Origin of the sequence: Cryobacterium sp. CAN_C2 (assembly GCF_015751745.1) — a bacterium.
In the GTDB taxonomy this organism is placed as follows: domain Bacteria; phylum Actinomycetota; class Actinomycetes; order Actinomycetales; family Microbacteriaceae; genus Cryobacterium.
Genome location: NZ_JADOUX010000012.1, coordinates 1 through 110,910 on the forward strand (window position 1 = coordinate 1; position 110,910 = coordinate 110,910).

The 110,910-nt window shown below is 64.1% G+C and carries 110 protein-coding genes, 2 tRNA genes, 1 other RNA gene and 1 pseudogene; 41 read left to right on the forward strand and 73 right to left on the reverse strand.

What is annotated here, in order from left to right; genetic code table 11:
• Nucleotides 1-26: 26 nt before the first annotated feature.
• Together IWX77_RS10590 and IWX77_RS10595 are read right to left on the reverse strand one after the other, a co-directional pair.
• Nucleotides 27-2,585, reverse strand: a complete 2,559-nt coding sequence (locus IWX77_RS10590; RefSeq protein WP_196844483.1) for a beta strand repeat-containing protein — start codon at nucleotides 2,583-2,585, stop codon at nucleotides 27-29.
• 347 nt (nucleotides 2,586-2,932) lie between these two features.
• Nucleotides 2,933-3,008, reverse strand: a tRNA-Lys gene (locus IWX77_RS10595).
• 125 nt (nucleotides 3,009-3,133) lie between these two features.
• On the opposite strand from IWX77_RS10595, the gene IWX77_RS10600 reads away from it, so the two are divergent.
• Nucleotides 3,134-3,943: an inositol monophosphatase family protein gene (locus tag IWX77_RS10600; RefSeq protein ID WP_196844484.1), complete on the forward strand. Its 810-nt coding sequence runs from the start codon at nucleotides 3,134-3,136 to the stop codon at nucleotides 3,941-3,943.
• A 77-nt stretch (nucleotides 3,944-4,020) separates the two neighbouring features.
• Here IWX77_RS10600 and IWX77_RS10605 read toward each other — a convergent pair whose 3' ends face one another.
• Nucleotides 4,021-4,764, reverse strand: a complete 744-nt coding sequence (locus tag IWX77_RS10605; protein WP_297412880.1) for a trimeric intracellular cation channel family protein — start codon at nucleotides 4,762-4,764, stop codon at nucleotides 4,021-4,023.
• Between the two features lie 54 nt (nucleotides 4,765-4,818).
• Between IWX77_RS10605 and IWX77_RS10610 the strand changes: the two genes are divergently transcribed.
• From IWX77_RS10610 to IWX77_RS10640, 6 genes are all read left to right on the forward strand, one after another.
• On the forward strand, nucleotides 4,819-5,262 hold the full coding sequence (locus tag IWX77_RS10610; RefSeq protein WP_196844486.1) for an RrF2 family transcriptional regulator: 444 nt from the start codon (nucleotides 4,819-4,821) through the stop codon (nucleotides 5,260-5,262).
• Nucleotides 5,263-5,378: 116 nt separating this feature from the next.
• The gene (locus IWX77_RS10615) at nucleotides 5,379-6,551 is read left to right on the forward strand and encodes a globin domain-containing protein (RefSeq protein WP_196844487.1); all 1,173 of its coding nucleotides are present in this window, start codon (nucleotides 5,379-5,381) and stop codon (nucleotides 6,549-6,551) included.
• 90 nt (nucleotides 6,552-6,641) lie between these two features.
• On the forward strand, nucleotides 6,642-8,159 hold the full coding sequence (locus IWX77_RS10620; protein ID WP_196844488.1) for a CYTH and CHAD domain-containing protein: 1,518 nt from the start codon (nucleotides 6,642-6,644) through the stop codon (nucleotides 8,157-8,159).
• A 144-nt stretch (nucleotides 8,160-8,303) separates the two neighbouring features.
• Nucleotides 8,304-9,131: a hypothetical protein gene (locus tag IWX77_RS17160; protein ID WP_327012164.1), complete on the forward strand. Its 828-nt coding sequence runs from the start codon at nucleotides 8,304-8,306 to the stop codon at nucleotides 9,129-9,131.
• Nucleotides 9,132-9,279: 148 nt separating this feature from the next.
• A complete protein-coding gene (locus IWX77_RS10635) occupies nucleotides 9,280-10,455 on the forward strand; it encodes an XdhC family protein (protein WP_196844489.1) in 1,176 nt (391 codons plus the stop codon).
• The gene (locus tag IWX77_RS10640) at nucleotides 10,452-11,183 is read left to right on the forward strand and encodes a PIG-L deacetylase family protein (RefSeq protein ID WP_196844490.1); all 732 of its coding nucleotides are present in this window, start codon (nucleotides 10,452-10,454) and stop codon (nucleotides 11,181-11,183) included. The genes IWX77_RS10635 and IWX77_RS10640 overlap by 4 nt, the downstream gene beginning before the upstream one ends.
• A 47-nt stretch (nucleotides 11,184-11,230) precedes the next feature.
• On the opposite strand, the gene IWX77_RS10645 is transcribed toward IWX77_RS10640, so the two are convergent.
• The 7 genes from IWX77_RS10645 to prfB all read right to left on the reverse strand — a co-directional run bounded on the left by IWX77_RS10645 (nucleotide 11,231) and on the right by prfB (nucleotide 17,291).
• Complete coding sequence (locus tag IWX77_RS10645; protein WP_196844491.1) at nucleotides 11,231-12,472, reverse strand: MFS transporter; 1,242 nt, start codon at nucleotides 12,470-12,472, stop codon at nucleotides 11,231-11,233.
• Nucleotides 12,465-12,857: an ArsR/SmtB family transcription factor gene (locus IWX77_RS10650; protein WP_196844492.1), complete on the reverse strand. Its 393-nt coding sequence runs from the start codon at nucleotides 12,855-12,857 to the stop codon at nucleotides 12,465-12,467. Before IWX77_RS10650 ends, IWX77_RS10645 begins: the two co-directional genes overlap by 8 nt.
• Nucleotides 12,858-12,975: 118 nt before the next feature.
• Nucleotides 12,976-13,350, reverse strand: a transfer-messenger RNA (tmRNA) gene (ssrA, locus tag IWX77_RS10655).
• Between the two features lie 125 nt (nucleotides 13,351-13,475).
• On the reverse strand, nucleotides 13,476-13,952 hold the full coding sequence (gene smpB / locus IWX77_RS10660; protein WP_092108491.1) for an SsrA-binding protein SmpB: 477 nt from the start codon (nucleotides 13,950-13,952) through the stop codon (nucleotides 13,476-13,478).
• Between the two features lie 131 nt (nucleotides 13,953-14,083).
• The gene (gene ftsX, locus IWX77_RS10665; protein ID WP_196844493.1) at nucleotides 14,084-14,998 is read right to left on the reverse strand and encodes a permease-like cell division protein FtsX; all 915 of its coding nucleotides are present in this window, start codon (nucleotides 14,996-14,998) and stop codon (nucleotides 14,084-14,086) included.
• Nucleotides 14,995-16,101, reverse strand: coding sequence for a cell division ATP-binding protein FtsE (ftsE, locus tag IWX77_RS10670; RefSeq protein WP_196844494.1), 1,107 nt, complete (start codon nucleotides 16,099-16,101; stop codon nucleotides 14,995-14,997). Before ftsE ends, ftsX begins: the two co-directional genes overlap by 4 nt.
• 77 nt (nucleotides 16,102-16,178) lie before the next feature.
• The gene (gene prfB, locus IWX77_RS10675) at nucleotides 16,179-17,291 is read right to left on the reverse strand and encodes a peptide chain release factor 2 (protein ID WP_196844495.1); all 1,113 of its coding nucleotides are present in this window, start codon (nucleotides 17,289-17,291) and stop codon (nucleotides 16,179-16,181) included.
• Nucleotides 17,292-17,331: 40 nt separating this feature from the next.
• On the opposite strand from prfB, the gene IWX77_RS10680 reads away from it, so the two are divergent.
• On the forward strand, nucleotides 17,332-18,654 hold the full coding sequence (locus tag IWX77_RS10680; protein ID WP_196844496.1) for an MFS transporter: 1,323 nt from the start codon (nucleotides 17,332-17,334) through the stop codon (nucleotides 18,652-18,654).
• 60 nt (nucleotides 18,655-18,714) lie between these two features.
• Nucleotides 18,715-19,152, forward strand: coding sequence for a nitroreductase family deazaflavin-dependent oxidoreductase (locus IWX77_RS10685; RefSeq protein WP_196844497.1), 438 nt, complete (start codon nucleotides 18,715-18,717; stop codon nucleotides 19,150-19,152).
• 80 nt (nucleotides 19,153-19,232) lie between these two features.
• Here the strand turns inward: IWX77_RS10685 and IWX77_RS10690 are convergent, their stop codons facing one another.
• From IWX77_RS10690 to IWX77_RS10700, 3 genes are all read right to left on the reverse strand, one after another.
• Nucleotides 19,233-19,577: a hypothetical protein gene (locus tag IWX77_RS10690; protein ID WP_196844498.1), complete on the reverse strand. Its 345-nt coding sequence runs from the start codon at nucleotides 19,575-19,577 to the stop codon at nucleotides 19,233-19,235.
• 47 nt (nucleotides 19,578-19,624) lie between these two features.
• Nucleotides 19,625-20,509 carry an EamA family transporter gene (locus IWX77_RS10695; protein ID WP_196844499.1) on the reverse strand — a complete coding sequence of 295 codons (885 nt, stop codon included), beginning with the start codon at nucleotides 20,507-20,509 and terminating at the stop codon, nucleotides 19,625-19,627.
• Nucleotides 20,510-20,593: 84 nt separating this feature from the next.
• Nucleotides 20,594-20,899, reverse strand: coding sequence for a hypothetical protein (locus IWX77_RS10700; RefSeq protein WP_196844500.1), 306 nt, complete (start codon nucleotides 20,897-20,899; stop codon nucleotides 20,594-20,596).
• A 302-nt stretch (nucleotides 20,900-21,201) separates the two neighbouring features.
• Between IWX77_RS10700 and IWX77_RS10705 the strand changes: the two genes are divergently transcribed.
• Nucleotides 21,202-21,963, forward strand: coding sequence for a hypothetical protein (locus IWX77_RS10705; protein ID WP_196844501.1), 762 nt, complete (start codon nucleotides 21,202-21,204; stop codon nucleotides 21,961-21,963).
• Nucleotides 21,964-21,997: 34 nt separating this feature from the next.
• Here IWX77_RS10705 and IWX77_RS10710 read toward each other — a convergent pair whose 3' ends face one another.
• From IWX77_RS10710 to IWX77_RS10725, 4 genes are read right to left on the reverse strand one after another with little or no spacing between them, the layout of a single operon-like run.
• Nucleotides 21,998-22,444 (reverse strand): pilus assembly protein TadG-related protein, encoded by a 447-nt coding sequence (locus IWX77_RS10710; RefSeq protein ID WP_196844502.1) that lies wholly within the window; start codon nucleotides 22,442-22,444, stop codon nucleotides 21,998-22,000.
• Complete coding sequence (locus IWX77_RS10715; RefSeq protein ID WP_297414084.1) at nucleotides 22,441-22,923, reverse strand: hypothetical protein; 483 nt, start codon at nucleotides 22,921-22,923, stop codon at nucleotides 22,441-22,443. The genes IWX77_RS10710 and IWX77_RS10715 overlap by 4 nt, the downstream gene beginning before the upstream one ends.
• The gene (locus IWX77_RS10720; RefSeq protein ID WP_196844503.1) at nucleotides 22,898-23,314 is read right to left on the reverse strand and encodes a TadE family protein; all 417 of its coding nucleotides are present in this window, start codon (nucleotides 23,312-23,314) and stop codon (nucleotides 22,898-22,900) included. Before IWX77_RS10720 ends, IWX77_RS10715 begins: the two co-directional genes overlap by 26 nt.
• 9 nt (nucleotides 23,315-23,323) lie before the next feature.
• Nucleotides 23,324-23,500 (reverse strand): hypothetical protein, encoded by a 177-nt coding sequence (locus IWX77_RS10725; RefSeq protein ID WP_196844504.1) that lies wholly within the window; start codon nucleotides 23,498-23,500, stop codon nucleotides 23,324-23,326.
• Between the two features lie 174 nt (nucleotides 23,501-23,674).
• On the opposite strand from IWX77_RS10725, the gene IWX77_RS10730 reads away from it, so the two are divergent.
• Complete coding sequence (locus IWX77_RS10730) at nucleotides 23,675-25,081, forward strand: recombinase family protein (protein WP_196844505.1); 1,407 nt, start codon at nucleotides 23,675-23,677, stop codon at nucleotides 25,079-25,081.
• Here the strand turns inward: IWX77_RS10730 and IWX77_RS10735 are convergent.
• Entirely contained in the window at nucleotides 25,078-25,632 is a 555-nt protein-coding gene (locus IWX77_RS10735) for a recombinase family protein (RefSeq protein WP_196844506.1), read from the reverse strand. The genes IWX77_RS10730 and IWX77_RS10735 overlap by 4 nt on opposite strands.
• Before the next feature lie 147 nt (nucleotides 25,633-25,779).
• Here IWX77_RS10735 and IWX77_RS10740 point away from each other — a divergent pair, with 147 nt between their 5' ends.
• The 4 genes from IWX77_RS10740 to IWX77_RS10755 are packed head-to-tail and all read left to right on the forward strand — an operon-like array spanning nucleotide 25,780 to nucleotide 27,076.
• Nucleotides 25,780-26,049: a hypothetical protein gene (locus IWX77_RS10740; protein ID WP_196844507.1), complete on the forward strand. Its 270-nt coding sequence runs from the start codon at nucleotides 25,780-25,782 to the stop codon at nucleotides 26,047-26,049.
• Entirely contained in the window at nucleotides 26,049-26,369 is a 321-nt protein-coding gene (locus tag IWX77_RS10745; RefSeq protein WP_196844508.1) for a hypothetical protein, read from the forward strand. Before IWX77_RS10740 ends, IWX77_RS10745 begins: the two co-directional genes overlap by 1 nt.
• A gap of 21 nt (nucleotides 26,370-26,390) precedes the next feature.
• Nucleotides 26,391-26,795 carry a hypothetical protein gene (locus tag IWX77_RS10750; RefSeq protein WP_196844509.1) on the forward strand — a complete coding sequence of 135 codons (405 nt, stop codon included), beginning with the start codon at nucleotides 26,391-26,393 and terminating at the stop codon, nucleotides 26,793-26,795.
• A gap of 26 nt (nucleotides 26,796-26,821) precedes the next feature.
• Nucleotides 26,822-27,076, forward strand: a complete 255-nt coding sequence (locus IWX77_RS10755; RefSeq protein WP_196844510.1) for a hypothetical protein — start codon at nucleotides 26,822-26,824, stop codon at nucleotides 27,074-27,076.
• A gap of 313 nt (nucleotides 27,077-27,389) precedes the next feature.
• Here the strand turns inward: IWX77_RS10755 and IWX77_RS10760 are convergent, their stop codons facing one another.
• From IWX77_RS10760 to IWX77_RS10785, 6 genes are all read right to left on the reverse strand, one after another.
• Entirely contained in the window at nucleotides 27,390-27,878 is a 489-nt protein-coding gene (locus IWX77_RS10760; RefSeq protein ID WP_196844511.1) for a hypothetical protein, read from the reverse strand.
• 453 nt (nucleotides 27,879-28,331) lie between these two features.
• The gene (locus IWX77_RS10765; protein WP_196844512.1) at nucleotides 28,332-28,568 is read right to left on the reverse strand and encodes a hypothetical protein; all 237 of its coding nucleotides are present in this window, start codon (nucleotides 28,566-28,568) and stop codon (nucleotides 28,332-28,334) included.
• Between the two features lie 74 nt (nucleotides 28,569-28,642).
• Nucleotides 28,643-29,437: a hypothetical protein gene (locus IWX77_RS10770; protein ID WP_196844513.1), complete on the reverse strand. Its 795-nt coding sequence runs from the start codon at nucleotides 29,435-29,437 to the stop codon at nucleotides 28,643-28,645.
• A 159-nt stretch (nucleotides 29,438-29,596) separates the two neighbouring features.
• The gene (locus IWX77_RS10775) at nucleotides 29,597-30,655 is read right to left on the reverse strand and encodes a hypothetical protein (protein ID WP_196844514.1); all 1,059 of its coding nucleotides are present in this window, start codon (nucleotides 30,653-30,655) and stop codon (nucleotides 29,597-29,599) included.
• A gap of 714 nt (nucleotides 30,656-31,369) precedes the next feature.
• Nucleotides 31,370-32,923: a DNA polymerase gene (locus IWX77_RS10780; protein WP_196844515.1), complete on the reverse strand. Its 1,554-nt coding sequence runs from the start codon at nucleotides 32,921-32,923 to the stop codon at nucleotides 31,370-31,372.
• Entirely contained in the window at nucleotides 32,923-35,676 is a 2,754-nt protein-coding gene (locus IWX77_RS10785; RefSeq protein WP_196844516.1) for a hypothetical protein, read from the reverse strand. Before IWX77_RS10785 ends, IWX77_RS10780 begins: the two co-directional genes overlap by 1 nt.
• 164 nt (nucleotides 35,677-35,840) lie before the next feature.
• On the opposite strand from IWX77_RS10785, the gene IWX77_RS10790 reads away from it, so the two are divergent.
• Nucleotides 35,841-36,383, forward strand: coding sequence for a hypothetical protein (locus IWX77_RS10790; protein ID WP_196844517.1), 543 nt, complete (start codon nucleotides 35,841-35,843; stop codon nucleotides 36,381-36,383).
• 23 nt (nucleotides 36,384-36,406) lie between these two features.
• Here the strand turns inward: IWX77_RS10790 and IWX77_RS17165 are convergent, their stop codons facing one another.
• Nucleotides 36,407-36,700 carry a hypothetical protein gene (locus IWX77_RS17165; RefSeq protein WP_334353666.1) on the reverse strand — a complete coding sequence of 98 codons (294 nt, stop codon included), beginning with the start codon at nucleotides 36,698-36,700 and terminating at the stop codon, nucleotides 36,407-36,409.
• A 541-nt stretch (nucleotides 36,701-37,241) separates the two neighbouring features.
• Here IWX77_RS17165 and IWX77_RS10795 point away from each other — a divergent pair.
• A complete protein-coding gene (locus IWX77_RS10795; RefSeq protein WP_196844518.1) occupies nucleotides 37,242-38,603 on the forward strand; it encodes a hypothetical protein in 1,362 nt (453 codons plus the stop codon).
• 315 nt (nucleotides 38,604-38,918) lie between these two features.
• Here the strand turns inward: IWX77_RS10795 and IWX77_RS10800 are convergent, their stop codons facing one another.
• From IWX77_RS10800 to IWX77_RS10820, 5 genes are all read right to left on the reverse strand, one after another.
• Nucleotides 38,919-39,347: a hypothetical protein gene (locus IWX77_RS10800; protein ID WP_196844519.1), complete on the reverse strand. Its 429-nt coding sequence runs from the start codon at nucleotides 39,345-39,347 to the stop codon at nucleotides 38,919-38,921.
• Nucleotides 39,348-39,579: 232 nt separating this feature from the next.
• A complete protein-coding gene (locus IWX77_RS10805; RefSeq protein ID WP_196844520.1) occupies nucleotides 39,580-40,122 on the reverse strand; it encodes a hypothetical protein in 543 nt (180 codons plus the stop codon).
• 147 nt (nucleotides 40,123-40,269) lie between these two features.
• Nucleotides 40,270-40,788 (reverse strand): hypothetical protein, encoded by a 519-nt coding sequence (locus IWX77_RS10810; RefSeq protein ID WP_196844521.1) that lies wholly within the window; start codon nucleotides 40,786-40,788, stop codon nucleotides 40,270-40,272.
• Nucleotides 40,789-41,015: 227 nt separating this feature from the next.
• A complete protein-coding gene (locus IWX77_RS10815; protein WP_196844522.1) occupies nucleotides 41,016-41,357 on the reverse strand; it encodes a 4'-phosphopantetheinyl transferase superfamily protein in 342 nt (113 codons plus the stop codon).
• Between the two features lie 290 nt (nucleotides 41,358-41,647).
• Nucleotides 41,648-42,388, reverse strand: a complete 741-nt coding sequence (locus IWX77_RS10820; RefSeq protein WP_327012173.1) for an acyltransferase domain-containing protein — start codon at nucleotides 42,386-42,388, stop codon at nucleotides 41,648-41,650.
• Here IWX77_RS10820 and IWX77_RS10825 point away from each other — a divergent pair.
• Nucleotides 42,306-42,722 (forward strand): DNA methyltransferase, encoded by a 417-nt coding sequence (locus IWX77_RS10825; RefSeq protein WP_196844524.1) that lies wholly within the window; start codon nucleotides 42,306-42,308, stop codon nucleotides 42,720-42,722. The two genes, IWX77_RS10820 and IWX77_RS10825, sit on opposite strands and share 83 nt — an antisense overlap.
• Nucleotides 42,723-42,970: 248 nt before the next feature.
• Here the strand turns inward: IWX77_RS10825 and IWX77_RS17170 are convergent.
• The 10 genes and pseudogenes from IWX77_RS17170 to IWX77_RS10875 all read right to left on the reverse strand — a co-directional run.
• Nucleotides 42,971-43,240, reverse strand: a pseudogene (locus IWX77_RS17170) (ATP-binding protein); the annotation flags it as partial.
• Nucleotides 43,241-43,843: 603 nt separating this feature from the next.
• A complete protein-coding gene (locus IWX77_RS10835; RefSeq protein WP_327012167.1) occupies nucleotides 43,844-46,852 on the reverse strand; it encodes a type I restriction endonuclease subunit R in 3,009 nt (1,002 codons plus the stop codon).
• Complete coding sequence (locus IWX77_RS10840) at nucleotides 46,852-48,069, reverse strand: restriction endonuclease subunit S (protein ID WP_196844525.1); 1,218 nt, start codon at nucleotides 48,067-48,069, stop codon at nucleotides 46,852-46,854. The genes IWX77_RS10835 and IWX77_RS10840 overlap by 1 nt, the downstream gene beginning before the upstream one ends.
• On the reverse strand, nucleotides 48,059-49,582 hold the full coding sequence (locus IWX77_RS10845) for a type I restriction-modification system subunit M (RefSeq protein WP_196844526.1): 1,524 nt from the start codon (nucleotides 49,580-49,582) through the stop codon (nucleotides 48,059-48,061). The genes IWX77_RS10840 and IWX77_RS10845 overlap by 11 nt, the downstream gene beginning before the upstream one ends.
• A gap of 231 nt (nucleotides 49,583-49,813) precedes the next feature.
• Complete coding sequence (locus tag IWX77_RS10850; RefSeq protein ID WP_196844527.1) at nucleotides 49,814-50,371, reverse strand: hypothetical protein; 558 nt, start codon at nucleotides 50,369-50,371, stop codon at nucleotides 49,814-49,816.
• 214 nt (nucleotides 50,372-50,585) lie between these two features.
• The gene (locus tag IWX77_RS10855) at nucleotides 50,586-50,834 is read right to left on the reverse strand and encodes a hypothetical protein (RefSeq protein ID WP_196844528.1); all 249 of its coding nucleotides are present in this window, start codon (nucleotides 50,832-50,834) and stop codon (nucleotides 50,586-50,588) included.
• 414 nt (nucleotides 50,835-51,248) lie between these two features.
• Complete coding sequence (locus IWX77_RS10860) at nucleotides 51,249-52,028, reverse strand: TatD family hydrolase (RefSeq protein ID WP_196844529.1); 780 nt, start codon at nucleotides 52,026-52,028, stop codon at nucleotides 51,249-51,251.
• On the reverse strand, nucleotides 52,025-53,326 hold the full coding sequence (locus IWX77_RS10865; protein ID WP_196844530.1) for a hypothetical protein: 1,302 nt from the start codon (nucleotides 53,324-53,326) through the stop codon (nucleotides 52,025-52,027). Before IWX77_RS10865 ends, IWX77_RS10860 begins: the two co-directional genes overlap by 4 nt.
• The gene (locus IWX77_RS10870) at nucleotides 53,323-53,856 is read right to left on the reverse strand and encodes a hypothetical protein (protein ID WP_196844531.1); all 534 of its coding nucleotides are present in this window, start codon (nucleotides 53,854-53,856) and stop codon (nucleotides 53,323-53,325) included. The genes IWX77_RS10865 and IWX77_RS10870 overlap by 4 nt, the downstream gene beginning before the upstream one ends.
• Nucleotides 53,857-54,139: 283 nt before the next feature.
• Nucleotides 54,140-56,032, reverse strand: coding sequence for a KAP family P-loop NTPase fold protein (locus tag IWX77_RS10875; RefSeq protein WP_196844532.1), 1,893 nt, complete (start codon nucleotides 56,030-56,032; stop codon nucleotides 54,140-54,142).
• Between the two features lie 720 nt (nucleotides 56,033-56,752).
• On the opposite strand from IWX77_RS10875, the gene IWX77_RS10880 reads away from it, so the two are divergent.
• A complete protein-coding gene (locus IWX77_RS10880) occupies nucleotides 56,753-56,902 on the forward strand; it encodes a hypothetical protein (protein ID WP_196844533.1) in 150 nt (49 codons plus the stop codon).
• 266 nt (nucleotides 56,903-57,168) lie between these two features.
• Here IWX77_RS10880 and IWX77_RS10885 read toward each other — a convergent pair whose 3' ends face one another.
• A complete protein-coding gene (locus IWX77_RS10885) occupies nucleotides 57,169-57,672 on the reverse strand; it encodes a hypothetical protein (RefSeq protein WP_196844534.1) in 504 nt (167 codons plus the stop codon).
• 64 nt (nucleotides 57,673-57,736) lie between these two features.
• Here IWX77_RS10885 and IWX77_RS10890 point away from each other — a divergent pair, with 64 nt between their 5' ends.
• Nucleotides 57,737-58,285, forward strand: a complete 549-nt coding sequence (locus IWX77_RS10890; protein WP_196844535.1) for a hypothetical protein — start codon at nucleotides 57,737-57,739, stop codon at nucleotides 58,283-58,285.
• A 78-nt stretch (nucleotides 58,286-58,363) separates the two neighbouring features.
• The gene (locus IWX77_RS10895; RefSeq protein WP_196844536.1) at nucleotides 58,364-58,501 is read left to right on the forward strand and encodes a hypothetical protein; all 138 of its coding nucleotides are present in this window, start codon (nucleotides 58,364-58,366) and stop codon (nucleotides 58,499-58,501) included.
• A gap of 76 nt (nucleotides 58,502-58,577) precedes the next feature.
• Here the strand turns inward: IWX77_RS10895 and IWX77_RS10900 are convergent, their stop codons facing one another.
• The 5 genes from IWX77_RS10900 to IWX77_RS10920 form a co-directional block, all read right to left on the reverse strand.
• The gene (locus IWX77_RS10900) at nucleotides 58,578-59,450 is read right to left on the reverse strand and encodes a type II secretion system F family protein (RefSeq protein ID WP_196844537.1); all 873 of its coding nucleotides are present in this window, start codon (nucleotides 59,448-59,450) and stop codon (nucleotides 58,578-58,580) included.
• Between the two features lie 106 nt (nucleotides 59,451-59,556).
• Complete coding sequence (locus tag IWX77_RS10905; RefSeq protein ID WP_196844538.1) at nucleotides 59,557-60,411, reverse strand: type II secretion system F family protein; 855 nt, start codon at nucleotides 60,409-60,411, stop codon at nucleotides 59,557-59,559.
• Nucleotides 60,408-61,640 carry a CpaF family protein gene (locus tag IWX77_RS10910; protein ID WP_196844539.1) on the reverse strand — a complete coding sequence of 411 codons (1,233 nt, stop codon included), beginning with the start codon at nucleotides 61,638-61,640 and terminating at the stop codon, nucleotides 60,408-60,410. The genes IWX77_RS10905 and IWX77_RS10910 overlap by 4 nt, the downstream gene beginning before the upstream one ends.
• 148 nt (nucleotides 61,641-61,788) lie before the next feature.
• Nucleotides 61,789-62,604: a 3-hydroxybutyrate dehydrogenase gene (locus IWX77_RS10915; protein WP_196844540.1), complete on the reverse strand. Its 816-nt coding sequence runs from the start codon at nucleotides 62,602-62,604 to the stop codon at nucleotides 61,789-61,791.
• Nucleotides 62,605-62,701: 97 nt separating this feature from the next.
• A complete protein-coding gene (locus tag IWX77_RS10920; RefSeq protein ID WP_196844541.1) occupies nucleotides 62,702-64,108 on the reverse strand; it encodes an MFS transporter in 1,407 nt (468 codons plus the stop codon).
• Between the two features lie 157 nt (nucleotides 64,109-64,265).
• Here IWX77_RS10920 and IWX77_RS10925 point away from each other — a divergent pair, with 157 nt between their 5' ends.
• From IWX77_RS10925 to IWX77_RS10940, 4 genes are all read left to right on the forward strand, one after another.
• Nucleotides 64,266-65,219, forward strand: coding sequence for a LysR family transcriptional regulator (locus IWX77_RS10925; protein WP_196844542.1), 954 nt, complete (start codon nucleotides 64,266-64,268; stop codon nucleotides 65,217-65,219).
• Between the two features lie 15 nt (nucleotides 65,220-65,234).
• A tRNA-Leu gene (locus tag IWX77_RS10930) sits at nucleotides 65,235-65,316 on the forward strand.
• A 1-nt stretch (nucleotide 65,317) separates the two neighbouring features.
• On the forward strand, nucleotides 65,318-65,995 hold the full coding sequence (locus tag IWX77_RS10935) for a DedA family protein (protein WP_196844543.1): 678 nt from the start codon (nucleotides 65,318-65,320) through the stop codon (nucleotides 65,993-65,995).
• A gap of 120 nt (nucleotides 65,996-66,115) precedes the next feature.
• A complete protein-coding gene (locus IWX77_RS10940) occupies nucleotides 66,116-66,853 on the forward strand; it encodes a DedA family protein (protein WP_442784458.1) in 738 nt (245 codons plus the stop codon).
• A gap of 5 nt (nucleotides 66,854-66,858) precedes the next feature.
• Here IWX77_RS10940 and IWX77_RS10945 read toward each other — a convergent pair whose 3' ends face one another.
• The 4 genes from IWX77_RS10945 to murI form a co-directional block, all read right to left on the reverse strand.
• Nucleotides 66,859-67,767 (reverse strand): cation diffusion facilitator family transporter, encoded by a 909-nt coding sequence (locus IWX77_RS10945; protein WP_196844544.1) that lies wholly within the window; start codon nucleotides 67,765-67,767, stop codon nucleotides 66,859-66,861.
• A 67-nt stretch (nucleotides 67,768-67,834) separates the two neighbouring features.
• Entirely contained in the window at nucleotides 67,835-68,425 is a 591-nt protein-coding gene (gene rdgB / locus IWX77_RS10950) for an RdgB/HAM1 family non-canonical purine NTP pyrophosphatase (RefSeq protein WP_196844545.1), read from the reverse strand.
• Between the two features lie 3 nt (nucleotides 68,426-68,428).
• Nucleotides 68,429-69,163 carry a ribonuclease PH gene (rph, locus tag IWX77_RS10955; protein ID WP_196844546.1) on the reverse strand — a complete coding sequence of 245 codons (735 nt, stop codon included), beginning with the start codon at nucleotides 69,161-69,163 and terminating at the stop codon, nucleotides 68,429-68,431.
• 9 nt (nucleotides 69,164-69,172) lie between these two features.
• Nucleotides 69,173-70,030, reverse strand: a complete 858-nt coding sequence (gene murI, locus IWX77_RS10960) for a glutamate racemase (RefSeq protein ID WP_196844547.1) — start codon at nucleotides 70,028-70,030, stop codon at nucleotides 69,173-69,175.
• Nucleotides 70,031-70,072: 42 nt separating this feature from the next.
• Between murI and IWX77_RS10965 the strand changes: the two genes are divergently transcribed.
• The gene (locus IWX77_RS10965; protein ID WP_196844548.1) at nucleotides 70,073-71,440 is read left to right on the forward strand and encodes a nicotinate phosphoribosyltransferase; all 1,368 of its coding nucleotides are present in this window, start codon (nucleotides 70,073-70,075) and stop codon (nucleotides 71,438-71,440) included.
• Between the two features lie 5 nt (nucleotides 71,441-71,445).
• Here IWX77_RS10965 and IWX77_RS10970 read toward each other — a convergent pair whose 3' ends face one another.
• Genes IWX77_RS10970 through IWX77_RS10980 form a run of 3 tightly spaced genes read right to left on the reverse strand, consistent with a single transcriptional unit; the run spans nucleotide 71,446 to nucleotide 74,302 of the window.
• Complete coding sequence (locus tag IWX77_RS10970; protein WP_196844549.1) at nucleotides 71,446-71,733, reverse strand: DUF3039 domain-containing protein; 288 nt, start codon at nucleotides 71,731-71,733, stop codon at nucleotides 71,446-71,448.
• Nucleotides 71,734-71,765: 32 nt separating this feature from the next.
• Nucleotides 71,766-73,340: a hypothetical protein gene (locus IWX77_RS10975; protein WP_196844550.1), complete on the reverse strand. Its 1,575-nt coding sequence runs from the start codon at nucleotides 73,338-73,340 to the stop codon at nucleotides 71,766-71,768.
• Nucleotides 73,316-74,302, reverse strand: a complete 987-nt coding sequence (locus tag IWX77_RS10980) for an ABC transporter ATP-binding protein (protein ID WP_196844579.1) — start codon at nucleotides 74,300-74,302, stop codon at nucleotides 73,316-73,318. The genes IWX77_RS10975 and IWX77_RS10980 overlap by 25 nt, the downstream gene beginning before the upstream one ends.
• Before the next feature lie 764 nt (nucleotides 74,303-75,066).
• Between IWX77_RS10980 and IWX77_RS10985 the strand changes: the two genes are divergently transcribed.
• The 3 genes from IWX77_RS10985 (at nucleotide 75,067) to IWX77_RS10995 (ending at nucleotide 77,434) form a co-directional block, all read left to right on the forward strand.
• Nucleotides 75,067-75,759, forward strand: a complete 693-nt coding sequence (locus tag IWX77_RS10985) for a phosphocholine cytidylyltransferase family protein (RefSeq protein WP_196844551.1) — start codon at nucleotides 75,067-75,069, stop codon at nucleotides 75,757-75,759.
• Nucleotides 75,760-75,860: 101 nt separating this feature from the next.
• Nucleotides 75,861-76,661 carry an ABC transporter permease gene (locus IWX77_RS10990; RefSeq protein ID WP_297413041.1) on the forward strand — a complete coding sequence of 267 codons (801 nt, stop codon included), beginning with the start codon at nucleotides 75,861-75,863 and terminating at the stop codon, nucleotides 76,659-76,661.
• Nucleotides 76,661-77,434: an ABC transporter ATP-binding protein gene (locus IWX77_RS10995; RefSeq protein WP_442784459.1), complete on the forward strand. Its 774-nt coding sequence runs from the start codon at nucleotides 76,661-76,663 to the stop codon at nucleotides 77,432-77,434. Before IWX77_RS10990 ends, IWX77_RS10995 begins: the two co-directional genes overlap by 1 nt.
• A gap of 1 nt (nucleotide 77,435) precedes the next feature.
• Here the strand turns inward: IWX77_RS10995 and IWX77_RS11000 are convergent, their stop codons facing one another.
• Complete coding sequence (locus IWX77_RS11000) at nucleotides 77,436-77,750, reverse strand: helix-turn-helix domain-containing protein (RefSeq protein ID WP_196844552.1); 315 nt, start codon at nucleotides 77,748-77,750, stop codon at nucleotides 77,436-77,438.
• A gap of 151 nt (nucleotides 77,751-77,901) precedes the next feature.
• Here IWX77_RS11000 and IWX77_RS11005 point away from each other — a divergent pair, with 151 nt between their 5' ends.
• The gene (locus IWX77_RS11005) at nucleotides 77,902-78,729 is read left to right on the forward strand and encodes a hypothetical protein (protein ID WP_442784460.1); all 828 of its coding nucleotides are present in this window, start codon (nucleotides 77,902-77,904) and stop codon (nucleotides 78,727-78,729) included.
• Here IWX77_RS11005 and IWX77_RS11010 read toward each other — a convergent pair.
• The 5 genes from IWX77_RS11010 to IWX77_RS11030 form a co-directional block, all read right to left on the reverse strand.
• Nucleotides 78,724-79,950, reverse strand: coding sequence for a CDP-glycerol glycerophosphotransferase family protein (locus IWX77_RS11010; RefSeq protein ID WP_297412801.1), 1,227 nt, complete (start codon nucleotides 79,948-79,950; stop codon nucleotides 78,724-78,726). The genes IWX77_RS11005 and IWX77_RS11010 overlap by 6 nt on opposite strands.
• 70 nt (nucleotides 79,951-80,020) lie before the next feature.
• Nucleotides 80,021-80,914: a glycosyltransferase family 2 protein gene (locus IWX77_RS11015; RefSeq protein WP_196844553.1), complete on the reverse strand. Its 894-nt coding sequence runs from the start codon at nucleotides 80,912-80,914 to the stop codon at nucleotides 80,021-80,023.
• A complete protein-coding gene (locus IWX77_RS11020) occupies nucleotides 80,901-81,725 on the reverse strand; it encodes a CDP-alcohol phosphatidyltransferase family protein (RefSeq protein WP_196844554.1) in 825 nt (274 codons plus the stop codon). The genes IWX77_RS11015 and IWX77_RS11020 overlap by 14 nt, the downstream gene beginning before the upstream one ends.
• Before the next feature lie 4 nt (nucleotides 81,726-81,729).
• The gene (locus IWX77_RS11025) at nucleotides 81,730-82,740 is read right to left on the reverse strand and encodes a glycosyltransferase family 2 protein (RefSeq protein WP_327012168.1); all 1,011 of its coding nucleotides are present in this window, start codon (nucleotides 82,738-82,740) and stop codon (nucleotides 81,730-81,732) included.
• Between the two features lie 169 nt (nucleotides 82,741-82,909).
• Nucleotides 82,910-84,676 (reverse strand): S1C family serine protease, encoded by a 1,767-nt coding sequence (locus IWX77_RS11030; RefSeq protein WP_196844555.1) that lies wholly within the window; start codon nucleotides 84,674-84,676, stop codon nucleotides 82,910-82,912.
• 146 nt (nucleotides 84,677-84,822) lie between these two features.
• Between IWX77_RS11030 and IWX77_RS11035 the strand changes: the two genes are divergently transcribed.
• On the forward strand, nucleotides 84,823-86,022 hold the full coding sequence (locus IWX77_RS11035; protein WP_196844556.1) for an aminotransferase class I/II-fold pyridoxal phosphate-dependent enzyme: 1,200 nt from the start codon (nucleotides 84,823-84,825) through the stop codon (nucleotides 86,020-86,022).
• A 189-nt stretch (nucleotides 86,023-86,211) separates the two neighbouring features.
• Here the strand turns inward: IWX77_RS11035 and IWX77_RS11040 are convergent, their stop codons facing one another.
• Nucleotides 86,212-87,285 (reverse strand): alkene reductase, encoded by a 1,074-nt coding sequence (locus tag IWX77_RS11040; RefSeq protein ID WP_196844557.1) that lies wholly within the window; start codon nucleotides 87,283-87,285, stop codon nucleotides 86,212-86,214.
• Between the two features lie 270 nt (nucleotides 87,286-87,555).
• On the opposite strand from IWX77_RS11040, the gene IWX77_RS11045 reads away from it, so the two are divergent.
• Both IWX77_RS11045 and IWX77_RS11050 read left to right on the forward strand, forming a co-directional pair.
• Nucleotides 87,556-88,638: an alpha/beta fold hydrolase gene (locus tag IWX77_RS11045; protein WP_196844558.1), complete on the forward strand. Its 1,083-nt coding sequence runs from the start codon at nucleotides 87,556-87,558 to the stop codon at nucleotides 88,636-88,638.
• A 122-nt stretch (nucleotides 88,639-88,760) separates the two neighbouring features.
• Entirely contained in the window at nucleotides 88,761-89,168 is a 408-nt protein-coding gene (locus IWX77_RS11050) for a DUF7882 family protein (RefSeq protein ID WP_327012169.1), read from the forward strand.
• 5 nt (nucleotides 89,169-89,173) lie between these two features.
• Here IWX77_RS11050 and IWX77_RS11055 read toward each other — a convergent pair whose 3' ends face one another.
• On the reverse strand, nucleotides 89,174-90,019 hold the full coding sequence (locus IWX77_RS11055) for a carbon-nitrogen hydrolase family protein (protein ID WP_196844559.1): 846 nt from the start codon (nucleotides 90,017-90,019) through the stop codon (nucleotides 89,174-89,176).
• Nucleotides 90,020-90,162: 143 nt separating this feature from the next.
• Here IWX77_RS11055 and IWX77_RS11060 point away from each other — a divergent pair, with 143 nt between their 5' ends.
• The 8 genes from IWX77_RS11060 to IWX77_RS11095 all read left to right on the forward strand — a co-directional run bounded on the left by IWX77_RS11060 (nucleotide 90,163) and on the right by IWX77_RS11095 (nucleotide 99,207).
• A complete protein-coding gene (locus tag IWX77_RS11060) occupies nucleotides 90,163-91,710 on the forward strand; it encodes a glycosyltransferase family 39 protein (RefSeq protein ID WP_196844560.1) in 1,548 nt (515 codons plus the stop codon).
• Nucleotides 91,711-91,714: 4 nt separating this feature from the next.
• Nucleotides 91,715-92,500, forward strand: coding sequence for a polyprenol monophosphomannose synthase (locus IWX77_RS11065; RefSeq protein WP_327012170.1), 786 nt, complete (start codon nucleotides 91,715-91,717; stop codon nucleotides 92,498-92,500).
• 91 nt (nucleotides 92,501-92,591) lie between these two features.
• On the forward strand, nucleotides 92,592-93,308 hold the full coding sequence (locus tag IWX77_RS11070) for an NUDIX hydrolase (RefSeq protein ID WP_442784462.1): 717 nt from the start codon (nucleotides 92,592-92,594) through the stop codon (nucleotides 93,306-93,308).
• A gap of 67 nt (nucleotides 93,309-93,375) precedes the next feature.
• Nucleotides 93,376-94,686 carry a quinolinate synthase NadA gene (gene nadA / locus IWX77_RS11075; protein WP_196844561.1) on the forward strand — a complete coding sequence of 437 codons (1,311 nt, stop codon included), beginning with the start codon at nucleotides 93,376-93,378 and terminating at the stop codon, nucleotides 94,684-94,686.
• Between the two features lies 1 nt (nucleotide 94,687).
• Entirely contained in the window at nucleotides 94,688-96,313 is a 1,626-nt protein-coding gene (nadB, locus tag IWX77_RS11080; RefSeq protein WP_196844562.1) for an L-aspartate oxidase, read from the forward strand.
• Nucleotides 96,307-97,200, forward strand: coding sequence for a carboxylating nicotinate-nucleotide diphosphorylase (gene nadC / locus IWX77_RS11085; protein ID WP_196844563.1), 894 nt, complete (start codon nucleotides 96,307-96,309; stop codon nucleotides 97,198-97,200). The genes nadB and nadC overlap by 7 nt, the downstream gene beginning before the upstream one ends.
• 21 nt (nucleotides 97,201-97,221) lie before the next feature.
• Nucleotides 97,222-98,364: a cysteine desulfurase family protein gene (locus tag IWX77_RS11090; protein ID WP_196844564.1), complete on the forward strand. Its 1,143-nt coding sequence runs from the start codon at nucleotides 97,222-97,224 to the stop codon at nucleotides 98,362-98,364.
• A 78-nt stretch (nucleotides 98,365-98,442) separates the two neighbouring features.
• A complete protein-coding gene (locus tag IWX77_RS11095) occupies nucleotides 98,443-99,207 on the forward strand; it encodes a GntR family transcriptional regulator (protein ID WP_297412792.1) in 765 nt (254 codons plus the stop codon).
• A gap of 81 nt (nucleotides 99,208-99,288) precedes the next feature.
• On the opposite strand, the gene IWX77_RS11100 is transcribed toward IWX77_RS11095, so the two are convergent.
• The 12 genes from IWX77_RS11100 to IWX77_RS17175 form a co-directional block, all read right to left on the reverse strand.
• Nucleotides 99,289-100,086 carry an ATP-binding cassette domain-containing protein gene (locus tag IWX77_RS11100; RefSeq protein WP_196844565.1) on the reverse strand — a complete coding sequence of 266 codons (798 nt, stop codon included), beginning with the start codon at nucleotides 100,084-100,086 and terminating at the stop codon, nucleotides 99,289-99,291.
• A complete protein-coding gene (locus IWX77_RS11105) occupies nucleotides 100,083-101,123 on the reverse strand; it encodes an ABC transporter permease (RefSeq protein WP_196844566.1) in 1,041 nt (346 codons plus the stop codon). The genes IWX77_RS11100 and IWX77_RS11105 overlap by 4 nt, the downstream gene beginning before the upstream one ends.
• The gene (locus IWX77_RS11110) at nucleotides 101,120-102,091 is read right to left on the reverse strand and encodes a sugar ABC transporter substrate-binding protein (RefSeq protein WP_196844567.1); all 972 of its coding nucleotides are present in this window, start codon (nucleotides 102,089-102,091) and stop codon (nucleotides 101,120-101,122) included. The genes IWX77_RS11105 and IWX77_RS11110 overlap by 4 nt, the downstream gene beginning before the upstream one ends.
• 87 nt (nucleotides 102,092-102,178) lie before the next feature.
• Nucleotides 102,179-103,072, reverse strand: coding sequence for a TIM barrel protein (locus IWX77_RS11115; protein WP_442784461.1), 894 nt, complete (start codon nucleotides 103,070-103,072; stop codon nucleotides 102,179-102,181).
• A gap of 2 nt (nucleotides 103,073-103,074) precedes the next feature.
• On the reverse strand, nucleotides 103,075-104,073 hold the full coding sequence (locus tag IWX77_RS11120; protein ID WP_196844569.1) for a Gfo/Idh/MocA family protein: 999 nt from the start codon (nucleotides 104,071-104,073) through the stop codon (nucleotides 103,075-103,077).
• 125 nt (nucleotides 104,074-104,198) lie between these two features.
• On the reverse strand, nucleotides 104,199-106,085 hold the full coding sequence (gene iolD / locus IWX77_RS11125) for a 3D-(3,5/4)-trihydroxycyclohexane-1,2-dione acylhydrolase (decyclizing) (protein ID WP_196844570.1): 1,887 nt from the start codon (nucleotides 106,083-106,085) through the stop codon (nucleotides 104,199-104,201).
• Between the two features lie 49 nt (nucleotides 106,086-106,134).
• The gene (gene iolB, locus IWX77_RS11130; RefSeq protein WP_196844571.1) at nucleotides 106,135-107,040 is read right to left on the reverse strand and encodes a 5-deoxy-glucuronate isomerase; all 906 of its coding nucleotides are present in this window, start codon (nucleotides 107,038-107,040) and stop codon (nucleotides 106,135-106,137) included.
• Complete coding sequence (locus tag IWX77_RS11135) at nucleotides 107,037-107,612, reverse strand: aldehyde dehydrogenase family protein (protein ID WP_327012171.1); 576 nt, start codon at nucleotides 107,610-107,612, stop codon at nucleotides 107,037-107,039. Before IWX77_RS11135 ends, iolB begins: the two co-directional genes overlap by 4 nt.
• Before the next feature lie 36 nt (nucleotides 107,613-107,648).
• A complete protein-coding gene (locus IWX77_RS11140) occupies nucleotides 107,649-108,530 on the reverse strand; it encodes a class I fructose-bisphosphate aldolase (RefSeq protein ID WP_196844572.1) in 882 nt (293 codons plus the stop codon).
• Nucleotides 108,527-109,489 (reverse strand): 5-dehydro-2-deoxygluconokinase, encoded by a 963-nt coding sequence (iolC, locus tag IWX77_RS11145; protein ID WP_196844573.1) that lies wholly within the window; start codon nucleotides 109,487-109,489, stop codon nucleotides 108,527-108,529. The genes IWX77_RS11140 and iolC overlap by 4 nt, the downstream gene beginning before the upstream one ends.
• A gap of 462 nt (nucleotides 109,490-109,951) precedes the next feature.
• A complete protein-coding gene (locus IWX77_RS11150) occupies nucleotides 109,952-110,122 on the reverse strand; it encodes a hypothetical protein (RefSeq protein WP_196844574.1) in 171 nt (56 codons plus the stop codon).
• Nucleotides 110,123-110,699: 577 nt separating this feature from the next.
• Nucleotides 110,700-110,910: hypothetical protein (locus tag IWX77_RS17175; RefSeq protein ID WP_334353667.1), on the reverse strand; the 211-nt coding region annotated here is incomplete at its 5' end.

Consider the following 110,910-nt stretch of genomic DNA (forward strand, 5'->3'; position numbering starts at 1 on the left):
CGGCCCAACGAAGTCCACTATGGTTATCAGCAGCCAGCCCTGGCAGCGTAGACGAATCCACTAATTCCGCTGTCCGAAATCCCCGCAGCAGCCCAGTCTTGGATGCCGGCTTTGAACGTGTAGGGGTTTTGTGCGGAGCCGTTTCCGGTTCCGCCGGCGGTGAGGACTTGCGCGCCGTAGGGGTCGTAGCTGTAGGAGAAGACGTTGCTGGCGAAGTCAACGATTAGTCCGACGGGGTTGCCAAGGCCGTCCCAGACGTAGATGCCACTGATACCTGTTGAGGTGGTCAGCATGAGCGCTTGCCCTGTAATCGGGTCGCTATACACATGAGCGCCGTTGCCGTTGACGGTGTATGTGGTGACCTCGGGGTTACCCTGGGCATCGTTCTTGCCGTAGCCGATCGAGTAGGTGCGGGTGGGAGTGCTTTCGGTCAGGACGGCTTTCTGGTCGGCGCCCGCGTAGATGTAGGTCGAGGTGACACCGTTGGTGGTGGCGCTGGTCATCTGTTGAAACCCGTTATACGTATAGGCAGCTGTCGGGGTAGCGGTGAGGTTCCCCGCGCCGTCGTAGGTGTACCCGGCGGTGGTGATCTGGTTTGCCGCGTTATACGTCAGCGTTTGCGAGGACGTCGCAGCGCCGGTCACGACTTGGCTGAGCCGGTTACCTCGAGCATCGTAGCTGAAAGTAAAGGTGCTATTGCCTCCAGAACTGCCCGATTGGGCGACCTGGCTGACCCGGCCCGCCGTGTCGTAGGCATACGTCGTGGCCTGGCCAGTGAGGGAGTCCAGAGACCACCGCAGTTTGGAGCGGTCGGTGGCCGTGGCGGTGCCACACGTCGGGGCGGCTGAAGCGGAGTTGTAGCAATAGGTGGTGTCGAAAACGACCGCGATGTTCGGCGCGGCAGCCGTACCCGTGTTCGTCGACGAGGTCAGCCGGGCGACGCGGCCGGAGGGATCATAGCTGGTGATCTGGTGGCCCGCCCAGGAGGAGTTGTTTGGGTTCGTGGACTGCAACCACGTATCGGTGCGCCGTCCTTGAGCATCGGTCGCATACCGAGTGAACTGATACGCCCCCGACTTGGGATACTGAGTGCTCGTGAGCACACCGGACGCATCAAACGTGTTCGTGTAGGTCCCGAACGAATCGGCGGACGTGGCCTCGTTGGAGGCCTTGTCGTAGGTGTACGTCTCGGAACCGCCAGCCGTGTTGGCAGTCGTGAGTTGACGATTGAGCTGGTCGAACGTGTTGGTGATCGTCCCGGTCGGGCTGATACTCCGGGTCAGATTCCCGACCGCGTCGAAGGTATTCGTCACCGTTGCCGAGCCATCCGCCAGAGCAACACTGAGCAGGCGATCATCCTGGTCGTAGCTGTACCGGGTCGTGTTTCCCCGCCCATCGGTCTGGGAGGCGACCCGGCCATACGGGTCATAGGTATACGTTTTCACCCCGAGGCTGGACCCGGTCACCGGGGTGACCGTGGCCAGCTGATGGTTTCCGTTATAGGTGTAGACGGTGTTGTTGCTGCCGTTGCCCGGACCGGTCGCCGTCGCCACGGTGCCGTCCATGTTGGGCGTTACCGCGGCCACCGCACCGGTTGCGTCCGCGCTGGTGAGCGGGTTGCCGGCACCGTTGTAGGTCAGGAGGCTCTGATTCCCGTCGGCATCCGTCGCCGTAGCCGGAAGGTAGGCCGTGTTCGCCGCCGTGTTATACGTCGTCGACGATGATGCTCCCCCCGGGGACTGCACCTTCGTCAGGGAGTTCCCGCCGTTGGCACCATACGTGCCGCTCGTCGTGCCGGCGCCGGGGGCGCCGGTGGCCTCGACCGTCGCCGTCAGGGTGTCCGAGTTGCCGGTATACGTCTTGGACCGCACCCGTCCCATCGGATCGGTCGCCTGCAAGACCAAGTCCTGGGCCGGGTTGATCGAATACGTGGTGTGCGCCCCCGCCCCGACGGCGACCGCCGGGTCCGTGTTCGGTCCCTCGACGAGCGTCTGCGACGTCGACGGGTAGCTCAACCGTGTCGTGGACGTCCCGGGCGACCCGGCCGTCGTGTTCTGCTGGTTGATCGTGGAGACCATGTGCGTCGTCCCGCTGTAGCTGATCGTCGTCACCGCCCCCGACGGGCCAGTAATCCGGGTCAGATCGGTGCCAGTGTACCCAAACGTCGTGATATTCCCAGCCGCATCAACGAAAGACGTCAAGTTCGAACTCGAATCCTTGGTGTAGGTCACCGTACGGGTGTTGTACTGGTTCGCGCTCTGCGTCACCGACAACGACAGCGCACCGGCGTCATAGCTGAGAGTAGCCGTCCGGGCAGCTACCGGGCCGGCCGTGGATACAACAGACGTTGGCACCCCCGACGGGCCGTTGATCGTCGTGGTGTTCCCATTCCGGTCGGCCACCGACGTAGCATTCCCGTTCACATCGAACGTGACGACCTGACGAGTCGTCAGATCCGTCAGCGTGTACGTCGTGCTCACCTTCGCCAGGACCTGCTTGAACCCGGCCGGCGACGTGAACGCTGTCGTGGAGCCCGACACCGGGATGAACTTCCACGTCGCCCCGGCAGGGCCCGTATAGATCACACTCGTCCCCACCAGAGACAGGAAGCCGCGTCGCTTCTTTTGGGGCACGCGGAACTTTCGACGACCATCCGCGCGTATGTGCAGCGCGTCACTGAAACCCCCGACGTTCGTGAGGTCGCCGCCAAGTTCGCGTGGGCCGGCCGAGCGCAGGACTTCCCCGACAACTCGTTGCCCCGCTGCAGGGCTGCTGAGTTTCGCAGTTTGAATACTCGTTGATCCCCACCAAAGTCCACGTTTACTGGATGATAATAGGCGGTGAACCGGGAGAATTCAGTGTTATTTCCGGAGACGAGCAGAAGGCCCGTTCTGAGTGTTTACGCTGGTCGGGCTTTATTTTTCTGTTGCATTGGTGCACCCCCCCGGACTTGAACCGGGAACCCACTGATTAAGAGTCAGTTGCTCTGCCAATTGAGCTAGAGGTGCGTTTTCGGCCGCGAACCAACCCGCGGCAACGTGTAACCCTAACACCATGAAAGGGCTCCCCGCCAATCGAACCGACAAACCGCGCGTGGCGCGCGCCGACGCCCAGCATTACTATTCTTGACAGGGTGACTGAGCCTCGAATTCATTCCCTCGCCGACGACCTCAAACTCGCCCTGGAGCTCGCCGATACAGCCGACGCGATCTCCCGAGCGCGGTTCACCGCTCTCGACCTCGTCGTAACCACTAAACCCGACCGCACCCCGGTGACGGATGCCGACCAGGCCGTCGAGCGGGCCGTCCGCGGCGTGCTCGCCGAACAGCGCCCCGACGACGGCATTCTCGGCGAGGAGTTCGGCACGGTTGGTTCGACGACGCGCCAGTGGATCATCGATCCAATCGACGGCACCGCAGGCTTCATGCGCGGCCTCCCGATCTGGGCCACACTCATTGCCCTCGCCGTGGACGGCGTTCCCGTCGTGGGCGTCGTGAGCGCACCGGCCCTCGGCAAGCGCTGGTGGGCATCCGTCGGAGCCGGCGCCTGGTCGAGCGATGAGCGCACCCCGGGCGCCTCCCCCGAGCGCCTCGCCGTCTCCGGCGTCGACACCCTCGCCGAGGCATCCATCAGCTATGGCAGTCTGCAGCAGTGGGACAGTGCCGGGCACCTCAACGAGCTCGTGGATCTCTCCCGTCAGGTCTGGCGCACCCGAGCCTACGGCGACATGTGGTCGTACATGCTGCTCGCCGAGGGCCACCTCGACATTGCCGGCGAATTCGACCTGCAGCCCTACGACATGGCGGCGCTCGCCCCCATCGTGCAGGAGGCCGGCGGCCGGTTCACCTCGGTCGACGGCCAGCCCGGCCCCTGGCATGGCAGCGCCCTCGCCACCAACGGCCTGTTGCACGACGCGACACTGGCCGTGCTGAACCCGGCATAGCCAGGCATCCGCTTGACGGGACGCCGAGCAGACCACGTGCGGGGTAAACCAACGTGCGGGTTGGACCAATGTGCCGGTCAGACCGTGGCACCCGGATCATCGGGATTCACGACGTTGCGGGCATTCCGCGCGTCGAGGCGTCGCTGACGCCAAGCCCGGGGGTTCAGCAGCAGAATCGGCTGGGGAATGCGCAGCGCGTAGCCGGTCGGAAGAATCCATCCGTAGCGTTTGGCCAGCAGCGACAGGCCGGCGCCACTGAGAATGGCAACCCCGGTGCCAATCGCCACGAAACCGAGCTGACTCAGAATGACCATCTCGGTGCTCGCGAGCAGCGCGCTCGTGGCATAGAGCGTATTGCCGCCGAAAATTGTCGGCACCTTGAGCAACATGATGTCGCGCACCATGCCACCACCGACCGCCGTGATAATGCCGAGCAGAATGGCGGGCAGCCAGCCGAGGCCGGCCTCGAGCGCTTTCTGCGCGCCCACCGCCGACCAGCAACCCACGGCGAGCGCATCGAGGAGCAGCAGCACGCGCCGGGTCCAGCGGCCGTTGAAGGTGACGAAGAAGGCGATGACCCCGCCGAGGATGGCGCAGATCAGGTACGCCGGGTCGATCAGCGCTGCCGGGCTGCCCTGCTGCAGCAGGGTGTCGCGAATCACTCCGCCGCCGAGCCCGCTCATGATCGCGAGCACCACGAAACCGACAATGTCGAGGCGTGCGGTGCGTGCTGCGACCCCGCCGAGAATGGCATTGGCGAGTACACCGGCCAGGTCCACAAAGCGGATTACCTCAAACAGCGTCTCCGACTCAGTGTTCACTTGCCCCATTCTCTCTTATATCTGCGCTGAGACTGGCGCATCTACAGTTAAGGCATGAGAATCAACGCTTTTTCCGACGTCTGTCTGCGGGTCGTCATGCTGCTGTGTGCGGCGCCGGAGAGCATGACATTCACATCGAGAGTGGTCGCCGCCGAGGTGGGCACGCCCTACAACCACGTGAGCAAGGCGCTGTTGCGGCTACGGCAGCTCGGCCTGGTTGAGGCCATTCGAGGGCGGAGCGGCGGCGTGCGCATCAGCGCGCTCGGTCGCGAGGCCACTGTCGGGGCGCTCCTGCGCCAACTCGACACGCGCACCGACCTCGCCGCCTGCGACACGCTTAGTGGTCCGTGCCCGTTGCTCAGCGGATGCGGCCTCCGCGGCGCCCTGCGCCGAGCCCGGGAATCCTTCTACCGCGAGCTGGATGACCTGGTCATCTCCACTCTCCCGCACGGAAAACCGGATGGACCGGTGCTCGCCCCGCTGGGTTTGGTGCGGTAGGACTAAAGTCCCTAATTTCTACGACTTGTAGAAATTATCCGCGTAATTGGTATTTCAAATGCTACTTTTGCTGAAGGCCCCCACAACCGGGTGTCGGTTATGCAGAAGGAGTATTCATGCTTTCGCCCCAGTCCCTCCCCCTCATCGAAGCCACCCTGCCGCTGGTCGGCGAGCGGATGCCCGAGATCGCGAAGAACTTCTATCACCGCATGCTCACCGCCCACCCCGAACTGTTTGACGGGTTGTTCAGCCGTTCCAACCAGAAGAACGGCACGCAGCAGCAGGCCCTCGCCGGCAGTATCGCCATGTTCGCCGCGCACCTCGTGCAGAACCCCGACAGCGCCCCCGAAATCATGCTCGGTCGCATCGCGCACAAGCACGTCTCGCTCGGCATCGTTCCTGAGCAGTACGACATCGTCTACAAGTACCTGTTCGAGGCCATCGCCGATGAGCTGAGCGACGTCATCACCGCCGATATCGCCGCCGCCTGGACCGACGTGTACTGGCTCATGGCGCACGCCCTGATCAAGCTCGAAAACCACCTCTACGCCGGTCTCGCGAGCGACAAGCCGCTCGCCCCGTGGACAGTCATCGCCAAGGAGAAGGCCGGTATCGACGCCTTCACCTTCACCCTCGTGCCCGCCGATGACACCCCTGTTTCTGCCTCCCGCGCCGGCCAGTACGTTGGCGTGACCGTCACGATGCCCGACGGTATTCATCAGGTTCGCCAGTATTCGCTGTCGTCCGGCACGGGCACCGACACCCGCGTCTTCACGACGAGGCTCGACGCTGACGGCGAGGTCTCCCCCGCGCTGCACCGCGACGTGCAGGTCGGCGACCAGCTCATTCTGTCGAACCCCTGCGGCGACGTCACCCTCGCCGAGGGCGATGGACCACTCGTGCTCGCCTCGGCCGGCATCGGCTGCACCCCGAGCGCGTCGATTCTGCGCTCCCTCGCCGAGTCGAATTCCACGCGTGAGGTGCTCGTGCTGCACGCTGAGAGCACTCTCGAGCGCTGGGCGTTGCGCGACCAGATGCGCGAGGACGTCGCCGAACTCGAGGCGGCCGAGCTCGAACTGTGGTTGGAAACGCCGTCATCCGGCAAGGGAATCCACGACGGATTCATGTCACTTGACAACGTGACCATTCCTGACGACGCGTCGGTCTATCTCTGCGGCCCGCTGCCGTTCATGCGCTCGATCCGCTCGCAGGCGCTCGCCTCCGGGGTGCCGGCCGACCGCATCCACTACGAGGTATTCGGCCCCGACCTGTGGCTCGCGAACGCCTGACGCGCAACGCGCAACGCGCAACGCGCAACGCGCAACGCGCAACGCGCAACGATTCAGCCTGGCCCGGGTACGCCCGCGCTAGGCTGAATCGTGGACTCTAACGGTGGTGTTGAGATGGAACGCAAGTTTGACGTCGACGAGCTGACACTGTTGCCGCGGTTGAACGACTTACCCGGCGTGCAGGCCGTCGCGGAGCCGGTGACACACGACCTCGAGGCCGTCTATTTCGACACGAGCAACCTCGTTCTTGGCAGCGCAAAGATCACCCTGCGCCGACGCACCGGCGGCGACGATGCCGGGTGGCACCTGAAACTGCCAATCGATGTCGGTCATCGCCGCGAAATTCACGCCCCGCGCGGCGTGCACAAGCAGGGCGAAGCGGATGCCGTACCCGAGTCGCTCGCGCAGCTCGTGCGGGTCTACGTACGCGACGCACCACTCGTTCCCGTCGCACGTCTGCATACCACCCGGGTGGTGCACGCCCTGATCGGTGCGGGAGGCGAAACCCTCGCCGTGCTCTGCGACGACCGAGTGCAGGCCGAACGGCTCATTCACGAACCGGCTTCCGTGGCCTGGCGCGAATGGGAGATCGAGCTCGTCGACGGACCGGAGGACCTGCTCGACGCGGGGCAATCTGTGCTCGCGAGCGCCGGCATCCTCGTGTCACAGCACGCCTCGAAACTGGCGCGCGCCCTCGGCGACCGGTTCCCGGCAGCCCCCACGGCGAACCGGCATCGCCCAACCCCGGGTGGCCCGGCCGGGAACGTGCTGCTGGCCAGCCTGAGCGACCAGATCAACGTCATTCGCCGAGAGGACCTGCAGATTCGCCAGCACACGGCCGGCTCCGTGCACGCCATGCGCGTCGCCACCCGCCGGATGCGCTCGGTGCTGGCCACCTATCGTTCCCTCGTCGACCCGACCGTCGTGCACCACCTCCGCACCGAACTCGGCTGGCTCGCCGCCGTGCTCGGTGGCTCCCGCGACGAGGAGGTACTGCAGCGGCGCCTCGCTGGTCTGCTCGACCGCGAGCCCCCGGCTCTGCTGCTCGGCCCCATTCGCGAACGCCTCGAAACCCGCTCCGAAACGAATGCCGACACCGCCGAGCACACGCTTCTGACAGCCCTCGACAGCTACCGCTACTTTCGACTGCTTGACGCCCTGGATACCCTCGTCGCTTCGCCGTCATTCACTCCCGTAGCAGGTCAGGATGCCCGCGTGCTTGTTCCCGCGCTGGTCATGAAGGAGTGGACGAAGCTGCGCCGGGCGGTTCGCCAGGCCAGAACAACCGTGCCGGGGCCGGAGCGCGACGCGGCCCTTCACACGACCCGCAAGCGCGCAAAGCGGCTGCGGTACGCCGCCGAGACGGCGCATCCGATCAGCCACAAGCGATCTGCCCGAGTGACGCGTTTCGCCCAGAAACTGCAGACCATTCTCGGCGACCAGCACGACAGTGTCATCGCTCGCGAGCGCTTGCGTCGCCGGGGCGCGGTCGACGCCTACCTGCACGGTGAAAACACGTTCAGCTACGGCCGCCTGCACGCCCTGGAGCAGCAGAAAGCCGAACGAGCGGAATCGAAATTCTGGAAGTCTTGGAACCGCCGCCCCTGACCAAGCACCGGGGTGATGTTTGACTCCGGCTGGGTGCGGGGAGCAAGCTGCGGCTCGCCCGCCACGACTGGCTCAGCGTCATCAACGGCCTGTTCGAGCTCGACCATCTACTCGTCGACGGCCGGGTTTTTGCGCATCAGCGCTATGACAAGGCACAGCACTTTGCTCGAATCCGACGACGTCAGACGCCTGTTCCCCATCATCACCGAGGCCGAACGCCTCATTGCCGACCCGATCGTGCGCAACCACGGCACCATCGGCGGCTCGCTCTGCCCGGTCGTTTTCGTCTCCGGGCAGCAACACCTCGTCCGCTTCAACGCGGTGTTACGCGCCGTGTTTGACGGTCGGCTCGACCCGGCGCGACGCCGCGGCGATCCGAACGCTCCCCCGGCCATCGGCTCCGAAACCCGAGCCGAAGCCTTTATGTTCTCCCCGCACCGCACCCGGCTGAACCGCCAACTCGCCCTGCGCGACCCCGACCCGGCGCTCGCGCAGACGGCCGCCATTCGCGGTGACCCGTCGGCATCCGCTCGGCACGGTTTCACCACGCCTCGACCATTTATCGCGACGCCACACACGACCCGCAGACCACCCACCAGAGGACACCCTGATGCAACTCGACAGCACCTTCACCGTTATCGCCCCCGTCGCCACGGTGTGGACATCCCGATGGACGTCGAACGCGTCGCCTTCTACGTGCCGGGCGCACAGATTCTGAACAAGCTCTCCGACGACAACTATCAGGTGGACATGAAGGTCAAGCTCGGCCCGCTGACCATGCAGTACTGTGGCCGGATGACTGTCGACGAGCGCGACACCGAGGTGCACCGCGCCGTGATCTCCGGCAAGGCGCAAGAAACCCCAGGGCAAGGCACCACCCAGGCAATGGTCACACTCGTGCTGGTCGAAACCGACGGCGTGACCCAGGGCACCGCTCCACACCGGCCGCGGCGCCGACCCTCGACGCAATGAGCCTGGTCAAGGGCGTCATCGCCGACCAGCTGAGTGACCCGGTGAACCTTCTGGGCCTGCTGGCCACGGTAGCCTTCATCGCATACCGAATCGGTCGACGCGCGTCTGGCCGCTGACCAAACGCGACGACGACAGAAGGGACACCGACATGCGTGAAATTCTGGATACCCTCTTTACCGGCTGGCAGAACGGCGCCACGGCGGGCCTGGCCACGGTCGTGCGCACCTTCCAGTCCGCGCCAAGCCCGGCCGGCACCTCCATGCTGGTCAGCGCCGACGGCACCGTGGCCGGCTCGGTCTCGGGCGGCTGCGTCGAGGGCGCCGTCTACGAACTGGCTACCCAGGTTGCCGAGGACGGCGTGCCGGTGCTGGTGCGCTACGGCATCAGCGACGACGATGCGTTCGCCGTTGGGCTCACCTGCGGTGGCATTCTTGACGTCTTCATCGAACCCGTCTCCCGCGATACCTTTGCCCTGCTCGAGGGGGTGCACGACGACGTGGCCGCCGGCCGCCCGGTGGGCGTAGCCACGATCATCGAACATGCGGATGCCAGCTGGCTCGGCCGACACCTCGTGGTGCGGCCGCACGGATTCGAGGGTGACCTCGGATCGGACCGCGCCAACAGCGCCATCGGCGACGACACCCAGGGCTTGCTCGCAGCCGGTCGCAACACGACCCTGACCTACGGTCCCGACGGCGAGCGGCGCGGCGAAGGCATGCGGGTGTTCTTCGCGAGCTACGCGCCACGGCCACGCCTGCTCGTCTTCGGTGCGATCGATTTCGCCACCGCCCTGGCCCGGCTCGGCACCTTTCTGGGCTACCGCGTCACGGTCTGCGACGCCCGCGGCGTGTTCGCGACCGCCGCCCGGTTTCCCGGCGTCGACGAGGTCGTCGTGAGCTGGCCCGACCGCTACCTGCGCGAACAGATCGCCGGCGGGCTCATCGGCCCCCGCACGGTCATCTGTGTGCTCACCCATGACCCGAAATTCGACGTTCCCCTGCTCGAAGCCGCCCTGCACGGCCCGCCCGTGGCCTACATCGGCGCAATGGGGTCGCGTCGCACCCACCTCGACCGGCTGGAGCGGCTGCGCGAAGTCGGTGTGACCGACGCGGAGCTGGCCCGGCTGCGCAGCCCGATCGGCCTCGACCTCGGCTCGCGTACGCCCGAAGAGACCGCGGTTTCGATCGCCGCCGAGATCATCTCGCTGCAGTGGGGCGGCAGCGGCGAGCCGCTGCACACCCGCGTCGACGCCATCCACCACGACGACCTCGTCGACCCCGACCCGCCGCCGGCCCCCAACGGCCAGAAGTTGATCGAGGCATGAGCATTCTTGACTCCGTCACGTCTGTTCTGCTCGTGCACGCGCACCCCGACGACGAGACCATCAGCACCGGCGGCCTCATCGCGTATCTCGCGAGCCGCAGCATCCGGGTCAGCCTGGTCACTGCCACCCGAGGTGAGCGTGGAGAAGTCGTCGCCGGGCCACTCTCAGCGCTCGCCGGCAGCCCGGCCCTGGCCGAGGAGCGCGAAGGCGAACTCGAACGCGCCGCCGCGACCCTCGGGGTCAAGGCGGGCTTCTGGCTGGGCGAAACTCCGGCCCGTGCGCCCGGACTCCCCCCGCGCCGCTACCGCGACTCCGGCATGGAGTGGATCCGCCCTGGTCTGGCCGGCCCGGCACCCGATTCTGAAACGGATGCCCTCGCCCGGGCGCCGCTGGCCGAAGTCACCAACGACCTCGTGGCCGTTCTCCAGCACGTGCAACCAAACCTCGTCATCAGCTACGACGCCGCCGGCGGCTACGGGCATCCCGACCATGTTCGTGTGCACGACGCCGCGCTCGCTGCCAGCCGCACGCTCACGATTCCCTACGCAGAGATTCTCGATACCCCCACAGCGGATGCGGAATGGTTCGACCTCAAGGCCCAGCGCGATACCGTCGTGACGGCCCTGCGCTGCCACGCCAGCCAACTCAGTGTCGACGGCGAGTTCATCGTGCACTCCGGCGGCCAGCGCGACCGAATCCGCACTGCGATCGGCATTCGCCTCTGCTGACCCGCCCCTTCCGTTCACATCTATGTGGTCGCAGGCCCTCCGCACGATCAGGCGGTGACGGTGACGGTGACTTCGTGCCGCTGTGCCGGGCTGACCCCGGTCCAGGCACGAGCGGCAATGGCTGTCGCCATCACTCCGATCACGGCCAGCACGAGGGCCGTCGGTGCCAGGCCGAGCAGGGCACCGAGCACACCGGCCAGGGGGTAGGTCAGGGCGAAGCAGGCGTGGGACAGCGAGAACTGCACGGCGAAGACGGCGGGCCGGTTCGTCTCGTCGGAGCAGCGGCGCAACAACCGGGCCGACGGCGTCAGGATCAGCGCTGTAGCAGCGCCGAGCACGAACCAGATCACGAGCAGAGCCGACCAGGTCATGGCCGTCGCCGGCATGACAACAACAAGGGCCAGGGCTCCAAGCCCGACCGGCAGCACAACACAACCGAGCAGCATGACGCGACGGTCGGCACAGCGGTCCAGCAGCCTCGGCAGCGCGAGCGCGACGAGCATCGAACCGAATCCGTAGCAGGCCAGGGCGATCGCGAAGTCGGACTGGGCGCGACCGAAGTGGCTCTGCACCAGCACGACGGTGTTGACGATGACCATGCCGGTCGACGAGGCGACGACCATGTTCATAGCGAGCAGGGCGCGCAGTTCCGGCGTGTGCCAGAAGACGCGGGCGCCGCGGGTGAGGCGTTCCAGAAAGGGCGTCGGACCGGATGCCCGGTGTGCTGGCAGTGTGGCCGAGAGCACGAGCACGGCTGAGCCCACGAACCCGACCACGGTTCCCACGAACAGGGAGTGATAGCTGACCACGGTCAATAGCGCGGCGGCCAGAATCGGGCTCAGCAGCGACTCGAGGTCGTAGGCCAATCGGGACAGCGACAGGGCTCGTGTGTAGTCGCTCTCCTGAGGCAGCACGTCCGGGATGAGGGCCTGGAATGCCGGGGTGAACGTGGCCGAGGCCGCCTGCAGCACGAAGATGAGCAGGTAGATCTGCCACGCCTCGGTAACAAACGGCAGGGAGAGTGCGACGATCGCGCGCAGAACGTCCGCTGAGACCATCAACGTCTTGCGCGGCACGTGCACGGTCAGCGCTGAGACCACCGGAGCTATGCCGACATAGGCGAGCATCTTGATGGTCAGCGCGATGCCGAGCACGATGCCGGCATGGAGGCCGGCGAGGTCGAACGCGAGCAGGCCCAGGGCCACGGTAAGCATTCCGGTGCCGATGAGCGCCACGATCTGGGCGCTGAACAGCCGGCGATAAGTTCTATTGCGCAGTACCTCAAGCACGAGGGTCTTCTTCCGTGGCGGTCCTGACCTGCGCGAGCGGATGCCGGTGATGCGCCGGGATACCCTCAAGAGCATGTTCGGCCTGGAAGATCGCATCAGCGACCAACTGGCGGGCATGCTCATTGGCGAGGCGGTAGAACACGCGCGTGCCCTCGCGGCGGGTTGTCACAATGCGGCCGAGGCGCAGCTTCGCGAGGTGCTGGGAGACGGCCGCCTGAGACTTGTTGGCCGCAGCGGCGAGCTCGTTCACCGACAACTCCGTATCGCGCAGGGCAAGAATGATGCGGATGCGCGTGGCATCGGCGAGCATCGCGAAGACCTCGACGGCCAGCTCGACGTAATCTCCGGCTGGGTCAAGTGTGCCAGAATTCGTATCTGCATTCATACGCATATTATTGCACATGCTGTCAGTCGACCAGACAACTCTGGCCGCCCACTTGGGCGGCCAGAGTTATCTGCGGATGCTCAATAACGTCAAACAAAACAGCGTGTGACAGAACCGATGGTGGAGATGCGGGGAATTGAACCCCGGTCCACTGCTGTGGTCATATGCCTTCTACGGGTGTATCCAGTGAAATCGCTTTCTCGGCCCCGGAATTTGCCACTGGCATCTACTCCGACAGGCCCAGCCTTCGTTAAAGTCCCTCTACACCCCGTGGCTCAATGTAGAAGCAATCTCTCTAAATGGCGTCAGGATCCGGGTAGAGAGCATTCCCGGTCTGGCGGACTTCTTTAGTGCTTTCGCTTAGGCAGCGAGAGCGAAGTCAGTGCGCTTTGAATTGGCACTTATTGTTTTGCAGAGATCGTTTACGAGATAACCCTGCATCCTCGACCCGCTTCTCACAATTGCGCAAACAATGTCGAAACCGATCATCCCCATACACAGTGCAAGCCGCGGGGCCTGCGCTGGGTTCGTGTCACACGCTGTTGAGTTACCAAACTGCACCTTTCGGTGCAGCCCTCAATTCTACTACAGAACTACCGTCAACGGAAAAATAATTACCTAATCGCCGAGGTGTCGCTGTGCCGACATCGCGCGGTCCGATTCGCGCTTGTCGGTGCGTTCCCGCAGCGTCTGGCGCTTGTCGTACTCTTTCTTACCCTTGGCGACGGCGATTTCTACCTTGGCCCGACCGTCGGCGAAGTAGATGCGCAGCGGAATGAGCGTGTAGCCGCCCTCTTTGGTCTTGTGGCTGATCTTCACGATCTCCTTCTTGTGCAGAAGGAGTTTGCGCTTGCGACGTGGGGGGTGGTTGGTCCAGGACCCGCCGGAATACTCCGGAATATGCACCGCGTCGAGCCAGGCCTCGCCACCCTCGATGAAGGCGTAGCCGTCGACCAGGGTGGCACGCCCGGCGCGCAACGACTTGACCTCGGTGCCGCTCAAGACCATCCCGGCCTCGTAGGTGTCACTGATGAGGTAGTCATGTCGGGCCTTGCGATTGGTCGCCACGACCTTTTCGCCACGTTCCCTGGGCATGTACCTCACCTCAATTCGTTTCTTCAAGCGGATGTCGCCCTCGAGCAGGCAGGGTGCCTGCTCAGCAGCCCACCAGTCTAGCGGCACCGGGCAACCTGAGGGCGCGGGCCGCCCCCCGGCATCCGCTTGTATTAGACCTTGAGGTAGCGGGTGATCGCGAAGTTGGCCGAGAATGCGGCCAGCACCGCACCGACCACGAGCAGAATCGGCACCACGACAAGCGCATCGTCCATGCCGACCAGGGCGAAGCCGGTGAGCCTCGCGCCGAGATACCCCTGCACGAAGAAATACACGAGCGCCACGATCGCACCGCCGGCCAGCAAAGAACCGAGCAGAGCCGCGAACACGCCCTCCAGAATGAACGGCGTCTGAATGAACCGGTTACTCGCGCCCACCAAGCGCATAATTCCCAGTTCCCGGCGTCTGGAGAACGCTGACAAGCGAATGGTCGTGGCAATGAGCAGCGCCGCCGCAATCAGCATCAACCCGGCAATACCAATGGCCGTGTAACTGGCGACATTCAGCACGGAGAAGATCTGATCGAGGTATTTTCGCTGGTCAGCGACATTCTCGACACCGGCGATTCCCGACAGACTCTCCACGAGCACCGCGGACTGGGACGGGTCTTTCAGGTTGACCCAGAACGTTTGATTGAGCTGGTCGGCCGTGACATAGTCGGCGACCGGGTTGCCGGCGAACTGCTTCTTGAAGTTATCGAAGGCTTGCTCGTGCGTCTCGAAATAGTAGTTGTCGATGAACGGCGCGAGGGTCGGCGATGTGAGCTGAGCCTCGACCGCGGCGATCTGCTCCGGCGAGGCGTCGCCGCCGGTGCAGGTTTCACCCGGGGAGATATCGGAGCACATGTAGATACCGACCTGCGCTTTGTCGTACCAGAAGTTCTTCATCTGGCCGATCTGCATCTGCATGAGAATGGCCGCACCGACGAAGGTCAGCGAGATGAAGGTCACGAGCACGACGGAGACGACCATCGAGGCGTTGCGCCGCAGACCGTTCGCGGCTTCGGAGAGCACCAGACCGAGCCTCATCGGGTCGGCCCCACGTTTTGCTCGCCCGTCTGGTCGGGTTTCTCCCCCGGCGCCCGCAGGCCGAGTTTCTCGGCGAGCGTGAGCTGCTCCGGGGCATCGTTCGAGGTGACCGGCAGCACGGGGCGTGCCATCGGCGGCACCGGTGTGGCTGGGGCGTCCTCAGCCGCGGCATCCTCGACCAGCGGGACGTCGACCGGGGCTGGCGCAGCGGCATCCGGCGTGGAAACCGGTGCAGCCGCCGCGGCGACCGCAGCGACCGCAGCCTGATGCAACGACACGGAGGTCTCGGGAACCGGGGCCGACGGGTGCGTCAGTGCTGGTTCAGGTGCAGCGGCGAGCCGGGCATACACCGACGCGACGGGCGTTGGGTCGCTGGCGGGGGCATCCGCTGACGCGGCGGGAAGGATGGTCGGGATGGAGGCCGTGGCGTACCCACCCTGGCGCTCGTCACGTACGATCTCGCCGTTGACGAGCTCGATCACGCGACGCTGCATCTGGTCGACGATGCCGGCCTCGTGGGTGGCCATGATCACGGTGGTACCGCCGGCGTTGATGCTCGCAAGCAGCGACATGATCTCGGCGCTCGTGGTGGGGTCGAGGTTTCCGGTGGGCTCGTCGGCCAGCAGAATCTGGGGCTTGTTCACGATGGCGCGGGCGATGGCAACGCGCTGCTGCTCACCACCAGAGAGTTCGTGCGGCAGGCGCTGCGCCTTCTCGTCCAGGCCGACCATCTTCAGGGTGTCGGGCACTGCTTCTTGAATGAAGCCGCGACTCTTGCCGATCACCTGCAGGCTGAACGCGACGTTGTCGAACACGGTCTTGTTCGGCAACAGGCGAAAGTCCTGAAAGACGACGCCCATGTTGCGGCGAAAATAGGGCACCTTGCGGTTGGAGATCGACCGCAGGTCCTGGCCGAGCACGTGAATGCTGCCGCTGGTCGGCTTCTCCTCCTTGAGCACGAGCCGCAAGCAGCTCGATTTTCCCGATCCGGAGGCGCCGACCAGAAAGACGAATTCACCTCGCAAAATCTCGACGTCGATCGAGTTCAGTGCCGGCCGAGTGGTGCCGGGATACTTCTTGGTTATGTGATCAAAACGGATCATAGCTCTTAGAGCCTAGGCATCCGCAGGCGTTTTCCCTACAGCGACATGCCTCGCAGGCGGCAAGCGTCAGCACGGCTCTAGTCTTCGGGTGCCTTCTTGCGCCAGCGGATACCGGCCGAAATGAATCCGTCCAGGTCACCGTCAAAGACGTTGCCGGGGTTGTTCACCTCGTACTCGGTGCGCAGGTCCTTGACCATTTGGTACGGCGCGAGCACGTAGCTGCGCATCTGGTCGCCCCAGCTCGCGGTGATGTTGCCGGCAAGTTCTTTCTTGGTCGCGGCCTCCTTCTCACGTTCGAGCACCAACAGTCGTGACTGCAGCACCCGCATGGCGGCGGCACGGTTCTGGATCTGACTTTTTTCGTTCTGACAGCTCACCACGGTGCCGGTGGGCAGGTGGGTGATGCGCACAGCGGAGTCCGTCGTGTTGACCGACTGGCCACCGGGGCCGCTCGAGCGGAACACGTCGACGCGAATGTCACCGTCGGGCACCTCGATCGATTCGGTCTGCTCGATCAGCGGCACGACCTCAACTGCAGCGAACGAGGTCTGACGTTTTCCGGCCGAGTTGAACGGGCTCATGCGCACCAGGCGGTGGGTACCGGCTTCAACGCTGAGGGTGCCGAAGGCGTAGGCGGCGTCAACCTCGAACGTCGCGCTCTTGATGCCGGCCTCTTCGGCGTAACTGATGTCGAGTACGCTCGTGCGCCAGTTGTGCTGCTCGGCATAGCGCAGATACATGCGCAGGAGCATCTCGGCAAAGTCAGCGGCATCCACTCCCCCGGCGCCGGCGCGAATGGTGATGACTGCGTTACGCTCGTCGAATTCGCCGTTGAGTAGCGTCTGCACCTCGAGTTCACCGAGCAATTTCTGCAGACTCGCCAGTTCGACGCCGGCCTCATCGGCCAGTTCCTGGTCACCCTGGCCGTCGTTGGCCAGATCCACGAGCATCTCCAGGTCATCGAGCCGCGTCGCGATGCTCTCAATGCGCGCCAGTTGCGACTGGCGGTGACTGAGGTCGCTCGTCACCTTCTGCGCGTGCTCGGTGTCGTCCCACAAATTGGGCATGCCAGCCTCGCCGTTGAGGTCGTCGATGTCCGCGCGCAGTCGATCTATGTCGATCACCGAGCGGATGTCGCCAAACGTGGTCCGCAGCGCGGCGATCTGTACTGAGAAATCCAAGTCAATCATGTTCTGTTCAGCCTACCGGGCTGGCGTAGCATCGATTCTGATGAGCAATGCCCCGCGCCCCCTCAATCTGCGATCGATCGCCCTGACGGCGTTTCTGCCCACCCTGCTGTTTTCCGTCGGCGAGGGCGCGATCATTCCACTGATTCCGCTGGTCGCCAATGACCTGGGCGCCACACTGGCCATCGCCGGGGTGATTGCCGCCATGATCATGCTCGGTGAACTCGTCGGCGACATTCCCAGCGGCTGGGTCGTAGCCCGCATCGGTGAACGCAACTCGATGATCTGGGCATCCGTCGTCACCATCGGCGCGGTGGTCATCTGCCTCGTGGCTCCCGATCCGTTCGCTCTTGGTATCGGCATCTTTCTGGTTGGCATCGCCACGGCCGTGTTCGCCCTCGCCCGGCACGCCTTCATGACGAGCTACGTGCCGCTGGTCTACCGGGCACGCGCCCTGTCGACGCTCGGCGGAGTGTTTCGAGCCGGCTGGTTTGTGGGCCCGTTTCTGTCCGCCGCGCTCATACACCTCACCGGCAGCACCCAGGCGGCGTTCTGGGTGTTCATCGCGTGCTGCGTTCTCGCGGTCACGATGCTGCTGATCCTGCCCGATCCCACCCGCGACCTCGCTGCGCCGGGTGCTGGGCCAACGCGCATCGTTCCGGGACGCTCCGTGGCTGAGTCGGCGGCATCCGCTTCACCGACAGTGGCAGCAGGCAACACTGCACTAACGGATGCCGCTGCGCCCGTCACCGCGCAGGGTCTGTTTCCGACCATCCGCACCCACCACGGCGTGCTCGCGCGGCTCGGCACCGGTGCCGCCCTCGTGGGCGCGATGCGGGCCAGCCGTACCGTCATGCTGCCCCTCTGGGCGGTCAGCATCGGGGTCAGCGCGCCCGACACGGCCCTGATCATCGGTATCGCGGGCGGTATCGACTTCGTCTTGTTCTACGTCAGCGGTCAGATCATGGATCGATTCGGTCGCATCTGGAGCGCGGTACCCTCGATGATCGGCCTCGGCCTCGGGCACGTCGCCCTCGCGTTCACCCACGACCTGCCAAGCAACGTGGGCTGGTTCATCGGCGTCGCGATGTTCCTCGCCCTCGCCAACGGCATCGGCAGCGGCCTGCTCATGACGCTCGGTGCCGACCTCGCGCCACAGCGATCTCCGGCACCGTTCCTCGGGGCCTGGCGGTTCACCGCTGACTTCGGCAGCGCCGCAGCACCGCTCGCCGTAGCCGGCATCACCGCGCTCACCTCGCTGTCGATCGCGAGCGGCACCATGGGGGTGTTCGGCTTGTTCGGCGCCGTGCTGTTGCGCCGCTACATACCCCAGTTCGCCCCGCATCGGCCTCGGAATCTGCTCTAGCCGGCAACGGCCATGCGGCCGAAATGGAATGTTCACGGCGGCCACGACGTTGGCTCCAGTGTGCCCCTCATCGGAGAATACGAACCAAGCGGCGCCCAATGGGTGCGCGACCAGGTCGACCTGTACGAGAGGTCCGGCGGTATCGAGGGAACGACGCTGCGTGGCATGCCTGTCATCGTCCTGACGACCGTTGGTGTGAAGTCCGGCAAGCTGCGCAAGGCGCCGCTCATGCGCGTCGAGCACGACGGTCGGTATGCCGCCGTTGCCTCGCTCGGCGGCAGCCCCAAGAACCCGGTCTGGTACGCGAATGTCGTGGCGCACCCCGAGGTCGAGCTGCAGGACGGCACACAGAAGTGGGACATGCGCGCCCGCGAGGTCACCGGCAACGAAAAGGCCGCCTGGTGGGAGCGCGCCGTGAGGGCGTTTCCCGATTACGCCGCGTACCAGGTCAAGACTGACCGTGAGATTCCTGTCTTCGTGCTCGAACCGCTCGCCTGAGGGTGGCGAGGGCAAACACCCGTAAAGCGTTCATCGAACGCCTCACCCTGCGCAACCTCGCCGACAACGATGGGGCACTTCTACGCTCCGGCGACGCTGCGTTCGATGCACATCAACGGCTCGAAGCGCGATTCGTGAACCTGCGCAACGCCACGCTGGCCGGCGTTCTCATCCGCAACTGCATCATCGAAGAGCTCGACCTCGGCAGCGCCACCGTGCCGCGACTCGAACTGCACGACTGCCGCATCGTCACGCTCGATGCCGGCGGGGCCAAGCTCAAAGACGTCACCCTGTGCGGGGGCGAGGTCTCGGCCGTCCATGGGTTCGATGGACTGCGCGGTGCCACGATCGACGACGCCCAGTTGAGTCTGCTGGCGACGCTGCTCGCCGCCCACCTCGGCCTGCGCGTCGAGTGGGCCGAGCACCGTTCGGTGAGCGGATGCCCAGCTCCGGCGGAGCAGATTCGCCCGGCCTACGAAATCGCAGTTGCGGTCAGCTCGAGGTCGGACGTCGGCCGGTCGCGCTGCGTCGCGATCGCCGCCCCGGCCGCGACGCACACGACGACGATGGCACTCTGCTGCAGCAGGGTGAATGTCTCGCCGAGCACGAGGGCGCCGAAACCGGCCGCGATCACGGGGCCGAAGCTCGTGATGATCGCATACAGGCGCGGGCTGATCCGACGCAAAATGTAGGTGTCGAGCGTGTAGGGAAAGGCCGAGGAGACCACGCCGACGAGCAGGAGCAGCCCGACGACGCCCCAAGTGAAGACCGACAGATTGAGGGTGAACAGCGCGATCGGAACGACGATCACGAGACTGACCAGGCTCGCAATCGAAATGCCCTCGAGGCCGGCGAATTCAGTCGCTACTCGGCGGGTCAGCAGAATGTAGCAGAACCACGAGGCGGCCGCGGTGAGCGCGAGCACGATGCCGAGCACGTCGAGCGTGCCGTCCGACCAGGTCAGCAGAAACACTCCCCCGGCGGCGGCAGCGGCACACACGAAGTCCAGGATACGGCGGCTGGTGACCAGGGCGAGGGCGAACGGTCCGAGAAATTCGATGGTCGCCGCGATACCGAGTCCGAGCATGCTGACGGCTTGGTAGAAACTGAGGTTCATGACGGCGAGCACGACGCCGAGGGCCAGTGGCGGCCAGTTTCGGCTCCAGCTCAGGTTTTTCAGCGTGGGCCGGGCCAGCGGCAACACGACAATGACCATGACGATCTGGCGGGCCGCGACGACGGCGGGCGAACCGACGACCGGAATGAGCAGTCCCGCCAGTGACGACCCGAAATTGATGCTGACCTCGGTGGCAAGCTGAGCTCCCGCACCGCTCAGTTGGTCCCGCCTGGTACGCACACTGCTCCTGTCGGCGCCGTCAGGGCACCTACCGACAGTACCGCTCGCGGCATCCGCTCTTGAACTGCGTGCGTGGGTGACCGCCTACAGCTGCAGCGGAACGAACTGGTATTCGCTCGTCAGATGCTCGTGCTGGCAGGCGCCGCAGTACAACACGCCGGACACGCGCATGGCGTCGACGCGTGAGGAACACTGGATCACCTTGGGGCCACAGCACGGTGAGATCACCATGTAGCCTCCCGATTCGGCCGGATCGTGACCGCTCAATCCGCGATCGTGATGCACGCCCTCGCAGGGCAACAGCGAGTCAAAGTCGAGCTGCTCCACAATCTGTTCGTCGAGTAATGCATCCATGATTTCACAGCCGATCTCGGGTGGTTCAGCCGCCATACTGGGCCACGTCACCCGGCGGCGACCAGCCCGGATGAACGACGACCCAAGATCGCCGGCACTACCAACCGGGACCAGGGCTGGCACGGTGTCGACTGCGGTACAAAAAGCGTTTAGCCCCCGAGGAGGTAGGAGGCTTCCCTGTCGACTACGTGTCTGTAAAGCGTACGCTTCTATTCTTCAATTTCCAGTTCGAGTTTGTACGGCTCTTATGGGCGGCAACAAAATTCGAAAATATTTCTGAGGTTCAATTCATACTTAACTGAGATTTTCTCTCTTGTAGGATGGTTTGGGCTATAATTGTGGGTGAAAGAGGCACCGCCGCCATGATCCTCACCGCCCCGCCCGCCGCCGCCAGCTCCACCCCGGATCCTGTGTTCTCCCGGGTCGTGGTGATAACTCAGGCCGGTGCGATTCTGGCCTCCGCGTTGGACGGGGTGCGGTTTGGTCACCTCGACGACACCGAGGCCATCGCGGTGATGACGACCCTCGAAGGGCTGGGGCACACGGTGGACGGGACGCAAGGTGGACGGGACGCAGGGTGGATGGGGCCAGACTCCGAGCCACCACCGACATCGGTGCCCGCGCCGACACCGACCTCGGCGCCCTCACCCCCGAAACCACTGGACTACCCGGAGCGGGCATCCGCTTCGCCCCCGACCTACTGTGCGCCCAAGCCCTGCAAATGGCAGGCCCGACTCGACCCCGACGGCACCGCCCCGAACGAGGAGGTCGTCGAGGCGACAAGCACGTTGACGTTCGGACTGCTGCGGAACGGGCTCTACCCGCTGCGCGCCGACGTCACCCTCGAACTGCGCGGCATCATGGACACCCTCTTCGACACCCACCTCTCCGCCCGCTCCTCTGCGACCCCACCCAAACCTGGCGCCCCACCCACACCTGGCGACCCCACCCACACCTGGCGCCCCACCCACACTTGGCGACCCCACCCACACCTGGCGCCCCACCCACACCTGGCGACCCGCCCACACCCACCGCGCCAACAGCCCCAGCCCAAAACCCCACTGGCGCACCTGGAACGCCTGATCCGCCTGAATTCGTGATTTGCCGTGATTCAGTTGCTGTGTGCGACCAGCGCTAGTGAAACACCGCCCGGGATACCACGGTCACCTCGAGCGGCACACCGTCTGGAACAACGAGGGTCAGCACGGGTGGGCGCCACCACGAGCGCAGCGTCACCGACGCGCTCTGACCGTCAGCGGATGCCACGCTCGTCACAGTGAGCGCCTCGAACGATCCGTGCGGAACGAGGCGCAGGTACTCGTTCACCGCCGCCGTTACATCGTCCGAACGCAATTGCGGCCGCGGCCCCACCACGCCGAGCTGCACGGCACCGAGGGTGAACGCCTCGGACCCGGCGAGCGACGCCCCATCGGCGAGGCTCAGCAGCCGCTTGTGTTCGAGGTAGAGCGACGTCGCCGACAGGGCCACGAGCACCAGACTCAGGGCCAGAAAGCCATAGAAAATAATGAGCAGCAGGGTGGACCCGTCCTCGTTCGACGCGGTTGGCAGGCGTCTGCTCATCCGAGCCCTCCAAACCGGGACACGATCTGCGTCGACGCCGCCGTCATCGGCACACGTACACTCTGGTTCAGTGCGAGCAGGTCGGGAACCAGCGGCAGTGCAATGTCGATGTGCACCGTGACCGTCACGAGCCCCCGGCGGGTCAGACAACGACTCGCACGACCAGCACACTCGATCTGTACCTCGGCATCGCCCGGGTCGAGACCGTAATCCTCAAGCGCGAACGCGACCGCTCGGCGTGCACGCACCGTCGCCGTGACCTCATCCGGGGACTGCGCGTACACCCGGGCCGCCTGCCGCGCGGCACCCTCCACGGCGAGCGCACCACCCTGCAGGGCCGACAGCGCGAGCACCAAATAGACGAGGGGAACCAGCAGAATCATGCCCGCCGTGATGAACTCGAGCGACGCTGAGCCCGCCTCCCGTCCCCGCAGCATGGCGCGAACGATTCCGCTAATCGAGCGATTCGACCGCAGCATGAGCCACCACCTCCAACCCGCGCGGAGCACCGAGCAATCCCATCAGCGGTAGCGGGGCGATCACTCGCACTTCGACGGTGGGAAACCCAGCACTCGCGCCGTACTGCGCCACGACATTCGTTGCATACGTCGCTCCAATGGCCGTCGTGATCAGATCCCGCGTGCGTTGGGCCCCCGCGGGCAGGCTGCTGTCGGCGAGCGTGGCATAGCGAGCGCCCTCGGCAGCGGCGTCGAGCACGGTGTTGCGAATGTGAAGCGCGAGGGCCAATTGCATGACCATGAGCGTCAGAAAAGTCAGCAATGATGCCACCATGACAAATTCGGCCACGGCGGAACCCGCCTCGTCCCTGAGCCGGTCGAGGTGTCGCCTCCGCTTGCCGAGCTCGTTCATGCGACCCGGTCAGAAACTGCTGACGCGGTCCATGGCCTGTTGGAACACCCCGCTGAGGGCGGGGCCGGCGAGTCCCCAAATGATCAGGACCAAACCAGCCGTCATGAGCGTGATCAGCACCCAGCCGGGCACGTCACCCGTTTCGTCTCGAACCAGACTGTGGAGGCGGAGCATGAATCGGTTCATGGCATTCTCTTTTCTCGTGAGCGTGGACGGTGCAGGGGCAGTGCAGAAAAGCAGGTAGAGCGGAACGTCAAAACCCGGCCTGAAGCACAACGAGCCCGGGGAAGACAGCAAACAGTACGGTCATCGGAAGAATCAAAAAGACGAGCGGGAAGGACCACGCAATACGATGTAGTAATGAGAACCGCGATCTACTGCCGAATTTCCCTGGATTCCGCGGGAGAGGGGCTCGGGGTCGAGCGACAGCGCCAGGACTGTATTGTCAAAGCAGCTGAACGTGGCTGGGATGTGGCTGATATCTATGTCGACAACGACGTCAGCGCAACGTCCAAGAAACCGCGACCGCAATTCCAGAGAATGCTAGCGGATGTGCGCGCGGGCGCAGTCGGGGCGATCGTCGCGTACTCGGTGGATCGTTTGACACGTCAGCCTATGGAACTCGAAGGTTTCATCCTCATGGCGGATTCAATCAAGCTCGAGCTCGCGACCGTAACCGGTGAGATTGATCTGTCGACCCCCGTAGGCCGCTTGATGGCTCGGACGCTCGGGACAATGGCTCGGTACGAAGTTGACGCCATGAGCACGAGGCTCAAGCGCAAATTCCTGCAGAAGGCCCAAGCCGGCGAGCCGCACGGATATGCGCCCTACGGATATGCCCGAACCGAAGGTGCGGCGGGCGTAGGCCGTGACGATATTCATCCGGAGCACGGGGCCGTCGTTCGAGAAGCAGCCGAACGGATCCTGGCCCTGGAGTCGTTGCGATCCGTCGTCACGGATTTCAATGCCCGCGGGATCCATGGGCCGAAAGCTCCACTCTGGAACTCAACGATCCTGCGGCAGATCTTGCTCCGCCCAACAAACGCCGGCCTCCGTCAGTATCAAGGCCGCATCATCGGTCCGTCGACCACCGAACCGCTTTACGATCAGGCCACCTACGAACGGCTGGTCGCCCTGTTGAAAGACCCGGCGCGCCGGTCAAACCATGTCGGCCCGGGGTTCAAATACCTATTGTCCGGTCTCGCGCTCTGCGGGTTGTGCGGCGGAGTGATGCGCCGGCAGATCGGCAGGACCGTCGTCAGCAAGAAGACCGGTGCGACCAAACGACAGCCGCCGGCGTACAACTGCTCGATCTGCTACAAGGTGAGGAGGCATCAGATGGCCGTGGATGCCTCCATCGTCAACCTCATCGTTGGGCGACTCGGGATGCCGGATGCTGTCGATCTGTTCGCGACCAGCGACAGCGGCGTGGCCGAAGAGGCCCAGTCAGCAATCGACGCCGTCAACGCCAAGGACCTCGTGGTCAGCCAGATGTTCATGGCCGGAGAGATCACACGGGAGCAGCTACGGAGCATGACGGCAGCCAGCGGCGATGCTAGAACGAAAGCTCAGCGGTCGCTCGATGCGGCGCGGCCGTCAACGCCTCTTGCGTATCTGGCCGGTGGCGACGTTCGACAAAAATGGGATGCGCTGGACATGAGCGCACAGCGCGATGTGGTGGCCCGACTGCTGACTGTCGTGATCCTGTCCGCAGGAAGTGGCACCCGATATAGCGAAGAGGATCTCGTCGTTGTCTGGAACGACTAGACAGTCTCCAGAGCCCGGTAGGCCGTAGAGCGGCCGCACCCCAGCTCGGCAGCGATCGCCGAGACTGCTGCGCCTCGGGCAAACATGATCTTCGCCAGTTCGATCTGTGCAGCGGTCAGCGCCTTCGGCCGGCCACCGATGCGACCACGGGCTCGGGCAGCGGCGAGACCGGCGCGGGTCCGCTCGACGGTGATCTCCCGCTCCATCGATGCCAGACCTGCCAGAAGTGTCAAAAGTAGGCGGCCTGCGGGAGTGGTCGTATCTACGCTCTCCGTCAGGGAACGGAAGCCGACGCCCTTCTCCCCTAAGTCCTGAATCAGGGCGAGCACATGCAGGGTTGACCTACCTAATCTGTCTAGGCGGTGCACCTGCAGGACATCTCCATCACGGAGGTAGGCAAGTGCCGCGTCGAGTCCCGGCCGAGAGGTCTTCGTGCCGGAGACCCCCTGGTCCTGAAAAATCTTCTCCGCCCCGGCGTCGTTCAAAGCCAAAAGCTGCCCGTCGAGGTTCTGGTCCTCGGTGGATACGCGTGCGTAGCCGATTATCGACATGTTGCCTTCCCAAATACGCCAACTCGAGCTTCCGGGAATGGAAAGCTACTGGGACGACTTCTGGGAGGACCATGCGCGGCGCGTCCGATTTTTCGCCTCACATCCCAGTACCGGTCGTTTTTGAGGCACACCGCGCATGTACTCTCCATGACCGCACACCGCGCAAAAGAACTCAGCGTCTTCAAGATCACGACATCCGCCGCCGCCGAGGTGCTGATGTACATCCGGAACAACACCACCGGGGGCAGCGCCGCCAGCGTCGCGGTTGGATGTCCATATGAACCGGTGTCAGGGGTGAGCTTCGAGCTTGGGGAGACCGGAAGGCTCAACTTCCTCGACGGCCGCGGCCACACAACCGCCGGCCTTGTCACCAACGTCGAGCAGGTCTACGACCTAGAATTCGAGCCGCTCCCCTGATGGACGACGTCCTCGGCCCAAGCCAGGTTGACCTCAGCTCCCCGCGCGGCTACCAGTACGTTGGAATCACCGAGCTCGAGATCATGAAGGTGCGTGTCCACCGCGATGGCACGATCACGGGCGGTGTCCAGCGTGCACGCGCCATAGGGCCACAAGCAAAGCATGTCGGCCACATCCTCCCGCTCCTCCTGTTCGAGATAGTGGTCGGCGAGGTCGGCTGGCTGCGGTTCAAACCGCGGCGGCCATGGGTGAGCGAGGAGCTCACCGCGGTGACGCTCGCACCGATCCTCTGGATCGATGCTCAACCGCTCCCCTACTAGCGATCCGCGCATGTGGTACGTATGCAAAAACAACGCATCCTGACGTTCAGCAACCGCCCCGCGTTCAACGGAGTGATGGGCGGCGACTGGCACACGCTCGTATATGAGGTGGAGGATCGCCTGGCGCTGACGGCGGCCGCCGACCCAGGCTTCTACGAGGTGACTGGCGCAGAGCACACGGCAGTTATCGCAATCGGGCCAGGCCGCGCACCGACGGTAACCGTCATCGAGGAACACGGTGACCCAGTCGACGTCTTTTGGTCGCGGCTCCCCGTGTACCACCTCAGGTTGAGGGTTAGTGAGCGCGGTTGGCTGATCTCGCGCATGAGGAACCCAGCCGGCGGTCTAGTCGCTCTCGACCTCGGGGTGGTCGAACGGATTGTCGAGGTCGCGATGTGGGACCCGCTACACCGATGGAGGCGGTGAACTCACTGCCCGCGCATGTAGAAAATATGGATACGACCTCCCTTCTGGACCCAAGCCTCTACTCGGTCGCTCTCGCGCTTGTCGAGATCGTTGCGCGCGGCCTCGGTCAGATCTGGCTCGCACTTGAGAGCATCGCGGCCGACCCAGCCACACAGGTGCTCGGGCGGTTGGGTGCTCTGCTCTGGCGGCTCGGGCTGCGCCTTGGCAAACGGGGCGGCCGCAAACGGAAGGTGTGGGTCGCTGCTGGCTTCGAGTGCACCGGCCCCGGGCTGCCGGTGTAGCCTGCGGGGCATGGATCATGCCGAGGACAGCAAACTGCGTAACCTACCAGTGGCAGATGACGCGTGGGGCGAAGCTGTGGAGCTCGAGGGTACAGAAGACTGGCTGACGACAGAGCCGGAGCTGTACCTGGACGGTGATCCGGGAGCCAAGTCATAACCCCGGTGCTGTGGACTATCTCTTGGGACCGCCGCGGCTGCGCGTGACCACGACGGCCTGAACACGTCGGGCCTGAACCGGCGTCCAGTAGGGGCTGCGCGGTCCTACCGCTCGACGACTGGGCGACGTTACACGATCTGCCTGAGCCCGCAGGGCCTAGACGAGCGTGGTGATCCGGAGGCCGCTGGTATTGACAACGTACTCATGTTCGCTGATCCCGAGGCGCAAGTCCTCGATCCTCGCAAGCACCCGACCGGCTTCGACAGTCGCCGTGTACACGTGAGCCTCACGGCCTTCGTCCTCAGCCCATGACGCGAACCGGAGTGCGACGTCGACGTCGGCCGTCCAGCTCATCCTACGTTTGCGATCCGTGGAAGCGCCGCGGTACAAGGTCCGTGCCCGGTCGCCGCTATCACCCGGCACACCGTCAAGCGTGAACCCGGCCTGGCTGAACATATACTGCCACTCGCCGGCAGGCAGCGCACCTTCCGGCTCGTCCTGGTCGACCCAGGCTCCGACGACGGCAGCCGGAAGTTCAGCACGGTCAAGCGTGCGGCCGAGGTACGCGTCCACCAGGATGCCAGCGCGGGTGTTGCGGTTGGTGTCCCAGATGAGCTCAGCCCAGGTCTGCGTTGTAGTGGTCATTGTCAGTCTCCCCATTGGTCCCGACGCCTACGCTGCGGTCATCGTGTAGTGAACCTGGCCGAGCTCGTCGACGGGCCGCGCTCGTGTGCTACTGGGCGGTGCTTTGCAAATACCATGCGGGATAGCACCGACGGCTCCGACGGGCGACCCGACGAATTTCGTTGTCCGAATCGTCGAGAAGCGCCGTGATCTCGTCTGCGGTGGGCCAGGACTGCAGGACTCGAAGGCGGAGTGCACGCTCGGTCGAGTAGGTCTCGATTCGAACATGCCCGTGGGCCGCCCGTATTTGGGCTGCATCGGCGAGCAGCCGTTGCACGCGGAGTCGCGCTTCCCGCGTTTCGGGGACGGGCGGGTACCCGTGCAGTGGTGTGCCAGGGATAGCCCAGGCGCAGGCTTCTTTCGCGAAAGCGATGGCCAGATCGGGCGCGGCCGCGAAGTGCTGCCCGGGTGACGTCACTGTGTGTCCTCACTGGCCTGACGAGCCCGCAGGGACCCGAGGCCGAAAATTGTAGGTGCCACGACCGTGAAGAGGGCCATGCGGAGTTCGGCGGAGATCTGGGTTGCTTCCTCGTCGTCCCAACCTCGTTTGCGCAGGCTGCGCTCACTCTCGAACGCTAGGTCGACGCAGAGATCTATCAGCGCTGTGGCATCGCCAGCCCACTGCCCGGCCGGCGCGTAGTTCTCATGCACCGGACTATCCTCACGGCCGCAGGAACAATCGCAGCCCGTCACGATAGTAGATACAGGGTTGATATTGACGCTTGTCACCATGATTCCGGCCCTTCTGTGATGTCTCGGGAGACGGCGAGATCGCTCACCAGTTCGCCGTCAATGGTCACGTGACTGAGACCACCCAGTACGGTCGATGTGTAATTCCGGGGTTTGAAGGCCCCAGGGATTTCCTGTGCGCACTCGAACCCATGTTGGAGGATCGTGGCAATGCGCTGCACAATCACGACTCGGTTTTGCACTACCCAGTCCACGATGTTCGGGTGCCGGAAGGCTCGTACGGGTCGTCGCGGCTGCAGCGAAGGGGTGGCGAAGTGGACGACAAGGCTGTGGCGTGCGAGATTAGCCGAAGGCTCACCGCCAACGCTCTCACCGGTCAAGGTGAGGCCGGCGATCGGCACGAGGCCGTCCGATCCGGACACGCGAACAAGACGGTCGCCGTCCTGCGCATCCACGGCGTCCTCCACGACCGGTGAATCGAAGTGGGCCGGAACGTCCTCGCAGTGTACGAAGCGGAGGCCGCGCGTTGAGGCGGCCGCCAGAATGAGGGAATCGGTGCGCTCGTCAGGGCCGCGGCCGCTGATCCGTGCGTATCGGGCGGGGTCGCCTGCGATCGCGCGACCAATCGCCGCCGCGGTTGATTTGCCCGTGCTTCGATCACCGGTGAAGAGGATGAACGGGCTCGAGTCGACAAGCGCCCGAGCCGACGCGGTCACAAAGTAGGTCAGAAGCCGGGCTTCGTCTTCGTCGCTGGCGAGGGGGAAGTCTGCCGTGAGTTCAGTTCGCAGCCAGTCGAGAGCTGCCTGGGCTTGTGTCCTAGAGGTTTCCATGGGCGTGACCCTTTCAGTAGTGTTTCGGAATTTGAGGGAGGCAGTCCTCCTTCTCTTACAGGAGCGGGGTCGAAATCCTCGCGAATCTTGGCTACAGGGTGCCGGGCGGGGCGAGAGGGTCGAGACCCACTGTCATGCCCTGACAAGAACGACGTGCAGTTATCCGGCGACCAACGCCTTGAGGCGGTTGACGGTGTTCACGATGTGCGGCTGCTTCCACGGGTCCATGCCATCAGCGATCAATTGGGGCACACCGCGCAGGACGACCGGTTCCTTCCTCACCGGCACGCCCCCGTTGATTTCGGCTGCCCTCTTCGACGTCAAAGGCCGAGCGGGAGTCTTCGAGCCGAGGAGGAGTCGAACCGTCAAACGCACAACTTCCGGGCTCACGTTCGCCAGACCTGCCAGGGTGTCATGCGGTCCACCCTTCAGCGGTCGGTCTTTCACCAGGGTCTCCGCCGCTGATCCAACGGCCGACCGGCGGACATCATCGACATCCGTTCCCATGTCGACTACGGCCACTGACTTTGCGACGTTGGTGTCCCCGCCGTGCCCGGAAACCGAGACCCGGGTTGCAATCCCATCGAGGAGAATGTCGATGCTTCCGTCGTCGATGATGCCCCTCAGAATCTCCCGGCAGGCGTCGAGGCCCGCAGTGAGGGCGTCCGACCGCCTGTCGTCGAGAGACTCGTCATCAAGGAATTCACCGTCCATGGGAGGCCACTGTGCGTCCAAAAGTTCAGCGTGCCGGTCGTCACCGGGGACCATCATGTCGGTCGACTGCTGGGCAAAGAAATCGTCATGGTCGCTGTAGGCGGTCACGTTCACGGTCGGGCAGGTGGGGTCCCCGCGCCTTTCCGCTCGCCCCCTGGCGGCGGTGGTGAGCTGTTTCTGGAAGTTGAGGAGCTCGTGGTACGGGGAGTCGGCGGAGGACGTCAGTGCGCGGGCGGCTTTCAGCTCGCGTCCGAATTCCGCGGAAACATGAGTGATGGTTCTAGCCGCAAGGTCATCGCTGGTCGTCGTCGTTTTCCGCCAGAGCATCCACGTTTCCGAGAGAGCGTCGGCCGGTTCGATGCCCAGCTTGCGGGCAAGCCCTGTCAGGTCCGTCTCGGCTGTTGCCAGGAAAATCCCGGCGGGGCGAGTCCCCCATAAGCCGGGGTCGCTCCGGACCGCGTCGATGCCTGTCTTGATGAACTGGTGAGTGAGCGTCTTGGCCACGTCAGCCTCCTGGTTAGGGAGCGGAAGTCGTGTGCCTCCGCTGCTGACTGGAAGACATGCGGCGAAATCAGAGGTGGCCGAGAAGGTTGTTCAGGTTTTTTTGAATTCCTGATTGCAGGACGCTCGTGGGCGCCTTGAACCGAGGTCCCTGTGCTTTGCGAAGTGGTCACGTTCTGAGACATGCGGCAACTCTCACGTGACGGCGGAGAGGCCGCCTTCAGGAGGGATCGAAACCCTGCGGTGTTTGTGGGGCAAGTCCGACAATTTCCGACCGGGGACCCGAAGCGGTCGATTGGCGGCAGTGGGGACGATGGTGGTGATGGGGACGTTTTTCGGGTATCGGCTGCGCCAGAATGTGTGTGACACACAACGCAGATTTCGTCAGTGCACTGTTTTCATTTTTCAGTTCATCAGAGTAAGAAATCACCCCCATCACCCCTAGATCACCTGTTCTGCCCCGGAATTACGCGGTAAAACGGGTGGGGACGATTTATGAATCGTCCCCACGGGTGGGGACGATGTCCCCACTTCTCCCCGTTCCGCGAACCAAAAATGAGCCGGCCCAGTTATGTCAACGTTCGGGGCACGCATACCGGCGGTCGAGACCGAGCCCGGCACAGATCGTCCCCATCGCCCCCACTCCGGTGGGCACTTGTCCCCGGTGGAACTTTCCTTTGGAGCCGTGATGCATCCGAGGGTTCCAGGGGCGGGGGCCTATTTGCCCCAACGGCCGCCGAGAACCTTGGCGGTCCCGCCCACGCGGACGCCGTTGATGGTGGTCGTCATGCCGCGCTCGAGGGCTTCGAGGGCGAAGGGGATGTCCCGGTCGGGCACCTCGACCACCAGCTCGTCGTGGATCCCCAGGAACAGGGATGAGGCCCCGAGTTCGGCGGCGACCCGGGCGACGGCGTCGCAGAAAAGATCGCTGGCGGAGCCTTGAAGGACCCAGTTCACGGCCTTAAACTCGTCGCCGCGCTCCGGGATGGGCAGGAACCGACCCGAGATCGTGGTCAGCCGTTCCTGGCGTCGGGCGGCCTTCAGGACACCGTCGATCCACGCGAACAAGGTCGGCCATGCCCGCCGGAGTTCCTGCTGGATGGTCTTCGCCTCCTCAACGGAGATGCTCAGGTCCGCGGCAAGGCTGGAGGGCCCTTGTTGGTAGAAGGCCGCGAGCAGGCATTTTTTGAACCGGTCTCGGAGGTCCCCGTTGCCTCGAGCCGCCTCCCCATAGTGTGCGACAGCCCTTTCTTCGTACGGGTCGCTCACCAGGAGCGCAGCTGCCAGCACCCGGTCGCCTGACAAGGCGGCTGCGACGGAGGGTTCCGCGCGGTCAATGTCCAGCGAGACCAGCGTGTAGCCGGGCCGGGCGATGATCAGGCCACGGAGGGACCGGTTCAAGTTGTGGTAGCCGGGACGCAAGGTCTTCGCCCTGCCCGTCTTCGTTCCTGAACGAGCAACGACGGTCGGGTAGACGCGACCGTCAACCTCGTAACGGGTGAATTCCACCAGCTTGCCGAGAGTGGATTTCAGCGACCGCGCGCCCCGGAAGATCTTCCACGCGTCGAGGGCGTCCTCGGGAATGAGGGCTCGGCCGAAATCATCTCGCGACAATGACGGGGCGCCCTCCTTGTCCAGGATTTGCATGCCGCGACGGGCGAGCCACCCGTAGACAGCATCAGAGTCTTCGGTGAGGTCGATGCCGTAAGCGCTTTTCCGTGCGGCACGCTCGTCGAGGGCGGCGTCGGTCTTCGTGGCCAACATCACCGTGTCCAGGAGCAGCCCGCGCTGCTGGATCGGACGCCAAAGCGCATCCTGCAGAACCGCGGAGAGGGCGACTTTTCGTAGCGGCCGATCGAATTCTGCTGCGATGTGCTGCGCATCACGTACTGTGGATGCGGCCCGCAGAACAAGGGCGGACGGACGCCCTGGTTGTTCGATCCCTGGTTCGAGGATGGCGAGGGCAGTCGTCATGCACGACACCCAGTTCAACGCCTCGATGTCCAGGCCGAGCCGGTCAGCGAGAACGCAGGCGAGGTCCGTCGCCTCGTCACACCACACCCGCTTACTCGTTCCCTCGATAGCGGCCACGACGGCACGGAGCACGTCGAGGTTGTCCAGGTGCAGGGTGTACCCGTCAGCGCTGGTGTCGTCGCCGAACCCGATCACCGTCCCGGCCATGTTCAGGCTGACGCCGAGGCGCCCAGCCGTGCGAAGCCAGTCCCGGAAGCCGCAAACATCGGCCAGTTCCGTCAATTTGAGGGTCGCCATCAGGCGTCGTCGCCGGCGGCCCGTGAACCGGCGTCCGCGGGGGTGGTGCTCCCGGAGGGCTTCGGTAGGCCGCTGAGGTATTCCCAGGCCGGCTTCTGAGCGGCCGGCCGGGTGGCTCCGGTGAGCTGGCCGGCGCGGTCGTAGCGAACCAGCGAGAATGTCATCGTCCGACTTTTCGAGGTCGGCACGTTGACACTGAGCTGATAATCGAAGTCCCCACAGCCGAATCGCTGATTCCCACGAGCTTTGAACGCCCGGGTCCAGGCACTGTTATGGGAGGTCACGTCGCTGCCTTTGATGATTCCGCGCCGGAGGACGAAGGGGACGTCGACGCCCTGGAGCGCAGCCCAGTTGCGCGCGTCACTGCTTTCGAAGCGGGCTCCGGCAGAAAGTTCGAACAGTGTTTCCATGAGCGGTCCCCATTCTTCGGAGGCGCCATCGCCGGCAATCTGGCTCGAGAAGAGATCCACGGCAAGCTTGTTCACCCGGCGCCCGTCCAAAGTCAGGTGCGACATGGCGCCAAGGACCACGGCCGGCCAGTTCCCGGTGAACCCGTACGTCGGGATCTCTTCCGCCGGTTCATGCTGCAATCCGTAAGTGAGGACGGTGTGCAGGTGGGCGAGGAGCTCGGGGCGGTTCTGCAGAATGTAACCGTAGAGGTCCTTGTGGCGAAACCCTGTGCGTTCGGCGGCGCGGATTCCACCGTCGACCTTAATCCGGATGTGCATGGTGCGACGTGGAAGGTCCCCTCCGGGGGCGAGGTTGTTGCCTGTGCCACTGATCACCAGACCCGCGATCGCGGTGGTCTTGTTGCCGCCCAGGACGCGAGGCGAGCTAGACCCATCCAAAGTGGTGACAGCGGCGGTGACGACGCTGGACATGAAGCGCCCGCCAACCGCGTAGGCGCCTGCTTCGTCCGAGTGCACGAAGCGTTTCCCGTCCAGGGCCGCAGACGTGATCGCCTGCTTGTCCTCGATTTCGTTTGATTTGCCCCCCAGCAGGGGAACGAAGTCACCGGTCCCTGTCGAGATGAGTCGGCCGGTCTCCGTGATCACACCTTTCCCGGAGCCTTGCTCGTAGGCCGTCACCAGCCAGAACGGTGACTGGGACAGGTACGGACGGGCCACACACGTCAGGAGGTAGGCGTAGTGGCGTGCCCTGTCGCCAACCGTCTCGTAGGGAAAGTCGTGCATGACTTCGGTATTAATCAGCTCCCAAGAAGCTTGAGCCTGTTCGCGGGTTGGTGTCGCGGGTACCTTAAACCGGGTCTGCCACATTCGGCGCTCCCGCTCGGGCAGGGCGACGAGTGCCTTTTCGCGGGGATGAAATCCGTGAGCACTGATGACTCCAGCATCCGTGAGAACGGGCTCCGTGCCTACGAACTGGACTTCCGGGAGCGCACCGGCTTCGTTGAGGCCGCGCCAGACCTGCTGCTTGATCAATTTCGGGATCTCGTGGCGGACAGCGCGCTTGGGCCCCAACTTCGATTCCGTCATCGCGATGAGCTGGACAGTGGTGGAAATCAGGAGGTCGACGGTCTCCTCGTTCCAGGTCAGGATGCTGCCAGAGGGGCTGACGGAGATGATGCCGAGGACTTTCCCACGAATCACTCGTTGCATGGCCATAGGAATGTTGGGATGGGAAGCGTTCGTCGCATCGGCGATCGCGTGCACGATAGTGCGGGACAGCGCGACCGTGTTTTCGCTGACCAAGAGTTCGGGGATGCTGTTAGCGGCGAAGGTCTCCCTACGCACGCGTGCTTCGCCAGTCGCGATCAACGCCTCAGCTGCTCGCTCCGCGTCTCCCGAATGCTCCAAGGCCGCGATGATGTCAAACGCCCGGTACACCTTGCCCGCGTCGAACCCTGCCGCTACTGCTCCAGGAACAACGCGGAGCATGTCGGCGGGCAGGCACGGGCCTCCGAGGATTGCCGCAGCGTCCCCATCGGAGTTCAGCAGTCGACGCTCGCCGGTCGGAGCAGCTTCAGCGAGCTCGAAGCCAGCCGCCCGGATCGCCTGCACAACCCGTGCACCGCCGATCCGCCGGTTGACGTAATCGCGTGCGGCCGCCGTCGTTGAGTCCTGGTCCTGCAGGTTGAACGCGCTCACGCTGGACGGGTCGCGCCGGACGGACGCTTCGTCGAGAAGGACACCGAGGCCGGCGAGTTCCGAAGCCGTAATCCGGGTTGGCTGCCCAGAACGTCCAGCGATCACGGCCCAGTCCTCCCCCTGGAAGCGGGAGGGCGCGATGTCCACACCCCGGGTGATGATGCTCGCGATCAGAGAATCATCGGCAAGCCACGCGCCACGGGCAGCGAGAGCGCCAACAGCAACCTTCGCGTCCGCCCGATCGTTCACGGTCCCGGCACCCGATTCGCAATCGATAGCCACGAAGTGCTGACGGCGCCCATCCGTGCACACCTCGCTCCAACCGGCACTGATCCGCCCAAGGAGCGCGGTGAGGTGAGATCGCTTCGCCGCAGCGTTGAAGACGCTTCGGGTCTGCTCCCCGGCTTCGACACGCAGGACGAGCACGAAGCAACTCTGCGCGGTGCCCGGATCGATCCACGTGCTGTGATCCCCCAAAGCGAGTCGGAGCACCAACCCGTCATCGGAGACTTTGGTTCTGAAGCCAGCGGATTTCAGCGCCCCCGTCAGAACGGTGACGTCGTCTGCTACCTCTTCGACGGTCGGCGGGGCAGTGATTGTTGCAGCAGCACTGGCTGCGGTCGTGCGCGGCGCGCGGGTCCTCATTTGGTATTCCTTCTCGTTCGAATGGTCCGGGCGCTCACATCTCGCCCCTCACGAACCGAAGAGGACCGTTAATCCTCGCGACCCCCACGAACAGGGGTTGCGAGGATTTCCAGTCCTCCCCCACAGATGAAGAGACCACCGTGGTCATCGGACAGGAACTAGGCATGACCAGCGCCACCACAAACAGTCCCAACGGGCGTCCCCACGTCGCCCCCACCGAACTGGCCGGGCACCGCGCGATCGCGAACGCGATCCGAGCCGACCACCTTGCTGCCGTCGCCGTCGGCGCGCTCGATCTGAACGACGTCCTCGACGCCGCAATGCACGATGAGCCCGCTCTACGCCGGATCCATCTCGCACAGCTCCTAGCCGGCCAACAGAAAGTGGGCCCCACCGCCGCCCAACGAATACTCACCCGGATGCTTGACACGCTCGGCACGCCCCAAGGATCGCGCCAAGACTGGAGGACCCTGACCGTGAGTTGGCTCTGCGACCAACGCGCTGGAGGCCGCCGCTACCTGGCGTTCAAAGACGCCATCTCCCGGGAGAGTTCGCGCACAGCACTCCTCCCCCGCGGATTCCCGTACACATCGCTATTGCCGCGGCCCGGCGCTTCGCCAACGGATGCCACCGTCAACGCCACCCAGGTCAGACCGGCCGACGTTCAGCCCCGCACCACGGTCACCCCTGTCCCCAGTCATCGATGAAGGAATCATCGAGAATAGTTCTCTCAGTCGGCGACGAGCGATTCGGCATCTGGGCCGATGACGTGCCGATCGGCACTGACATAGAGGGTAATGGAGGCCGAACTCGGCGCGAGGACCAAGGGCGTAGGGACACTCTCGGCCTGCGTGTGGCGCCGGTTTTCCCGTCTCCAATTCGAGCCGGAACTTTCCGGCGAGCGGGCGATAGCCCTGCTGGTCGAAGAACTGAACCTGGGTGGGCTCTTTTTGGGAGTTGTCGAACGGATGCTGAACAGGGTCAATATGACTTGGTCGCGAATCAAATCGATGAAGACGGCCATTTGGGATTGGAAACGAGTCGGGAGGGGACTTCCTCTCCGACCCGACATGTAGTTCCAGGCCTCGTCTTGAAACGGCGAGCAAGCCGCCCTAAATCCGGCATCCAGCCGCCAACCGCAAACCGCAAACCGCCCGCCGCCGCGATCCAATCGCCACACGAGGAGCGCGTGGGCTGCCATCGATAAGCCACTGCCGCTCGACGCGCCTGCCCGAGCCAGAATTCGTGGGGCACGAGGTTAACCGCCGGGCGCCGGAAGGGACACCGGCGAACCCCGGACGGATCGAGCTCGGCCTCCCAAACCGCGGAACCCGCAATCGTGACCGAGCCCCCGGCACGTTCTTCGACAACGGAGTGCCGGCCCAATCCTTCGAGGCCGACCAGCGCAAGAGGAGGGAAGGCGTAGGTGACGCCCCACACTGGCCGTGTTGGGTATTCATGGACCGCCAACCCAGCACAGATCCCCCGATGTCCCCCATATTTTTTCCACCGCCGCACACGCAATTCTTCGACGTCTTACCACCGCCCAAACATAAGGAGCAATCATGATGCGGCCCGCCCCGATCCCCATGAAGGACCTCGACTCTGCCTGCCCGGTCCCCGAGCTCCGCGCATCAGAACGACGCGACCCGTATTACTCGGCGCAGTTCTCGACGACCGCGCACGCCATCTGGCTGGAAAGCGAAATCGCGAGGCTCCAGGCGACGGCGGGCGCGACGCCGGTCCCGAGTTGGCTCCGCAGCACCCATCTTCGGGACGACTTCACGTGGACTGGGCAGCGCGAGATGCGCCGCCAGATGCTGCCGCCGCTGGGCGCCATCCACTCGTGGCGAACTCTGTCCTGCGACCAAGTGGCGTCCTTCACCGGACAGGCGAAGCTCCGTAGCGGCCGGTCTCCGCGCATGTCGCAACTCTGGGCCCACGGGCTAATCGATGTGGGAGCCACGCCTACTGGTACCGGTATCGCCCTCGGAGAGCCGCACGGCATGCTCTACCGTCCAGCCGCCCGGCAAGGCCCTGACCGGTTCGCCCGCCTCGACGGATCACTCTCCGTCCCCGAATCGATCGCGATCACCGGCGGTACTGAGTTCAACGGCGCCCACTCCGCCGACCGGCACGCCGTATTGTGCGCAGAAGCCAGCCTGAGAGTCGCCGAATTCCTTCCCGTCCAAGCGATCCTCGGCGACGCGCTGAACTCGATCGACAACCTCACAAACGGCGGGCATGGATCGGCAAGAACCGACTCCCAGCTCTGTCCGGATGCAGTTTGGGTTCTCAACGGCCTACGGATCTGCGTCGAATTCACCGCCACCGCGTCGCAGTCGCTTTCAAAGAAGGCGGACCTCTGGGCGCAGCTTCTCGAAGACCACACCCTCAACGACACTGGCATCGTCGTCCTGTTCCTGGCCGTCGACCGTCAAGACCTCGATGGACGACCAGGCCACTCCAACGTCACGTTGCAGACGAAGAAGGCCGTGGCGAAAGCGATTAGGAAACATCCCGGCGGGCTTCGAAATTGGACGGGTTCTCGGTTCTTGGTCGCCGACTACCGCGATTACTTTCCCGCGGCCAATACGGTCACCTCTGATTTCCTTGACCTCATGGTCGATGCGTTCACGGGAGACCCGGTGTCCCCTTGGCGGTCGGTCAGCCTCCTCGACTCGGACACCGTGCCGTTCACACCAACCCACGGATGGGATCCGATGCCTGTCGTCCGGAACGCTGGCGCCCTGTTCCAGTCACCGTTTTGGCTACGGGATGTTGCAGAGCCACCGGCGCTCTGGCAGCTGGCCGTCGGTGCCAATCCGCCTGTCCGGATCGACGAACTCAGCGGGAAACCCAACGCACGGCCAGTCCCCGCTGCCTCGATTCCGGATCGACTGCGGGTCTTGGGAGGGCTCGGGTAGGCGCGCACTTGCTCGACTGCGCGCAGCGCGTCGGCGAACGGGCCGTGAAGAGGAGGCGCCGCCCAGTCCAGCTTACGAATCTCATGAAAGACCGCATATAGGGACACCCCCGCGTATGCGGGGAACAATGCAGGGCGGCGCCAAATCACAGGATAGCGGCTGCCGAGAACCAGGATGAGCCAGTCCGACGGGCAAGACACAGCCAGCCGCGGCCATTCACCTCGACGCGGGACACACGTCGGACGTCTTCGGCCGGCCTGGCGGGACTGCCCCGGCTCTCCGCGAGCCGGTGCATTCCACGGGGCGACCGGTCAGCTACACGAGCCGGGCGCCCGCGTGCCGGTGCTCGACAGCCGCCACCCAGAAATCGGTCATCGTCGGCTTGAAGACGCCATCACCGTCATATCCCGCGGCCAGCGCAACTGCATGGTCCACGCCGCGGACCAGGAGCACGGCGTTGTTCCTGCCGATTGTCGGGCAGTGCCCGGGACCCGAGGTTGCCCGGAAAACACCTTTGACCAAGGAGACGCCATGGCCGAGGGTCGGCTCGTGACCGCGCCGCAGCTGCTCGATGATGACCCGGTCAGCGATGGTGACGATGCAGGCGTCGGCCCGGTCAGAGACGTCGATGAGGATATCGACAAGCTGGGCGGTTGCATCGGACGTGATGAGGGCCGACGCCGTGGGCTCCGTGGTGGCTTCTGCAATAGCGACAGGCTCAGTGTGAAGGGTGGGATTGAACATTGTGGTTCCTTTGATAGGGGGATGTAGGGCTAGTCGCCTTACTCTCTCTATGCGCGGCACCGAAAATCGGCTGGAACCTGGTCATCGCGACCTGCATGTCGCGTGACAGTCCAGTTTGGACTTTTGCCACCCACCTCGGGGCCTCGGCTGCGGAAGATTTGGTCGGATCTGCATCGTTTCACTACACGAGAAGCGGCAGGAAATCAGAGACGGTTCAATGTGATTTTCTGCGCTATCGGGTGATCAGCCATCCGTCCAGCAACTCCCGCGCCTCGTTCGGCGTGAACCGGTGCCCGTCCCTGAGGTTCGCGAACGGTCGGTCACCCCATCGCTCGATGTATATCGCGAGCAGGGCGTCCTCGACGTCGTGCGCGTCGAGGTTCCCTGTCGCCCTCCACGCCACGGTGAGCTGCTCGCTTTTCGGCAGCTGCCAGACGTAGCGCCCTCCGCGGTGACCCGCCCTGAACCCACGCCCTTGTTGTGAGTAGGCCCATAGCCGGTCATGGAATCCTTTCTCCGAACCCGCCATGCCAATGTAAAGAACTTCAGCGGCGTGCTGCCAATTTGCGGCAACTTTCGCGGGGTCATCGGTGAGCGGTTTGTGCTTGTGAAACCCGCCGACGGATTCACTCAGAACCTCCGGAGCTGCGTTGGTCAGCTCCGTCAATACGACGTACACGCCGCAGGTCTTGGGCAGGTCGTCGCGGGTCAGCTCGCCGAACGTCTTCCAGCCATCGAACCGCTGGCGCTCGAACCATTCGCGTGTCCAGTCCATGGCGCTCAGCGTAGCGGGACGCGTCCCGCTCAAAGGGGAATCAGGGCGCGACTATCCAGCATCGTTCAGGCATTTCGCTGCTGAATGAGGTGGAGGGTAGGCCCGGTAACCACCCTCCGCTGCCGTTGGCGCGGTCAGTTTTCGTGACTATTCGCGGTCAAGCACGTTGCTAACGTAGGTCTCCACGTCGAGGCCCATCGACTGAGCGCGCTCACGGTCGCGCCAGTTCAGTTCACTGTGGTCTCCGTACCACTGGTGCTGACTCCCACGGATGGTCGTCCATTCTTCGCGGTCGCCGGTCAAGGCTTGTCGACCGTGCTCATTCGCCACGGTGAGCGCGTCCGCATCTAGCTTGTCGCGGCGAATCTCTTTCCTGCGATGTTCAGCATTCCCCGGGAACACGAAGAATAGGTTGCCGAAGAGATATGCGAAAAGGATGGCGTTCAGCGCGACCATCCAGGCGGCTGCCTCTGGACCAGTTGCACTTCCTGCGGCGATGAGATTGATGGCAACCGCCAGCGTGACGACGAACGCCATGCCACACACAACAGCCCACCACCTCAGCTTCCGGTTCCGTTTCTTGGTGAACGCGGCGCTGTCCTTCCCGAGGCGGTCGAACTCAGCTACGTAGGCCGGCGGCAGCTTCGCGCGCAATTGTTCGTCCACGTTTCCTCCTGGTGCAGTCCTCTGCCGAGCCTAGTGAACGGCGGACGCGGCGCATCGGGACTTGAACTCTGACTTGATCCCCGATTTCGGTGCAAGCTTTGGCTACATTGGCCCGAATGATTTGGCGAGTTGTGGGCCCCTATGGTGGCGTGGAGCGACGACACCGCGGGCGCGCTCCGTCTACTGGTCGATCATCAAAGGCTATCTGGTCACAAAAGACGTTGCTATTAGGCGAGCGAACTGATGACTACGCGCGACAATACGATCGGCGACTCGGTAGCGATGCAAAGCTGAAAGCCCTCGGCTACCTCCTCGGTCCACCTTCCCGTTAGCGCGTTCACATTTCTCATCCCCGCAATACCGGCTTCGGATGCTTTCGCCGCAGCCTCCTTGCGGCACCAGATTCGGATCGCATCGGCAGGATTGATCCGCAACCAAGCTACTTCCGCCGCCGACAGTACCGGCGAGAGGTCAGCGAGCTGCACCGCACGGATCGGCTCGATATCGACGCCGATCGCGGACAATGACACGGCCGCGATGACCGCGCCACGGGTGTGCGCGATGCTCACGCGAACGTTCGGCGCGGCATGGAACCTCGGCACCCCGTGACCTTGGCCGCACCTCGGGCACAGCTGGATTAGGTCGAGCGCATGGGGGCTCATCCCAATCCGGACTCCGCAGGCACGCGCGAGAAGGTGTGCTGCCCGAAAAGCTTCACGATCTCGAGCGATCGAGAGGTGCTCGGCACGTCGCTCCTCAGCCCGAGTCAATCGATGCACGGACACGTCCGGATCGGCCAGGACTTCGGCCGTTGTTCCCCATATGGCAACGGCGTTTGCGAGATTACTCATGACCACGTTCACGCTCGGCGGCCCGACCCACGAGCTCGATTGCGAGTAGCGCGGCAGTTGGCGCGTCGTAGACCGCGTCCGACTACCTCGAAACCGGGATCCTCGGCGAGCCGCGACGCGAGCACCATCGTTAGCAGCGAATCCCAACCGAGCTCGAAGAAGTCGTCGTCGACGCCGATCCCATCGGTACTCAGCTCCTCCTCGACGAGGGCTATGATCCGTGCCTCGAGCGGATCAGTCGCGGGACGGTACGGCGTCGCCAGCTGGGGGCGCGGGTAGCGGCGAGTCCCGTGTGTGGAGGTCACTGGCGCCTCCGGCTTTGTCGCCACCAAATCGGTTAGTTCGATCGCAGCAGCTGCATCACCCGGCACCACCACCGCCTGCGCCTGCGAGCGACGGAGGTTCGACTTCGCCATCAGACCTGGTCCGAGTTGCACGAACACGGAGGTGCCGGAGTCGAGCGCGCTGCGCACAGCGGGAGCGAACAGCACTGTGCCACGCAACTGCTGGATCCAGTCGTCGATTGACGTCGCCTGCTCGGCCGTCACCCATGTGCCGGTCACACAGGAGATGTACGGACGCGAAGGAGCGTGACGGGTCACGCTAGCGACAATCTCGCCGTACTCGGCGAGCACGGAATCGAGCAGGCGGGAGTGAAACGCGTGCGTGACCTCGACCGGCAGTGTACCCACCCCGTACGCCCGCAACTTCGCCTTGACTGCGGCCAGCGCATCTATCCCGCCGGAGATCGCTCAAGGTCGCAACAAGTACGCGCTGGGGAAAGAGCTTCCAAGCCGGCTCTTCACTCAGATCAGATATTCGCCGCGCGCACATTCATCAGAATCCCCCCGGCCAACGGACACAAAGGGGCACCCCACAGTGAAACCCATGAACCTCGTGAATTGGCTCTGCGGCCTCATCGTGATGCCCGGTGAAACCTACCTGGATGGATTCGCCGGCTCCGGCGCGATCTCCGAAGGGATCATCCGGGCAGGGGGCCGCTTCCTGGCAATCGAACGCGCGCCCGAGTACGCCGAGTTAATCGAGTACCGCTTCGCAGCGTTGGACAGCACGGCAATTTAGTCACCTCCGCCACGCATCGACGCCGCCCACCGCGGCGTCAGAAAGCCGGCGACAGGCCATTCAGTCGTCGAGACCGGGGGCCTCAAGGACCTAGTCGATGGTGAACTGATCGCGCATCTTCTCGGCCGTATTTTGGTTGGCGAACATGCCGAGCTTCCAGAAGGCTTGTTCATAAGTATTTGCGGGTTCGGGTGCCACCTAATATTGCATTCGGGCGGGCCATCGGTATTGCCTTTGGGCGCGACTGCTTAGGCCGTAACCTGGCCGGCGGTGTGTTCTCTCATGTTGTGGCCGCAGTTCTCGACCCAGATGGTGTTGTTGTGCACGATGCGGTCCATGATCGCGTCGGCGTGAACCACGGAGCCGAGGCGCTGGCCCCTATCCCGTTGCGCGTATTGATTGCAAGACACCGTTGATGCCTGTTCGTAACGCCAGTCGAGGAGTTCAAGCAGCATGCTCCTGGTGCTTCCGTCGGGCTCATCTAAGAGCCACTCATCGATCACCAACAGCGAGAACGCCGGTGGCCCCCGAAAGCAATGTGAGTCGCCCCCGAGGAGCGCAATACTCAGCCCACGATTTGCTGCGATCCTCGTTCGTGCCGCCAGAAGGGAGCCGGCAGCTGCGCGATCTGACCCGCGCGCGGGCGAACCTCGTCTACGAACGCATCCCTGAGTGCGCCCGGATGGAGAAGGCGCTAGAGAGCTCCAACATCAAGCTACCCACCGTAGCCAGAACTCTGCACACCCAGTCCGCGCGCCGCATGCCCGTCCCCCTCGTCGCGGGCAAACGCGATCCACGCCTCCTCTTCTATCTGGCGCACCCATCGATGCCGACGAAATCGGCGCCGCTGGTGGGGCGCCGACCGTCCGCTTCACCGACCACCACCGCTTCAGGGTGAAGCTGCATCTGGAGCGCATCGACCGGAGCGAGCAGACGATCGCGGCTTTGGCTGTTGCACAATCTCGGAGGTTTCGAGGGACGTCGCTAATTTCGTAGTCACCCAAGCAGGTGCGGAAATGGGCGTGTTCGCCAGCTCGGGGCATCCCCTCTTCTGCGAGCCGACCCTCACGCCGCTTGAGGCTGCCTGATCCACTACCGCAGTCCGCTCCGCCACTGTTTTCTTAGTAGTGCATCTCCACGTACCGGTGGGCACTGTCGAACGGCTCACCGGTCAAGGGCAGTCGAAACTTCCGGAAAACCTGCAGCAGGTTCTTGCGGACCGTCCGTTTTCCTTCGTCTTTGACGGTCCAGCCTGGGTACGATACTTGCTTCACAATGCGGTCGATCTCCGCGACGATGTCACCGATGACAACCGGCACGTCTGCCGGTTTGTATTCCTCGAAGATCTGGGTGAGCGCGCCGAGGTGCGGGTTGGGCAGCAGGTCCAGACCAGTACCGCCGGCCTGGTCCTCGGCACGTTCTGCTTCCCGAAGATCCTTCGCGACAGTGAAGAGCTCCCGGAGGTACTCGATGGAGTCTTTGGCGCGGGCAAGCTCCGATTGCCGCAGTTTCTCCAACCGGTCGGAGATGCCGCGGAATACGGCATGGCCGCCGTTGGCACCGGCCATTCTCTTCCGGAGGCGAGTCTCGATGGAGTCGATGATGTCTTCGATCGGTTTGACGGTGAGGGGCTCATCATCCTCGTCGAGGATTCCAGCATCGATCAAATCCTGGACTGTCGTCGAGTCGGCTATCTGAACGGTGACCTTCGGATTCCGGACGCTAATGTCGGTGATGTTCGCGTAGACGAGGGCGACAGTTTTCGCGCCGACGCGGTCCCAGAGCAGGTTGGTGTCATCTGTCGGGGTAACCGCGTGGTAGACGCCGGCGAGCCAGCGGTACTCCTCCTGGAATTTGAGGAGGGCAGGATGCGGCGAGATAGTTTCCCACAGCGTCTGCACAAGCATGAATCCGAACGCGAAGTCGTCCCTCTTCTGCCCGATGGGCACGCGCTCAATAGCTGCGTAGAGGCCATCCATTGAACTGTCGGCACGGTTGAGTCCGTCGAACACCGCCAGAAGCTGGTCGATTTCACCAGCGAAAACGTCGAGCATGCTGTCAAGGTCGATTTCGCGTTGCTTGCGGTCCGGGTTGTTCGGTGTCATCGCGCGGGCGAAACCGTTGCCCAAACCGATGTAATCCACAACCAGACCGAACGCCTTCTTCTGCTTCGTCTCCGGATTCGACCACGGACGGTTGGTCCGAGTGATCGTCTGGAACAGGGTATGAAGCTTCATCGGCTTGTCTAGGTACAGGACGCCCTCGATCGGTGCGTTGAATCCGGTACCCAGCTTGCTGGTGACGATGAGGAATTTGAGTGGGTCGCCGAACTTCCGGAAACGACCGAGGAGCGATTCTTCCTGTGCTTCGTTGAGCCGGTACTGGTCCCAGGCTGCCGGGTCGTCTTTGCCGAGTCCACTCATGACCAGGGCGGCTTCGTCAGTGATTCCGCGCTCGGCCATGAGGATGGTGAGCTGTTCGAGGTAGGCGACGCACAGTGCGCGGTTGTAGACGACGACCTGCGCTTTCATCGCCAGCGGATCCACGGTCGAGTAGAAGTGGTCGAGGATATCCGAGCAGACCTCGCGGATACGCTCCGGGTTCGCGAGCAGGGTGGCGACGGTCGACAGGCGAGCAGCGACAGCTTCCATCTCACCGGCGTCGAGCTGTTCTGCCTCAGCCAGCGCCAAGTACTCCTGCTCGAGCTTCTCTTCGTCGATGGCGAATTCCACCATGCGGGATGAGACTCGCATCGGCACGGTGGTGCCGTCGGCGATGGAACGGTCGGAGTCGTAGGTGTTCAGGGCGTATCCGGGGTCGCCTTCGTAGCCGAACAGGGTGAAGGTGTTCCGATCCAGATCGGCAATAGGTGTACCGGTGAAACCGAAGAGGAAGGCGTTCGGCAGCGCTGCTCGCATCTGAGTGCCGAAGGTACCTTCCTGAGTCCGGTGCGCCTCGTCGACGAGGACGATGATGTTGGAGCTTTCAGAGAGCAGGCCGGCGTCTTTGAATTTGTGGATGGTGGTGAAGATGATTCCGCGCTGGTTGGATTTGAGCGCAGCCCTGAGGTCGGCGGAGGAGTCGGCTACGTCCAGTCGCTGCACGCCGGTGTCTCGAAACTGCGCGAAGGTCTGCCGGACCAGCTGAGTGCGGTCGGCGATGGCGACGATGGTCGGGTTCTTCAGTCGCGGATCATTGATGAGCCTGGCGGCCGCCCACGACATCGCCAGCGTCTTACCGGAACCCTGCGTGTGATAGATCAGGCCTTTGCGGGGTGTGCCGGTGACGACGCGATCGAGGATCGCTTCGACGGTCTCAACCTGGAAGTAGCGGGGGACAATTTTGATGACGGGCGCTGCAAGGTCATCGCCGTTACGCTCATAGACGGCGTAGTCGCGCAGCAACGAAAGGACGGTGCTCGGCGCGAGGAGCTGGTCGATCGAGAGCTTGACTCGCTCCCACCCGTTGAGGTTCGCGTCGGTGTCGGTACTCCCCCATTTCGCCCAGAAATCGAGCGGTGTGCGGATCCCTGCGTAGCGGAACTGGTGACCTTCGGAGGCGAAGGAGAACAGGTTCGGGACGAAGAAGTGGGGCCGTTCGATCTCGTAGACGTCGCGGATGTCTTTGGCGGCGTGGATCCAGCTCTTCTTATTGTTGACTGGCGTTTTTGTCTCGCCGACAATGAGCGGGATGCCGTTCACCCAGAGGACGATGTCGAAGCGTGCTTTACTGCCGGGCACGCCGAAGTTGACCTCGTCGGAGACGACGTAGGTGTTGTTGGCGGTGTCGGTGAAGTCGATGAGGTGGACCGGTTCGTCCTGACCGGTTTCCGGGAGCTGGATGCTTTGTCGGCCGCGGAGCCATGCGGTGAGTTGCTCATTCGCTGCCATCAGACCGTTTTCGCCGGCGGCGATGATGATGAGCCGGAGCCGGGTGATGATGTCGTCGACGAGGCTGAGGTTCCCGTTGAGGTATGGGTTCAGTCGCAGGATCGCGGCACTGAGGTCGCTTTCAACGAGGACGCTTTCAAGGGGACGGTCGAGTTCGGCGCCGGCGGTGTGAGTCCAACCTCCGGTGACGAGTTGGTCGACGATCGCCTGTTGAACTGTTGTTGCCTCTGAAAATGCCACTATGCACTGCCCCCCATGGCCACATCATACGATGATGGAATCTCGTGTTCCCGAGAGAGACATGCGGAGAGGAGATTGTTGCGGAGAGTCCGCATGTTCGAGCTCACCGACGCGGACTCAAAGTACGCATTTCGGTGCGCTTGAACGAGTTCTGAAAGTTCTAGTTGCGCTGCGACAGTGTTCGGCCACTGGATTCTCAGGGACTTAATGTCTCCTTGAGAGATATTTTTCATGGACCCGGAGGTACCTGTCCCTGCGCCAGCTAGTTGCCTGCGGACCAGATTCGACTGCATCGTGAAGGCAAGAGCTCGTGGATCGACGCCGGGGGCGGGCTGCAGTCGAAGCGTCTTGTCACAGAGAAACAGGTTTGGATAGTTTTGGTCAACGAAGCACACCATGCCAACGCGCTCTGCGGTGTTAGCCCTAGTGATGAGCACGTCATTAGCTTTGACAGACATTTCATCAGTAAAGATGGCCGCGTCTGAAATTGTCTTGGCCTCTTGGGGCCGGAATCCGGTTGGGCCGATGGCGCTTACCTTGAGTACTCCGAACTGACCTTCCATTGGAGGGTTATTCTCCGCCGTGGGGCTTTTCCCGGCCGTTATCTTTGTCAGCAGATTTGCGACGGTGGTTTCTGGTAATTCTGCGAGGAAGCGTTCCCTAGTCAGGGCCGATAAATTCAGCGCAGAAGTCGACAGGGCATCTGCCGCCTCAATCGCCTCGTCCAGCGCACGGATCAAATCAACGATGCGATTCTGCTCGGCAAGCGACGGAAGTCCAATCTCAATCGCCGAGAACGCCTTCCACGGCAAGCTACGACGCCGATTGATACTCCCCTGTGCATTTGCACGGTAGGTTTCGAGCATTGCCGGCTCGCGCAGCAGCCACTCGAAGAGCTGCGGGTTGTGACTCGTACCTTTCCAGCGGAGTGTCGTATACATGGGGCTGACGACCCCGGCATGGTTGAGCTTGTTCCTAGCGATGGAGCCCTCGTCGATATGGATGGTCGAATATGCCCAGCCGTCGACCGGAAGCACTTTATAGGTGTCCAGCTGAGCAGAGGCAATTCGCTTTCCAAAAAACGAGTCTGCCGGTATTACGCCGTCATACTTCGAGATCGAAAAGATAGTTGGCTCTTCGGTCTGTTCGCCAAGACGGGAGTTGTCAGGCTCGAAAACATCCCCGAGGTGGATTTGCTGCCATCCCTCACGCATCAAAACCCGCTGCTTTCAGCTTCACGTCGAGCGCGGCCTGAGCAGCTGCCAGTCGCTCTTGTGCTTCACGCATTAGGATTATTGCCTCCTCGACGTTCGCCTCGACGACTGTCTCGCTTTTAAGGTACCGGCCGATGTTTAGGTCGAACCTGTTCTGCTCGAGCTCTTCAAGTGCCACGAGCCGGGCGCCGATACGGCTATCAGCGTCGGCGGAAGACGGAGACCGGTAGGCGCGTCCGATGGCGTCGATGTCGTCGTCGTCCATCGTGTTCTGGTTCTTGCCCGGTCGGAACCGTGCCTTGCCATCGATGAAGAGAACGCCGCCCTTCCGTTCGATGGGCTTCGCCTTCCGGAAAATCAGAAGGCAGACAGGGATGCTTGTGGAATAGAAGAGGTTATTGGGGAGGCCGATGACAGCTTCGAGTAGGTCTGCGCGGATCAACTTCTCGCGAATCGCGGCTTCCTTGCCGCCGCGGAAGAGCGCACCGTGCGGCATGACGATGCCGGCGCGGCCGTCGCCGTCTTCCATTGTGGTTACGATGTGCTGGATCCAGGCGTAGTCGCCATTTTTGGCAGGCGGGACTTCGCCGCCGAATGCGCGGCCGAACTTGTCGTCAGCCCAGGCCTCTGCGCCCCAGTTCTGAAGGCTGAACGGTGGATTCGCTGCGACGACGGAGTACTTGCGAAGACCGCCGGTCTCGTTGAGAAGCTTAGGTTCGCTGAACGTATCGCCGCGGACGACCTGGAAGTCGGTAAGCCCGTGAAGGTAAAGGTTCATCTTCGCCATGGCGGCGGTGGTCAAATTGTATTCCTGGCCGTAGAGGCTAAGCGTGCGAGCGTCGCCACCAGATTCGTTGACGGCGTTGACAGTTTCAATGAGGATGCCAGCGGACCCACACGCGGGGTCACAGACGGAGTCGCCAGGCTGCGGGTCGAGGATGCTCACGAGGAGGTGGACGACGTGGCGAGGGGTGAAAAACTCACCCGCCTTCTTACCGCTTGCTTCAGCGAACTCCCGGAGCAGGTATTCGTAGGCGGCGCCGAGGGCATCCCCGGTGACGCTGGATGCGTTCAACGTGAGTTTGTCGAAGGAATCGAGAAGGTCGGTGAGTGCAGATTCAGGTAGACGTTCTTTGTTGCCCCAGTTGACGTCTCCGAATACCCCGTCGAGTTTGCCGAAGTTCGCTTCTTGGATGCGGAGTAGGGTTTTGCCGAGTTTGGAGCCGACGTTCGTGGCGGTGTCGATGACGTCATCCCAGTGGCAGTCGTCAGGGATGATGAACGCTTGGTATGTCGCCTCGATGTCGTCGGTGAGGTCGTCGCCGAAGTCGGCGACGGCTTGCGTGTGATTGTGCTCCCAACTGTCGCTGATCCATTTGAAGAACATGACGGGGAACACGAAGGACTTAAAGTCACCCGGGTCCACCGGCCCGCGGAGGGCGTTCGCGCCTGCCCACAGGGTGGCTTCCAGCTGGCGCTGGGTGATGTGGGTTGTATTGGTGGGGGCGAGCGTCACTTGTAGTTCCTCTTCTGGGGTGTAACGGGGTCGAGAAACCTCTGCGGCGTAGTGCCGAGCCCCACGCGCGGCCTTCGCCCCAAGTTCAGGATAGACGCCACACCGTCGCGAATGGCCAAACCGCCATCTCGGACGCGTCGGTATCGCTATCCGCCACCTCACCCATGACGGCTGGTCGCGCTCCGGTCGGACGTCCGACCGGAGCGCCAACTATGGACCTACCCCCACCCGCTAACCGAGGAGCACGTCTATCGCGGCCAAACGCGCGCGAAGTCGCAGCTGTTCGTCCATCAACGCGGTGGTGTTCGGCACGACCTGTTCCACAAATTCGTCTTGCTCGTGGCCGGCGGCTAGAGCGGCGACGCGCGGGACGCCGCGCACTTCGCGAACAGCTGAGTTCTCGCCGATGGTTGGGTACCCCATCGAGCCGGAAGACCGGCGGAACGAACCGCTGACGAGGATGACTTCTTGCCCCAGCCGGGGCTCTTCATCGCGCATCCTTCTCTCGAGGATGATGCGGCCGGCCAGAGTGACGGAGCGGTGGTTCGCGTACTGCGATGCGTCCACCCGGACTGCTACGAGGTCGGCTGCGGCGGCATCCGTTCCGTCTGTCCCGAACATCTCGCGCGCTAATTCGCGAACCCGCTGTTCATCGAGGGAGGCGAACACCCAGCATTTCGCTTCTGGCTTCCACCGTCCTCCAAGCTCCTTTGCCCTAGACGCCAGGCCCGGGTTGTAGGGGGCCGAGAGAGTGGCTGCGGTCGGGCTCGTCGTGATTATGATGTTCATTTCTTGTCCTTTGGGATTGCGCAGGGAGCTGGGATTGGATACGAGGGACATCTGTTCTCGGGCGTCTAGTACGCGCCGAGGCCAGCTGTGCGCCCGGTGCACCGCGTCCGTCGCTCAGTGGCCTGGTGTCGGTCGCCGGCAGCAGCCACCCATTCGTCGGTCATGACGGGCGCGTAGATACCTCCGCCCGAAAGGCCTTCGGCGATGGCCACTGCTAACGGAACATCGTGGACGGCGGGGGGACGTTGTTCTCGCCGATGGTCGGGCAGTTGCCCGGAGTGGACGGGCCGGTGAACGCACCGCTGCTGATGGTGACGTTGTCGCCGAGCGTTGGCGCACGGTCACGGCCATTTTGTTCGAGAACGACTTTGCCAGCGATAACGATGAGGCAAGAGTCGGCACGGTCACTGACATCGATGACCACGGTGACGGTCTCGGGAACGGACGGGATGGACCTGGACATGATTGGCCTTCATAGAGCATTAGGTTGACCTTGTGGGCGGTCAATTTGAGCGGTTGCCATTTGACTTCCGTGATGTCTCTATGCGTGGCAGTCCAAATCGGCTGGAATCCGCTAGTTCCCCGTCCCTATCGCGTGCCACTACAGACCGGACTCCTGCCAACTAGACCAGACAGGGCACCATGATTGTAGGAATAAGTTCGTCCAGCCCCAGCACTGTAATCAGTCGCGATGAACCCGCTCTTTTGCCGAGTCGGGCGGTTGCGGATCGCGCTTCGGGACGCCTTCCGCCAGAATCTCGGCCTGTAGATTCGGCGCTCCTACCCAGTCTCATAACTGACCTTGGGCACGGAGATCCGAACCGGGGTCCGCGAAAGCATCAGCTTCGTCAAAAACGCGACGCAGGATTGCCTGTCCTTAGAGCTCGCGGTCGGCTGCGGCCATCATTCGACGAATTGGCCCCGAGAGCAGGCTCTCGACGTGGGTCTCGGAGACAAGCGCCGTGAAGTTCTTCCAGATCTGCAGCCGCATGCGCTCTGGGGTCACGTTGTAGACCGCCGCCAGCGCGGTCTCGACGCTTTCGACAGCACCCGGTTGGCGGTGTCCTGCTGCACCCCGATCTCCGGAGGGATGGTCCGTCTCGGTGAGGATTCGATCGAGGGGGATGTCAGCCAGGTCAGCTGAGCGCGCGACGCCCGAAGCGTTCACTGAGAACCAGCACCCCAGATCAACGGCGCGCGCCGTTTGGGCTGGCGTGCCACGCCACCAGTGCAGGACAGCCCCCCGGACGGGTATTTCGGAGAGCGCGTCCAGGACATGGCGCGCAGCACCGCTGCTGTGGATCGAGGCGATTCGAGGTGTGTGGGATAGAGCTCTGAGGACCGCACGGAACGTCTGGTCTTGCAGGGCCATCGGTACTTTCGACCTGCCCTCGATGCCAATCTCGCTGACATAGGCAGTCGCGCCGAGCAGCGCAGAGAACTTCTCAGGATCAAAATCGCGCTGAGCAGCATCGACGCCTGGATGACATCCCACTCCCCACACTGTTACGGCGTCGTTTCGTTGCTGGGTCGAGACGAACTCCTGGAGGGAACGAGTCGCGACGAACACCACCGCGCCCAGTCGTTCGAGATCCCGTGCGGGAATCGTTGGCTTCACGTGCGCATGCATGTCAAGCGGCGGCAACGACGGGGTCATCTGAACAGGCCCCGCAGTTCGTCCACACCACGCAAGCACAGCGACCATGCGTCCTGCGCCCGGTAGCCGACGGGCAGGGACATAGCCATGACGTCTCGCGGACGCACGCCGCGGTACACGAAGTCGCGCACTGGTTCGACGATGCTCTTGCCGCGCACGAACTCATCGAACTGGCCAGTCGTGTCGTCCACCAGGTAGGTGGTCCTGTCGGGGATTGCGGCCGCGATGAATGAGGACCGTCGGACAAGGCAGCCAAAGCAGACCCCGCACGATGATCCTGCTGGCGCTCCGCTGTATCTGCCGTCGGTGTGCGAGCACGAGTTCGTGGCGCGGAGATACGTGGAGGCAGCGTCGACGCCGATCAGCCCCGCGAGACGGGTGAACATCTCCCCCTTGGTGATCTCCTCGAACGGGTTCTCGATAGATCCATGTCCGCCGACGCTCACCACCAGAGTGCTGAGACCGCGAAGGAATCGCGGGTGGGTCGTGTGGGTCGAGAGGCTTCCCCGGCGATCTGGGCCGAGCGGCGGGTTGAGGGACGCGAATCCGTTTTCCGGAATCCAAAGCGTGGAGTTGGCTCGTTCGGCCACCGCGAGTCCCAAGGCCAGAAACAAGAATGACCGCGATCGCGTTGAGGTCTCGCTACGAAACGCGGTGCGGTCAAGTCGCGTCCCGCCGCGACTCAGATGGAACTGGTGGTGAACCTGGTCTGTCCCTGCGGCGAGTGCCTCGATCGCGCCCACGAGGTCACGTTGGACAGGTGAGAGCGCAGTGAAGCTGAAATGCGACACAAGCGCTTGAGAACGCCCCACACCAAGCTCCAACGCCGACACTAGTGCACCCAAGGCAGAGTCGGCGCCGCCACTGAGGAGCACGGTCCTGTCGTGATGCTGTTCCTCGATCGGGAGAGTCTGAGACGAAGTGGCAGGCGCCTGGTCAAAGCTAAATTTCCAGTAATCTCCGGTGAGGAAACCCACCAGGGCGGACAGCTCGTCAGCATGACGATCCCAGACATCGGGTGCCCCGACCTCGACGGTGAGGTCGAGGTCTCTCGCGTTCCAGCTCGACCCCTTACCCTCACGGAGCACCGATCGATCGGCGGCCAGGACGGCCAACGCGATGCGAACGAGGTCGATGTTGGCGGGATTGACTGCCCCGAGCTCGGATAGGTACGGGTCGGTGGAGCCGGTGAAGGTCGTTCGGCCGCTCGCGGTCCAGAGGAAAACCTCGTCGTAAGTGCCCGCTGCGAGGGCGGCATCCGCAGTGACCTCGGAGAGCGTCAGAAGGTGCCGGGTCATGGCGTGACTCCAAAGATGATGCCGATATCTCGAATCCCTGTCTCGATCGCCGTTGCCATCTCGTGTTCGGTGGCCCCGGTCGAACTCAGATCGGCCTGCGCTGCGTACTCGGCGGCCACATCTAAAATCTGCCGCTCCAGGTTTCGACGATCCTCATGTGTGAGACCGTCATTTTCATACATTGTGGAGGCGGCCTCGGTGAGCGCGACCTCCGCGATCGTTGTTTCGATTGTCTTGCGGACGACGTCCTCAGGGCTGGGCGGACGATCCGCGGGGTGCTCCAGAATCCAGGACACGACTTCCGCAACGATGTCGCGCTCCTCAGCATCTGCGAGGGTACTGTCGGACTGTGCTTCAAACGCGGCCTCGACTATTCTGATGCCAATAGCGACCGGGTCGCCGAGCGCCTGGAGTTCGTCATAATTCAGACCGGCACGTTGCAGCGTCGCACGGTCACCAGAGGAATAGGCGAGCGCAAGATGTCCGGCACGGCTTGCAGCGCGAGATATTCGACCGACCGAGCGCGTCACTCCCCCGGACGATCGACCGCCGCCTCCGCCGCCAGCTGAACCGCTGGCCCCACCGCCGGGTCCGTCACCGCCGCCACCTCGAGATCGGAATAGGAGGCGCACCGCGGGGCCGAGATCGACCGGCGGGCGAACCCCGTCGGTCGGTGAGCCCTGTGGGTCAGACGCCGAACCGTCAGCATTCCCATCTGTCGCTGCGTCGTCGGAACCGTCGCCGTCCAACCATCCGGCAATGTTGTCGCGAAGATCCTTCGCGTCTTTGCCTCCGCTTCCCCCGAATGAACCGCTAGTGCCCATTGCCAGCCCATTCCTTCTCCACGACGCCAATTGCACCCAGGACTACCTTGTCCTCGACCGAAGGCCTCCATGATTCGATGACCGGTCGATACAGCGCGGGGTCGAGCGGCCGAAGCTTCACGACAGTGGCTGTCTCAATGTCGACACCGCGCACCGACCTCAGTGCCGCAACCACGTCCGTCTGGATGGCAGGCTGACAGGCCGCGATACGAATGAGACTCTCGACTGAGAACTTCTGGATTGACGGCTGGTCTCGAGTGCGCCGACCGAGGTAAGTGACGAGCATCTGTGCATCCGTCTCGGGAAGGGCCTTAAGTGCGTCGTCCGTGATTCCGGAACGATCGAGCTTCAGTGATGAGGTCAGGCCGGATGCGAGGTCACGCAGATGTTCTGGCAGCCCAGTGTCGATAACCTCGATCTTCGCGAATGAGGCAGCGAGATAGAGATACCCGGAGATGGCCGTGGCATCGAGCGCCGGCGGTAGTTTGGCCCAGCGTCGGAGGGTGTCTGTGAATGCGTCTTCCGTATGAGCGACTGCTGCGGGGCTCTCCTTCAAGACGACCGCGCTCTTCTTGCCTGCCGGCGCTGGCTTCTCCCTGGCGGCTTCCTCCTCTTTCTGCGCACCGGGGCCGTTGGCGGCCAGCTCAAGTGCCTCCAACTTGTCGCGAAGCTGGTTCGACGCGAGCCAGTCGAGCACCCGGCGGAAGTCTTCGGTCAGGATGCGCTCAAGCACCATGAGCTTGGCGACCTCATCAGGTTTCAGCTCGAACCCGCGGCGCCTTGCGATACTCTGCCGCACGTTCAGGTCGTTGAGGAATCGCTTGATCCGTCGAGGATTGCCATGGAACTTCTCGTAGAGAATAGGGGTGAGCCGGGCCGCCGTGAGGACGTGGTCCCCGAAGGCGTTTCCGTCAGGAAGGACGAGATCGTCGAGGCTGCCGCTCGTGAGCCGGAGCTCATCGCACTGGGTCACAAGCGTCGCGTGCTGTTGCTCGTCGACGGCGGACCTCGTGAGCAGAAGAAAGAGGTAGGCCTCAGTATCGAATCGACTCAACGCCGGCACAGGAATGGTTGTCTGCACGATCTTGTGCAGGTAAAGCTTGGCCGGGTTCTCATCGTCGGGGCCGCCAGCCGCAGTTTTGAATTTCTGTTGTATGGCTTCGGACACGCGGTCCTCGTCCGCAGCGATGACGAACGACATGCCCTTCGCTGACAGGAACAAGCGGATCGCCTCAAGGGTTTCGATGACGGTGTCCGGGAGACAGCGATCGAGGTCGTCGACAAGCACCACGATCCGGGTGATGTGCTCAAGCGCCGGATCGGCGAGCAGGGCCTGGAACTCCTCCCGAAAGCCGGCCATGCCCTTGTCTCCCTCAAGGCTCTCCGGGTCATCGCTGACAAGGTTGAGCACGTCGTCGAAGTTGGGGAGCTGCATCGTGATCGCAGTACGCGCTGCCATCTTCACGGCCTTGGACCAGTTGACCTTCTTGACGAGCTTCTTGAATGCGTCGAGCCCGAGCTTCCCGACGGGGTCTGACTCCGCAAACTCGCCACCCAGCGCACCGAGGACCTCTGCGATCAGGCTTTCTTTGGGCCCGACCGCGGGGTCGTAGCGCCACGGTTGTGTGCTGACGACGAGGACCTTGCCCGGAAATCCCTCGGAGCGGACCTTGATCTCGTCTACGAGGAGCTCAAGCACGCTGGTCTTCCCACTCCCCCAAGCGCCAGACAGCCCGATCGCTATTGGGTCAAGGTCATCCTCGAAGATGGCATCCGCGACTGTCTCGGCCACCGCGCGAAACGCAAGCAGATCCTTCGTGGCCGGCTCATCGGACCAAAGAGGGAACGTGCTCGCTTCTGCTGATCCGAATGTTGTCTTCATATACCCCTGATTATGACAGCGAGTGCCAATACGTCGGGCCCCACGATGTCGAAACAGGCAAGGCGTTATCAGAATGGTTCTGAACGAACTACTTGCGCAGTCCTGCTCCCGCGGCGATCCCCGCCAACGACGGGGAAGGACGCTCTGAACGAGCAGTAGTCGCTCGGCGAAAGTATGCACTGTGTGGTCGTCCCCTTGGAGTGACTGTCACCTGGTGGGTGCACGCGCCACGGATTGCTCACTGCCAGACGGTGTAGCCGGCACCTCAAAGCAGGAGCCGATCAAGGGGGTGCTCAACCACGCCGTCCGTGGTGATGAGCAGTGCGAATCGCGGATTCGAATAGTGTTGCTCGCCCGCTCCACAGGTGGTGCTAAGGGAAGCAAATATTCATTGCTTCGCCCATTTGTCCGGGATGCTCACGGTGCGCGATCGCGCACTAGTGAGATGACTATGCCTGGCGCTCGTTCCCGCGGCGTCCCACCGCTTTTCGCAGTCGTCTAGAGCCCGGCTGAACGCGATGTGCGTCATCAACTCCTCGCGGACGGTCACCGGTGCGCAGATGACGGCGATCTCCAGCGCTGCCGTCATCCCTCCCGCGGCGGAGCCCCGGGGTCCTTCCGAGCCGAGCAGCTCAGGACGGGTTGAATCCCTTACCGAACACGGGTAGCTTAGGCCCCCTATGCGGTTGGCAGCCACGCGACCACGTTCTCAATTTCGGTATGACGATCGACCAGTTCCGCGCCGACATGCTGACAAGTGCCCAGGAAGACAAGGTTCTCGCCTACCTAGGCGATACACTCGACCGCGGAATCGATCTGAGCCAGGTCACTTTGCCGGTCCACCGGCGCCGCAAAGAACGTGGCCGCTAACCGTTCAGGGGTGTCTAAAGCCGCCATGGCTCGACACCGCGCACCGCGGCGACAAACCGCACCCACCGGATCCTGCGTCGCAACCGGTCCCGGTCCGGGTATCGCGTTTTGAGCTCGCCCTCATAGTGTGATCTGCGCGAGTACCAAGGGGCGATCGAGCAGGCCCAGCAATTCTGCCAGGCAGCGGTCGACCCGCGGAGCATGAACAGCCCGCAGCGCTCACAGTAGAGAGGTTGTTCCATATCTTCTACATGCGCGGGCCACCGTCAGTTCTGGCCGCGGCGCACCCGTGCCCAGACCCGGCGCAACCGCCGCGCCGCACTCATCCACCGACCGCGCAGCCAGCCAAGCCTGCGCTCGATCTCAAGGCGGACTGCATGCCGCCGGCCCGGTTCGCGGTCGCGGTCGTACCAACCGGGTTCAACGATTTCACGCCAGCAAATGCCGAGGAGCATGGGGTAGCCGCAGCGGCGGCAGTGACCGCCGAGACGCTCGATCCGGGTGACCGTGGAGGATCGGTGAGTTGTTGCACCGTAAAGATATGAGCCGTCGGAGACGACGAGCTCGAAAGTTGCGCCAAGCTTCACCAGGCCAAGCTGGCGGAGGCGTACGAATCTGCCGTCATAGGCGGCGTCCACGGAGCCTGGAGCCGGGGTACGCCGCCAGTACATCGACTCGTATGTCTGGAACTCGTGCTGGGTCTTGTTCTCGGTCATGATCAGCCATCGGCCCGGCCGGTCCATCGTCTCGTGTAACTCAGGTTTGCTCATGGTTGCTACATGCGCGGTTCGACTCGGTGGACGGTCCGTGGGCCGTCCCGCGCATGTACTGGGCATGAGCCAACAAGCCCCCAAGTTCTGGATGACCGGCGATCTGACCAATGACGAGCTGCGCCTCGCTGATTCGCCTGGCGGACTGCTCGCTTCACTGATCGATGGTTACGGGCTACTGCCACTGATCCCGGAGACGGAAGCCGAGCAGACCTCTCTGTACAAGGAGTGGCTCGAGATACGGCTGCACGATCGCTACGCCTACGCCTGTGAGATTGCCGAGACCCTGCAAGCCCGAGAGCTTGCGGCCGCCACGCGAGAAGGCACCTGGAGTCTGGAGGCGGAGACTGACGAAAACATTGACAGGCTGTATTGCCGGCGGTTCTACGTTCCGGATAGCACCCCGTGGCCGGCGGGGTCAGTGCGCCTGTTCCTAGTCCACCCCGTACTGGAGGGTCTGGAGTGGGAGCCGCCGGCGCCGAGCCGGAGCCTCGTGATCATCGACCCTCGGACGGAAGTGGATCTGTTGCGTGGGCTCGAGGCGTGCGGTGGGCTCACCTCAGCTGGACGGCTCGACCTTCGCAGTCGATATAAGCACCCGATGGGGCTGTGAACGCCAGTCCTCGACGGCGTTTGGGGGTACGCCGCGCATGTACTGTGTATGAAATCCGCTAGCACCACCTCAGCCCACATGCCCATCACCCTCTCCGCGTGGGCTCTGCGCCAGCTCTCCGTGGCACCGCCTCTCTCGGAGGGCCAGCGCTCACTGTTGAGTGCAGCCTTCAAGAGCACGCCGGCCATCGTCTCCGCCGGACGCGAAGCCGCCTAGTCTCTCTATCCAACGCCCCCGGCCACCACAGCTGGGGGCGTTTCTGTGTCAACGGCCCTGCCGATCAAAAATTGCATCACAATTTGGTGTTGGTTGGCACGAGCATCGCGACTTCTTTCTTGCCGGCCATCTCAAGCAGCGTGCGCTTGGTCTGATCCCGGGAATCCTGCGCTTGCGCCCGCAACACCTCGGCCAGTGGTGACCCCCGATCCAGGGCCCCGGTGACCTGGTCGACGAACCGGGTCACTTCCGGCAACTGGATGCTCCGCGCCAGTGACTGCAACGCCGTCCCGATCGGAACCCCGGTATGCACGTCGGCGATCACACCGGCGAATTCTCTCGACAGCTCCCCCGAACTCGTGTGCGAGACCCGTCGGATCGAATCGAGGATGCCTTCCCCGGCCGACAGCGACAGGGTGAGGAATTCAAGAATGGTCGGCAGCTCGCTGCGCATGCGGGCCAATCGTGCGCTGGCTGCCCGCTGAAGCAGCCAGTCCCGCAGCATAGCGCCGCCGACCGCGGCCACGAACGGCACCACCAGGCGGGCGGGCAGGAGAAGCTCGGGCAGGGCAACGATGGTGATAACCGTTCCGGCAGCAAAGGCCAACAACGCCCAGACGAGTTGCAGCGAGCGAAACTCCTCGACGGTCTTCACCGACCCCGCCTGATTCAGACGCCGCGTAATGGTGTCGCTGCCGCCGAGAAGACTCGACAACCCACGGGTGAGCGCGCCGAACAGCGGCGAGAACAGGCTGCCCAGCACGGGAATCGGGTGCACCGTTCGCCGGGCGACGATGCGGCGTGCTTCCGGGGAAATATCGAGGATGTATGGCACCACCCGATCAATCAGGCGGGGCCGGGTCAGCCGCGGCGTCAGGCTCACGAGCGACCACAACCCCAGGCCGAGGCCGGTTCCGCACAGCACGGCCCAGCCCAGTGCCGCGCTCATTGGCGGCACCACTGCCGTTGAGACTGTTGCGGGGTACCAGTTGGGGTCATGCCTGAATGATGATGCATCCTCGCCGAGCGCGTCAGAGTTATCCACAGGCCGAAATTCACGAGAACCATCGGCGTTCCTCCGGCAGTCGACCGAGGGCGATCATGACGCGGTAGGCGATGACCGACAGGGCGAGGCCGCTCGCGATCACGACGACACCGGCCGGCGAGTTGTAGGCGATGGCCGCTTCGGGGCGCGAGGCGAGCAGAATCAGAATGATCCACGGCGCCGCGACGCCCAGACGGGCCGCGTTCACCACCCACGACTGGCGGGCTTCCACTTCGAGCCGCACCGCGGAATCCTGTCGCAGCCAGGCTGCGAGGCTGCGCAGCACGACCGTGAGGTCGCTGCCGCCGACCTCCCGCGCCATGCGCAGGGTCTCCAGAATGCGATCGGCGACCGGGTCGGCGAGGGAACGTTTGAGCTCATCAACGCAATAGCTGAAATTGCCGGTGGCTCGGTATTCACGCTCGAACTGGGCGAACGCGATGCGCGTTGCGACCGGCCCGGTCTGGGCGAGACTGCTCACGCTATCGGGCAAGGCCAGCCCGGAGCGAAGCGCCGACACCAGATGGTCGACGACGTCGGGCCAGACCGTGCGATTGGCCCTGCGCCGCGCCGCCGCGCGCCACGACACGATCAGCCATGGCACTAGTAGCCCGGCCAGACCAGCGACCGCGCTGAGCGCGAGAACCGCGAAGACTCCGTGTACCAGGGCAGCGGATGCCACACCCACGATCACCGACAGCGCCAGGAACGCCGGCACCGGTACCGACCGCAGCCCGCCCTGAACCAGGCGCACCCGCATCCGCTCGCCGACCCCGGCCCGCTTGGGCGAACCGGCCGGCCACAGGAACGGCGCGAGCACCAGCACAAGCCCGCTCCCGAGCACGCACCCCAACGCGAGAATCATGCGGCCCCCTGCCGCAACACCTGCGCGGGGTCTACGCCGGCAGCACGAAACTTAGCGAGCTTGGTGGGATGCGAACCGGTCGGTTCAAGGTGTCCGTGCGGGGAGAGAAACAGGGGGCTCGCCTCGATGGTCGAGCCCGCCAACTGGCCGCTCGGCGCGATGATCTCGGTGACCCGGCGGCGGCCGTGCCGATCAATCTCGCAGTGCACGACGATATCGATGCAACCGGCCACGGTCGGCAGCACGAACGACGAGTCGATATTACGGCCGGCCAGCAACGGCAGTGTCGAGAGTTTCGCGAGCGCGTCCCGGGCGCTGTTGGCGTGAATTGAGCACATGCCGGGTAAACCACTATTCAGGGCGATCAGCAGGTCCAGGCTTTCCGCCTCGCGCACCTCGCCGACGACCAGCCGGTCGGGCCGCATCCGCAGCGATTCCTTGATCAGTCGGCGCAGGGTGATCTCCCCGGTTCCCTCCAGGCTCGGCTGCCGGCACTGCATGGCGACGACGTCGCGGGCCGACAGATCGAGTTCGAAGGTTTCCTCCACCGTCACGATGCGTTCGCCCGGCCGCGTCGACGAGAGTAGGGCGTTCAGCATCGTCGTTTTGCCGGTCTGGGTGGCGCCGGACACCAAAATGTTCTGGCCTCCCAGCACGCAGATCCGCAGAAAATCGGCCGCCTGCTGGGTGAGCGCGCCGAGCCCGACGAGCTGGTTCAGATCGCGGATGCGCCGCGTGAACTTGCGAATATTCACCGCCCAGTGCTTACGCGTGATGTCGGGAATCACCACGTGCAGCCGGGAACCGTCGGGCAAGGAGGCATCGACGAACGGCGACGAGAGGTCGACCCGGCGACCGGAAGCTTGCAGCATCCGCTCGACCAGGTCGCGCACATCCTGCTCGCCCAGCAGGAGCGTGGTCAGCTCGGGTACCCCGTCGCGTGCCACGAACACCCGGGCCGGGCCGTTGATCCAAATTTCTTCGATCTCGGGATCGTCGAGAAACGGCTGCAGCACGCCGAAACCGGTGAGCGCCGCCACGACCTCACGGGTGGCCTGATGCTCGTCGGCGATCATCGGGGCGAGCCCGCCGAGCGCCCGCTCGCTGTAGCGGCGCAGTTCGTCGCGCACGTACTGCTCCACCAACGTGTTGTTGGCTGCAAGGTCCACGCCCTCGCGGCGCACCCGCAGTCGCACTTGCTCTGTAATGATACGAACGGCTTCGGTCATCCCCGAATGATGGCCTCATTTACGATTCTTCGTGCAAGTTCTCCACAGGGCTTGATTCTCGGTGCTCTGAACAGCAAAAATAATCGCAACGGATGCCGCGGCATCCGTTGCGACCACCGGTGGCCGCACCCGCGTTGCCGACTCAGGGTCAGCGGGCCGACCAGCCACCGTCCATCGTGTAGCTCGAACCGTTGACCATGGCGGCGTCGTCGGAGGCAAGCCACGCCACGAGCGAGCCGACCTCGACCGGTTTCACCAGACGCTTGATCGCGCTCTCGGTGAGCATGATCTGGCTGAGCACCTCCGACTCCGGGATGCCGTGCACGAGTGCCTGGTCGGTGATCTGCTTCTCGACCAGCGGCGTGCGCACATAGCCGGGAGCCACACAATTGCTCGTCACCCCGTGCGCGCCACCCTCGAGGGCGGTCACCTTGGACAGGCCCTCAAGCCCGTGCTTGGCCGACACGTAGGCGCTCTTGAACGGCGAGGCGCGAATACCGTGCACCGACGACACATTGATGATGCGCCCGAAATTCGCCGCGTACATCTGCGGCAGCACGGCCCGAATCAGCAGAAAGGGTGCCTCCAGCATGAGCGTGAGAATGTTGCGAAAATCGGCTGGCTGGAAATCCTGAATCGGGTTGATCCGCTGAATTCCGGCGTTGTTGACCAGAATATCAACGCCGTTCAGAGCGGCGGCTAAAGCGTTGTCGGTGAGGCCGTCGGTATCCATGAGGTTGACGGTCCAGATTGACCCACCGACCTCCTCGGCCAGGGCGGTCGCGCCGACCGTGTCAATGTCGGCAACCACGACGTGCGCGCCGCGGGCGGAGAGGGCCCGAACGACGGCGGCGCCGATTCCGCTCGCACCGCCAGTGACGAGGGCTCGGCGCCCGGCGAGGGGCTGTTCGGCGGTTCGAACGGGCGAAGCGCTGACGCTGACAGCGTCGGTGAGATCAGTCATGATGTTCCTTTGGTTGGCGATCGCTGCACGGGCAGGTCGGCCAGACGCGAGGCACCAACGGTGCCCCGCGTCTTGGACCACGGGCTACTCCGTCGGGCTAGTTCGCTTGGCTGACGGGCTCGAGCCCGTGCTTGCGAGCATCCACGGCATCGACCTCACGCAGCGACACTCCCTTGGTCTCCTTGAGGGTCACCACGGCGACCACCGTGATCGCGCAGGCGATCATGATGTAGATCGCGACGGGGACCCAGGTATTGTATTGCTGCAACAGCGCGGCGGCGATGATCGGCGCCATCGAGCCAGCCAGAATCGAGGTGACCTGGTAGCCGAGCGATACACCCGAGTACCGCATGCGAGTCGGGAACATTTCGCTCATGATGGCGGGCTGGCCCGCGTACATCAGGGCATGGAAGCACAGCCCGACCGTGACGGCGAGAATGATGAGCACCGGGTTCAGGGTGTCGAACATCGGGAACGCAAAGAACGCCCAGGACGCACCGAGTACGGCGCCGGCGAGGTACACGGGCTTGCGGCCCACGCGGTCTGAGAGCCGACCGACCTGCGGAATCACGATGAAGTGCACGACGTGGGCGATCAGCAGAGCGATCAGCAGCTGGCCAGTGTCGTATTCGTGCACTGTTTTCAGGTACACGATCGAGAAGCTCACGATGATGTAGTACAGAATGTTTTCGGCGAAACGCAGGCCCATGGCACCGAGGATGCCCTTGGGGTACTTGCGCACAACCTCGAGCACGCCGTAGTTGACGGCCTTCTCGGCCTCAACCTGGGCGCGCGCCTCGAGAAAGATCGGGGCTTCACTGACGTGGGTGCGAATGTAATACCCGATCACGACGATGATCGCGGAGAGCCAGAACGCCACACGCCAGCCCCAGCTGAGGAACTGCTCGGGCGGAAGAATCCAGGTCATGGTGAGCAGCACGATCGTGGCGAGCAGGTTACCCACCGGAACGGCGGCTTGAGGCCAGCTCGACCAGAATCCTCGGGACTGGTTCGGGCTGTGCTCGGCGACGAGGAGAACCGCGCCACCCCACTCGCCACCGACGGCGAAGCCCTGAATGAAGCGCAGGGCCACGAGCAGCGCGGGAGCCCAGTAGCCGATGGTGTCGAAGCCGGGCAGGCATCCCATCAGGAAGGTGGCGGCACCGACCATGATGATCGTCACCTGCAGGGTGTGCTTGCGGCCGAGTTTGTCACCGATCTGACCGAACACGATGCCACCGAGCGGCCGGGCGATGAACCCCACCGCGTAGGTGAGGAAGGCGGCAATGATGCCGTCGAGTTCACTGCCGGCGTTCGGGAAGAAGACCGTGCCGAAGACCAGGCTTGCGGCGGTGGCGTACAAAAAAAACTCGTACCATTCCACGACCGTTCCCACCATGGAGGCGGCGACGATCTTCTTCAAGCCGGATTTTTCGGTTTCGCTTTCGGCGTTTCGCGTGGCCGTGACGGAACCGGCAGCCCCAACGCGTTGGTTGACACTCATTGTCTGTCTCCTTTGTGTCGTCGATGACACGTCGTTGGCCTGAGGATTGCGGAAGAGTTCGGTCGCAGCAACGAAAGCACGACTTGACTGAGTATTCACGCACGACGAGCGGGCAACAAGAACCAAAACGACAGAGCGCGTGTGCATAATTGCAGATATGACCTTTCCGCTGGCTGGCACCGCCCCCCATCCCGATGATCTGCTCATCTTTCTGGCCGTCGCCCGCACCGGCCGGTTCACGACCGCGGCGGAGAGCCTCGGACTCAACCACACCACCGTGTCGCGGCGTATTACCGCGCTCGAAAAAGCCCTCGACGGTCGCCTGCTGGCCCGCGCCGTAGGTGGGTGGGAGCTGACCGAACTCGGGGAACGTGCCCGAACCGCCGCGGAGGGCGTGGAATCCGCCGTCACTCTGCTGCGCAGTTCCGACGCTGAGGCCCTGCAGCTCTCCGGCGTGGTGCGCATGTCGGCGACGGACGGTTTCAGCGCCTACATCGCCGCCCCCGCTATCGCCGCCCTTCAGCGACAGCATCCGCTGTTGCGGGTTGAAATCGTCACCGTCACCCGACGCGCCCTTCAGCACCGTTCGGGGCTGGACATCGAAGTCGTCGTGGGTGAGCCGCAGGTGCACCGGGCGGAGTCGATTCTGCTCGGCTATTACAACCTGGGAATGTACGCCTCCCGTCACTATCTACAGACGAACGGAACGCCGAAAACCATTGCCGAGCTGACCGAGCATCCGCTCGTCTATTTTGTGGATTCCATGCTTCAGGTCGACGACCTCGATGCACCCCGACGACTGGTGCCGCAGATGCGGGAGTCGCTGAGTTCCACCAACGTATTCGTGCACGTAGAAGGCACCCGGGCCGGCGCCGGAATCGGTTTTCTACCCTGTTTCATGGCAGATCAACACGCCGACCTGGTGCGCCTGCTGCCGCAGGATTTTCAGGAGCGCCTGCCGTACTGGATGGTCCTGCGTACCGATTCGTTGCGGCTGCCGGCCGTGGCGGCGCTCGTGGCTGCGCTCCGTGCCCAAATGAAGTCCTACGCGACCGCGCTGCTCGGTCACGACACCCTCGGAGTCACTGCCAGTACAGAGCCAGCCAACTAGACTAAGACCACACCCGCGGGAGTGGTGGAATTGGCAGACACGCAGGATTTAGGTTCCTGTGCTTTCGAGCGTGGGGGTTCAAGTCCCCTCTCCCGCACATGGTCCAGATTTCAGCACTCGACGGTCAGTTGAACGACGTTCTCTCACACACGGGCGCCGTGCTGTTCTACCTGCTTGTTTGGGGCCTGGTCTTCGCCGGTACGGCACTTTTTCTGGGTATGTTCATTCCGTTCATCACCGGTGACTCGCTGCTGTTCGGCTCCGGACTGGTGGCCGCCTCCACGGGCAATATCAACGTTGTGATTCTGGTCATCGGCACCGGAATCGCGGCATTCCTCGGCGACCAGGTTGGTTTTCTACTCGGGCGTCACTACGGGCGCGGATATTTGGAACGGCACGGCGGCGGGCGCACCCGGGCCGCGATCATCAAGACCGAATCGTTCTACCGAAAATTCGGCTGGTGGTCGGTGGTCATCGCCCGGTTCATGCCGTGGGCTCGGGTGTTCGTTCCGGTCGTCGCCGGTGTTGGTCGCATGAATTACTATAAGTTTCTTTCGAGCAACCTGCTGGGTGCGTTGTCCTGGGGCGTGGGGCTCACGCTCATCGGCTACTACGCTGCGACAATCCCCGGCATCAAGAGTGCGGCCTACATTATCGCGGGCGTACTCATCACGGCCTCGATTGTGGTGGGGTATCGAACCTGGCGCATCGACCGGACACAGCGGCGAACGGATGCCGCCGCTCAGGATCGCGAAATCAGCACCACAATCGGCTGACCCCGCCCCGTTTCAGGGGGTCGTAGCCGGGTAATTTCTCACCATTAGGCGATACCCTGTGTCTCGGCATCCGCCGTCGTTACCCGAACGTCTGCCCACCGCCGACTGGAGTTCACCCGCGTGATTCACACCGCTCTGATTCCCTGGCTCGATCCGACACACATCATTGAGTCGGCTGGTCCGTGGGCGCTGCTCGTCGTCTGCGCGATCGTCTTCGCCGAGACCGGCCTGTTGGTCGGGTTTTTGCTGCCGGGCGATACCCTGCTGATCATCACGGGACTGCTCGCGTTTCCGGCGGCCGGCGTCATCCGGATCGATATCTGGTGGGTCGCCCTCGCCATCGGGTTCGCCGCCTTCCTCGGCGGTGAGGTCGGCTATCTGATCGGCCACAAGTTCGGTCCCCGCGTCTTTGAGCAAAAGGAATCCGGTCTGTTCAGCATCAAGAATGTGGATCGCACCAATGCGTTTTTTGTACGGTTCGGCGGGGTTGCCGTCATCGTCGCCCGGTTCGTGCCGATCGTTCGTACCTTTGCACCCGTCGCCGCCGGTGTCGGCCACATGGACTACCGCAAATACACCCTGTACAACCTGATCGGTGCCTTGCTCTGGGGCACCGGCCTGACCTTCGGCGGGTACTTCCTTGGTTACATTCCGCCGGTGGCCGATTTCGTCACGAAGTACATCGACATGATTCTGCTCGGCGCGGTCGTCGTCACCCTTATTCCCACGGTGTATCACTACGTGCAGTCGGTCGTGAAGGCCCGTCGGCTGCGCGGCCAGCCCACCACCGCGATGGGCAGCCACCTGCTCGACCCCGAAACGTTCAAGACCAACCACACCGGTCGCCACGAGGTCTGATCACTTCAGCGGTGCTGATGGTCTTCGTGTTCGGCGTGTTCGGCCGGTTCCAGCTGGAAGGTCGAATGGGCGACGTCGAAGTGCACGGAGAGACATCCCGACAGCTCGTCGAGAAGGGCGTCGGTTCCGGAAGCGAGCACTGTCGGCTCGACGACGATGTGGGCGGTGAACACGTGGGCGCCGCTCGTGATTGCCCAGACGTGCACGTCGTGCACGTCGACGACGCCAGACGTTCCGAGCAGGTGGCGGCGAATCTCGCTCACGTCGGTGTCGGCCGGCGTTGACTGGCTGAACACCCGCACAACGTCGCGCAGCAAGAAGTAGGCACGCGGCACGATCATTCCGGCGATGCCGAGCGAGGCGATGGCATCCGCTTGGGCAAAGCCGGTGGTCAGAATAATCATGGCGGCAACGATGACGGCGACCGATCCCAGAGCATCGCCGAGCACCTCCAGGTAGGCGCCGCGCATGTTGATGGACCCAGCAGCGGCGGGGCGCAGCAACACCAGTGCGGCCACGTTGGCAGCAAGTCCGATGATGGCGACGAGGAGCATCGGGGTGCCTAGGACCGCTGTGTCGCTCGGGCTGATGAGCCGGGTGATGGCCAGGATGGCGACTACACCGGCCACGCCGATCAGGATCAGCCCATTGATGAGCGCGCCGAACACTTCGGCGCGCGCAAAGCCAAAAGTGGCGCGGTCGGTGGCCGGCCGTGCCGCGACCACGGTCGCGGTCAGTGCGACGATGAGACCGACCAGATCGGACAGCATATGTCCGGCATCGGCCAGCAGGGCGAGCGAGCCGGTGAGCCAGGCGCCGAGCACTTCGAGCAGCAGCACCGATGCCACGATGCCAATGGCGATCGACAATCGCCTCCGGTTCGATCCGGTGGCGTGCGCGTGATCGTGGCCCATAGCTCAACGTTAGGGCTGTCTCGGGCCGCTCGCCAGCCGGTCAGCTAGTTGGGAATGAATGCCGTTCTCAGGTGCCCAGCACCTCGCGCAGCACCGGCACGAGACCCTCAAAGGCAATTGCCCGATGGCTGACCTGGTTCTTGACGTGAGCCGAGAGCTCGGCGGCCGAGATGGCGTAGCCCTCGGGCAGAAAGATCGGGTCGTAGCCGAAACCGTTGGCGCCGGCGGGTTCGAACAGCAGCTGTCCCGGCCATTCGCCGGTCACGGCCCGCTCGGTGCCGTCGGGCAGGGCGAGAGCGGCGACACAGGTGAAGTGGGCGTCGCGGTGCTGCTCAGGAACATCACTGAGCTGCCAGAGCAGCAGGCGCAGGTTCTCGCCGGCATCCTTGGCCGGGCCCGACCAGCGTGCCGAAAAGATGCCAGGGGCGCCGCCAAGAATGTCGACACAGATGCCCGAGTCGTCGGCGATCGCCGGCAGTCCGGTGTGGGTCGCCGCCGCACGGGCTTTGATCAGCGCGTTCTCGGTGAAGCTGATGCCGTCCTCGACCGGTTCGGGGCCGTCGTAGGCGAGCACCTCGACGCCGGGCAGCTGGGGGGCCAGGATGCGCCGCAACTCCTCGACCTTGTGGGCGTTGTGCGTGGCGAGAACGATCTGCACCGCTCAGCGCTCCAACGCGCTGGTCTGAAATTCGGTCAGGGTGACGGCGCCCTTCAGGGCGAGGTCGAGCAGCGTGTCAAGCTCACTGCGGTCGAACGGCGCCGCTTCGGCGGTGCCCTGCACCTCGACGAACTTACCTCGCCCGGTGACCACAACGTTCATGTCGGTGTCGGCGCGCACGTCTTCGGTGTAGGCGAGGTCGAGCATGGGGACCCCGCCGATGATGCCGACGGACACGGCCGAGACGCTGTCCATGAGTGGCTGTGCCTTCTGTGAGATGAACTTCTTTGTACGTCCCCACTCGAGGGCGTCGGCGAGGGCCACGTAGGCGCCAGTGATGGCCGCCGTGCGGGTTCCGCCGTCGGCCTGCAACACGTCGCAGTCGAGCACGAGGGTGTTCTCGCCGAGTGCTTTCATGTCCACAACCGCGCGCAGACTGCGGCCGATCAGGCGGCTGATCTCGTGGGTGCGGCCACCGATCTTGCCCTTGACCGATTCGCGATCCATGCGGCTGTTGGTCGAGCGCGGGAGCATTGAATATTCGGCCGTTACCCAGCCCTTGCCTTTACCGCTCATCCAGCGCGGAACGCCGTTGGTGAACGACGCCGTGCAGAGCACCTTGGTGCGGCCGTAGGAGATCAGTGCCGAGCCTTCGGCCTGGTCGCTCCAGCCGCGTTCGATCGTGATCGGGCGCAGTTCGTCGTTGGTGCGCCCGTCGGCGCGCGGGGTCTCGGTCACGGTGTACTCCTAATGGTTCGGGTGCAGCTGGGAAAAGGGGGGCGTCGCCAGCTCGCTCAGGTTGAGCGTGCCGGTCTCGATCAGGTCGACGCGGCTGACCTCGGGTCCGATCAGACGGTGGGCGAGGGCCAGAAAGTCCTCGGCGCTGTCACCGGTGGCCTCGTACCGGTAACTGGGTGGGCTCGTGCGTGAGCGTTCCAGGCCCTGGCTTACCAGCACCCGGTACACGTCATTGGCAGTTTCGGTATCGCTCGAGACCAGGGTGACGCCGTCGCCCATCACGTAGGAGATCGCGCCGCGCAGAAAGGGATAGTGAGTACAGCCGAGCACGAGCGTGTCCACCTGGGCGGTACGCAGCGGTGCGAGGTATTCCTCGGCGACGGCGAGCACCTCGGCGCCGGTCGTGACGCCGGCCTCGACGAACTCGACGAAACGTGGGCAGGCCTTGCTGAACAGTGTGATCTGCGGGGCCGCAGCGAAGGCATCGTTGTAGGCGCGCGAGTTGACGGTGCCGAGGGTGCCGATGACCCCCACCCGCCGGTTGCGGGTGGTCGCGACCGCACGGCGAACGGCCGGCTGGATCACCTCGATCACGGGCACGCTGTAGCGTTCGCGGGCATCCCTCAACATCGCCGCCGACGCCGTGTTACACGCGATCACCAGCAGTTTCACGTCTTGCGCGACGAGATCATCGAGCACGTCGAGGGCGAAACCACGCACGTCGGCGATCTTCTTAGGCCCGTACGGCGAGTGGGCCGTATCGCCGATGTAGAGAATGGATTCGTTGGGCAACTGGTCCTTGATCGCCCGGGCGACGGTCAAGCCGCCCACTCCGGAATCGAAAATACCAATCGGTGCATCCGTCACGGAGATCAAGCCTAGCCCGAGGGAGCGGATAAGCTGTGCCGGGTGACCCAGTCCCCCGCTTTCCCCGTGCTAGCAGACCGCGGCCAGGCCGCCATAACCCCCGCTTTTCGCACCGACCGGTATGAGCTCACGATGGTGGACGCCGCCATCCAAAGCGGGACCGCCGATCGGGAGTGCATGTTCGAGGCTTTCGCCCGACGCCTGCCCACCGGCCGCCGCTACGGCATCGTCGCCGGTACCGGTCGCCTGCTCGAGCTGATTGCCCAGTTTCGCTTCACCACCGAGGAACTGACCTGGCTCGCCGAGAACGCCGTCGTGCGCACGCCGACCCTCGATTATCTGGCCGACTACGCCTTCAGCGGCAACGTCTGGGGCTACCAAGAGGGCGAAGCCTACTTTCCCGGGTCGCCCCTGCTGCTGGTGGAGAGCACCTTCGCCGAGGGCGTCATTCTGGAGACCCTCATTCTCAGCGTGCTCAACTACGACATCTCGGTCGCCAGCGCGGCCGCCCGCATGGTCTCGGTCAGCCTCGGTCGGCCGATCGCCGAGATGGGATCACGCCGCACCAACGAGCACTCAGCGGTCGCGGCGGCCCGTGCCGCGTTCATCGCCGGTTTTGCGTCGACGAGCAACCTCGAAGCCGGACGCCAGTGGGGCCTGCCGACCATGGGAACCGCCGCCCACTCGTTCATTCTGCTGCACGACAGCGAGGAGGAAGCTTTCCAAGCGCAAGTGGATGCCTTCGGTGCTGCCACAACGCTGCTCGTGGACACCTACGATGTGCCGGCCGGCATCGCCCTGGCGGTCAAGGTCGCCGGACCGGAGCTCGGCTCGATCCGCATCGATTCGGGCGATCTGCCCACCGTTGTGGCGGCGGCACGGGCCCAACTCGACGCCCTCGGCGCCGTCAACACGAAGATCACCGTTACGAGTGACCTCGACGAGTTCGCCATTGCGGCTTTGTCGGCGAGCCCGGTGGATGCCTTCGGCGTCGGCACCTCGGTCGTCACCGGGTCGGGCGAACCGGCCGCCGGTTTGGTCTACAAACTCGTCGCGCACAAGGGTCACGGCGACGACTGGATCTCCGTTGCAAAAACGTCGACCGCGAAACTTTCCATCGGTGGCCGCAAGAGCGCCCTGCGCCGAGTGGATGCCGTCGGTACCGCCCAGGAAGAGATCGTTCTGTTGGGAGAGGGCCCCGGCACCGAAGGACAGTTCGATTCTCGCAGCGGACTGGAACGTGCGCTTCTGGTCCCTCTCATCATCGACGGCACCATCGACAAACGCTATCTGGGAACGGCCGGAACGCTGCGCGCACGTGCGCACAACGCATCCGTTATGCAGGAACTACCGATCGAGGCGTTCCGGCTGGGGCGCGGAGAGGCCGTTATTCCGACCTCGTATCGCTAGACCAGCTACTTGGCCTTCATCTTCTCATAGATGGCTTTGCAGGTCGGGCACACCGGAAACTTCTCCGGATCGCGGCCCGGCAGCCACTTCTTGCCGCACAGGGCCTTGACCGGCTTACCCGAAATGGCCGACTCGAGAATCTTGTCTTTGGGTACGTAGTGCGAAAACCGTTCGTGGTCGCCGGGTTCGATCTGCTCCTGGTCCAGGAGTTCTTCGAGCTCACGGTCGAGCGTGGACGTTCCGCTGCCGGGCTGGCCGGGCTCTGCAATGCTCGCACGGATGATTTCAGTCATGGAACCAGTCTAAGCACTGTGACGCCTGCGGGTCAGGCGCGCTGGGCTGAAGCGAGCATCTCCGGTCCGCGACGGTCGAAGGCACGCGAGCCGACCCAGATTCCGACGACCACTGCAACCACACCGAGGCCCAGGCCCGCGCCGAGGGCGCGCAGGTGCCAGGCCGGGTCTTCGAAGATTCCGAGGTAGGCGAAGATAAGCGCCGGCGACGCCACGATGATCGATCCCGTGAAGGTGAGCGACTGCACGAGTGCCGACGCGGTGCCGGAGGCCTGCGGCTGAGCGAACGGACTGTCACCGGGTTTGGTCACGGGGTAGGGAAACCGGGTGGAGGTGTAACTCGAGAAGCCCAAACCCGCCAAAAGGATACACGTGCTCACACCCAGCATCGACGGCAGCACGGACCAGTCTCTATAGAAGGAAATGCTGATGGCCGAGCCAATCCCAATGAGTGGTATGCCCATGAAGAGCGCGGGAATGAGCCGGCCGATACGGTCGGCAACACCGCGCGTTCCCGACGCCACGTGCAGCCAGATCGCGGTGCTGTCATAGGCGACGTCATTGTGCATTGTCCAACCAAGAAAAACGCACATCAGTGGAACCGGCACGAGTGCCAGGTAGTGCAGCGGCACGCCGGCGATACTCAGCGGCAGAATGGCGATGATCGGCACGATCGGAATCATGATCAACGACACCCAGTAGCGCGAGTCGCGCGCCCAGTAGGTGAAGGTGCGTGCGGCGATCGCACCGACGGAGCTGTGCGGCAGCCGGTCAAACCAGCCCAACCCGGAATACTGCTTCGCTGCGGCCTCGCGGCCCGGCGACACCAGCATGCGGGCCACGACGAGCTGCCAGATCAGCCAGAGGGCATAGACCGATGCCGCGGCGATGAGCAACTTGAGAATGGCCGCGCCCCAGGCTCCGGTGGAGGCGTCCCCGGGAACAGCCCACGCTGCACCGAGCGGCGTCCAGCCCAGAATTGCAGCCAGGGCGCCCAGCAGGGTGCGTCCGTGACGGCTCCAGTCCGTGCTGAGGAGCACCACAACCAGCGGAGAGATCAACACCAGCAAAACGACACCGATCATTCCTGTGAACTCGCGCGACCGTCGGGTGGACAGGAGCAACGCCGCGAGAGATGAGCTCACTCGCGAGAGCAGAATGCAGGTCGCGAGGATGAGCACGGCCGACACCAGGGCGAGCAGGGTTTCACCCACGCCGCGCGACCAGGTGAATACCGTACCGAGCAGAACGATTATCAGGGTAAGCGCCGGAACGCCGATCAGTGCCGAACCGGCCAGGCCAAGCGACAAGGATCGGTTGGGGATACCGAGGAACGCAAATTTGCGGGGATCCATGCTGTCGTCGATGCCGACGACGATCGGGATGACCAGAAAGCCAAGCGTCACGGCCGATCCGGCCACCGTGAGTGAATTACGAATGAGAACCGGGTCACCGACGAATCGAAGGGTGATCAGTGCAACGAGAAGGGTGATGGCGACGCCGAGGCCATAGAGCAGTCCGACGACGAGGCCGACGACCTGCCAAGGACTGCGACGAAACAGATTGGCGAGCAGCCGGAGTTTCAGTCCGAAAAATTGTGCAACCATTCCATGCCCTCCGCGACCTTGCGTCCACCGGCGAGCTCGACGAAACGATTCTCCAAAGTCTTCTGGCCCCGGACCTCGTCAATGGTGCCCGCTGCCAGAACACGGCCCTGCACGATAATGGCGACGTGGTCGCAGACCCGCTGGATCAAGTCCATGCCGTGGCTGGACAGTACGACGGTTCCCCCGGCGGCCACGTATTTCTGCAGAATCTCGGTGACGTTGACCGCGGAAACCGGGTCAACGGATTCGAACGGCTCGTCGAGCACGAGTACGCGCGGGGAATGAATCATCGCGCAGGCCAGGGCGATCTTCTTGGTCATGCCAGCGGAGTAATCCGCGACAAGACGATTCAGGGCGTCCTCGAGGCCGAACGCCGCGACGAGGTCAGCCGACCGGCTGCGCACGGTGTCGTTGTCGAGGCCGCGCAGCGTACCCGCGTAATAGAGTAGCTGCGCGCCGGTCAGGCGGTCGAAGAGTCGAAGCCGGTCGGGCAGAATGCCGATCATGCGCTTAGCCTCGTTCGGTCGGGCCCAGACGTCGATACCGTGAACCGTGACGGTTCCGGCGGCCGGGCGCAGCAGCCCGGTGATCATCGAGAGGGTCGTGGTCTTACCGGCCCCGTTCGGTCCGACGATGCCGTAGAACGACCCGGCTCGTACCGAGAGGTCGAGATTGGAGACCGCGACATTGTGGCCGAACCGTTTGACCAGTCCGCGGGCTTCAATGACGATCGGCGCGCGAACCAGCGGCGCGCGAACGATAGGGGCTGACTCGGGTGTCGGCTGCGTCACGGGCTTGGCCGGTGGCGCGGGGATGGTCTTCGCAGCTGGCTTGGGTGTGGTCTTCGGCGTCGTTGTGAGTGCTGGCTTGTCTATCAGTTCACGCGGCGGTGCAATCGGCGGTATAAGCGGCTTTGCCGTTGTGGTCGTGACCAGCGCATCACGGGTCGCGTACGGTCGCATGGTTTCGTCGGTTGCGTTCTCGGCGAGTGCCGTTACCTCGGTCGGCTTCGTGTTGAGGGGCTCTGCAGCAGCAGGTGATTTCGCTGTCGTTGGCTTGCGCACGGCCGGCTTACGCACCGCTGGCTTACGCACTGCCGGCTTACGCGCTGCTGGCTTACGCGCTGCTGGCTTACTCACGAGAGGCTTGGTCACGCCAGCTTCAGTGATTGGCTGCGTGTCGGCCGGCTTGGAAACAGACGGGCGAGAAACGCTCGGCTTGGCCGCTGCCGGCTTGGAAACGGTCCGCTTGGCGGCTACCGGCTTGGAAGCGGCCGGTTTCGAAGCGGCCGGTTTGCCCGCCGTCTTAGCGCGAACGGCCGGTTTACGCACCGCTGGCTGGCGAACGGCCGGCTCACTGGCCGTTCGCGTGGCGGCGAGCGGCGCTTCCGATTCGGCGGCACGATCCGCGAGAGACTCATCGTCGGGTTCGGGGTGGGCCGGCACAAAAGTCACTCCGCTAACCTACCAAGGACCGCTGGCCGGGGGGCGCAAACGGGTGTAGAGCGGCCGTCCCGACCTGTGAGTAGGCTCCATGCCGGGTCACGAAATGGACACGTGCTGAGCCGTTTCTTCCCTCAGAACCGCCTGACAGGTTATGGTGAGATTGACATAACGGTGTGTCTTTACGTGAACATGTGGGTGAATCCTAAGCAAACTCTCTAGAACAGTCTCTAGAACTAGGTGGGTTTTCAGGCGTTGCCCCAACCATTCTTGAGGAGATAATCGTGACGACGCAAGTAGTCATTCTGGCGGCCGGTATGGGCAGCCGTCTCGGGCGCTCGCTGCCGAAGCCGCTCACCGAACTGAACGACGGCCGCACCATCATGCAGCAGCAGTTCGACAACATCGCACACGCCTTCGGCAAAGCTGCCAAGGTGACAATCGTCGTCGGGTACAAGCTCGAGCACATCATCGAAGCCTTCCCGCAGGCATCCTTTGTTTACAACGAGGAGTACGACCAGACCAACACCTCGAAGAGCCTGCTGCGCGCCCTGCAGGCCTCAAAGTCCGGCGGTGTGCTCTGGATGAACGGCGACGTGGTCTTCGACCCGGCCATTCTCGACCGCGCTGCTGCCCTGATGGCCCGCGACCAGTCGTTCGTCACCGTGAACACCGACAAGGTGTCCGATGAAGAGGTCAAGTACACGATGAGCACCGAAGGTTACATCAAGGAGCTGTCCAAGACCGTCAAGGGCGGCCTCGGCGAAGCTGTCGGAATCAACTACGTGTCGGGCGCCGACAAGGCAATCCTGATCCGCCAGCTGAGCAAGGTGGCGGACCAGGACTACTTCGAACGCGGCATTGAACTCGCCATCGAACAGAATCGAATGCTCGTCGAGCCGGTGAACATCTCCGACTTCTACGCCGTCGAGGTGGACTTCGCTGAAGACCTCGAACGCGCCAACCTGTTCGTCTAGGCAACAAGGAACCGCACCACCCGAAACCCCGCGCCACGGCGTGGGGTTTCGTCTGCCCAACTGGCACGGAACGCTCCTCGCGCTCCCATACGATAGACCGCGTGAGTAGTTACGCCCAGGTGCGCCCCGAACAGCGCACGCCGATCGCCCGATATCGGCATTCCCTCTGGCTGCTGACGCAGCGCGACCTGCGGGTGCGCTACTCCACCTCGGTGCTCGGCTACTTCTGGTCCATTCTCGATCCGCTCGTCATGGCAGGCATCTACTGGTTCGTCTTCACCCAGGTGTTCGACCGCAGCGTCGGCAACGTGCCATATATCGTGTTCCTCCTGACCGCCCTGTTGCCCTGGATGTGGTTCAACGGTGCCGTCTCCGATTGCACCCGGGCTTTTCTGCGCGAGGCGAAGCTCATCCGCTCCACCCGCATCCCGCGCACCATTTGGGTGAACCGCCTGGTGCTGTCCAAGGGCATCGAGTTTCTCGCATCCATTCCGGTGGTCATCTTGTTCGCGATCCTGTACGGCGCCGAACTCAACACCGACGCATTGTTCTTTCCGCTCGCCGTCGTGATTCAGGCGATCCTGACCACTGGCGTCGGGCTGCTCGTCGCCCCGCTCGTGGTGTTCTTTCGCGATTTAGAACGGGCCGTCAAACTCATTCTGCGTTTTCTGTTCTACGCCTCACCCATCATTTACGGCACCACCGACCTGCCGCCCGAACTGCATTTCTGGGCCGCTTTCAACCCGTTGAACGGCATTTTCAGTCTCTACCGGGCGGCATTCTTTCCCGAGCAATTGGACTGGTTCGCGGTCACCATCAGCGCGGTCATGTCCCTCGCCTTTCTCGGGCTCGGGCTGTTGGTCTTTCGCCGCACCGAACGTGCCGTTCTGAAGGAGATCTAGTGGCCCAGCTGAAAGCGTCGTCCACGATTGCGCCGGTGATTTCGCTGCAGGATGTCGGCATCCACTTTCGCAGGAATCGGCGTGGGCGTCGTAATTTCAAGGACCTGTTTGGCGCGAGCACGCGGCGCAGCCGGCCGGGCGAGTTCTGGGCCCTGCAGCACGTGACCTTCACCGTACAACCGGGCGAAGCCATCGGTGTCGTTGGCCGCAACGGACAGGGCAAGTCCACCCTGCTGAAGTTGGTCACCGGCGTTGTACTGCCCGACAAGGGATCGGTGCACGTGACCGAGGGTGTAGCGCCGCTGATCGAGATCACGGGCGGGTTCGTCGACGACCTCAGCGTGCGCGACAACGTCTACCTGACGGCGGGACTGCACGGCATGACACGCAAGCAGATCACCGAACGCTTTGACGAGATCATCGAATTCGCCGAAATCGCCGACTTCATCGACACGCCGTACAAGCATTTGTCCAGCGGGATGAAGGTGCGCATCGCTTTCGCCGTGATCTCCCGACTCGAGGAACCGATTCTGCTGGTCGATGAGGTTCTGGCCGTCGGCGATAAGGCGTTTCGGGAGAAGTGCTATCGCCGCATCGAAGAACTTCTGGCGGGCGGGCGCACCCTGTTCATCGTCTCGCACAATGAGCGCGACCTGCGGCGCTTCTGCACCCGCGGTCTCTACCTCGACAAGGGCGACCTAGTGCTCGACGGGCCGATCACCGACGTGCTCGCCCGATACAACACCGACTACGGCAAGAAACCGGCAGCCTGACCTAGCCGAGCCGTCGGTTCGCGATCGATTCCTGGGATCGACGAAAATCTATCGCGATGTAGGCGTCGCGGGAGGGCGGCAGCTGCTCGACGGCGAGACCGATCATCAGATCGCTCAGTTCGATCTGGAGCACCGCCGCCAGTCGGATGAGCGTGTACATCGTCGGGTTGCCGTGACCGCGGTCAATGCGGGCATAGTTCGACACGTTGAGCCCGGCGCGGAGCGCGACGGACTGCTGATTGAAACCGAGCGCCAAGCGGCGCTCGCGCAAGCGGAGGCCGAGCAGTCGGGACGCTTCTGATTTAGGCTCAAGCATTCCTCAGTTGTAGCGGCACAGGCGAGTCTTGACTAGCGGGTGGACATTTGCCAAAAGGTAGTATTCGTACCCGCCCGGCGCCGCGCGCGTCCCAGCGCGCGCCCCGGTGCACCCCGTACACTCAACCAGACGGGCGCGAGGAAGGCGAGATATGGCAAGGAAGAGCACACCGATGCTGTCATCGACCGGCGGTACCCCGCAGGGCGGCGCGCTGCCGACCGGCTTCGTCAAGGGCTTCGATCGGGTTCTGGCCATCCACCGCCCCGTCGTGCTCGCGCATATCCGCAGCATCCGACGTCGCAATCCCTACGCCTCCCCCGAACAAATCGTGCGCATCCTGGAAAAACGCTACCTCGCAGCGGTCACGACCGGGGGCGCCGCTGTCGGGGCCACCGCGGTCATTCCCGGCGTCGGCACCGGAATCACCCTCGCGCTGTCGGGCGTGGAGACCGCCGGTTTTCTGGAGGCCACAGCGCTGTTCACGCAGTCGGTGAGCGAGGTGCACGGGATCGCCGTGGAAGACCCTGACCGGGCCCGCGCACTCGTCATGACGATGATGCTCGGCCGCGAGGGCAGTGACCTGGTGCGACAGCTCGCCGGTCAGGTGACCGGCTCGGGAACAGCGCGCAACGCCTATTGGGGTGAGGTCATCACCAACAGCCTCCCCCGGGCGATTCTCGGCCCGCTCACCGACCGACTCAAAAGCGCATTTCTGCGACAGTTCGCCACCCGCGGCAGTGCCAGCCTGCTCGGCAAGGCCCTGCCGTTCGGCATCGGAGCGGTCATCGGCGGGGCGGGAAACCACATTCTGGGCAACAAGGTCATACACTCCTCACGTCTCGCGTTCGGTTCGGCGCCAACCGGTTTTCAACCGGACCTCGAACCACGGGTTCGAGAGATCACCGTGCGAGAAAAGCGGCGACGCACATCCCTTCCGGCTGCGCCCCTGCCGGCGCCCGTGCAGGACCAGACGCTATAGCTCGCCCGGCGGGATCGTTGCCGGATCGGGCACAATCGCGATGTCCGCGTCGTGCACGGCCGCGAACCGATCCCACTCGTCCATCAGGTGCTGCACGGCGGTGTGCAGGCGTGCCGTCGCGACGCCGGGGGTCGTGTCGCCGAAGTAGCGCTCTACCCAGCCCTGCAGGCGTTGCATCGCGCCATCATCGTGGGTGAGCCGTTCGACGGCAGCCACAATGTCGGCGGACTGCTCGACGGGCAGCCACTCGCAGTCGGAGAGGTAGCCGCTCGTGTCGATCACGGCCGTCGGGTTGGCCGGCCGGGTGATGATGAGCGGCTTGCCGGTGGCGAGCCGGTCGTAGACCATGGCGGAGATGTCAACGATGGCAACATCCGCTGCTGCCAGTTGCCAGCCGAGGTCTGGACCGAAGTCGTACACGTGCTGCGCACGCGGATCGCGGGCGTTCGCCGCGGAGATAGCCGCGATAATGGTCTTGTTGGCGGCCCCGTAAAGATGGTCGGCCACTCCGCTGCGCGGATGCGGTCGGTAGACGACCCGGTGCGTGCCGGTGGCCAGCAGGGCGGTGACGAGCGCAACTCCGTGGGTCGCGACCGAGCCGTAGGCGGCGCCGGCCCGGTCGCCCTCCCAGGTGGGGGCGTAGAGCACGACCTGGCGTTCGTCGGGCGTGTACGGCAACTCACCGCTGAAGTAGTCGGCCTGCGGGCGTCCGATCTTGATGGCGCGCTTGTCGAAATCGTAGTCCCAGAGCACCCGGTCGAGTCGCGAGAGGGCGGCATCACCGGCCACAAAAGAATAGTCGTAGGCCTTGAACTGGTTGGTGATCATGTACATTTTGTCGCTCTCACCGTGATTGATGAAAACGTGCCAGCAGCGTCCGTAGCGCATCATCTGAAAGTTTCGCGGGTTCTGGTTGACGTAGAACACGATGCGGATATCCTGCTCGGCGACAATCCGCTCGAGTTCCGGCACCGAGCGTGCGTAGGCCACGGGAATCGGCGCCTCGTCCATGAGTTTGAGGGTGCCGCCGCCGGTGCGGCTGAGCACGAGAACCGGCCAGGTCTGGGCAAGTGTGGCGAGGGGCTGGTACCACTGCCGCATCTGGTACATGTTGACCGGCCCATCGGCGAAGTAAATGGCGATCTTGAAGTGATTGTCTTCGCGCAGCTCACGCGATTCCAGCGGGCCGCGCAGCTTGTGTTGGACTTTGCGAGAAGCCACAACATTTCTGACCAGTTTGATTGCACGCTTGAAGTCTTTCCGAATTACCACCGATCAAGACTACCCGCCATCAGATGATCGGCGGGCGTCCAGCCACGGTCATCCGCCAGATCGTGCGCGCTCGAAGCGGATGCCGCGGTCCCGGATCGCTGCGCCACCCTTCGCGCCAGCCACCGAACCATGCGTGCAGGGCCGGTCGATTGTTCAACGCCCAGCGCAGCACCTGGATAGCCGTCCAGGAGCCCACGTAGAGCGGCACAAACAGGGCTGGCAGGTTGCGACGGGCCAGCCAGACTCGGTTGCGGGCGTTCAATCGGTAGTAGTCGGCGTGCCGGGTCGGCAGGATCACCGGATGGTTGGCCACGAGGTCTCCTGCATACCAGGCGACGCGGCCTTGGTCCCAGACCCGCCAGGCCAGTTCGATGCCCTCGTGGGCGTAGAAGAACGGTTCCGCCCAGCCGCCGGTCGCGTCGAAAACGGCGCGCGGCAGCAGCACGGCGCCCTCCCAGACCGAGAACACCGGTCCGGGCGTGGTGGCCTCACCCTTGCGGATGCGGGGAATCCACCGCCGGGGCGATTCCAAACCGGTCGGGTCCTCGACCCGCGGCTGGAGCAGTCCGATGGTCGGGTTGGCACGCAGTTGGACGATAGCTTCACTGAGAAAGAGCGGGTCGGGGATGCTCGCATCATCGTCGAGAAAGAAGACGTACTCGCCGGTAACGAGCGACACCCCGCGATTACGGCCGGCCGGAATGCCCAGGTTGGTCGGCAGCCCGAGCGACTGCACGCCGAACGGCAGTCCGGTCGGCTGCCAGCCGTTGCCGACACAGACCACGTCAAGCGTCACGCCCTGCTGCGCCAGCACCGAGCGGATGCCCCGGTCGAGATCCTGGGGCCGGGTGCCCTGGGTGAGCACCACGACACCGACCGTCGGAATGCCGGCGGATGCCCTAGGAACGGACACGCTTGGACGCCATGATAGCCACGAAATGGCCGATGAGCGAAAGGAACGCGAGGGGTACGAGAATAACGAGCACGGCGCGGTCTAGTAGCGGCTGCCCGAGAAACAGCCCAAGGACGGCCGCGGCGAAGATCACCATGGTCAGCTCTACCGAGTGGTAGATCCGGTGGAACGGCACGAAGTGGGCGAGGCGACGCACCCGCGCGATCGTGCTCGAGGTCGGTGTCTTTTCACCGTGCGTGTCGGCGAGGCGGGTGAGGCCGGCGTTGGCCCTCGCCACGTGCACCATGTCGTTGAGCGCCTTGTTCAGCACGATGATCAGGGCGAGCAGCAGTGCCAGGCTGGTCCAGAGAAAGTCTGCGGGCGACTCGAACGGGTACGCGGCTGCCCGAAGCCCTAGGGCGATGGGAATGAGCGACTCGGTGGAATAGTGCCCGACCTTGTCGAGGAACACGCCAGCCGGCGAGGACGTACCACGCCACCGCGCCACTTCTCCGTCGCAGCAGTCGATGAGCATCTGCACCTGGCTGAGCGCAAGAGCGAGTAGGGCGCCCCAGATTCCGGGGATCAGCAGGGCTGCGGCGGTCGACCAGCCGGCCAGGATCATGAGCGCGGTCACGCCGTTGGCGGAGATGCGGGTCTTCAGCAGCATCCAGGTGAGGTACGGTGACAGGTGGCGCAGGTAGAGGCTCGCAGTCCAGTGTTCGGCGTTGGCGCGCAGGCGCACTTCGGGCGGCTGGGCCACCGCGCGCAGCTGGGCGATCGACTCCGGCCGGGCCGGGCGCCGATGTGAGGTATTCGGCGAACTGGTCATCTGCTCACCTTCCCGTGTGTGCCGTGATGTTGCTGGTGAGTTTCAGGTAGCCGAGCACAAACCCGACCCCCCAGCAGAAGTGAATGCAGGGCAAGACTACGAGAAAATGCAGGGACGAACGAAATCCGCCTGGTCGAGCCACCGCGATGGTCGCGGCAACGACGATGAGCAGATATCCGGCGGGAACGATCAGGCCCAGCAGCAGCCACGGCGGGGCGCCCAGCACCAGCTGCACGAGGCCGCCGAGGCCGAAAATCAGTCCGAGAGCCACACCGAGCACCATGACCGGAGGCGCAAAATAGCGGATGCCGTTGGCCGACGGATAACGCCGGGCCAGCTCACCGCGCCAGAGCCCGGTCGACAGCATCTGCCGAGCCAATTGGGCCAGGGTCGGCCGCGGCCGATAGAGCACGCGAAGTTGCGGCGTGAACCAGACCAGACCGCCGGCTTCCCGGAGGCGCCGGTTGAGGTCCCAGTCCTGGCCGCGTTTCACACCCTCGTCGAACAGTCCGACCTTGAGGATGCTCTCGGTACGAAAACATCCGAGATACACGGTTTCAGCGGCGCCTTCCGCCCCACCAACGTGGTGCGGCGTACCGCCGAGGCCGATGCGCGTGCCATAGGCGCGGGCTACGGCCCGTTCGAAAGAACTGATGCCGCGGGCGTCCATGATGCCGCCGACGTTATCGGCGCCGGTGCGGTCGAGTGTCTCGACGGCAATGCGGGCATACTCGGGCGGCAGCACCGAGTGTGCGTCCACGCGAATGACAACGGCATACTGGGACGCACGAATGGCAATGTTCAAGCCGGCCGGAGTCGACCCGACATCATTGGGCACGACGCGGATGCGGGCGTCAACGGCGGCCATTTCTTCGACCAATTCGGTCGTGCCGTCAATGCTCGGTCCGAGGGCCAGGGTGACCTCGAACGGTCCCTGATAATCCTGAGCCAGCAGGCTCTCGACGGCGGCTCGTACGTGCGTCGCCTCGTTGAGCACGGGCATCACATACGACACCCCGGGAAGAAATCCGTCACCACGTTGGTGCACCTGGCTGGCCAGCTTTCCGGTTATTGGGTAGGACGATCGAGCCTACCAGCCCGCGAAATGACCGAGCGCCCGGTGCCACACGCACGATCGCGCCGCCGGAGAGCCGGCGACGCGATTGTCGGGAAGGAGCGAGCGGTTAGCGCGAGAGCTCGCCGACCGTGACCGAGACGGTGACCGACTTGCCGTCCCGCACGTAGGTGAGGTCGGCGGTTCCACCGGCCGAGAGCACGCGCACCTGGGCGGTGAGGTCGATCGAATCCGTGATCGGCACACCGTTGAATTTGGTGATGACATCGTCGGCGGCCAGACCGGCCTTTTCGGCGGCGCCACCGGAGGTGACCTCGCTGATGAGGGCTCCAACGGTACTGCTGGTCGAACTTGACGCGTCCTTGACGCTCGCACCGAGCAGACCGTGCGTGGCCGTTCCGTTGGCGATGATCTCGTCGGAGATGCGCTTGGCGAAGTTCGACGGGATGGAGAATCCAACTCCGATGCTGCCGGCGGCCGACGATGAGGAACTGCTGCCGGCACTGGCGATGGCCACATTGATGCCGATCAGTTCACCGCTGCCGTTGAGCAGGGCGCCACCTGAGTTGCCCGGGTTGATGGCGGCATCCGTTTGAATCACCGGGAGGGCGATGCTAGCTGTGGCGTTCTGGGTTCCCTTTGACTGCTTGCCGTCCTGGTTGGGAAAGTCGAAGAAGAACGGGTTCTGGCTCTGTCCCTCGTCGGGCGTGGTGGCGTCGGGCGAGGTCGGGGCGGCCGAACTCGCGACGGTGATGCTGCGGTTGAGAGCGCTGACGATTCCGTCGGTGACCGTGCCGGAGAGGCCGAGCGGAGCGCCGATGGCGATGGCGTTGTCACCGACATTGAGCTTAGACGAATCTCCCCAGGTGATCGGGGTGAGCCCGCTCGCGTCGGTCAGTTTAATCACGGCGAGGTCAGAAATGGGGTCCGTGCCAACGAGGGTGGCGGTGTACAGCTTGCCATCGTTGCTCTTGACCTCGATTTTCACATCGGAGGCCGCACCGTCGAGGGTGACCACGTGGGTGTTGGTGAGCACGTAGCCGTCGTCGGTGAGGATAACGCCGGAACCGGTACCGCCGGAGGAACTGCTCGACACGTCGATGGTCACGACGCTCGGCGAGGCCTTGGCGGCAACGGCGGTGATCTGGTTGACGCTCTTCGTGTTATTGACCACGACGTTGCTGGGGCCCGATGTCTGGCTGACCGGAACGCCGTTGTTTTGGCCGCCCATCATGAGGGCGGTGATGCCGGCACCGGACGATCCGCCAACCAGGGCGCCAATGGCGAGCGCCGCGATCAGCGCGACACTGCCCTTACGGCGTCCTTGTTCTTTCGTCTTGCTGGAGGCGAAGGGCTGCCCGGGGTAGGCATCCGCGGGATAGGAATTCGCGGGGTAGGAATTCACGGGGTTCGTATTCGCGGTCGCGTAGGCCTGCGGCGCGACGTTCGGAGCGTAGGCCGAGGTCGACTCGGTGGCGGTCTCGATCGGGCGACCGAAGGCGTCAGTCGGATAGGCGACGGTCTGGGCCTGGTCCGGCTGGCCCTCTCCAGCGGATGCCGCCGGCATGATCGGTGCGTTCACGACCGGCACGGCGGGTTCAGCGTCCACCGGCTGAGCGTCCACCGGCTGAGCGTCCACCGGCTGCGCGTCCACCGGCTGCGCGTCCACCGGCTGAGCGTCCACCGGCTGAGCGTCCACCGGCTGAGCGTCCACCGGCTGCGCATCGAACGGCTGCGCGGGCGGTGCAGTTGGTGTCGCCGGCGGGGTGGCCTGGGAAGTGGGTGGAGTTGTCTCGCCGGACTCATTCACGGCAAAAGCGGCGGCATCATCGGCTGGATCGGGGGTAGTGCCGGAATCTTTGGTGTTGTCGGTCATCGGGTGCTCCTTCCAAGCTTTGCCAGCTTTGCCCCCGAACCTGAACATTCGATATGTACGCTCTGAGAGCATTCAATGATCATGCCGAGACCTTTCCGATGTCGTAGTTTTGTTGCATGCAGGAATCTACACGTGCAGATCAGACGATGACCATTTCCGGCGCCTGGCGACGCACGGCCCGAGGGGCCGGGCTTCTCGCCGCCGATGGCAGCGTTGCGGCGAGTATCTTCGCCGAGATGAGCGCCCTCGCGGTGCGCACCGGTGCCGTCAACCTGGGCCAGGGTTTTCCCGATGAAGACGGGCCGGCCGTCGTGCTCGAGGCGGCGCGCCAAGCCATCACGGACGGGGTGAACCAGTACCCGCCGGGTCGCGGCCAGGCGGTCCTGCTGGAAGCGATCGCCCGGCACCAGCAGCGCTTCTACAACCTGACCGTTGACCCGGGCAGTGAAATTCTGGTCACGGCCGGAGCGACCGAGGCACTCGCGGCGACCATTCTGGCGCTGATCGAGCCGGGTGACGAGGTCGTCACCTTCGAGCCGTTTTACGACGCCTACGGCGGTCTGATCGGCTTGGGTGGAGGCATCCATCGCACCGTTCCGCTGCGTGCCCCAGACTTTCAGCCCGACCTGGACGCTCTTCGCGCTGCCGTCACCGACCGTACCCGCTTGATCATCGTGAACGATCCACACAACCCCACCGGCTCGGTCTTGCCCCGCCAGACCCTCGAGTTGATCGTGGAGCTCGCGCACCAGCACGACGCGATCATCGTCACCGATGAGGTGTACGAGCACCTTACCTTTGGGGCGCCGCACATTCCGATCGCGACGCTGCCCGGAGCGCGGGAGCGCACGGTCACCATTTCCTCGGGCGGTAAGACGTTCAGCCTCACCGGGTGGAAAGTTGGCTGGCTGAGCGCGCCCGCCCCGATCGTCACAGCAATTCTCGCGGTCAAACAGTTCCTCACCTACGTGAATGCGGCTCCGTTTCAGCCGGCCATCGCCGTCGGGCTCGACCTTCCCGATTCGTACTTTGCGACAATCGCCGCCGACATGAAGCACAAACGCGATGTGCTTGTCACGGGGCTGCGCGCGGCCGGCTTCGCGATCAGTGTTCCGCAGGGTTCGTATTTCATCGTGGCGGATGCGACGTCGCTCGGCTTTTCGGATGGCGCCGAACTATGCCGGCGGCTGCCGGAGCTGGCCGGCGTGGTCGCGGTGCCGATCGCAGCATTCTGCTCCCCCGCCCACCGAGCCGAGTATGCGCCGCTCGTGCGGTTCGCCTACTGCAAGAAGGTCGAACTGCTCGAGCAGGCGTCGGTGCAACTGGCCGCGTTGTCGCGCCGGTAGCTGCGCGATCCCCGGCAAATACTCCAGGCTCCTGCGGACGCGTTGCGGTTTCGACGAGCTCAACCAGCGGATGCGAGCGAAGGCGGGAGCCATCACGGTCGAGACACTGCACGGTCGGGCCGGGCCGGGCCTGATCAGGTCGGCTCGGATCAGGCCCGGACGCGTTGCCCGGGTCCTGACCCGATCAATTCAGGAGGCCAGCGCGGGGTAGTCGGTGTAGCCCTCGGCGCCGTCGGTGTAATAGGTGAGCGGGTTGGGCTCGTTCACCGGCAGATCGTCGCGCCAGCGGCGCACCAGGTCTGGATTGGCGATGGCCGCACGACCGACGACAACGGCGTCGGCAACGTCGTCACGCACGAGGGCGAGGGCCTCGTCGCGCGCGGTGATGGCGCCGAATCCACTGTTGACGAGAAAGACGCCACCGAAACGGGCGCGCAGGTGCTGCACGAAATCGCCTCTCGGATCGGCGTGGAGCACGCTGAGGTAGGCCAGGCCGAGCGGGGCTAGCCCGTCGATGAGGGCACCATAGGTGGCCGTGAGGTCGTCGACATCCGTTTCGAGCGCATCCTGAATGTTGTGTTCGGGTGAGATGCGCAGGCCCACTCGGTCGGCGCCGATCGCCAGGGCGACCGCGGTCACGACGTCGATGACGAACCGGGCGCGCTTCTCGGGGGAGCCGCCGAAGGCGTCGTCGCGCACGTTGGAGGCCGGTGACAGAAATTCGTGCAGCAAGTAGCCGTTGGCGCCGTGCAGCTCGACGCCGTCGAAACCGGCCTCGATGGCATTCCTGGCTCCAAGCACGAACTCGGCAATGATGCCGGGCAGTTCGTCGGCGGTCAGCGCGTGGGGCACGGGATAGTCCTGCTTGCCGTCGTAGGTGCGCGTCGTGCCGTTGATGGCGATCGCGCTCGGGCCGACGACCGGGAACCCGCCGTTCGTTGCTTCGTGGGTGACGCGGCCGGCGTGCATGACCTGGGCGACGATGCGACCGCCGGCGACGTGTACCGAATCGGTGACAGCCGTCCACCCGGCCAGCTGCTCAGGCTCGACGAGCCCGGGCTGGCCGGGAAAGCCCTGGCCGGCGTGGCTCGGGTAAGTGCCTTCACTCACGATCAGGCCGAGCGAGGCACGCTGCGTGTAGTGCAGGGCAACGAGTTCGCCGGGAACACCAAACTGGCCGGAGCGGATGCGGGTCAAAGGCGCCATGACGAGACGGTTGGGGAGGTCGAGGTCGCCCAGGTTCAGCGGGGAAAAGAGTTTCACGGGCACTTCTTTCTCAAAAGACAGCCGGTCAGTCGGACCGGACACGTTCGTGGGGGCGGCACCAGGGAGTTCCTGGTCACTGTAGGCGGCAACGGACACGAGACGAGCGATATTCCTGCCTGTTAATCTGCTGCACACGCCGTGCCGCTTCGCGTTCGATGCCACCTCGAGCAATCCGGTCAGGCAATCCGGTCAGGCAATCCGGTCAGGCAATCCGGCCAGGCAATCCGGCCAGGCAATCCGGTTAGGCCGCGGCACCGAACTACTGCCATGCGCACCTTGATCTCCCGACCAGCGACGCGAACCCACTCCGTGGCACCCCTCGGCGGCCTGGACTCACCGGAGCCCGGCCCGCCACCCGCCCCGCCGAAGCCGGCACCACCGGCCACCGTGCTCGGCTACAGCCCGTTTCCCCTTGACGCCGACGCTCGCCACTTCAGCCTCACCACGAGCACCATGCGCCTCAGGGGCGGAACGGTTGTCGTGCGGCACGGTCGCCGCAGCACGAGCGATACAGCGACCATTCTGTTGCATGGTGCCGCCGGGTCGTGGACGACTTGGACACCCCTGTTGCAGGCCGCCGAGGCGACCGCGCGAGACCTGACCGACCTCATCATCCCCGACCTTCCGGGGTGGGGCGACTCCCCCCTTCCCTCCGACGAGACTGCGCCCAGTGTTGAGTCGATGGCCGAGCTCGTCGCCGACGTGGCCCGCTCCCTCGGCTACGAGCGCTGGAACGTTGTGGGCCATTCCATGGGAGGGTTCGTCGCGCTGCAGCTGGCGGCGAGCGAGACGCGCGCCACGACATCCGTCGGTCTGGTCTCGGCCACGTCGTTTTCGATCCAAGACAGCGTTCGTCACCCGATTCGCCACTTTTCGGTGCTGCCCGCATTCACGGCGCTACTCCTGACCATGCGGATGCTGCGGGTCGCCGGCCCACTCGGCCGCGGCCTGGTGCGGACTGTGGCGGGACTCGGTCTGCTGCGAGCCCTCGTCGCTTCACTGTTCAGCCGCCCGATGGCGGTCGACGCGACCGTGATCGCAGCCCTCGGCACCGAGGTGCGCCCGGCCGCCTTCGTTCTGGCTGCCACCCGTGCCGGTGCCTACGACGCAGCCACGCGCTGGGCGCAGATCAGCTGCCCCGTGCGCTCGGTACACGGTGACCGCGACGTATTCGTCACGGTCAATGACGATGCACGGCTGCGCGCGGTCGTGTCGCACTGTGTGGTCAGCACGATCGCGGGAGCCGGGCACTTCGGTCAGATCGAACGACCCCTCGAGGTGCTCCTCCGGCTCGAATTCGCCGTTCCCCTGCCGACCAAATCGACCACGCCTCTGCTGGATACTTTCTGAAATCCTTGTGTTTGTCCCCCAAACGGAGGACAGTGAATAGCAGTACCCGGTTCCGCGTAAAAGTGCGAACTTCGCATTCGTTCCGGCCTCAGTGGTCTCACTCAGCGCACGATCATAACTAAATGGAAGTGGCAATCATGGGTTCTCTCACCTACGACCGTGTCGTCGTGGAATTCGAAGACCGAATGCTGGCACACCTGCAGCTCGTGATCATTCAGAAGCTGCGCCGCGGTGAGAGCTTTCTCCTGTCTTGGCGCGATGCAGCCGTCGTTGGTGACGGACGCAGCTCGGCGTGGCTGCACCCGGCAATTCCGTTGTATTTCAAGTTCGCCGGCGGCCACACGCCGACCCTTAACCCCAACTGGGTTGCCCAGCTGACCCGCTCGGCCAACAGCTCCCAAGGCCTCGTCGTCACCGCTGAAGAAAGCGCTACCGTTGACGCCAATGTGCCGCCCAAGGTGGAACCGGCCATCGGCATTCGGGCGGCCGCCCAGACTCGCGCGACCAAGGCCAGCGTCACCGAACGCTGACCAGCTCAGCGAGGTATGACCGTGAAGCGGCGCAGCGCGAGGGCCGGATTGACGGCGCGCACCGCGGTGACGCGGGTGGGCGTCAGGAACGCGACCGCGACATCCGCGTTCTCACCGAGGCTGGCCAGCGCAACCCCCATCGGGTCGATGATCAGGCTGGTTCCGACGCCGATCGGTGGTGTGTGATCGGCGGCGGCCACAAAAACAGTGTTCTCCAGTGCCCGGGCGGTGAGCAGGGTCTGCCAATGCTGCTCTTTGAGCGGGCCGCGAACCCATTCGGCCGGAACGAGCACGAGGGTTGCGCCGGCATCGACGAGCCGACGGGTGACCTCGGGAAAGCGGATGTCGTAGCAGGTCTGCAGCCCGACCCGCAGGCCGCCGACGTCAAAGATTTCGGGATCGCTCACGGTGCCGGGTAATACCCACTCTGATTCGTGGTCGCCGAACGCGTCGTAGAGGTGCAGCTTGCGATACGTCGCCACGAGCTGCCCGGTCGGATCGACGGCGACGAGGGTGTTCGAGAACCGGGCCGGGTTTGCGGTCGTTTCGAGCATGCCGGCCACAATGTGAATGCCAAGTTCGGCGGCGAGCGCGGCGAGCGCGGTCACGAACACGCCGTCGAGCGGTTCGGCTGCGGCCACAAACGACGGCCCGAGCTTCGGTTCGAAAAACGCCGAGTACTCCGGAAAGACGACGAGGTGGGCGCCACGCGCCGCCGCAGTTGCGGCGAGTTGACGCATAAAACCGCGATTGCGCGCCCGATCGGGTCCCGGGGCGAACTGGGCGACGGCCACGCCGACCGCGCTGGCTTCATCGCGGGTGAATTCGTCTGGTTCAAGGCCGGGAGTCATGGCAAAAGCCTAGCTGGCCGCTCGCTGCCGGCGCCGATACGGGCGCCGATACCGGTGCCGACCAGCGTAAGGCGTGGTCTTCGCAGGCAACTCGGGGGGGTTTCGAAGGCTCCCGTTAACAATTGCTGGGTAGGTTGACTTAGGTGACCTCCGTTATCGCTCCGCACCTCGTGGCACCTCCGGTGCTCCGCGGACGCCGTTTTCGGAATCTGTTGACCGGGCGTTCGGCGTGGCTTGTGGCACTCGTGGCGTTTCTGGTGTCGTTCGCGTGGTCCTGGCAGCCGTCGTATTGGGGCGATGAAGCGGCGAGCATCATGTCGGCCGAACGATCGCTCCCGTCGCTGTTTGGCATGCTCGACGACGTCGATGCTGTGCACGGCCTGTACTACCTGTTCTTGCACGGCTGGATCGACCTGTTCGGCGCTTCCGAGCTCTCCACCCGACTGCCGAGCGCGATCGCGATCGGTGTCGCCGCTGCCGGTACGGTCGTCCTGGCACGGTTCTTCATGGGGGCACGGGTGGCCATCGGTGGCGGATTGGTCTTTGCCATTCTGCCCCGGGTCACCTACATGGGCGCCGAGGCTCGATCGACCGCCATCGCGACGGCCATCGGTGTCTGGCTCACGATCCTGCTCGTGCACGCGGTGCGCAGCAGTAGCTCGCGTCGGCGCCGGCAAGTCCTGCTCTGGGGGGGATACTCGATTCTCCTCGCCTTGGGAATCTACGTCTTTCTCTTCCTTGCTCTGCTGCTTCCAGTGCACGCGGTGGTGGTGCTTGCGGCTGGCCGTCGGCATCCGATCTGGCGCATCTGGGCGATCTGGCTCGCCGCGAGCGTGCTCGGGCTACTGCTTGCTGCCCCTATCTTTCTGGCGGGCTCGGCGCAACGGGAACAAATCGCGTTCATCGGCCGTCGGCCAACGGTCACGGTGAATGAGGCGGCGGTGATGCAGTGGTTTGACACGATTCCGGTGGCGATCACGGCCTGGTCGCTCATCACTGTGGCGGTGATCGCAGTATTTCTGCGGCGCCCCGGCGCGCGCAGGTCCGCCGGGCTGCCTGGTCCCGCCGGACTGACAATTTTTCTGGCCTGGCTGGTGCTGCCCAGCTCAATTTTGCTCGTGGGCACCCAGCTGGTCACCCCGATGTATTCGCTACGTTACCTCTCACTGTGCGCACCGGCGGTGGGCATCGTGATCGCCGTGGGCGTGGCGGCGCTCGCCAACCATTGGTTGCGTGCCGCGACCGTGGTGGCGCTCGTGGCGGTAATCGTGCCCGCCTACGCCGTGCAACGGGGTGACTACGGCAAGAACGAGGGCAGCGACTGGCGTCAGGTCGCCGACATCATCGCCGCCCGGGCAGCGCCCGGCGACGGCGTCGTGTTCGATAAGAGCGTGCGACCCTCGCGCCTGCCACGGCTGGCCATGCACGTGTACCCCGACGCGTTCCTCGGCCTGCAGGACGTGACGTTGACCCGGTCCTATGCCGACACGGGCTGGCTCTGGGACGAAGTCGCACCGCTGACCGCGGTATTGCCGACTCTTACCGGCCTCGACCGGATCTGGCTGCTGCAATACTCGGGAAGCGGAGATTCGCGCAGAGAAACGGACGTCCACACGCTCGCGCGCCAGGGATTCCACGTCGACCAGACGACACTGGTGAATCGCACCCGCATCATTGAAATGACGAGGTAACTCCGTGCCCATCAACCCCGTGCCCACCGACCCCGTGCCGACCACCCTGGTGCTCGTACCGACCTACAACGAGGCCGAGAACATCGCCTCGATTGTGGATCGGCTGCGCACCAGTGTGCCCTTCGTGCACATCCTGATCGTCGATGACGCCTCCCCCGACGGCACCGGCCCTCTCGCCGACGCCATTGCGGCCCGGGATTCGAGCGTTCACGTGCTGCACCGCACCGCGAAGACCGGTCTCGGTGCGGCCTACCTCGACGGCTTCGGCTGGGGCCTCGGTCGCGGGTACACCCAACTGGTGCAACTCGACGCCGACGGCTCCCACCTGCCCGAGCAGCTCGCGAGCCTGTTGGCGGCAGCGAACACGGCCGACGTGGTCATGGGGTCACGGTGGGTGCCCGGCGGGGCCATCGAGAATTGGCCCTGGCATAGGCGTGCACTCTCCCGCGGCGGATCCCTCTACTCCCGGCTATTGCTGCGCCTTCCGCAACGGGACGCCACCGGCGGCTACCGGGTCTACTCGGCCCGCGCCCTGGAGCGCATGGACCTCTCGAGCGTGGACAGCCTCGGTTACTGCTTTCAGATTGAGATGCTGCTGCACGCCGTGCGCGCCAACCTCCGCGTCGTCGAGGTGCCGATCACCTTTGTCGAGCGGGTACGCGGGTCGTCCAAGATGAGTCCGCGCATCGCTGTGGAAGCGATGGCCCGGGTCACACTGTGGGGCGTGACCGGGATGGGTATCAGCCGGGCCGGCGCCCGTGCGGCCGCCGCGGCCGCACGGGGAGCCTGAATTTCGTCCCATCCGGGTGTTTGAGTCAATTTGACTATATGATTGCTCCAGCAGTTAGAGTCACTCCGACCTTTACGACTGGATCCCCGTGCTGGAACATTACCTGACCGAGCAGAGCCCGCTCGAACACGGCAGCGCCCGAGCGACCCTGGCTGTCTCGACCGTGATCTTCACCCTGCGCCCCGACGACGAGTCGGGCCTGAAGACGCTGTGGCTGCCGCTCGTGCGCCGCACCCGCGACCCGCACCTCGGCCTCTGGGCGCTACCCGGCGGTTGGCTACCGGCCGACGAAGAACTCGCTGCAGCCGCCGCCCGCACCCTGCGCGAGACGACCGAACTGTCCCCGCGCTATCTGGAGCAGTTGTACACCTTCGGCGATATCGACCGCTCCCCCGACCTGCGTGTGGTTTCCGTCGTGTACTGGGCGCTCGTGCGATCCGAGGTCGCGGAGCGAGCATCCGTTGGAGAAAACGTGCGCTGGTTCGCCGCCGACCAGCTGCCGCCGCTGGCCTTCGACCACAACCGCATTGTCGAATACGCCCTCTGGCGGCTGCGCACCAAGGTGGAATATGCGCGCATCGCACACGCTTTTCTCGGTGATACGTTCACCCTCGCTCAGCTGCGGGAGGTGCACGAGGCCGTGCTGCAGAAGGCCCTCGACCCGGCCAATTTTCGCCGGTCGATCGAGTCGTCGGGCAGCCTGATCAGCACCGACCAACACGTGGCCGGGGCGCGGCATCGCCCCGCCCGGCTCTTCCGCTATGACGATCGGGCCGCCGAGCACGAACCACCTGGGCCGACGCTCTGACTCACTGTTTCGCACCATTTCACCCTCTTCATTTCTCACCTCTCTGCACTTTTCAAGGAGCACGGCCATGACGATTCCCTCGGTCCAGACGACCATCCGTCTCATCGGCACCGGCAGAGCTGCCGGCAGCACCTGCAGCCCGGCCCTGGCGACACCGCCGTGGGAGTTTGATGCCGGTACGCCCGGTTATGGGCCAGGTTCGTCGATGGGCGATGTGCTTCCGGCCGGCTCCCCACGTCAGGGCGCGCTGCCGGAGCGCTACCGCGCCGCCTCACCGGAGGAACTGAGTGCCCGCATCGTCGAGGCGAAACAGGTTCTCGGTGACTCGGTGGTCATTCTCGGCCACTTTTACCAGCGCGACGAGGTGCTGCGCCACGCCGATTTCGTCGGCGACTCCTTTCAACTCGCGCAGGCCACGCAGAGCCGCCCCGACGCCGTCGCGATCGTGTTCTGCGGCGTGCATTTCATGGCCGAAACCGCCGATCTGCTCTCCGGCGCCGACCAGGCCGTGATTCTGCCGAACCTCGCCGCCGGCTGTTCCATGGCCGACATGGCCGACATCGACTCGGTCACCGAGTGTTGGGAGCAGCTCGAAGAGCTCTACGGCACGGCATCGGATGCCTCCGGCCGGGTTCCGGTGATTCCGGTCACGTACATGAATTCCTCCGCCGCGCTCAAGGGTTTCTGCGGCGCGAACGGCGGCATCGTCTGCACCTCGTCGAATGCCCAGATCGTGCTGGAGTGGGCGTTCGAACGTGGCCAGCGGGTGCTGTTCTTTCCCGACCAGCACCTCGGCCGCAACACCGCCAGGGCCATGGGCGTTCCTCTTGACCAGATGCCGATGTGGAACCCGACCAAGCCTCTCGGTGGCAACACGGTCGACGCACTCGATGCCGCCCGGGTTGTGCTCTGGCACGGCTTCTGCAGTGTGCACCGCCGCTTCACCGTGCCGCAGATCGAAGCCGCCCGCACCGACCACCCGGGCGTGCGGGTTTTGGTGCACCCGGAATGCCCGATGGCGGTCGTCGACGCCGCCGACTCGTCCGGGTCCACCGATTTCATCGCGAAGGCCATCGCCGCCGCACCGGCCGGCACGACCTTTGCGATCGGCACCGAGATCAACCTCGTGAATCGACTCGCCGCCCAGCACCCCGAGCACGAGATCTTCTGCCTCGACCCGGTGATCTGCCCCTGCTCCACCATGTACCGCATCCACGCCGGCTACCTGGCCTGGGTACTCGAAGCACTCGTCGGCGGCGGCGAACAGCCGACCGAGGTACTCAATCAAATCACGGTGTCGGCCGATGTTGCCGGGCACGCCCGGGTGGCCCTCGAGCGGATGCTGGCGGCCCGGCCGCCGCTCCTGGTCGGCGCCTGACATGGCTTCGATCCTCGTCATCGGCAGCGGCCTCGGCGGTTTGCTGGCCGCAGTGCGGGCAGCGGATGCCGGCCACCGCGTCGTGCTCGTCACCAAGTCGGTGCTGCCGGAGAGCAATACCCGCTACGCGCAGGGCGGCATCGCCGCAGCCCTGTTTCGTGACGACTCAGTCGACGCGCACGTGTTCGACACGCTGCGTGCCGGTGCCGGATTGTGCGATCCGGCGGCCGTGCGGGTGCTGTGTGAAGAAGGTCCGGCGCGGGTGCGCGACCTCATTCGCTTCGGGGTGGACTTCGACCGGGACGAGTCGGGCGTGGCCCGTGGGCTCGAAGCGGCGCACTCCCGCTCACGGGTCGTGCATGCCGGCGGCGACGCGACCGGGGCTGCGGTCGAAGCGGCGCTCGTTGCGACCGTGCGACGCCGCACCGCGATCGAGGTACGGGAGCACACCATGCTCGTCGACCTGCTGGTCGACTCAGACAACGACGATGACATTATCATCCGTGGTGCCCGGGTGCTCGGCCCGAACGGTGCGCAGGAGAGCCTCGACGCCGATGCTGTGATCCTCGCCACCGGCGGCGCCGGCGCGCTCTACGCGCACACCACCAATCCTTTGGTCGCGACCGGCGACGGAGTGGCGGCGGCATGGCGGGCCGGGGCATCCGTTACTGATCTGGAGTTTTACCAGTTTCACCCAACCGCCCTCGCTGTGCCGAGCACGCCGCTCGTGTCAGAGGCGGTGCGGGGCGAAGGTGCCGTGCTGCGCAGCCCGAGCGGCGAACGCTTCATGCTCGCCGAGCACCCCGACGCCGAACTCGCTCCGCGCGACGTCGTGGCCCGCGCCATCGCCGGCCAGATGGAACGGCAGAACGGCGCCCCGGTGCTGCTCGACGCGACCGCGCTCGGGCGTGAGTTGCTGGAAACCCGGTTTCCCACCATCACCGCCGCCTGCCGGGCGGCGGGCCTCGACTGGGCCGTCGACCCGATTCCGGTGGCCCCCGCCGCGCACTACTGGATGGGCGGCGTCGAAACAGATACCTGGGGCCGCACCAGCCTGACCGGGCTCTTCGCCGTCGGCGAAGTCGCCCGCACCGGAGCGCACGGCGCCAACCGGCTCGCCTCCAACTCACTGCTCGAGGCGGCCGTGTTCGCCGACCGCGCGGTGCGCGCACTCGCGCTTTTCCCGTCGGACGAGCCAGCAACGCACCCGTTGGTCGAGTTGGTCGGTACCACCCAACCGCTGGTTGAAGTTGTCGAGACCACAATCGATGGTCTCGACAAGCTCGACCAACGACACGACCTACCCCTCGTCGACCGCACTGTGCTTCAGAACCTCATGTGGGAATTCGCCGGAGTACACCGCTCCGGCGTCGGCCTGACCCAGGCCACCCGCACGCTCGCCGAGTGGGCCGCGCCGCCAGCCACCTGTACTTCGGTCGCGGCCCTCGAAGACCGCAACCTGCTCGATCTCGCCCGCCTGCTCGTGGCCGCCGCGCTGGCCCGCGAAGAATCTCGCGGCGCGCACTATCGATCGGACTTCGCCGAGACCCGTCCCGAGCTGGCCTGTTCCCGCTCGCAAACTCGTCACCTCGAACTCGCACCGGCCAAGGAGGCCATCGCATGCTGACCGACCACTCCGTCAACGTTGTTGTGCAGGCGGCCCTCGATGAGGACGCTCCCTGGGGCGACCTCACCTCGGCCGTGCTCATTCCCCAAGACGCCGTCGCAACGGCCCGGCTCCAGGCTCGCGAACCCGGCGTGTTCAGCGGCGGCGCCGTGTTCGCTGCCGCCTTCGCCCTGACCGACACCCGCATTGAGGTGCGCCAGTTCGTGGCGGACGGCGACCACTTCGACATCGGCGCCACGCTCGCCGAGGTGACCGGCCCGGCCCGCGGAATTCTGCAGGCGGAGCGTATCGGCCTCAACTTCGTGCAGCGAATGAGCGGAATCGCCACACTCACCAAGCGGTACGTCGCCGAGACGGTCGGTACCGAGGCCCGCATCGTCGACACCCGCAAGACCACCCCGGGGCTGCGCGCCCTCGAACGGCAGGCCGTGCGCGATGGTGGAGGGCACAACCACCGGTTCAGCCTCTCCGACACCGTCATGGCCAAGGACAACCACCTCGCCGTGCTCGCGGCCGGACCGCTCGGCCTCACCGAGGCACTGCGCGCGGTGCGAGCCCAACTCTCCCACACCACCCACTTCGAGGTGGAGGTCGACCGCCTCGACCAGATCGAAGATGTGCTCGCGGCCGGCATCGACACGATTATGCTCGATAATTTCAGCCCGGACGACCTGCGGGCCGGCGTGACGCAGGTCGCCGGTCGCGCGATCGTCGAGGCGAGCGGCGGCGTGTCGCTCGCGACGGTTCGTGACATTGCGCTATCTGGTGTCGACGTGATCTCGGTCGGTGCGCTCACCCACAGCGTGCGCGCACTCGACCTGGGGCTCGACATTGCCATCCGCGTCAACGCGTCGACCGGTTTCGCGCCTGCCCTCCGAGCCCCCTGAACACATGATCTCTCTGGACACATGATTTATCTGGACAATGCCGCGACGACCCCGGTACGCCGCGAAGCGCTCGAGGCCATGTGGCCGCACCTCACCGGCGGCTTCGGCAACCCGTCGAGCCACCACCAGGTCGGCGAGGCGGCGGCCGCCGCGCTGTTGGAGGCTCGGCGCAGTGTCTCCCGGTCGCTCGGTTGCCGCCTGGGTGAGGTCACGTTCACCAGCGGCGGCACCGAAAGCGACAACCTCGCGATCAAGGGCATCGCCCTCGGCACCCCGCGCGGCCGCCACATCGTGACCACACCGATCGAACACGAGGCCGTGCTCGAATCGTGCGACTACCTGCGCCGGCTGCACGGTTTCGAGGTCACCCTGTTGCCAGTGGATGCCTTCGGCCACGTCGATCCCACCGAGCTGGCCCACGCGCTGCGCACCGACAGCACGCTCGTCTCGGTGCACTACGCCAACAACGAGGTGGGCACCGTACAGCGCGTCGCCGAACTGTCCACGATCGCCCACGCTGCGGGCGTGTCGTTCCACACCGATGCGGTGCAGGCCGGCGGCTGGCTCGACCTCAACGTCAGCACACTCGGAGTGGACGCGCTGAGCCTGTCCGGCCACAAGCTGGGGGCTCCCCCTGGAATCGGAGCGGTCTTTGTGCGCGGGCGACTCCCAATCGAGCCCCTGCTGCACGGCGGCGGCCAGGAGCGCGGCAAACGCAGCGGCACCGAAAACGTTGCCGGCGCTGTCGCCCTGGCCGTGGCCCTGCGCCTGGCCGGCGAGGAACGAGCCGAAGCAGCCCGGCGCACGGGTGCGCTCCGCGACGCGTTCATCAGCACGGTGCTGCGCGAAACCAGTTCCGCCCGCCTCACCGGCCATCCGACCGAACGGTTGCCGGGCACCGCGTCGTTTGTCTTTCCGGGCACCAGCGGCGAGGCGGTGCTGCTCGAGCTCGAAGCGCGCGGCATTGTCTGTTCGAGCGGGTCCGCCTGCGCGGCCGGAAGCAGCGAACCGTCGCACGTACTGACGGCGATGGGGGTGTCGGCCGACGTGGCCCAGACAGCCGTCCGGTTCACGCTGGGTAATGGCACGACGGCGGAGGAGGTGGCCCAAGCAGCGGCATCCGTTCGCGCCGCTGTCGCCTCGGTAGCCCGCCTCGGCGTCTGAATTACTGACAGCTCAGGGTATGACCTGATATTGTCTTGACAATTGGCCAAAGCTATTGGCTTGTCAGTGGAGGGTCGCATGAGCGTGCAGGAAGAAAAAACCCTACCCATGGGTCTGTTCATGGATCTGGAACGATCCGGGCCGATTCCGCTCTACTTTCAAGTCTCCCAACGCATCGAGACGGCAATTCTCAGCGGTGAACTACCCGCCGGGTCACGGCTGGAAAATGAGGTTGCCCTCGGCCAACGGCTGGGCCTCAGCCGCCCGACCGTGCGCCGCGCCATCCAGGAAATCGTCGACAAGGGTCTACTCGTGCGCCGACGCGGCATCGGCACCCAGGTCGTGCACGGCCAAGTGACCCGCAAGGTCGAATTGACGAGTCTCTACGACGACCTCACCAACACGCACAAGGTTCCCTCAACCCACCTTCTAGCTCTGGAAAACCGGGTAGCGGATGCGAAAACAGCCGAACGTCTCGGAGTGGTCGAGGGCAGCCCCACGCTCTACATTCGGCGCGTGCGCCTGGCCGACGACGTTCCCGTTGCCGTCATGGAGAATTGGCTTCCCGAGGACTTCATCGGTATCGCACCGAATGATCTCGTCATTCACGGCCTCTACCAAGTGCTGCGTTCGCGCGGTGTGACGATGCGGGTGGCCCGCCAGCACATCGGTGCCCGCAAATCCACGAACGAAGAGGCCGTTCTGCTGGAGGTCGAGAAGAACTCCGCCCTGCTCACGATGGACCGCACCGCCTATGACAACTCGGGCCGCGCGGTCGAATTCGGCCAACACTGCTACCGCCCCGACCTCTACTCTTTCGAAGTGACCCTGGTTGAAAAGTAGACCCCTTCGGCAGCGCAACGACGTCTGGCCGCCTCAACCCCGCAGGGTCAGACGGCCAGATTTTCGTGCCATGAGCGATGTTCAGGGGCGGGCCAACTCGTGCGCAAGAGCGTCGAGTTCTGCTCCGCCGGCCATGAGCTTGGTCATCTCCTCGATGGTGATCTCACTCTTCTTGAAACCGCCCAGGCTCGTGCCGCGCTTGAGCAATAGAAAACGGTCACCGACGGGATAAGCGTGGTGCGGGTTGTGAGTGATGAACACCACGCCCAAACCGCGATCACGGGCCTGCGCGATGTATTTCAACACCACGCCGGCCTGCTTGACGCCAAGAGCAGAGGTCGGCTCGTCAAGAATGACGACCTTTGCTCCGAAGTAAACGGCTCGGGCAATGGCGACCGACTGTCGTTCACCACCCGACAGGGTACCGATCGGCTGGTCCACATCACGCAGGTCGATGCCCATCTTGGCGAGCTCTTCCTTGGTGATCCGGCGCATTCCCTTCACGTCCAACTGGGTGAACGGACCGAAACCGCGGGTCAGTTCCGAGCCCAGGAAGAAGTTTCGCCAAACCGGCATCAGTGGAACAACGGCAAGGTCCTGGTAAACCGTCGCGATGCCAAGATCCAGGGCCTCGCGGGGGCTGGCAAAGGTGCGTTCGACACCGTAGGCGAGAAGCTTGCCGTGGGTGTGCACGTGAGCCCCGGAAAGAATCTTGATGAAGGTCGATTTGCCGGCACCGTTGTCCCCCAGAACGCAGAGCACCTCACCGACACCGACCGAGGCCGACACGCCCTGCAGCGCCAGAATGGAACCGTAGGTCTTGCCGATATCTCGAACTTCAAGAATGGGCGGGGCAGAGGATGCTTCCGCGTGCGTCATGAGCGAACTCCTGCTTGGCGGCGCACATAGAGGTTGACGAGCACGGCCAGCAGCAGCATCCCGCCGAGAAAAGCCTTGAGCCAGTTATTATCCCACTGCGCGAACACAATTCCCTGCAGGGTCATTCCGTAAATGAGGGCTCCCAGCGCCGCACCAATGGCCGACCCATAACCGCCGGTCAGCAGGCATCCGCCGACCACGGCGCATATGATGTAGATGAATTCCTGGCCGATTCCGGTCGTGGCCTGCACCGTGGACACATCGAACAACTGCAACATGCCCACGAGCCAACCAGCACCGGCCGTGGTCATGAACAGTCCCATTTTGACCTTCATCACCGGTACGCCCACCTGGCGCGAGCTCGTGATCTGTCCCCCGACCGCGAAGATCCAGTTGCCCGAGCGGGTACGTAACAGAATCCAGGTTGCGAGAACCGTTGAGGCTACCCACCAGACGATGGAGATCTTCACGTCCATGCCGAACAGGTTGAACGAGGAACCAAAGAATACCTTGACGGTATCGAAGCCGGGCACGGCGCTCATGCCCTGAATCGAGACCGTACCGGTAATGATCTTCGTGACGGCCAGGTTCACTCCCTGCAGGATGAAGAACGTGGCGAGCGTCACGATAAAGCTCGGCAGTCCCGTCTTCATGACAACGAAAGCGTTCGCCGCACCGATGGCCAGGGCAATCGCCAGGGCCAGGACGAGGGCAAGCCAGATGTTGATGCCCCACTCGGTCGTGACGATCCCGACAACGAGTCCCGTTGTGCCGACCATCGCACCGGCGGACAGGTCGAATTCGCCGCCAATCATGAGCAGTGCAACCGCGACGGCCATGATGCCGAATAGCGAAGCTGAATAGAGCCAGGTGGCCACACCGGCAGGCGTCAGAAACGCCTGCGTCGAGACCGAGAAGAAGATGAAAATGGCGAGGGCTGCGACCGCTGCGCCGACCTCGGGTCGGCGCAGCAGCGTGATAATCAGACCGGTCTGCTTGATCCGTTCATCGGTTACCGCGGGTGCGGTGAGGGTCATCGCGTTCCATTCTTCGCGAACTTCGCGACCTGCGCCGCGTTGTCCTTGGTGACAAAGCCGGGCCCGGAGTAGACCGGCATGCCGCCGCCAACGACGTCGCCGTTGCGCGCCTGCAGGGTGAGGAAGGTCACCGGCAGGTAGCCCTGGGAGTAGGGCTGCTGGTCAACGGCGAACAGGATTTTACCGTCAAGGATGAGCTGGGTGACGTCGGCGGACACATCAAAGGTAGCCAGTTTCGCGGAGCTCGCTGCCTCATCGATGGCCTGGCTGGCTGCCACGGCGATGCCCGGGTTAAGGGTGAGGACTCCGTCGATCGACGGGTCGGCCAGCAACTTGCTCTTGATGGTGTTCTGGGCGTCCGCAACGTTCGCGACGTCGACCTGAACGTTGCTCACCGCGCCACCCAGAGTATCGGCGGCGCCCTTGCACCGTTCCTCCAGCCCGGTGTTACCGGCCTCGTGGATGACACAGATGACGTTGCTGACACCGGCATTGGCGAGTTGATCGCCCGCGCCCTGGCCGGCAATGAACTCACTCTGACCGACGTGGGTCTGAGCTCCGAATTCCTTGGACTGGTCGAGGCCGGAGTTGATAGTGATGACCGGGATACCCGCAGCGACGGCCTTCTCGACGGCGTTCTTGACGCCGTCGGGGTTGGCCATCGAGACGATCAAACCGTCCGGATTCGTCGCGATTGCTGCGTCGATCAGCTGGCTCTGCTTGACCGGGTCACCATCGCCCTGGTACGTGACGGTGACGCCGAGGTCTGTGCCAGCCTGCTCCGCACCGCTCTTGACAACGTCCCAGAATGTGTCTCCCGGGGAGCCGTGGGTGACGACGGCGATCGTGACCTTGTCGCCGGATGCCGCAGCATCGGTACTGGCGGTGGTGTTCGTGGTGGCTGTGCAGCCGGTGAGGGCCAATGGCAGAACGACGAGCGCCGTCATCCAGCGAGATTTAAGCTTCATGAGTTGATCCTCCATTGGATACTGGTGAATGGTGCCGTGCTGTGTGGTGCAGGGAACTGCGGATGGTGCTGATTGTCGGGTAAAATCTTAGCCCGTCGCCAAACCGGCGATGAAGTCGATGCTGGTACGTACATCCGCGAGTGGGCCTTGGCCGACTGGAGGGTTCTCGGTCAGGATAGTGTCCTGCTCTAGAACGTAGTACCCCGCATAACCGGCGCTCTCAAGCGCGCGGACGATCTTCGCAATATCGATGTCGCCGGTCCCGAGGGGTGTGTACATGCCCAGGCGCACCGCGTTGGTGTAGCTCAGCTCCTTGCGCTGCACCTTCTCGGCCAGATCCCGGTGCACGTCTTTGAGGTGCACGTGGCTGATCCGAGCGGCGTTGGTACGGGCCAGTTCGACCGGGTCGGTACCTCCAATCAACAGGTGTCCGGTGTCGAGGCAGAGCCCAATGTAAGAGCCATTCAGCACGCGCTCGACATCGTCGCCCGATTCGATCATCGTTCCGACATGGGGGTGGATAGATGCCACCACGCCCCGCGCGGCTGCCGCCTGTACCAGGCGATCGAGGTTGGACAGGAGTGTGCCCCATTCCTGCTCGCTCAGGGTCGGCCTGGAGTCGTAGCCGATCCGGCCGGTGTCTGCCGAGAGAACGAGCCGGCTGGCCCCGGCCGCCACGAACGAGTCGAGTTCGGCTTCAATGACCGGCACGGGGTCGCTGCCGACGTCATGCAGCACAATCGGCACGAATCCACCGACGGCTTTGAGACCGGCATCGGATAAAGTCGCGGATTTTTCACTGGGACTGGCCGGAAGGAACCCCGCGGGGCCGAACTCGGTGGCCACGACGCCCAACTCACCCATCTCACCGAGAACACGCTCAGGCGCCAGTTGAAAACCCCAACCGGGAACCTCGCACACGCCCCAGGAAATCGGGGCGGCGGCGATGCGGCTCAGAAGATTTGCGGATGGCTCGGCCACGGTCACCGTTTGACTTCATCGAGGCGCACCGGGCGCCCCTCGGCGCGGGAAAGTTCGGCAGCCTCAGCGATATAGAGCGCTTCCAAGGCATCCCGAGGGATGCACGGGCTCACGGTCTCCCCGGCGGCCACGGTGACAAATCGGGCCAGCTCTGCCGCATAGGCGGGAGCGAACCGCTCCTGAAAGTTGGGCCACGCTGAACCGTTCGGAAAGCCGACGCCCTGCTCGGCGCTGGTCAGTGGCACGCGTTCGTCCAGTCCGACCGAACGGTTTCCCCGGCTTCCGGCCAGTTCCATCCGCACGTCGTAGCCTGCGCCGTTGTAACGCGAGCCCTGCACGGTGACCAGGGTTCCGTCATCGAGTGTGAGCAGAGCGGCGGATTCGTCGACGTCGCCGGCGTCACCGAAGAAGGACGCGCCTCGATTGGCTCCGGTCGCGAAGACCGTAGCGACTTCGCGACCGGTGACCCAGCGCAGAATGTCGAAGTCGTGGATGTGGCAGTCGCGGTAAATTCCACCGCTCATGGAGATGTACTCGGCCGGCGGCGGTGTCGGGTCGCAGGTCAGCATGTGTATCCGGCGCAGTTCGCCGATATCACCGTTCTGCAACGCTTTTTTAGCCTCGGTGTAGCCGGCGTCGAACCGGCGCTGGAACCCGATCTGAACGGGAACGTCGTGACGCTCGACCTCCTCGACGAGCGCGATGCTCGAGCTGAGGTTTTCAGCGAGCGGCTTCTCGCAGAATGTCGGGATGCCGGCGCGCACGGCCCGCACAATAAGCTCGGCGTGGGCCGAGGTCGGGGCGGCAATCACAATACCATCGGGTTTCGAGGCGAATGCCTCGTCGATCGTGGCGGACAGTGAGCCGACTGAAGCGGCCGCGGCCTGGGCGCGAGCCGGATCGAGATCTGCGATCAGCAGGTCGGTGACACCGGCCTGCGCTTTCAACGTTCCGACGTGAGAGAGCCCGATCCTGCCGGCACCCAGAACTACGAATCGCACTTTATTGCCTCCACATTGAGTTTGTTCTAATGTCCTAATGTTGTTGCTGTCGACCACGGTATACGGCTGTCAAGCAGAGGTCAAGATTTTGTCCTAACATACTTACAAATGTTTTTCGAGACGAGCTATGCCCCCAGATAGAGACGCTGATTGTCACGTTTGGCCACGTAGTCGATACGCGCTTGCGCGGTACTGCCCAGGGCCGATACCTCGGCCACCGGTACGTCCCACCAGATCTCCGTATCGGGTGAAAATAGCAAGGGGTCACTGTTGATATGAATCAGAGTGGCGGTGGTGGATTCTTTCGCCGTGGCCACGGCCGTGGCCAGGTCGGCAATGGCGTTCACGCCAGGCTCCACCCTGATCACTGCTATCCCAAGACTCGCCGCGTTGGCCGCCAGGTCGATCGGCAGCGTCGCATCCGTTTCAAAGTTGTTGTGGGCTTTGTCCTGAAATCGATACTGCGTGCCATACCGTTGCGAGCCCACCGTATCGCTCAGGTGGCCGATGGAGGCGTAGCCGTGGTTTTGCACCAGCACGATGATGAACTTGAGACCCTCCGCCACGGCCGACACGATCTCGGTGTGCAGCATGAGGTAGGAGCCGTCTCCGACCATGACGATCGAGTCTCGGTCGGGGGCGGCGCGGCGTACGCCGATGCCTCCGGCGATCTCGTAGCCCATGCAGGAAAAGCCGTACTCTACGTGGTATCCGAGTTCGTCGCGCACCCGCCAGAGCTTGTGCAGGTCGCCGGGCAGCGAACCGGCCGCGCAGACGACGACGTCGCGCGGGTCTGAGGCCCGCTGCACGGCACCGATAATTTCCGATTGGGCCGGCAACGGTCGGCCGCTTGGCGCGATGGCTGCGTCGACGACCGCGTTCCACGCCGCCTTCTCCGAGCGGATGCGATCGGCGAAGTCGGCGTCGACAGTGTAGCGACCAAGGCCCGCGGTCAGGTCCAGGAGCGCTTCCCGGGCGTCGGCTACCACCGCGACGGCGGCGCCAAGCTTGATCGCGTCAAACGACGCCACGTTGATGTTGATGAAGCGCACGCCGGGGTGCTGGAAGGCAGTGCGACTGCCGGTCGTGAAGTCGCTGTACCGAGTGCCGATTCCGATGATGAGGTCGGCGTCACGGGCGATGCGGTTGGCGGCGGTCGTTCCGGTGGCGCCCACCGCGCCGAGACTCTGCGGGTGGTCCCAGGTCAGGGATCCGACGCCGGCCTGCGATGTACCCACGGGAATCCCGGTGGACTCGGCAAATGCGCGCAGAGCTGCGGCCGCGTCCGAGTAGATGACGCCGCCACCGGCCACGATCAGCGGGCGCTTGGCCTCCACGATGGCGCGCATGACCTGGTCGATGATTCCCCGATCCGGGCGGGGGCGACGGATCTGCCACTCGCGATCGGCGAGAAACTCCACGGGCACGTCGAGCGCCTGCGCCTGCACGTCTTCGGGAAGGCACAGCGTGACCGCGCCGGTTTCAACGGGGTCGGTGAGCACACGCAGGGCACCGAGGGCAGCCGCAAAGAGCTGTTCGGGGCGCTGCACCCGGTCGAAGAACCGAGACAGCGGTTTGAAGGCATCGTTCACGCTGATGCTAGCGTCGTGCGGCAGTTCCAACTGCTGCAGCACCGGGTCGGCCACCCGGGTGGCGAAGGTATCAGAGGGCAGCAGGAGCACGGGCAGTCGGTTGATCGTTGCAAGGGCAGCACCGGTGAGCATGTTGGTGGCACCGGGCCCCACCGAAGCGGTGCAGGCGAAAGTCGACCGACGCCGACGCATCCGTGCAAAAGCCACTGATTCGTGGACCATTGCTTGTTCGTTGCGGGCCTGATGATAGGGCATCAGGGTCGGATCCTCGACGGACAGCTGTTTCAGGGCCTGGCCGACGCCGGCGACGTTGCCGTGACCGAAGATGCCGAAGATGCCCGCGATGGTGCGCTCGCGCACGTCACCGTCAACCGTGTACTGGTGGGCGAGAAACTCGATGAGCGCCTGGCTGACTGTCATGCGTCGGGTGGTCACTGTCGTTGTGTCCTTTCGGTACTGCCGGAAAGAGCTAGGAAGTATAGGGAAGTCGGGAATCGATCTCCTGACCAGCCCACGTGTCTCGAATCCAGCCGTGCGCCGGGTCATCCCTGATTCGCCACGACCGGTCGGGATCGGGCCCGGCCATCACGTTGAGGTAGTAGAGGTCGTAGCCGGGGGCCGCGACGCACGGGCCGTGCCAGCCGAACGGCACGAGGGCGACGTCGCCGGTGTGCACCTCGGCCAGGATGTCGATGCTTCCGGCCTCAGAGGAGTATGTTCGCATGAAACCAAACGGGCTCGCCGTTTCCGGCCCGCTCTGGCCACGGGTGACGGCGGTCTCGAAGTAATAGATCTCCTCGAGGCTCGACTCTTTACCCGGCGTGTATTCGTCGTGCTTGTGCGGCGGATAACTCGACCAGTTCTCGGCCGGGGTGATGACCTCGCACACGATCAGCCGATCAGCCGCAAGACTGCCCGGGGTACCGAAGTTGTGCACCTGCCGGCTCGACCGGCCGGCACCGCGCAACTCGATCGGCACATCCGCCTTCGGAATGTATGCCACCGGATGGGCCGTGTCGGTCGGTGCCTCGGCCACCGCCACCCGGCCCGCGCCCTCGATCGAGAGCGCGGTGCCGGTGGGCAGGTACAGGGTGTCGGTGGGTCCGTGAAAAACGGATGCCCGCCCCGCAAGCGCCTGCACGCGCTTCGCGCTCTCGTTCGCAAGGGTGTAGCGCACCGTGAACGAACCGGCGAGCGGAATCACGATGCGCTCGCTGGCTTCTGCGGCGAGGAACACGGAGTCACCGGCAGCGAGGGCAGCGACACGAATCCCGGTGTATCGCCATGCGCTGATTGTCTGGTCGACGACGGATTCCCAGCCTTCACGCGCCAAGGAGCCTTGGGCGTAGAACCAGTCGGCGGATGGTGTCGTCATCGTTCAGCCGATCTGATTGCATGAGCCATTTTGGGGGAAACCGAGGTTGATGCCGCCGCGAGGGCAAGCGGGAAAAACCACTTCGGTACCGTGGCCGGAAAGTTGAACGGGATGATCACGGCGACCACGCCGGGCGCCTGGCGGGTGGAGTACATGTCGACACCGATCAAGTCGTTCTCAGAGTAATCGACTTTGAGCAGGTGCGGGATGCCGCAAGAAAACTCCACAACCTCCTGGCCGCGAGAAACCTCACCGAGAGCGTCGGAGAGTACCTTGCCGCGCTCGCTCGTGATGATCTCGGCCATCTCCCCCTCGCGGGCATTCAGCAGCTCGCGAAGGCTGAACAGAATCTGTTGACGTTTGGCGATCGACTGGTCGCGCCGGGCGGGGAAGGCGGCCGTGGCGCTCGCAATGGCGGCCACGATCCCTGCCAGGTTGACGAGCGACACGTGTGTGCTGACCGTACCGAGTGCGGGGTCGTAGACCGGCGCGGTGCGACCGGAGAATCCCGCCTGTTCTTTTCCGTCGATCCAGTGCGCGACGAGGGCTGAATCCATTGCTGTCGCGGGCACGGTGATCTTCTTTCTGAACGAGAGTGGAGGAGAGGTTCAGGCGCCGTGCACGAGGGCTGCAGCGGTATCAATGGCCGCCTCAACATTGCCGTCGTGCGGGTAGAGCAGGCTGCGGCCCACGACGAGCCCGCGTACTCCGGGGAGTTCGAGGGCGTGGCGCCAGGATTGAACAGTTTGGGTCGGATCCCCAACCGGGTCACCGCCCAAGAGCAGGGTCGGCAACGTGGTGGCGGCCATAACGCGCTCCATGTCGGCAACAACCGGCAGCTTCAGCCAGGAGTAGGCGCTGGAATTGCCGAGACCCTCGGCGATGGCAATCGACAGGATCACTGCATCCGCTCTCAGGTCGTTCTTGACCCGCCCGTTGGCCCAGGTGGTCATGAACGGTTCCAACATAATCGGGAGGCCGGCCGCAGCAGCCTGGCTCACGGCCAGCGCCGTCGCCTCGAGGGTGGCGAGCGATCCGGCGTCCTCGAGGTTGATGCGCACGAGGTTTTTGGCGAAGTCCAGCCGGTCCCGTTTGATCCGGTCGACGTCGTAGGCCGTATAGCGGTCGTCCATCTCGAACGAGGAGCCCCAGAGTCCGCCGCGGTTCATCGACCCAACGACGATCTTGTCGTCGAGCAGTCCGAGCAGGGCGAGGTCGTCGATGATGTCGGGTGTCCCCAGAACGCCGTCCACGCCCGGGCGGGTGAGCGCGGTCGCGAGGCTTTCGAGCAGGTCGTAGCGGTTGGCCATGGCGTTGGCGTCGTTACGTACACCGAGGGCGCCGCGGGCGCGGTGGTCGGCGGCGACGATGAAGAGTCGACCGTCACCGCGGATCAGCTCCCGCCGGGTTCGGCCCGCGAGGATCTCGCCGATACGCTCCGGGTGGCTCGCGCGGGCATCGCGCAGCGCATCGAAGTCAAGCCCGGTCATGCGCTCACTCCGGCCAGAATGTGCTCGACCTCGCTCGTGGTGGGCATCGCCGTCGAGCATTCACGCCGGCTGGCCACAATGGCGCCAGCCACATTCGCAAATTGCAGGACGCGACGCAGCGGCCAGCCCTGCAGTAATCCGTAGCAGAGGGCCCCGCCGAAGCCGTCACCGGCGCCGAGCCCGTTCACGACGTCGACAAAGTACGGGGGCACCTCGACGGTTTCGGTGAGGGTCTTGGCCAGCACGCCCTTGGGACCCTGCTTGACGATGGCCAGTTCGACGCCCCGTTCCAGCAGTGCGTCGGCGGCGCGCGACGGTTCGGTCTCGCCGACGGCCATTTCGCACTCTTCCTTATTGCCGACGGCGACCGTGACGTGGCCAAGGGCGAGTGCCACCTGAGCGCTCGCCTCCTCGGGTGACGCCCAGAACATGGGGCGGTAGTCGAGGTCGAGAATGGTCAACGGGCGTCGGCCGCGTGCGTGCCATGCTGCGAAGTGTGCGGCTCTGCTGGGCTCTTCACTCAGTCCGGTCACGGTCGACCAGTAGATGCGGGCGTTCTCAATGGCCGTCAGGTTGAGCTCGTCGGCGTTGATGACCAGGTCGGGTGCTTTGGGCGATCGGTAGAAGTAGAGGGGAAAGTCGTCGGGCGCAAAGATTTCGCAGAACACGACGGGGGTGTTGAGGTTGGCCACCCCCGAGACAAATTCGTCGCTGACGCCGAGGCGCACGAGCTCCTGGTGCACGTAATTGCCGAAGGGATCGTTTCCGGTGCGGGTGATCACCGCGGACTTCAATCCGTGGCGCGCAGCGGCGACGGCAACGTTGGTGGCGCTGCCACCGAGGTACTTGCCGAACGTTCGGACGTCTTCGAGGCCGACACCAGCCTGCAGCGGGTAGATATCAACGCCGACGCGGCCTATGGTCAGCACATCGTGGGGGGTTCGCGGTGAGGTCGTCATACGTCGATGTACAACTTTCTGAACTAGGAGTGGTCGGCTTGTCGCCGTTCCCCCACAGTAGCGCCCTTTCCAGATAATGTTATGACATATGCACAACCAGTTTTTTCGGAGCCAGCGCGGCGCGGTGGGAACCGGGGAATCCGTCGAAAGAATACCCGTCGTTGTTCGACCAGCCGCCCAGCCGGTGAAGTCAGCCGAGGGTGACAACGCGTTCGGTAAGCGCAAGCGATCCTGGACTTCGCACACGGCTCATCCTTGCCCCTCGCTACCGTTGAGTGAAGAGCGTGAATCGTTGTGCTTCTTTCCTTCACACGTTGCGTTCGGTGCGGATCAGATTCTGACGTTTCAGTTGAGCCACGGTCAACGCACCCACTTGCGATAACCACCGTGCGGTAAGCGTCTGCTGTCGACAGCATCACACGACGTCAAAGGGATTGCGCTAGTGCATCTCAGCCAAGCCGCCTAACGCGTACGGTTCCGAATCAATCCGATGGTCACGCAAGCAACACCAGCGGAAAGGCCGAGGAGGAGAACAAACAAGGTCACGCCGTGAATCGCGGGGTTGATTGACCAGATGATCAGATCGAGCACAATAACGGATGCCCCAAGGAGCACAATGCCGCGAGCGTTCATGCATCGACCCAATCAGATCATCGGATCATGCGCGAGCCGTCATCGTAAAAAGAAGCGTTTCGGCACGCTGAGGCGTCGAGAATAAGATTCCGTCGGCATGGCCGCTGTGAGTACTGCCAGGCACTCAAGCCGAACCCTCACTGTGCTCGTAAAGGGAAGCCGACCTTGAGCCCAAAGTCACTGGCGCCGGGTACTCAGACGACGACTCGTGAACGTCGTCGTCAGAACACGCCCTCGCTAAAATGGATTTGAATTCGTACCGTCGCGATTGGCCAAAAACAATAAATCCCGCCAACAGAACAAAGGTGGAAACGCTGCCCGCGATTCCTCTCCACGAGGCAGGAGCGCCCGAAAGGCCCACGAGTAGCGGCCCGGTGAGACCGAGAACAGCCAGACCCCAGAGAATCTGGGCCGCGCGCCACAGATGCTGTGTTGTGGAGTGTCGAACTGCCAGATTCTCGCCTGCCGTCATGCTCGCAGATTCATCCCACCTTCCGAGCCACCAGATTCAAAGCCCACCACGGCCAAGAGCCCAACCTCGGCCGCCAAAATGGTTGTCCAGAAATTCGAGGGCCGCCTACTTCGACGCCACGGTCCTGTTATGAATCACCCCTTGGATGAACAGCGGCACGGTGAGGACAGGATAAAGAAAGATGACGACAATCCCCCAGGCGCCAAACAAGAGCACGATGGCGATCGCGGTAACAACGAAAGCCCCAACCTGCAGCATGATGCTGGCTGGGGGGCGACGGAACTTTGGGTTCGATCGCCAGATCGGAGCGCGGACT

Bases quoted from the DNA above. Each gene is read 5' to 3' on its own strand.
- nadB (WP_196844562.1), top strand. From the start codon at position 94,688: ATGGCTTCGATCCTCGTCATCGGCAGCGGCCTCGGCGGTTTGCTGGCC.
- IWX77_RS10800 (WP_196844519.1), bottom strand. From the start codon at position 39,347: ATGTTCAATCCCACCCTTCACACTGAGCCTGTCGCTATTGCAGAAGCC.
- IWX77_RS10615 (WP_196844487.1), top strand. From the start codon at position 5,379: ATGCTTTCGCCCCAGTCCCTCCCCCTCATCGAAGCCACCCTGCCGCTG.
- IWX77_RS10860 (WP_196844529.1), bottom strand. From the start codon at position 52,028: ATGACCCCGTCGTTGCCGCCGCTTGACATGCATGCGCACGTGAAGCCA.
- IWX77_RS10650 (WP_196844492.1), bottom strand. From the start codon at position 12,857: ATGAATGCAGATACGAATTCTGGCACACTTGACCCAGCCGGAGATTAC.
- IWX77_RS11095 (WP_297412792.1), top strand. From the start codon at position 98,443: ATGAGCGTGCAGGAAGAAAAAACCCTACCCATGGGTCTGTTCATGGAT.
- ftsX (WP_196844493.1), bottom strand. From the start codon at position 14,998: ATGAGGCTCGGTCTGGTGCTCTCCGAAGCCGCGAACGGTCTGCGGCGC.
- IWX77_RS10715 (WP_297414084.1), bottom strand. From the start codon at position 22,923: ATGCTGCGGTCGAATCGCTCGATTAGCGGAATCGTTCGCGCCATGCTG.
- IWX77_RS10925 (WP_196844542.1), top strand. From the start codon at position 64,266: ATGACCTTTCCGCTGGCTGGCACCGCCCCCCATCCCGATGATCTGCTC.
- IWX77_RS11150 (WP_196844574.1), bottom strand. From the start codon at position 110,122: ATGAACGCTCGCGGCATTGTGCTCCTTGGGGCATCCGTTATTGTGCTC.
- IWX77_RS10735 (WP_196844506.1), bottom strand. From the start codon at position 25,632: ATGTCGATAATCGGCTACGCACGCGTATCCACCGAGGACCAGAACCTC.
- IWX77_RS11030 (WP_196844555.1), bottom strand. From the start codon at position 84,676: ATGACCGACAACACCAAAGATTCCGGCACTACCCCCGATCCAGCCGAT.
- IWX77_RS10610 (WP_196844486.1), top strand. From the start codon at position 4,819: ATGAGAATCAACGCTTTTTCCGACGTCTGTCTGCGGGTCGTCATGCTG.
- IWX77_RS10780 (WP_196844515.1), bottom strand. From the start codon at position 32,923: ATGGCGACCCTCAAATTGACGGAACTGGCCGATGTTTGCGGCTTCCGG.
- IWX77_RS10910 (WP_196844539.1), bottom strand. From the start codon at position 61,640: ATGACCGAAGCCGTTCGTATCATTACAGAGCAAGTGCGACTGCGGGTG.
- nadA (WP_196844561.1), top strand. From the start codon at position 93,376: ATGACGATTCCCTCGGTCCAGACGACCATCCGTCTCATCGGCACCGGC.
- iolC (WP_196844573.1), bottom strand. From the start codon at position 109,489: ATGACGACCTCACCGCGAACCCCCCACGATGTGCTGACCATAGGCCGC.
- IWX77_RS10890 (WP_196844535.1), top strand. From the start codon at position 57,737: ATGAGCCAACAAGCCCCCAAGTTCTGGATGACCGGCGATCTGACCAAT.
- IWX77_RS11045 (WP_196844558.1), top strand. From the start codon at position 87,556: ATGCGCACCTTGATCTCCCGACCAGCGACGCGAACCCACTCCGTGGCA.
- IWX77_RS11005 (WP_442784460.1), top strand. From the start codon at position 77,902: ATGGCAAGGAAGAGCACACCGATGCTGTCATCGACCGGCGGTACCCCG.
- nadC (WP_196844563.1), top strand. From the start codon at position 96,307: ATGCTGACCGACCACTCCGTCAACGTTGTTGTGCAGGCGGCCCTCGAT.
- IWX77_RS10895 (WP_196844536.1), top strand. From the start codon at position 58,364: ATGCCCATCACCCTCTCCGCGTGGGCTCTGCGCCAGCTCTCCGTGGCA.
- smpB (WP_092108491.1), bottom strand. From the start codon at position 13,952: ATGCCCAGGGAACGTGGCGAAAAGGTCGTGGCGACCAATCGCAAGGCC.
- IWX77_RS10785 (WP_196844516.1), bottom strand. From the start codon at position 35,676: ATGAGGACCCGCGCGCCGCGCACGACCGCAGCCAGTGCTGCTGCAACA.
- IWX77_RS10770 (WP_196844513.1), bottom strand. From the start codon at position 29,437: ATGGAAACCTCTAGGACACAAGCCCAGGCAGCTCTCGACTGGCTGCGA.
- IWX77_RS10710 (WP_196844502.1), bottom strand. From the start codon at position 22,444: ATGAGCAGACGCCTGCCAACCGCGTCGAACGAGGACGGGTCCACCCTG.
- IWX77_RS11050 (WP_327012169.1), top strand. From the start codon at position 88,761: ATGGAAGTGGCAATCATGGGTTCTCTCACCTACGACCGTGTCGTCGTG.
- iolB (WP_196844571.1), bottom strand. From the start codon at position 107,040: ATGACGACACCATCCGCCGACTGGTTCTACGCCCAAGGCTCCTTGGCG.
- IWX77_RS10915 (WP_196844540.1), bottom strand. From the start codon at position 62,604: ATGACTGATCTCACCGACGCTGTCAGCGTCAGCGCTTCGCCCGTTCGA.
- IWX77_RS11100 (WP_196844565.1), bottom strand. From the start codon at position 100,086: ATGACGCACGCGGAAGCATCCTCTGCCCCGCCCATTCTTGAAGTTCGA.
- IWX77_RS10975 (WP_196844550.1), bottom strand. From the start codon at position 73,340: ATGGTTGCACAATTTTTCGGACTGAAACTCCGGCTGCTCGCCAATCTG.
- IWX77_RS10745 (WP_196844508.1), top strand. From the start codon at position 26,049: ATGGACGACGTCCTCGGCCCAAGCCAGGTTGACCTCAGCTCCCCGCGC.
- IWX77_RS10865 (WP_196844530.1), bottom strand. From the start codon at position 53,326: ATGACCCGGCACCTTCTGACGCTCTCCGAGGTCACTGCGGATGCCGCC.
- IWX77_RS10700 (WP_196844500.1), bottom strand. From the start codon at position 20,899: ATGGCGGCTGAACCACCCGAGATCGGCTGTGAAATCATGGATGCATTA.
- IWX77_RS10725 (WP_196844504.1), bottom strand. From the start codon at position 23,500: ATGAACCGATTCATGCTCCGCCTCCACAGTCTGGTTCGAGACGAAACG.
- IWX77_RS10795 (WP_196844518.1), top strand. From the start codon at position 37,242: ATGATGCGGCCCGCCCCGATCCCCATGAAGGACCTCGACTCTGCCTGC.
- IWX77_RS10885 (WP_196844534.1), bottom strand. From the start codon at position 57,672: ATGAGCAAACCTGAGTTACACGAGACGATGGACCGGCCGGGCCGATGG.
- IWX77_RS17165 (WP_334353666.1), bottom strand. From the start codon at position 36,700: ATGGCCGTCTTCATCGATTTGATTCGCGACCAAGTCATATTGACCCTG.
- IWX77_RS10750 (WP_196844509.1), top strand. From the start codon at position 26,391: ATGCAAAAACAACGCATCCTGACGTTCAGCAACCGCCCCGCGTTCAAC.
- IWX77_RS10755 (WP_196844510.1), top strand. From the start codon at position 26,822: ATGGATACGACCTCCCTTCTGGACCCAAGCCTCTACTCGGTCGCTCTC.
- IWX77_RS10945 (WP_196844544.1), bottom strand. From the start codon at position 67,767: ATGGGCCACGATCACGCGCACGCCACCGGATCGAACCGGAGGCGATTG.
- IWX77_RS10905 (WP_196844538.1), bottom strand. From the start codon at position 60,411: ATGATTCTCGCGTTGGGGTGCGTGCTCGGGAGCGGGCTTGTGCTGGTG.
- IWX77_RS10805 (WP_196844520.1), bottom strand. From the start codon at position 40,122: ATGGACTGGACACGCGAATGGTTCGAGCGCCAGCGGTTCGATGGCTGG.
- IWX77_RS11020 (WP_196844554.1), bottom strand. From the start codon at position 81,725: ATGACCAGTTCGCCGAATACCTCACATCGGCGCCCGGCCCGGCCGGAG.
- IWX77_RS10880 (WP_196844533.1), top strand. From the start codon at position 56,753: ATGACGATCGACCAGTTCCGCGCCGACATGCTGACAAGTGCCCAGGAA.
- IWX77_RS11090 (WP_196844564.1), top strand. From the start codon at position 97,222: ATGATTTATCTGGACAATGCCGCGACGACCCCGGTACGCCGCGAAGCG.
- IWX77_RS10720 (WP_196844503.1), bottom strand. From the start codon at position 23,314: ATGAACGAGCTCGGCAAGCGGAGGCGACACCTCGACCGGCTCAGGGAC.
- prfB (WP_196844495.1), bottom strand. From the start codon at position 17,291: ATGATTGACTTGGATTTCTCAGTACAGATCGCCGCGCTGCGGACCACG.
- iolD (WP_196844570.1), bottom strand. From the start codon at position 106,085: ATGACAGTCAGCCAGGCGCTCATCGAGTTTCTCGCCCACCAGTACACG.
- IWX77_RS10635 (WP_196844489.1), top strand. From the start codon at position 9,280: ATGCGTGAAATTCTGGATACCCTCTTTACCGGCTGGCAGAACGGCGCC.
- IWX77_RS10855 (WP_196844528.1), bottom strand. From the start codon at position 50,834: ATGTCCAGGTCCATCCCGTCCGTTCCCGAGACCGTCACCGTGGTCATC.
- IWX77_RS10875 (WP_196844532.1), bottom strand. From the start codon at position 56,032: ATGAAGACAACATTCGGATCAGCAGAAGCGAGCACGTTCCCTCTTTGG.
- ftsE (WP_196844494.1), bottom strand. From the start codon at position 16,101: ATGATCCGTTTTGATCACATAACCAAGAAGTATCCCGGCACCACTCGG.
- IWX77_RS10935 (WP_196844543.1), top strand. From the start codon at position 65,318: ATGGTCCAGATTTCAGCACTCGACGGTCAGTTGAACGACGTTCTCTCA.
- IWX77_RS11035 (WP_196844556.1), top strand. From the start codon at position 84,823: ATGACCATTTCCGGCGCCTGGCGACGCACGGCCCGAGGGGCCGGGCTT.
- IWX77_RS11000 (WP_196844552.1), bottom strand. From the start codon at position 77,750: ATGCTTGAGCCTAAATCAGAAGCGTCCCGACTGCTCGGCCTCCGCTTG.
- IWX77_RS10980 (WP_196844579.1), bottom strand. From the start codon at position 74,302: ATGCGACCGTACGCGACCCGTGATGCGCTGGTCACGACCACAACGGCA.
- IWX77_RS10920 (WP_196844541.1), bottom strand. From the start codon at position 64,108: ATGAGTGTCAACCAACGCGTTGGGGCTGCCGGTTCCGTCACGGCCACG.
- IWX77_RS10760 (WP_196844511.1), bottom strand. From the start codon at position 27,878: ATGACCACTACAACGCAGACCTGGGCTGAGCTCATCTGGGACACCAAC.
- IWX77_RS10970 (WP_196844549.1), bottom strand. From the start codon at position 71,733: ATGACTGAAATCATCCGTGCGAGCATTGCAGAGCCCGGCCAGCCCGGC.
- IWX77_RS11110 (WP_196844567.1), bottom strand. From the start codon at position 102,091: ATGAAGCTTAAATCTCGCTGGATGACGGCGCTCGTCGTTCTGCCATTG.
- IWX77_RS10900 (WP_196844537.1), bottom strand. From the start codon at position 59,450: ATGAGCGCGGCACTGGGCTGGGCCGTGCTGTGCGGAACCGGCCTCGGC.
- IWX77_RS10730 (WP_196844505.1), top strand. From the start codon at position 23,675: ATGAGAACCGCGATCTACTGCCGAATTTCCCTGGATTCCGCGGGAGAG.
- IWX77_RS17160 (WP_327012164.1), top strand. From the start codon at position 8,304: ATGACAAGGCACAGCACTTTGCTCGAATCCGACGACGTCAGACGCCTG.
- IWX77_RS10740 (WP_196844507.1), top strand. From the start codon at position 25,780: ATGACCGCACACCGCGCAAAAGAACTCAGCGTCTTCAAGATCACGACA.
- IWX77_RS11055 (WP_196844559.1), bottom strand. From the start codon at position 90,019: ATGACTCCCGGCCTTGAACCAGACGAATTCACCCGCGATGAAGCCAGC.
- IWX77_RS10790 (WP_196844517.1), top strand. From the start codon at position 35,841: ATGACCAGCGCCACCACAAACAGTCCCAACGGGCGTCCCCACGTCGCC.
- IWX77_RS11105 (WP_196844566.1), bottom strand. From the start codon at position 101,123: ATGACCCTCACCGCACCCGCGGTAACCGATGAACGGATCAAGCAGACC.
- IWX77_RS10850 (WP_196844527.1), bottom strand. From the start codon at position 50,371: ATGAACATCATAATCACGACGAGCCCGACCGCAGCCACTCTCTCGGCC.
- IWX77_RS10680 (WP_196844496.1), top strand. From the start codon at position 17,332: ATGAGCAATGCCCCGCGCCCCCTCAATCTGCGATCGATCGCCCTGACG.
- IWX77_RS10640 (WP_196844490.1), top strand. From the start codon at position 10,452: ATGAGCATTCTTGACTCCGTCACGTCTGTTCTGCTCGTGCACGCGCAC.
- IWX77_RS11140 (WP_196844572.1), bottom strand. From the start codon at position 108,530: ATGACCGGGCTTGACTTCGATGCGCTGCGCGATGCCCGCGCGAGCCAC.